106 protein-coding genes, 1 tRNA gene and 1 pseudogene (1 of these 108 running past the window's edge) are annotated in these 113,396 nt (G+C 66.7%); 35 read left to right on the top strand and 73 right to left on the bottom strand.

Annotated features, from left to right (window positions below):
- Positions 1–572 carry the 3' portion of an alanine dehydrogenase gene (gene ald, locus JWP90_RS03270; protein ID WP_297359533.1) on the top strand. The gene continues 562 nt to the left of window position 1, outside the view, so only the last 572 of its 1,134 coding nucleotides appear in the window; its start codon lies beyond the left edge, outside the window; its stop codon occupies positions 570–572.
- On the opposite strand, the gene JWP90_RS03265 is transcribed toward ald, so the two are convergent.
- The 5 genes and pseudogenes from JWP90_RS03265 to JWP90_RS03245 form a co-directional block, all read right to left on the bottom strand.
- Positions 562–3,453, bottom strand: a complete 2,892-nt coding sequence (locus tag JWP90_RS03265) for an FtsK/SpoIIIE domain-containing protein (RefSeq protein WP_297359530.1) — start codon at positions 3,451–3,453, stop codon at positions 562–564. The two genes, ald and JWP90_RS03265, sit on opposite strands and share 11 nt — an antisense overlap.
- A 134-nt stretch (positions 3,454–3,587) precedes the next feature.
- On the bottom strand, positions 3,588–4,400 hold the full coding sequence (locus JWP90_RS03260) for a protein phosphatase 2C domain-containing protein (protein ID WP_297359527.1): 813 nt from the start codon (positions 4,398–4,400) through the stop codon (positions 3,588–3,590).
- 79 nt (positions 4,401–4,479) lie between these two features.
- Positions 4,480–5,634: a DUF4192 domain-containing protein gene (locus tag JWP90_RS03255; RefSeq protein ID WP_297359524.1), complete on the bottom strand. Its 1,155-nt coding sequence runs from the start codon at positions 5,632–5,634 to the stop codon at positions 4,480–4,482.
- 127 nt (positions 5,635–5,761) lie between these two features.
- A pseudogene (locus JWP90_RS03250) lies at positions 5,762–5,866 on the bottom strand (permease); the annotation flags it as partial.
- 609 nt (positions 5,867–6,475) lie between these two features.
- Positions 6,476–7,453: an aldo/keto reductase gene (locus JWP90_RS03245; RefSeq protein ID WP_297359521.1), complete on the bottom strand. Its 978-nt coding sequence runs from the start codon at positions 7,451–7,453 to the stop codon at positions 6,476–6,478.
- A gap of 108 nt (positions 7,454–7,561) precedes the next feature.
- Here JWP90_RS03245 and JWP90_RS03240 point away from each other — a divergent pair, with 108 nt between their 5' ends.
- Positions 7,562–8,095 (top strand): methylated-DNA--[protein]-cysteine S-methyltransferase, encoded by a 534-nt coding sequence (locus JWP90_RS03240; protein ID WP_297359519.1) that lies wholly within the window; start codon positions 7,562–7,564, stop codon positions 8,093–8,095.
- Positions 8,096–8,149: 54 nt separating this feature from the next.
- A complete protein-coding gene (locus JWP90_RS03235; protein ID WP_297359516.1) occupies positions 8,150–8,731 on the top strand; it encodes a DNA-3-methyladenine glycosylase I in 582 nt (193 codons plus the stop codon).
- 11 nt (positions 8,732–8,742) lie between these two features.
- Here the strand turns inward: JWP90_RS03235 and JWP90_RS03230 are convergent, their stop codons facing one another.
- From JWP90_RS03230 to prmC, 13 genes are all read right to left on the bottom strand, one after another.
- Positions 8,743–9,483: a peroxide stress protein YaaA gene (locus JWP90_RS03230; RefSeq protein ID WP_297359513.1), complete on the bottom strand. Its 741-nt coding sequence runs from the start codon at positions 9,481–9,483 to the stop codon at positions 8,743–8,745.
- 27 nt (positions 9,484–9,510) lie between these two features.
- Positions 9,511–9,774, bottom strand: coding sequence for a F0F1 ATP synthase subunit epsilon (locus JWP90_RS03225; protein WP_297359510.1), 264 nt, complete (start codon positions 9,772–9,774; stop codon positions 9,511–9,513).
- A gap of 2 nt (positions 9,775–9,776) precedes the next feature.
- Positions 9,777–11,240 carry a F0F1 ATP synthase subunit beta gene (atpD, locus tag JWP90_RS03220; protein WP_297359507.1) on the bottom strand — a complete coding sequence of 488 codons (1,464 nt, stop codon included), beginning with the start codon at positions 11,238–11,240 and terminating at the stop codon, positions 9,777–9,779.
- 28 nt (positions 11,241–11,268) lie between these two features.
- Positions 11,269–12,168: a F0F1 ATP synthase subunit gamma gene (locus JWP90_RS03215; protein WP_297359505.1), complete on the bottom strand. Its 900-nt coding sequence runs from the start codon at positions 12,166–12,168 to the stop codon at positions 11,269–11,271.
- A gap of 3 nt (positions 12,169–12,171) precedes the next feature.
- Complete coding sequence (gene atpA / locus JWP90_RS03210; protein WP_297359502.1) at positions 12,172–13,809, bottom strand: F0F1 ATP synthase subunit alpha; 1,638 nt, start codon at positions 13,807–13,809, stop codon at positions 12,172–12,174.
- Positions 13,810–13,860: 51 nt separating this feature from the next.
- Positions 13,861–14,655: a F0F1 ATP synthase subunit delta gene (locus JWP90_RS03205; RefSeq protein ID WP_297359498.1), complete on the bottom strand. Its 795-nt coding sequence runs from the start codon at positions 14,653–14,655 to the stop codon at positions 13,861–13,863.
- Positions 14,655–15,206: a F0F1 ATP synthase subunit B gene (locus tag JWP90_RS03200; protein ID WP_297359495.1), complete on the bottom strand. Its 552-nt coding sequence runs from the start codon at positions 15,204–15,206 to the stop codon at positions 14,655–14,657. The genes JWP90_RS03205 and JWP90_RS03200 overlap by 1 nt, the downstream gene beginning before the upstream one ends.
- A gap of 29 nt (positions 15,207–15,235) precedes the next feature.
- Positions 15,236–15,472: an ATP synthase F0 subunit C gene (gene atpE, locus JWP90_RS03195; RefSeq protein WP_090711036.1), complete on the bottom strand. Its 237-nt coding sequence runs from the start codon at positions 15,470–15,472 to the stop codon at positions 15,236–15,238.
- Positions 15,473–15,517: 45 nt separating this feature from the next.
- A complete protein-coding gene (gene atpB, locus JWP90_RS03190) occupies positions 15,518–16,315 on the bottom strand; it encodes a F0F1 ATP synthase subunit A (RefSeq protein ID WP_297359488.1) in 798 nt (265 codons plus the stop codon).
- Positions 16,316–16,480: 165 nt separating this feature from the next.
- A complete protein-coding gene (locus tag JWP90_RS03185) occupies positions 16,481–16,927 on the bottom strand; it encodes a hypothetical protein (protein ID WP_297359485.1) in 447 nt (148 codons plus the stop codon).
- The gene (locus JWP90_RS03180; RefSeq protein ID WP_297359482.1) at positions 16,924–18,210 is read right to left on the bottom strand and encodes an MraY family glycosyltransferase; all 1,287 of its coding nucleotides are present in this window, start codon (positions 18,208–18,210) and stop codon (positions 16,924–16,926) included. Before JWP90_RS03180 ends, JWP90_RS03185 begins: the two co-directional genes overlap by 4 nt.
- Positions 18,207–18,893, bottom strand: coding sequence for an L-threonylcarbamoyladenylate synthase (locus tag JWP90_RS03175; protein WP_297359479.1), 687 nt, complete (start codon positions 18,891–18,893; stop codon positions 18,207–18,209). The genes JWP90_RS03180 and JWP90_RS03175 overlap by 4 nt, the downstream gene beginning before the upstream one ends.
- 122 nt (positions 18,894–19,015) lie before the next feature.
- Positions 19,016–19,888, bottom strand: coding sequence for a peptide chain release factor N(5)-glutamine methyltransferase (prmC, locus tag JWP90_RS03170; protein WP_297359477.1), 873 nt, complete (start codon positions 19,886–19,888; stop codon positions 19,016–19,018).
- A gap of 328 nt (positions 19,889–20,216) precedes the next feature.
- Here prmC and cysK point away from each other — a divergent pair, with 328 nt between their 5' ends.
- Complete coding sequence (gene cysK / locus JWP90_RS03165) at positions 20,217–21,155, top strand: cysteine synthase A (protein ID WP_297359475.1); 939 nt, start codon at positions 20,217–20,219, stop codon at positions 21,153–21,155.
- A 3-nt stretch (positions 21,156–21,158) separates the two neighbouring features.
- Positions 21,159–21,722, top strand: coding sequence for a serine O-acetyltransferase EpsC (gene epsC, locus JWP90_RS03160; protein ID WP_297359474.1), 564 nt, complete (start codon positions 21,159–21,161; stop codon positions 21,720–21,722).
- A gap of 80 nt (positions 21,723–21,802) precedes the next feature.
- Here the strand turns inward: epsC and prfA are convergent, their stop codons facing one another.
- The 8 genes from prfA to JWP90_RS03120 all read right to left on the bottom strand — a co-directional run bounded on the left by prfA (position 21,803) and on the right by JWP90_RS03120 (position 32,905).
- The gene (prfA, locus tag JWP90_RS03155; RefSeq protein WP_297359472.1) at positions 21,803–22,882 is read right to left on the bottom strand and encodes a peptide chain release factor 1; all 1,080 of its coding nucleotides are present in this window, start codon (positions 22,880–22,882) and stop codon (positions 21,803–21,805) included.
- A 118-nt stretch (positions 22,883–23,000) separates the two neighbouring features.
- Positions 23,001–25,214, bottom strand: a complete 2,214-nt coding sequence (gene rho / locus JWP90_RS03150) for a transcription termination factor Rho (RefSeq protein WP_297359470.1) — start codon at positions 25,212–25,214, stop codon at positions 23,001–23,003.
- Between the two features lie 355 nt (positions 25,215–25,569).
- On the bottom strand, positions 25,570–26,487 hold the full coding sequence (thrB, locus tag JWP90_RS03145; protein ID WP_297359468.1) for a homoserine kinase: 918 nt from the start codon (positions 26,485–26,487) through the stop codon (positions 25,570–25,572).
- Entirely contained in the window at positions 26,484–27,566 is a 1,083-nt protein-coding gene (gene thrC / locus JWP90_RS03140; protein ID WP_297359465.1) for a threonine synthase, read from the bottom strand. Before thrC ends, thrB begins: the two co-directional genes overlap by 4 nt.
- Before the next feature lie 2 nt (positions 27,567–27,568).
- Complete coding sequence (locus tag JWP90_RS03135) at positions 27,569–28,876, bottom strand: homoserine dehydrogenase (protein WP_297359464.1); 1,308 nt, start codon at positions 28,874–28,876, stop codon at positions 27,569–27,571.
- Positions 28,873–30,276, bottom strand: coding sequence for a diaminopimelate decarboxylase (lysA, locus tag JWP90_RS03130; protein WP_297359462.1), 1,404 nt, complete (start codon positions 30,274–30,276; stop codon positions 28,873–28,875). Before lysA ends, JWP90_RS03135 begins: the two co-directional genes overlap by 4 nt.
- Positions 30,277–30,417: 141 nt before the next feature.
- Entirely contained in the window at positions 30,418–31,236 is an 819-nt protein-coding gene (locus tag JWP90_RS03125) for a DUF2993 domain-containing protein (RefSeq protein WP_297359460.1), read from the bottom strand.
- A 1-nt stretch (position 31,237) separates the two neighbouring features.
- Positions 31,238–32,905 (bottom strand): arginine--tRNA ligase, encoded by a 1,668-nt coding sequence (locus tag JWP90_RS03120; protein WP_297359458.1) that lies wholly within the window; start codon positions 32,903–32,905, stop codon positions 31,238–31,240.
- A 104-nt stretch (positions 32,906–33,009) separates the two neighbouring features.
- Between JWP90_RS03120 and JWP90_RS03115 the strand changes: the two genes are divergently transcribed.
- Positions 33,010–33,627 carry a hypothetical protein gene (locus JWP90_RS03115; protein ID WP_297359456.1) on the top strand — a complete coding sequence of 206 codons (618 nt, stop codon included), beginning with the start codon at positions 33,010–33,012 and terminating at the stop codon, positions 33,625–33,627.
- Positions 33,628–34,039: 412 nt separating this feature from the next.
- Here JWP90_RS03115 and JWP90_RS03110 read toward each other — a convergent pair whose 3' ends face one another.
- Entirely contained in the window at positions 34,040–34,189 is a 150-nt protein-coding gene (locus JWP90_RS03110; RefSeq protein WP_297359454.1) for a hypothetical protein, read from the bottom strand.
- Between the two features lie 100 nt (positions 34,190–34,289).
- On the opposite strand from JWP90_RS03110, the gene JWP90_RS03105 reads away from it, so the two are divergent.
- A tRNA-Arg gene (locus JWP90_RS03105) sits at positions 34,290–34,362 on the top strand.
- A gap of 106 nt (positions 34,363–34,468) precedes the next feature.
- On the opposite strand, the gene JWP90_RS03100 is transcribed toward JWP90_RS03105, so the two are convergent.
- A complete protein-coding gene (locus JWP90_RS03100; RefSeq protein WP_297359452.1) occupies positions 34,469–35,308 on the bottom strand; it encodes a DUF3097 domain-containing protein in 840 nt (279 codons plus the stop codon).
- Positions 35,309–35,449: 141 nt separating this feature from the next.
- Between JWP90_RS03100 and JWP90_RS03095 the strand changes: the two genes are divergently transcribed.
- Together JWP90_RS03095 and JWP90_RS03090 are read left to right on the top strand one after the other, a co-directional pair.
- The gene (locus JWP90_RS03095) at positions 35,450–37,498 is read left to right on the top strand and encodes a TPM domain-containing protein (RefSeq protein ID WP_297359450.1); all 2,049 of its coding nucleotides are present in this window, start codon (positions 35,450–35,452) and stop codon (positions 37,496–37,498) included.
- A gap of 43 nt (positions 37,499–37,541) precedes the next feature.
- Positions 37,542–38,330 (top strand): PspA/IM30 family protein, encoded by a 789-nt coding sequence (locus tag JWP90_RS03090; protein ID WP_297359448.1) that lies wholly within the window; start codon positions 37,542–37,544, stop codon positions 38,328–38,330.
- A 125-nt stretch (positions 38,331–38,455) separates the two neighbouring features.
- On the opposite strand, the gene JWP90_RS03085 is transcribed toward JWP90_RS03090, so the two are convergent.
- Positions 38,456–39,208: a gamma-glutamyl-gamma-aminobutyrate hydrolase family protein gene (locus JWP90_RS03085; RefSeq protein WP_297359446.1), complete on the bottom strand. Its 753-nt coding sequence runs from the start codon at positions 39,206–39,208 to the stop codon at positions 38,456–38,458.
- A 147-nt stretch (positions 39,209–39,355) separates the two neighbouring features.
- Between JWP90_RS03085 and JWP90_RS03080 the strand changes: the two genes are divergently transcribed.
- From JWP90_RS03080 to JWP90_RS03070, 3 genes are all read left to right on the top strand, one after another.
- Positions 39,356–40,174, top strand: coding sequence for an arginase family protein (locus JWP90_RS03080; protein WP_297359444.1), 819 nt, complete (start codon positions 39,356–39,358; stop codon positions 40,172–40,174).
- A gap of 72 nt (positions 40,175–40,246) precedes the next feature.
- Complete coding sequence (locus JWP90_RS03075) at positions 40,247–40,639, top strand: Fe-S oxidoreductase (RefSeq protein ID WP_297359442.1); 393 nt, start codon at positions 40,247–40,249, stop codon at positions 40,637–40,639.
- Positions 40,636–41,673: an LLM class flavin-dependent oxidoreductase gene (locus JWP90_RS03070; protein WP_297359440.1), complete on the top strand. Its 1,038-nt coding sequence runs from the start codon at positions 40,636–40,638 to the stop codon at positions 41,671–41,673. The genes JWP90_RS03075 and JWP90_RS03070 overlap by 4 nt, the downstream gene beginning before the upstream one ends.
- A gap of 6 nt (positions 41,674–41,679) precedes the next feature.
- Here the strand turns inward: JWP90_RS03070 and JWP90_RS03065 are convergent, their stop codons facing one another.
- Positions 41,680–42,507 carry an aldo/keto reductase gene (locus JWP90_RS03065; protein WP_297359438.1) on the bottom strand — a complete coding sequence of 276 codons (828 nt, stop codon included), beginning with the start codon at positions 42,505–42,507 and terminating at the stop codon, positions 41,680–41,682.
- A gap of 100 nt (positions 42,508–42,607) precedes the next feature.
- Between JWP90_RS03065 and JWP90_RS03060 the strand changes: the two genes are divergently transcribed.
- Positions 42,608–42,985 (top strand): hypothetical protein, encoded by a 378-nt coding sequence (locus tag JWP90_RS03060; RefSeq protein ID WP_297359436.1) that lies wholly within the window; start codon positions 42,608–42,610, stop codon positions 42,983–42,985.
- Between the two features lie 446 nt (positions 42,986–43,431).
- Here the strand turns inward: JWP90_RS03060 and JWP90_RS03055 are convergent, their stop codons facing one another.
- The 9 genes from JWP90_RS03055 to JWP90_RS03015 form a co-directional block, all read right to left on the bottom strand.
- On the bottom strand, positions 43,432–43,908 hold the full coding sequence (locus JWP90_RS03055) for an SIP domain-containing protein (protein WP_297359434.1): 477 nt from the start codon (positions 43,906–43,908) through the stop codon (positions 43,432–43,434).
- Positions 43,909–43,990: 82 nt separating this feature from the next.
- A complete protein-coding gene (locus tag JWP90_RS03050) occupies positions 43,991–44,458 on the bottom strand; it encodes a carboxymuconolactone decarboxylase family protein (RefSeq protein WP_297359432.1) in 468 nt (155 codons plus the stop codon).
- A 44-nt stretch (positions 44,459–44,502) separates the two neighbouring features.
- The gene (locus tag JWP90_RS03045) at positions 44,503–45,936 is read right to left on the bottom strand and encodes an amidase (protein WP_297359430.1); all 1,434 of its coding nucleotides are present in this window, start codon (positions 45,934–45,936) and stop codon (positions 44,503–44,505) included.
- A gap of 23 nt (positions 45,937–45,959) precedes the next feature.
- The gene (locus JWP90_RS03040) at positions 45,960–46,331 is read right to left on the bottom strand and encodes a hypothetical protein (protein WP_297359428.1); all 372 of its coding nucleotides are present in this window, start codon (positions 46,329–46,331) and stop codon (positions 45,960–45,962) included.
- A gap of 32 nt (positions 46,332–46,363) precedes the next feature.
- Positions 46,364–46,942, bottom strand: coding sequence for a GNAT family N-acetyltransferase (locus JWP90_RS03035; RefSeq protein WP_297359426.1), 579 nt, complete (start codon positions 46,940–46,942; stop codon positions 46,364–46,366).
- A gap of 36 nt (positions 46,943–46,978) precedes the next feature.
- The gene (locus JWP90_RS03030) at positions 46,979–47,689 is read right to left on the bottom strand and encodes a uracil-DNA glycosylase (protein ID WP_297359424.1); all 711 of its coding nucleotides are present in this window, start codon (positions 47,687–47,689) and stop codon (positions 46,979–46,981) included.
- Positions 47,686–48,411, bottom strand: a complete 726-nt coding sequence (locus JWP90_RS03025) for a Type 1 glutamine amidotransferase-like domain-containing protein (protein ID WP_297359423.1) — start codon at positions 48,409–48,411, stop codon at positions 47,686–47,688. The genes JWP90_RS03030 and JWP90_RS03025 overlap by 4 nt, the downstream gene beginning before the upstream one ends.
- Before the next feature lie 9 nt (positions 48,412–48,420).
- Positions 48,421–48,930, bottom strand: coding sequence for a phosphoribosyltransferase (locus JWP90_RS03020; RefSeq protein ID WP_297359421.1), 510 nt, complete (start codon positions 48,928–48,930; stop codon positions 48,421–48,423).
- 527 nt (positions 48,931–49,457) lie between these two features.
- Complete coding sequence (locus tag JWP90_RS03015; RefSeq protein WP_297359419.1) at positions 49,458–50,222, bottom strand: SDR family NAD(P)-dependent oxidoreductase; 765 nt, start codon at positions 50,220–50,222, stop codon at positions 49,458–49,460.
- Between the two features lie 129 nt (positions 50,223–50,351).
- On the opposite strand from JWP90_RS03015, the gene JWP90_RS03010 reads away from it, so the two are divergent.
- From JWP90_RS03010 to JWP90_RS02980, 7 genes are all read left to right on the top strand, one after another.
- Positions 50,352–51,677 (top strand): bifunctional o-acetylhomoserine/o-acetylserine sulfhydrylase, encoded by a 1,326-nt coding sequence (locus JWP90_RS03010; protein WP_297359417.1) that lies wholly within the window; start codon positions 50,352–50,354, stop codon positions 51,675–51,677.
- 67 nt (positions 51,678–51,744) lie between these two features.
- Positions 51,745–52,650, top strand: coding sequence for an oxygenase MpaB family protein (locus JWP90_RS03005; RefSeq protein WP_297359415.1), 906 nt, complete (start codon positions 51,745–51,747; stop codon positions 52,648–52,650).
- Positions 52,651–52,820: 170 nt separating this feature from the next.
- A complete protein-coding gene (locus JWP90_RS03000) occupies positions 52,821–54,053 on the top strand; it encodes a homoserine O-acetyltransferase (RefSeq protein ID WP_297359413.1) in 1,233 nt (410 codons plus the stop codon).
- A gap of 73 nt (positions 54,054–54,126) precedes the next feature.
- Positions 54,127–55,323: an ATP-binding protein gene (locus tag JWP90_RS02995; RefSeq protein ID WP_297359411.1), complete on the top strand. Its 1,197-nt coding sequence runs from the start codon at positions 54,127–54,129 to the stop codon at positions 55,321–55,323.
- Positions 55,320–56,495, top strand: a complete 1,176-nt coding sequence (locus tag JWP90_RS02990) for a hypothetical protein (RefSeq protein WP_297359409.1) — start codon at positions 55,320–55,322, stop codon at positions 56,493–56,495. The genes JWP90_RS02995 and JWP90_RS02990 overlap by 4 nt, the downstream gene beginning before the upstream one ends.
- Before the next feature lie 26 nt (positions 56,496–56,521).
- The gene (locus JWP90_RS02985; protein ID WP_297359407.1) at positions 56,522–57,169 is read left to right on the top strand and encodes a response regulator transcription factor; all 648 of its coding nucleotides are present in this window, start codon (positions 56,522–56,524) and stop codon (positions 57,167–57,169) included.
- Positions 57,170–57,215: 46 nt separating this feature from the next.
- On the top strand, positions 57,216–57,521 hold the full coding sequence (locus JWP90_RS02980) for a thiamine-binding protein (protein ID WP_297359405.1): 306 nt from the start codon (positions 57,216–57,218) through the stop codon (positions 57,519–57,521).
- Here JWP90_RS02980 and JWP90_RS02975 read toward each other — a convergent pair.
- From JWP90_RS02975 to JWP90_RS02955, 5 genes are all read right to left on the bottom strand, one after another.
- The gene (locus JWP90_RS02975) at positions 57,461–58,732 is read right to left on the bottom strand and encodes a glycosyltransferase 87 family protein (RefSeq protein ID WP_297359404.1); all 1,272 of its coding nucleotides are present in this window, start codon (positions 58,730–58,732) and stop codon (positions 57,461–57,463) included. The genes JWP90_RS02980 and JWP90_RS02975 overlap by 61 nt on opposite strands.
- Positions 58,733–58,756: 24 nt before the next feature.
- Positions 58,757–60,250 carry an oxidoreductase gene (locus JWP90_RS02970; RefSeq protein WP_297359402.1) on the bottom strand — a complete coding sequence of 498 codons (1,494 nt, stop codon included), beginning with the start codon at positions 60,248–60,250 and terminating at the stop codon, positions 58,757–58,759.
- Entirely contained in the window at positions 60,247–61,128 is an 882-nt protein-coding gene (locus tag JWP90_RS02965) for an FAD:protein FMN transferase (RefSeq protein ID WP_297359400.1), read from the bottom strand. Before JWP90_RS02965 ends, JWP90_RS02970 begins: the two co-directional genes overlap by 4 nt.
- Entirely contained in the window at positions 61,112–61,561 is a 450-nt protein-coding gene (locus tag JWP90_RS02960) for an FMN-binding protein (protein ID WP_297359398.1), read from the bottom strand. The genes JWP90_RS02965 and JWP90_RS02960 overlap by 17 nt, the downstream gene beginning before the upstream one ends.
- Before the next feature lie 109 nt (positions 61,562–61,670).
- Complete coding sequence (locus JWP90_RS02955) at positions 61,671–62,522, bottom strand: ADP/ATP-dependent (S)-NAD(P)H-hydrate dehydratase (RefSeq protein ID WP_297359396.1); 852 nt, start codon at positions 62,520–62,522, stop codon at positions 61,671–61,673.
- 38 nt (positions 62,523–62,560) lie between these two features.
- Here JWP90_RS02955 and JWP90_RS02950 point away from each other — a divergent pair, with 38 nt between their 5' ends.
- Complete coding sequence (locus JWP90_RS02950) at positions 62,561–63,643, top strand: NADH:flavin oxidoreductase/NADH oxidase (RefSeq protein ID WP_297359395.1); 1,083 nt, start codon at positions 62,561–62,563, stop codon at positions 63,641–63,643.
- Positions 63,644–63,678: 35 nt separating this feature from the next.
- Here JWP90_RS02950 and JWP90_RS02945 read toward each other — a convergent pair whose 3' ends face one another.
- From JWP90_RS02945 to JWP90_RS02930, 4 genes are all read right to left on the bottom strand, one after another.
- Positions 63,679–63,870, bottom strand: coding sequence for a DUF2795 domain-containing protein (locus JWP90_RS02945; RefSeq protein ID WP_297359394.1), 192 nt, complete (start codon positions 63,868–63,870; stop codon positions 63,679–63,681).
- A 104-nt stretch (positions 63,871–63,974) separates the two neighbouring features.
- Positions 63,975–65,024: a hemolysin family protein gene (locus JWP90_RS02940; protein ID WP_297359392.1), complete on the bottom strand. Its 1,050-nt coding sequence runs from the start codon at positions 65,022–65,024 to the stop codon at positions 63,975–63,977.
- Positions 65,017–66,333, bottom strand: coding sequence for a hemolysin family protein (locus JWP90_RS02935; RefSeq protein ID WP_297359391.1), 1,317 nt, complete (start codon positions 66,331–66,333; stop codon positions 65,017–65,019). Before JWP90_RS02935 ends, JWP90_RS02940 begins: the two co-directional genes overlap by 8 nt.
- A gap of 278 nt (positions 66,334–66,611) precedes the next feature.
- The gene (locus tag JWP90_RS02930) at positions 66,612–68,051 is read right to left on the bottom strand and encodes a GuaB1 family IMP dehydrogenase-related protein (RefSeq protein ID WP_297359390.1); all 1,440 of its coding nucleotides are present in this window, start codon (positions 68,049–68,051) and stop codon (positions 66,612–66,614) included.
- Positions 68,052–68,186: 135 nt separating this feature from the next.
- Between JWP90_RS02930 and JWP90_RS02925 the strand changes: the two genes are divergently transcribed.
- Positions 68,187–71,879, top strand: coding sequence for a multifunctional oxoglutarate decarboxylase/oxoglutarate dehydrogenase thiamine pyrophosphate-binding subunit/dihydrolipoyllysine-residue succinyltransferase subunit (locus JWP90_RS02925; RefSeq protein ID WP_297359389.1), 3,693 nt, complete (start codon positions 68,187–68,189; stop codon positions 71,877–71,879).
- A gap of 37 nt (positions 71,880–71,916) precedes the next feature.
- Here the strand turns inward: JWP90_RS02925 and JWP90_RS02920 are convergent, their stop codons facing one another.
- The 3 genes from JWP90_RS02920 to JWP90_RS02910 all read right to left on the bottom strand — a co-directional run bounded on the left by JWP90_RS02920 (position 71,917) and on the right by JWP90_RS02910 (position 73,817).
- Positions 71,917–72,288, bottom strand: coding sequence for a hypothetical protein (locus JWP90_RS02920; RefSeq protein WP_297359388.1), 372 nt, complete (start codon positions 72,286–72,288; stop codon positions 71,917–71,919).
- 675 nt (positions 72,289–72,963) lie between these two features.
- On the bottom strand, positions 72,964–73,206 hold the full coding sequence (locus tag JWP90_RS02915; protein WP_297359387.1) for a zf-HC2 domain-containing protein: 243 nt from the start codon (positions 73,204–73,206) through the stop codon (positions 72,964–72,966).
- On the bottom strand, positions 73,203–73,817 hold the full coding sequence (locus JWP90_RS02910) for a sigma-70 family RNA polymerase sigma factor (protein WP_297359386.1): 615 nt from the start codon (positions 73,815–73,817) through the stop codon (positions 73,203–73,205). Before JWP90_RS02910 ends, JWP90_RS02915 begins: the two co-directional genes overlap by 4 nt.
- A 105-nt stretch (positions 73,818–73,922) precedes the next feature.
- Between JWP90_RS02910 and aroA the strand changes: the two genes are divergently transcribed.
- Genes aroA through bcp form a run of 3 tightly spaced genes read left to right on the top strand, consistent with a single transcriptional unit; the run spans position 73,923 to position 76,829 of the window.
- Complete coding sequence (aroA, locus tag JWP90_RS02905; protein ID WP_297359385.1) at positions 73,923–75,284, top strand: 3-phosphoshikimate 1-carboxyvinyltransferase; 1,362 nt, start codon at positions 73,923–73,925, stop codon at positions 75,282–75,284.
- The gene (gene rsgA, locus JWP90_RS02900; RefSeq protein ID WP_297359383.1) at positions 75,281–76,333 is read left to right on the top strand and encodes a ribosome small subunit-dependent GTPase A; all 1,053 of its coding nucleotides are present in this window, start codon (positions 75,281–75,283) and stop codon (positions 76,331–76,333) included. Before aroA ends, rsgA begins: the two co-directional genes overlap by 4 nt.
- 19 nt (positions 76,334–76,352) lie before the next feature.
- The gene (bcp, locus tag JWP90_RS02895; protein ID WP_297359381.1) at positions 76,353–76,829 is read left to right on the top strand and encodes a thioredoxin-dependent thiol peroxidase; all 477 of its coding nucleotides are present in this window, start codon (positions 76,353–76,355) and stop codon (positions 76,827–76,829) included.
- A gap of 8 nt (positions 76,830–76,837) precedes the next feature.
- Here the strand turns inward: bcp and JWP90_RS02890 are convergent, their stop codons facing one another.
- The 3 genes from JWP90_RS02890 to JWP90_RS02880 form a co-directional block, all read right to left on the bottom strand.
- Positions 76,838–79,144 (bottom strand): hypothetical protein, encoded by a 2,307-nt coding sequence (locus tag JWP90_RS02890; RefSeq protein ID WP_297359379.1) that lies wholly within the window; start codon positions 79,142–79,144, stop codon positions 76,838–76,840.
- Positions 79,145–79,150: 6 nt separating this feature from the next.
- Positions 79,151–79,855 (bottom strand): peptidoglycan-binding protein, encoded by a 705-nt coding sequence (locus JWP90_RS02885; protein WP_297359377.1) that lies wholly within the window; start codon positions 79,853–79,855, stop codon positions 79,151–79,153.
- Between the two features lie 119 nt (positions 79,856–79,974).
- Positions 79,975–80,361: a hypothetical protein gene (locus JWP90_RS02880; protein WP_297359375.1), complete on the bottom strand. Its 387-nt coding sequence runs from the start codon at positions 80,359–80,361 to the stop codon at positions 79,975–79,977.
- A gap of 249 nt (positions 80,362–80,610) precedes the next feature.
- On the opposite strand from JWP90_RS02880, the gene JWP90_RS02875 reads away from it, so the two are divergent.
- Entirely contained in the window at positions 80,611–80,859 is a 249-nt protein-coding gene (locus JWP90_RS02875) for a WhiB family transcriptional regulator (RefSeq protein ID WP_090711166.1), read from the top strand.
- A 54-nt stretch (positions 80,860–80,913) separates the two neighbouring features.
- Here the strand turns inward: JWP90_RS02875 and JWP90_RS02870 are convergent, their stop codons facing one another.
- From JWP90_RS02870 to JWP90_RS02860, 3 genes are read right to left on the bottom strand one after another with little or no spacing between them, the layout of a single operon-like run.
- A complete protein-coding gene (locus JWP90_RS02870) occupies positions 80,914–82,407 on the bottom strand; it encodes a sensor histidine kinase (RefSeq protein WP_297359369.1) in 1,494 nt (497 codons plus the stop codon).
- A 51-nt stretch (positions 82,408–82,458) separates the two neighbouring features.
- On the bottom strand, positions 82,459–83,706 hold the full coding sequence (locus tag JWP90_RS02865) for a regulator (protein WP_297359368.1): 1,248 nt from the start codon (positions 83,704–83,706) through the stop codon (positions 82,459–82,461).
- Positions 83,703–84,302: an SAF domain-containing protein gene (locus JWP90_RS02860; protein WP_297359366.1), complete on the bottom strand. Its 600-nt coding sequence runs from the start codon at positions 84,300–84,302 to the stop codon at positions 83,703–83,705. The genes JWP90_RS02865 and JWP90_RS02860 overlap by 4 nt, the downstream gene beginning before the upstream one ends.
- A 129-nt stretch (positions 84,303–84,431) precedes the next feature.
- Here JWP90_RS02860 and JWP90_RS02855 point away from each other — a divergent pair, with 129 nt between their 5' ends.
- Positions 84,432–84,719, top strand: a complete 288-nt coding sequence (locus tag JWP90_RS02855; protein WP_297359364.1) for a helix-turn-helix domain-containing protein — start codon at positions 84,432–84,434, stop codon at positions 84,717–84,719.
- Positions 84,720–84,727: 8 nt separating this feature from the next.
- Here JWP90_RS02855 and JWP90_RS02850 read toward each other — a convergent pair whose 3' ends face one another.
- Complete coding sequence (locus JWP90_RS02850) at positions 84,728–85,333, bottom strand: hypothetical protein (protein ID WP_297359362.1); 606 nt, start codon at positions 85,331–85,333, stop codon at positions 84,728–84,730.
- Positions 85,334–85,614: 281 nt separating this feature from the next.
- Between JWP90_RS02850 and JWP90_RS02845 the strand changes: the two genes are divergently transcribed.
- Positions 85,615–86,067 (top strand): Rv3235 family protein, encoded by a 453-nt coding sequence (locus JWP90_RS02845; protein ID WP_297359360.1) that lies wholly within the window; start codon positions 85,615–85,617, stop codon positions 86,065–86,067.
- A gap of 86 nt (positions 86,068–86,153) precedes the next feature.
- Here the strand turns inward: JWP90_RS02845 and secA are convergent, their stop codons facing one another.
- The 6 genes from secA to mtrA all read right to left on the bottom strand — a co-directional run bounded on the left by secA (position 86,154) and on the right by mtrA (position 94,767).
- Positions 86,154–88,967, bottom strand: coding sequence for a preprotein translocase subunit SecA (gene secA / locus JWP90_RS02840; RefSeq protein ID WP_297359358.1), 2,814 nt, complete (start codon positions 88,965–88,967; stop codon positions 86,154–86,156).
- 207 nt (positions 88,968–89,174) lie between these two features.
- A complete protein-coding gene (gene raiA / locus JWP90_RS02835) occupies positions 89,175–89,837 on the bottom strand; it encodes a ribosome-associated translation inhibitor RaiA (protein WP_297359356.1) in 663 nt (220 codons plus the stop codon).
- A 90-nt stretch (positions 89,838–89,927) separates the two neighbouring features.
- On the bottom strand, positions 89,928–90,611 hold the full coding sequence (locus tag JWP90_RS02830; RefSeq protein WP_297359353.1) for a ComF family protein: 684 nt from the start codon (positions 90,609–90,611) through the stop codon (positions 89,928–89,930).
- A gap of 103 nt (positions 90,612–90,714) precedes the next feature.
- Positions 90,715–92,397: a GerMN domain-containing protein gene (locus JWP90_RS02825; protein ID WP_297359351.1), complete on the bottom strand. Its 1,683-nt coding sequence runs from the start codon at positions 92,395–92,397 to the stop codon at positions 90,715–90,717.
- Positions 92,394–94,007, bottom strand: a complete 1,614-nt coding sequence (gene mtrB, locus JWP90_RS02820) for an MtrAB system histidine kinase MtrB (RefSeq protein ID WP_297359349.1) — start codon at positions 94,005–94,007, stop codon at positions 92,394–92,396. Before mtrB ends, JWP90_RS02825 begins: the two co-directional genes overlap by 4 nt.
- Positions 94,008–94,080: 73 nt before the next feature.
- Complete coding sequence (gene mtrA / locus JWP90_RS02815; RefSeq protein WP_297359348.1) at positions 94,081–94,767, bottom strand: MtrAB system response regulator MtrA; 687 nt, start codon at positions 94,765–94,767, stop codon at positions 94,081–94,083.
- Between the two features lie 194 nt (positions 94,768–94,961).
- Here mtrA and JWP90_RS02810 point away from each other — a divergent pair, with 194 nt between their 5' ends.
- Genes JWP90_RS02810 through JWP90_RS02790 form a run of 5 tightly spaced genes read left to right on the top strand, consistent with a single transcriptional unit; the run spans position 94,962 to position 100,660 of the window.
- A complete protein-coding gene (locus JWP90_RS02810) occupies positions 94,962–96,347 on the top strand; it encodes a hypothetical protein (protein ID WP_297359347.1) in 1,386 nt (461 codons plus the stop codon).
- A complete protein-coding gene (locus JWP90_RS02805; protein WP_297359345.1) occupies positions 96,338–97,006 on the top strand; it encodes a DUF4129 domain-containing protein in 669 nt (222 codons plus the stop codon). Before JWP90_RS02810 ends, JWP90_RS02805 begins: the two co-directional genes overlap by 10 nt.
- The gene (locus JWP90_RS02800; RefSeq protein WP_297359344.1) at positions 97,003–98,226 is read left to right on the top strand and encodes a DUF4350 domain-containing protein; all 1,224 of its coding nucleotides are present in this window, start codon (positions 97,003–97,005) and stop codon (positions 98,224–98,226) included. Before JWP90_RS02805 ends, JWP90_RS02800 begins: the two co-directional genes overlap by 4 nt.
- Before the next feature lie 49 nt (positions 98,227–98,275).
- A complete protein-coding gene (locus JWP90_RS02795) occupies positions 98,276–99,352 on the top strand; it encodes a MoxR family ATPase (RefSeq protein ID WP_297359343.1) in 1,077 nt (358 codons plus the stop codon).
- A complete protein-coding gene (locus tag JWP90_RS02790) occupies positions 99,353–100,660 on the top strand; it encodes a DUF58 domain-containing protein (protein ID WP_297359342.1) in 1,308 nt (435 codons plus the stop codon).
- Between the two features lie 199 nt (positions 100,661–100,859).
- Here the strand turns inward: JWP90_RS02790 and JWP90_RS02785 are convergent, their stop codons facing one another.
- The 3 genes from JWP90_RS02785 to JWP90_RS02775 all read right to left on the bottom strand — a co-directional run bounded on the left by JWP90_RS02785 (position 100,860) and on the right by JWP90_RS02775 (position 103,987).
- Positions 100,860–102,323, bottom strand: coding sequence for a catalase (locus tag JWP90_RS02785; RefSeq protein ID WP_297359341.1), 1,464 nt, complete (start codon positions 102,321–102,323; stop codon positions 100,860–100,862).
- Between the two features lie 78 nt (positions 102,324–102,401).
- Positions 102,402–102,839: a Fur family transcriptional regulator gene (locus tag JWP90_RS02780; RefSeq protein WP_297359339.1), complete on the bottom strand. Its 438-nt coding sequence runs from the start codon at positions 102,837–102,839 to the stop codon at positions 102,402–102,404.
- A 152-nt stretch (positions 102,840–102,991) separates the two neighbouring features.
- Positions 102,992–103,987, bottom strand: coding sequence for a stage II sporulation protein M (locus JWP90_RS02775; protein WP_297359338.1), 996 nt, complete (start codon positions 103,985–103,987; stop codon positions 102,992–102,994).
- Positions 103,988–104,004: 17 nt separating this feature from the next.
- Between JWP90_RS02775 and JWP90_RS02770 the strand changes: the two genes are divergently transcribed.
- On the top strand, positions 104,005–104,853 hold the full coding sequence (locus JWP90_RS02770) for an RDD family protein (RefSeq protein ID WP_297359337.1): 849 nt from the start codon (positions 104,005–104,007) through the stop codon (positions 104,851–104,853).
- Between the two features lie 117 nt (positions 104,854–104,970).
- Here JWP90_RS02770 and ahcY read toward each other — a convergent pair whose 3' ends face one another.
- Entirely contained in the window at positions 104,971–106,461 is a 1,491-nt protein-coding gene (gene ahcY, locus JWP90_RS02765; protein WP_297359336.1) for an adenosylhomocysteinase, read from the bottom strand.
- Between the two features lie 59 nt (positions 106,462–106,520).
- The gene (locus JWP90_RS02760) at positions 106,521–106,742 is read right to left on the bottom strand and encodes a DUF3499 family protein (RefSeq protein WP_297359335.1); all 222 of its coding nucleotides are present in this window, start codon (positions 106,740–106,742) and stop codon (positions 106,521–106,523) included.
- Positions 106,743–106,816: 74 nt separating this feature from the next.
- On the opposite strand from JWP90_RS02760, the gene JWP90_RS02755 reads away from it, so the two are divergent.
- Entirely contained in the window at positions 106,817–107,257 is a 441-nt protein-coding gene (locus tag JWP90_RS02755) for a metallopeptidase family protein (protein ID WP_297359334.1), read from the top strand.
- 23 nt (positions 107,258–107,280) lie between these two features.
- On the opposite strand, the gene JWP90_RS02750 is transcribed toward JWP90_RS02755, so the two are convergent.
- The 4 genes from JWP90_RS02750 to galE form a co-directional block, all read right to left on the bottom strand.
- A complete protein-coding gene (locus tag JWP90_RS02750) occupies positions 107,281–108,687 on the bottom strand; it encodes a DUF5719 family protein (protein ID WP_297359332.1) in 1,407 nt (468 codons plus the stop codon).
- The gene (locus JWP90_RS02745; RefSeq protein ID WP_297359331.1) at positions 108,677–111,766 is read right to left on the bottom strand and encodes a glycosyltransferase family 2 protein; all 3,090 of its coding nucleotides are present in this window, start codon (positions 111,764–111,766) and stop codon (positions 108,677–108,679) included. Before JWP90_RS02745 ends, JWP90_RS02750 begins: the two co-directional genes overlap by 11 nt.
- Before the next feature lie 109 nt (positions 111,767–111,875).
- Entirely contained in the window at positions 111,876–112,193 is a 318-nt protein-coding gene (locus tag JWP90_RS02740; RefSeq protein WP_297359330.1) for a WhiB family transcriptional regulator, read from the bottom strand.
- 207 nt (positions 112,194–112,400) lie between these two features.
- Entirely contained in the window at positions 112,401–113,381 is a 981-nt protein-coding gene (galE, locus tag JWP90_RS02735) for a UDP-glucose 4-epimerase GalE (protein WP_297359574.1), read from the bottom strand.
- Between the last annotated feature and the right edge of the window lie 15 nt (positions 113,382–113,396).

Here is a 113,396-nt window from a genome sequence, read left to right as displayed (position 1 = left end):
TCGGACTCGGCGCCGACGTCACCGTGCTCGACACGAACATCGCGCGGCTTCGAGAACTCGACGCCTTGTACGCCGGACGGATCAAGACCATCGCGAGCAACACGTTCGAGATCGAGCATTCTCTCCTGAGCGCTGATCTGGTGATCGGCTCGGTTCTCGTTGCCGGAGCGCAGACACCGAAGCTGGTCAGCAACGCCCTGGTTGCGAAGATGAAGCCCGGCAGCGTGCTTGTCGACATCTCGGTCGACCAGGGTGGGTGTTTCGAGGACTCCCACCCCACCACGCACGCCGACCCGACCTTCCCCGTGCACCGTTCGGTGTTCTACTGCGTCGGCAACATGCCCGGTGCTGTGCCGCACACCTCGACGTACGCCCTGACCAACGCGACCCTGCCGTACGCCCGCGCGATCGCGAATGCCGGCTGGCGCGACGCGTTCGCCGCCGATCCGGCCCTGGCTCTCGGGCTGAACGTTCACGGGGGCGCGGTCTACAGCGAACCGGTGGCCACGGCGCACGGTCTCCGCCATGAGGAGCTGTCGACCTCGTGTCAGGTGCGCGGGCCTAGCCGGTAGCGGGCGAGCGAACGCTGACCCGCCTGACCGTACCGGCGGGTTCCACGAGCCATGCCCTGCCTGACTGCCGCGCGAGCAGGGGCGGTCGATCCCGGATCCGGGTGAGCGATCGGAACTCGGCCACCGAGCATCCTTCGACCAGCACGGCGGCATCGGCGCGCAAGGCGGTGAGGAGCGGCCAGTGCGCCTGCCACTGTTCGCTGTCGCCGACGATCACGACGGGGCTGTCAGCACTCCGGCGAACCTGCTCGGCTGTGACCAGGCCGGACGGCGCGTCAGCGAGGGCTGCAACGCGAACCGGCGGCCCGGCCGGCGATTCGGTGTTGCGGGCCAGGATTTCGTCGACCAGGCGCCCCGGCGCCCCTGACACGACCAGCCAGACCGGGTGATCGGCCCAGTCGACCGGGCGAACCGTCCGGCTGGCCCCATGCCGGGGCGTGCGGCTCACCAACGTTTCCGGAGCACAGAGCTGCACCGGCACGCCCCGCCAGATGGCGCTGCCCGGCCGGCGGCCCTCGACCCAGGCGGTGCTTTCCCCGCCGGCGAGCATGTGCTCCTGCCGGTTCGCTGTGCCGAGGAGCACTGTGGAGCCGACGAGGCCGCTGATGGACACCGTTGGCCCTGCCAGCCGCTGCACCGCTACCGCCACGTGAACCCGATGGCGTGGACCGTCGCGGAGAAGGGTCAGGATGCCGTCGCGCAACGCGACTGCGTCGTCGGCATCGATCCCGGCGAGGAGCGAATCGAGGTCATCGACGAGCACCAGCACTCCGGGAGCGTCGACCGTCGGAGACGTTAGAGCTGTGGTGAGGGAATGCACAACGTCCCACGCCCGTTCCGCGTCCGGGCCGATGCGCTCGAGGACCACAGTGCCCAGCCGTGCCGCTTCGGCGGCGATGGTGTCGAGAAGCGTCGTCTTGCCGGTGCGCGCCATGCCGATCACGAGCATGCTCCCGTCGGTTTCCGGGTCCCACACGGCAGTGTCCTGGCGCTGCTCGGCGGGCAGGTCGGCGAGCCCGACACGGATGCCGCCGATCGACATGTCAAGGCTCTCGCGCTCCACCCACGCCGGCAGAGGATCCAGCCACGGCCGTCGCACCGCTGTGATCTGCGGCCAGCGCTTCTCAACGCGGGTGATGTCGGCTTCGGTGGTGCTGGCGACCTGCAGCCGAACGGCGCCGGAAGCGCCGGCGAGAACCAACCGGCCGGGCACTGCCGCGGGCAGGAAGGCGGCGGCATCCGTCCCGATCACCGCTGCGCTGTCTGCCCGGTTGTTCACGCGGAGGGACATCCGCAATCCGCAGTTCGCGAGGAGTGAGTCCTTCACGACACCGGCCGGTCGTTGGGTGCAGAGGATGAGGTGCATCCCGAGAGAACGGCCCCGAGCGGCGATGTCGACGAACAACGCGTGGAGGTCCGGGAAGCCGTCGAGCATCGCCGCGAACTCGTCGACGACGATGACGAGCCTGGTCAAATCAGGAGCCTGGGCGATGTCACGGACTCCGAGCTCTCGGAGGTGCCGTTCCCGCACGCGCACCTCTGCGCGCAGACTTTCCAGCGCCCTGGCGGCTGAACTGGAATCCAGGTCGGTCAGGACACCGACCACGTGAGGGAGACCGAGCAACGGCGCGAACGCCGCACCGCCCTTGAAATCCACCAGCAGCAGATTCGCCACGCTCGGCGGGTATCGTTCGGCGACACTCGTCACCCAGGTGACCAGCAGCTCGCTCTTGCCACTGCCGGTCGTGCCCCCCACGATGGCGTGCGGGCCGTCGGAGACGATGTCGACGCACAGCGGCCCGCTGGCCGTCGCTCCGAGGACGGCGGACAGGGACGGGCCACCGGCCGGTGCGGGTGCTCCAGCCGACGCTTCGGAGAAGCCGACCGTGTCGGGCGGTTCGGCGTCGCTGAGCCCCGTGCCGGCCTGGCGCGCGAGCGTCGCGAGCTTCTCGGCGAACCGCCGGGATTCCGCAGCGGAGATCAGTTCGACCGTCAAGCGAAGAGGCCCACCCGGCCCGGCGCCGGTCGTGCGGCGGAGGACGGCTGTCGCCACCCCCGTCAGTTCGATCACGGCCGAACACCGTGGGGGAATCCGGTCCAGCCGGTCGGCGAGAACCACCAGGAGGTCCGCCGACATGGGCGCCGCAGCATCCGGTGACACCTCGGCAACCAGCAGGGACGAAGATCCGTTCCGCCTCCGGCTATGGGGAAGGGCAGACGCCCACTCCCAGCCCGTCGGAACACCGACGACAGTGAGCACCTCGGGGCTGCTTGCGGCACAGAGCTGAACGAGGAGCCCGCGGGCAAAGGCATGGGTGATGATCGGGGGTCCGACGACACCGATGCCGGCTGAGGCGTCCACCTCGACCGGCACATCCGATATCGTCCTGGCGCGCTCCCTCAATCCAGCGGCACCATTCCCCGGCGGACCGTCCACCCGCACGGCGCTGGGTTGTTCCCCCCGCCCGGCGACCACGACGAACCGCCGTTCGGGCGACGCCCGCCACCGGGCGAAACCGGTCTCCGGGGCATCCGGTGCGTCGATGATCCGCCGGGCACCGACGGAGGTGGCGTCCCGGCCACGACGCTCGGCGGCGTGCCTGTCGTCGATCTGGCCGGAAAGCCTGTCGAGTTCGGCCCGGTAAGCCGCAGTGGCTGTACGCAGGCGCCGACGGGCAGACCAGCGGTTGTCGACGAGACTCGCTCCGGCGATGACCGGGCCGAGGAACGCGAAGATGAGAACGAACGGTGATCGGGTGAGCAGCCAGATGACAACGGATGCGACGACGGGTGCGATGCTTGCGACGACCGGGAACGGGGACCCGGCCACTGGGGCCGGCTCGGCGGGAACGGAGATCGTTTCGTCGCTGGATTCGTGCATACCTCAAGCCAAGCAGGACCGTTCCAGTCCGGGCCGGGAACCGGCACGAGGTGGAGAACCGGGGTCCCGAGACGGTCGGTGGAGGACGACCGGCGCGGCCACACGTGGCCGTTCCCGGGAGCACCCTGCGCGTGCTAAGCGTCGGCCGGCTCGACCGGGTCGATCAGGAGTTCGTCGAGGACGATGGCGCTGACGTTGTCACGGCCGCCGTTCTCGAGCGCTGCGCCGACGAGGCTGCGCACAGCTTCCTCAGGGGTTCTGCTCTGCATGAGGAAGTGGCGAAGCCCGAAGTCGGTGAGTTCCTTGGTGAGCCCGTCCGAGCAGACCAGCCACCGCGTGCGATCCGCCGAGGGTACATCGGTGTAGTCGGGCAGCGGGTCGTCGGAGAATCCGACCGCCCTTGTGATCACGTTGCCGTGCGGGTGGGACTCTGCTTCGTCCGGGGTGATTGCGCCGATCGAGATGAGTTCCTGCACAACCGAATGGTCGAGGGTCACCTGGATGAGTTCATCGCCGAGGAGCCTGTACACACGGGAGTCACCGATGTTGAAGACGGTCCAGGCCGGGACGTCGCCATCCGGCCCCGAGAAACCGAAAACGATCCCCGTCACTGTGGTGCCCGTGCCGAGTGCTGACTTGCCGACCTGTTCGAACATGTCGTCGACGGCCGCGCGGAGGGCGTTCTCAACAGCTCCCCGGTCGACCGTGTCGCCCGATGCGACACGTTCGGCAAGCCGGGCGATGACGGCGGCGCTGGCCACCTCACCCGCGTCGTGGCCGCCCATGCCATCTGCGACCGCGAAGATCGGGTAGTCGACGATGAGAGCGTCCTGATTGACCTGGCGCTTTCGTCCGGTGTCGGTGACCGACGCCCAGGACAACGCCAATGGTGCCCTGCTGGGCACGTCGACGACTCGCGATCCGGTGCGCACGTCGATGGCGGTCACGCAATCATCCTTTCGATGCCTCACGAACGTGTGGCCTGCGTCGATAATAGCGGTCGCGGCAGACGACCGGAGACGAGGCTTACCCTCTGGCGTCGATTGTCGTCCCAGCCGTGGCGTCCGGGGGGACGTCCCACGCCCAATCCGGGAGCCGGCCGGCCGAGAGCATCTGATCGAGAAGTCGGGCAAGGCCGTGCTCCGGGTCGAGGGTCCGAGCCTGCGCCACCCAGCGCGAGGCGAGGGTTCCCGAGCCCAGCGACCAGTGCGCCCACGCGAGCATGGTGAGCAGCGGTGCCTGCGCACGGCGGGGAAGCCGGGGGGTCGTGTACCGAAGAACCCGGATGGCTGTCTTCAGCCGTCGCGGATCCGGTCTCGGCATGCCGAAACCCCCGAGCGCCATCGCGCCGGGCACCATGCTGATGTCTTCGCCGGCGGAATACCTGGCGTTCATCTCACCGACCGACACCCCGAATTCCGGACCCCAGGCCCAGGTCAGGAGCACTTCGTCGCGAAGGGCAGGCGCCTGCACAAGAAAGCCCAGAAGAGCGGCATCGTGAGGTGAGACCGACTCATCGGCGCCGACGAGCAGCGCGTCGGCGAATGCGACGACGTCGCCTCCGAAAGAGTGGTCGAACATGAGTGCCGGCCCGAGTTCCGCAGATCCGCGCAGGGAGTCCAGCTCGGTATAACGTGTGGCCGTCTGTTCACGTGTCGGGAAATCCGGTACCGGCAGCCGGGACTCCGCCTCCACATCGACGAGACGTGGAGGCTCTGCCGTGCGGGCGAGCGTGCGTCTGGCCGGCGAAGCGGCGATCAGTTCGAGTGGCCGGCCCTGTGCCGGGCAGTCCTCGTCGAGGTAGCTACCCCAGGCATCCGACGCCACGCACAGGGCGTCGCGCACCAGGAAACCCGAGTATCTGGCCCTGGTGAGGACGTTGTCGATCACGGTCCGGTACGGCATCCGGTCTCGGGAGGTGAACGAGGCGTGCGTGTAGACGACGGGGACGAGTGCGTCGGCGTCCGGGATCCTGCAGACCATTCCGAGCATCGTTGTGGCAGCGCGACGGCGAGCCGCAACGGTAGCGTCCGCTGCCGGAAGGTCGAGGCGCAGCGCCCCGCAGGTGCGGTTTCCGCGAAACGCAACGAGGACGATGCTCTGTTCCGGCTGGAAGCCGGTCAGGTGCGGGACAAGGGCGAGGAAGTCCTGCGCTTCGGAAGCCTTGATGATGGTGGTCATGCCGGAAAGCCTGAGTTATGCGGGCGCCTCCCCCGCAGAACCCAGGCAATCTGTGGACAGCCCCAGCGGGGGTGCCGCCTGGGGAGGATTACGCCCCGTCGCTCACCGGGGCAGCGAACGGCCAGTTTCACAGGCTGTCGTAGGCGCCGCCCTGGGCCAGCAGCGAGTCGTGGGTGCCCTGCTCGACGATCCGTCCAGCCTCCATGACGAGGATGACGTCGGCGTCGCGGAGGAGTGGGAACGAACTCGAGAAGGCAAGAGTCGAGCAAGCTGGGCGATCTGCGCCGCGCTCCACCGAAGCTTCTCCGAGTCGGGGGCGAGCGCCGCGCCGACGAGTCGCTCGATGTCCTCCCGGACGGACGCCGGGGTCGGGCGGTCCTCTTCGTCGAGCGTGGACATCAGGCGGAAGACTCCTTCGAAGCGACGGTGAAGTGCTGCGACGATCGACCGGATCTTCTGCTCCAACGGCCGGGCGGGGTTGATGGCGGCCAGTTCGGTGAGCGGGGGTTCCCGGTCGAGGAAGCGGGCTACCGCCCCGGTGAGGACGCTGTTCTTGACGCCGAACGCCAGGAAGACCGTTCGTTCGGCGGCTCCGTCTTCTCGGCGAGCTGGCGGGAGGCGACTTCGCTGCCCCGTTCGAGGATCAGCGAAAGAACCGCGTCGACGAACATCGAGCGCCGGTCTTCGGGAGAGAGTGGCGCCGCGCGGCGGGTTGGTCGAGAGTCGATTCGGGGAAGGGAACCCGGCGGTTCCAGCTGAGTGAGTGCTCACTCAGCTGACTCGAGGCCGACTTCTCTCCGCCTCCAGCGAACGTTCCCGTCGCCGGGGCCGTCGCCCGGTTTCAGGCGTCGGCGGCCGGAGCGAACAGGGCCGAGATGGCCTCCACATCCTCAGGCGACGGATGCCACGCCGTCGCGGCATCCGCGTTCTGCGCGATCTGCTCCGGTCGGGTTGCCCCCGCGATGACGCTCGTGAGCGCGGGTTGGGCAAGCAGCCAGGCGAACGTCGCCTGCAGCATCGTGATGTCGCGTTCGTCGCAGAACGCCTGGAACGCGTCGATCGCGTCCCACGGAGCACTGTCGAGAAGGTGGCTGCGCTGGCGCATGATCCGGGAATCGAGCGGTCCGCCTTCCCGGCCGAATTTGCCGGTGAAGAGGCCGTTGTACAGCGGGAAGTATGGCAGGAAGCCGAGCCCGAAGTGCCGGACCGCCGGAAGCACCTCCCGCTCGGCGTCACGCACGATGAGACTGAACTCGTTCTGCGCCGAGATGAATTTCGGGTGCCCGGAAAGCTCGGCGGTCAACTCCGCCTCGGCTATCTGCCAGCCGGCGAGGTTCGAGGAACCGATGTAGCGAACTTTGCCCTCGCGGATCAGGTCGTCGAGCGCCGCGAGTGTCTCCTCGATCGGAGTGACGGGGTCTGGCGTGTGCAACTGGTACAGGTCGATCCAGTCGGTCTGCAGTCGCCTGAGGGAAGCTTCGACGGCGAGGCGGACGTATCGTCTCGACCCCTTCGCCCCCCAGCCCTCGATGCCCACATCGGCGCCTGAATGGCCGAACTTCGTCGCGAGCACCACCTGGTCGCGGCGGCCGCGAAGAGCGTTCCCCATCAGGGTTTCACTGAGGCCAGGCGCTTTGCCGTACATGTCTGCCGTGTCGAGCAGGGTGACTCCGGCGTCCAGGGCCGCGGACAGGACGGCGTCGGTGCCTTGCTGGGTCTCAGTGGCGGTGCCAAGCCTGCCGAAGTTGTTGCAGCCAAGCCCGATCGTTGAAACGCGGAGGCCGCTATTGCCAAGGGTGCGGTATTCGATGTCTGCCATCCCCCAAGGCTAGCGGGGCGGTTCCTCCACAGGGCGTTCCGGAGGCATCTTCTCCCCCGAAACGGTCGAGCAACGGATCGGCTGGCCGCGCACTCGTACTGTCGGTCCATGACACCTCGCACACTTCCCCAAGAGCCTCAGCCCACCCTGTTCGACCGGCCGGTCGGTCTCGTACGAATGACGAGCCCACTCGGGCGGATCGAGCTCACGAGCGACGGCGCCGCTGTCACCGGCGTGCAGATCGAACGTGGCGGACGGTTGCCTCGAGACGGCTATCGTGAAACGGCGATCGACGTGCTGATGACGGCCGCCGAACAGCTGGCCGAATACTTCGACGGTGAGCGGCGGCTCTTCGACATCCCGATTGCCGCTGAAGGCACACCGTTCCAGATCCGGGTCTGGTCAGCTCTCGCCGACATCCCGTTCGGCACGGCGAGCACCTACGGACTTCTCGGTCACGGCGTCGGTTCGGGCCCTTCAGGGCGCGCTGTCGGCGGCGCGATCCGTGCGAACCCGCTTCCCTTGCTGGTTCCATGCCACCGGGTCCTGTCGGGCGCGGGAGGGGTGGTCGGCTACAGCCAGGGCGACGGCGTGTCGACCAAGCTGTGGCTCCTCGACCACGAGGGCATCCCCCACCGCTAGCGTCGGCTATCCTGACGACGCCCCCATTCTTGCCGCGACCCGAAGGACCCAGCTGTGACCGACTCCCGATCGCTGGTCGTCGGCGCGGATGGCCGCTCGCGCTGCGCCTGGGCGGGATCCGATCCGGAGTATCAGAGATACCATGACGAGGAATGGGGAACCCCGCTTCTCGGTGACCGCCCCGTATTCGAGAAGATCAGCCTCGAGGGTTTCCAGGCGGGGCTCTCATGGATCACGATCCTCCGCCGGCGCCCGGCCTTCCGGGCGGCATTCGCCGAGTTCGACATCGACCGCGTCGCGGCGATGACGGAGGCTGACGTCGATCGTCTCGTCCTGGACGCGACGATCATCCGCCACCGCGGCAAGATAAACGCCGTGATCGGCAACGCTCGCGTCACTCAGCAACTGGGCGAGAGCCTGTCCGACCTGGTCTGGAGCTTCCAGCCGGCACCGGGGCGTCCGCGCCCGACGCAGCTGGGCGACATCCCCGCCGTCACCACCGAGTCCTCCGCGTTGAGCGCGGAGCTGCGGCGGCGGGGCTACCGGTTCGTCGGCCCGACCACGATGTACGCGTTGATGCAATCCGCCGGTCTCGTCGACGACCACGTCGCGGGCTGCTGGCGCGCCGCAGGCTGAGCCTGGCCGATTCAGACGACGAGTGCCAGGTCGGTCGTGTCTGGCTGGCGTTCGAGCTGGAACCCGGCACTCGCAGCCCAGTCGAGCAGTTCGCCGACGTCGGAAAACGCGACGCCGGCCTGAAGCAGCGCTCGGGTGAAGCGGCCTTTCGCCTGCTTGTTGAAGTGGTTGAGCGCGCGCCGTGTGCCGCCCTGCCCCTCGGTGAGCACCCTGAGGAAGCGTGACCCGGACGGTGCCGGCCCGAGACCGACGTACGCCTCCGAGCGCAGATCGAGCACGAGCCCGGGCTCTGTGCCGAGCGCCACCTCGACGACGGCCCGCCAGTGACGCTTGAGCGGACGGCCTGGCACCCGCGAGTCATGCGAAAGGCGGTAAGACGGAATCGGGTCGAGCGCCCCGATCGGTCCGAGCAGCGCCGCGTGGATAACCAGATGCCGCCCGGCGAACGAGCGGGCCTCGGCACCGAGCGTTGCCGGGTCCAGTGCGTCGAACAGCACTCCGGTGTAGCGATCGAGAGCAGGCATCGTCGGTGACTGCCACAGCCCGCGATTCGTCTCGACCTCACCGTGCTGTTTCGGGCCCAGCTTCAGGGCGGCGATCGCGGCATCCGGATCCTGCGACAGGGTCACGACATCCTCGATGAGCGCACGACGCGCATCCGTCAGAGCAGGGAAACGCAACTGTTCGAGCGACAACGAACGCCCCGTGCCACCCGCTCTCTTCGTCTCAGACGGAGGGAGCAGGATCAACACGGGGCGTTACGGGGGCCTTGCGGCGGGCTACTTGACGAGGCTGGCGTTGCCGGCCACGACGGTGACGATGTTGTTGTCGACGGAAAGGAAACCATCGGCCGCCCGTGCGGTGATTTTATCGCCGTTTTCGGCGGTCACGCGCACTTCACCTTCAGCGAGGATGGCCAGCATCGGCTCATGGCCGGGGAGAATACCGATCTCTCCTTCGACCGTCCTGGCGATGACCATGGAGGCGGTGCCCGACCAGACTTCCTGGTCGGCACCGACAACGCTGACCTTGAGCGACGCCATTCTTAGCCGTTCTCCTTCTGGATCTGTGCCCAGCGCTCTTCGACATCGTTGATGCCACCGACGTTGAAGAACGCCTGCTCGGCAACGTGGTCGAATTCACCGCTGGCGATCGCCGAGAAGGACTCGATGGTCTCCTTGAGCGGAACCGTCGATCCCTCGACACCGGTGAACTTCTTCGCCATGTAGGTGTTCTGCGAGAGGAACTGCTGGATCCGACGTGCACGGGCAACCGTGATCTTGTCTTCTTCACTCAACTCGTCGACACCGAGGATCGCGATGATCTCCTGAAGTTCCTTGTTCTTCTGCAGGATCGCCTTGACGCGAACGGCCGTGTTGTAGTGGTCCTCACCGATGTAGCGCGGGTCAAGGATACGGCTGGTCGACGTCAGCGGGTCGATGGCCGGGTACAGGCCCTTCGATGCGATCTCACGCGACAGCTCGGTCGTTGCGTCGAGGTGTGCGAACGTCGTTGCCGGGGCGGGGTCGGTGTAGTCGTCAGCAGGAACGTAGATCGCCTGCAGCGAGGTGATCGAGTGGCCGCGCGTCGAGGTGATGCGCTCCTGGAGGATGCCCATCTCGTCGGCGAGGTTCGGCTGGTATCCCACCGCGGACGGCATACGGCCGAGAAGGGTGGAGACTTCGGATCCGGCCTGCGTGAAGCGGAAGATGTTGTCGATGAACAACAGCACGTCCTGCTTCTGCACGTCGCGGAAGTACTCAGCCATGGTCAGGGCCGAGAGGGCGACGCGCAGTCGCGTTCCCGGCGGCTCATCCATCTGGCCGAAGACAAGCGCGGTCTTGTCGAAGACGCCTGCTTCTTCCATTTCCATGATGAGGTCGTTGCCCTCACGGGTGCGCTCACCGACACCGGCGAACACAGACACACCACCGTGGTCCTGCGCAACACGCTGGATCATTTCCTGGATGAGGACCGTCTTACCGACACCCGCACCGCCGAACAGGCCGATCTTTCCACCCTGCACGTAAGGCGTGAGGAGGTCGATCGACTTGATGCCGGTCTCGAAGAGTTCGGTCTTCGACTCGAGCTGGTCGAATGCCGGAGGCTTGCGGTGGATCGGCCAGCGCTCGGTGATCTCGATCTTCTCGCCTGGCTCGGCGTTGAGCACATCGCCGATGACGTTGAAGACCTTGCCCTTGGTGACGTCACCGACGGGCACGGTGATCGAATCCCCGGTGTCGGTCACTTCCTGGCCGCGGACGAGTCCGTCGGTCGGGTTCAGCGCGATAGCACGGATCAGGTCGTCGCCGAGGTGCTGGGCGACCTCGAGCGTGATCACCTGGGTCTGCCCGGCCATGTTGACGGTGGTCTTCAGTGCGTTGTAGATACCGGGGATCGCGTCGTGCGGGAACTCGATGTCAACAACCGGACCGGTGACGCGGGCGACGCGGCCGATCGCGCCGGCCTTCACCTCACGCGTGTCCTGAGCGGTGGCAATGTCTGTCATGCTCTTCTTCTCTCTTCGTAATCGAAAGTTACTTGGCGGACGACAGTGCGTCTGCGCCGCCGACAATCTCGGAAATCTGCTGGGTGATCTCGGCCTGCCGCGCGTTGTTGCGCAGCCGCGTGTAATCCGTGATGAGCTTGTCCGCGTTCTCGCTCGCCGAGCTCATCGCCTTCTGCGTCGCCGCGTGCTTTGCAGCAGCGGACTGGAGCAGCGCGTTGAAGATACGGCTCTCGATGTAGACCGGAAGGAGCGCGTCGAGCACGCTCGCCGGATCCGGCTCGAACTCGTAGAGCGGGAGCACCGTGTTGTCGCCCGGTTCTTCGACGCCCTCGACAACTTCGAGGGGAAGCAGGCGAACGACTTCGGGGACCTGGCTCATCATGCTGACGAGACGGTTGTAGACGATGTGGATCTCGTCGACCCCGCCGTCCGAGGCATCCAGGACGAACTTCTCGAGAAGTGCCGCACTGATCTCCTGGGCCGTGGCGAAGGTCGGGTTCTCGCTCTCGCCGACCCAGTGACCCTCGCTCGCCCGCTTACGGAACGTGAAGTACCCGACAGCCTTGCGACCGATGAGGTAGAACACGACATCCTTGCCCTGGCTCTTGAGCAGCTCCGTCAGTTCGTTGGCTTCGCGCAGGACCTGCGAGTTGAACGCGCCGGCGAGGCCGCGATCAGACGCGAAGATGACGACGGCGGCCCGCTCGACGGTCTCCGGCTCGGTGGTCAGCACGTGGTCGACGTTGGAATACGTCGCCACGGCTGACACCGCGCGGGTGATCGCCCGGGAGTATGGACCGGATGCCGCGACACGCGCCTGTGCTTTCGCAATGCGCGAGGCGGCGATGAGCTCCATCGCCTTCGTGATCTTCTTGGTCGTCTGCGCAGACTTGATTTTCTGCGTGTAGACCCGAAGTTGAGCACCCATTACTTATCGACGTCCCTTGACGATCTTTTCCTGGTTGACGTCTTCAGCCGGCAGCTCACTGAACTGCTCGGAGCCCGGGCCGCTGAGGGGCTTGCCCGCACCGGTCTGGAACTCCTGCTTGAACCGGTCGACGGCAGCATCGAGTTCGTCGACGATGTCATCGCTCAGCACGTTGCTGTCGCGGAGCTTGGTCAGGACCTGGGTGTTCCGGCCGAGGTAGTCGTGCAGTTCGCTTTCGAACCGCAGGATGTCCTCTACAGGGACCTCGTCCAGCTTGCCCTTGGTACCGGCCCAGAAAGAGACGACCTGGTTCTCGATGGGGAACGGCGAGTACTGCGGCTGGCGCAGCAACTCGGTCAGTCGGGCACCACGAGCGAGCTGGCGGCGGCTGGCCGGGTCGAGGTCGGACGCGAACATCGCGAATGCCTCGAGCGACCGGTACTGAGCGAGCTCGATCTTCAGCGTTCCCGAAACCTTCTTGATGCTCTTGACCTGGGCGTCACCACCGACTCGCGAGACCGAGATTCCCACGTCGACTGCCGGACGCTGGTTGGCGTTGAACAGGTCGGACTGGAGGAAGATCTGGCCATCGGTGATCGAGATCACGTTGGTCGGGATGTATGCGGAGACGTCGTTCGCCTTGGTCTCGATGAGCGGAAGACCGGTCATCGATCCGGCGCCGAGCTCGTCCGAGAGCTTGGCACAACGCTCGAGCAGACGGGAGTGCAGGTAGAACACGTCACCGGGGTACGCCTCGCGTCCTGGCGGACGGCGCAGCAGCAGCGAGACGGCACGGTAGGCCTCTGCCTGCTTCGACAGGTCATCGAAGACGATGAGGACGTGCTTGCCGCCGTACATCCAGTGCTGGCCGATGGCAGAACCGGTGTAAGGGGCGAGGTACTTGAAGCCGGCCGGGTCGGATGCCGGAGCTGCGACGATGGTCGTGTACTCCATGGCGCCGGACTCTTCAAGCGCTGCCTTGATGGCGGCGATCGTCGAACCCTTCTGGCCGATGGCGACGTAGATGCAGCGAACCTGCTTGTTCGGGTCGCCGGTCTCCCAGTTCGCCTTCTGGTTGATGATGGTGTCGATCGCGATCGCTGACTTGCCGGTCTGGCGGTCACCGATGATCAGCTGGCGCTGGCCGCGGCCGATCGGGATCATGGCGTCGATCGCCTTGATACCGGTCTGCATCGGCTCGTGCACGCTCTTGCGCTGCATGACACCAGGGGCCTGCAGTTCGAGGGCGCGGCGGGTCTCCGCCTTGATCTCGCCGAGGCCGTCGATCGGAGCACCGAGCGGGTCCACCACGCGGCCGAGGAACGCGTCGCCGACCGGGGTCGAGAGCACCTCTCCCGTGCGGGTGACTTCCATGCCTTCGACGATGCCGTTGAACTCGCCGAGCACGACCACGCCGATCTCGTTCTCATCGAGGTTCTGTGCGAGCCCGAGCGTTCCATCCGCGAAACGGATGAGCTCGTTGGCCATCACGCCTGGCAGACCCTCAACGTGGGCGATGCCGTCACCAGCGTCGGTGACGTAGCCGACCTCAGTGGTTGTGGCCTTACCCGGCTCGTAAGCCGTGACGAAGTCCTTGAGAGCATCCCGAATCTCGTCGGGGCTGATCGTAAGTTCTGCCATCTTCTTCCCTATCTGTGTGGGGACGGATGTCCCCTACGTTGTCTACTGGCGCTAGCCAGCAAGCTGAAGTCTAAGTTCGCTGAGGCGTGAGGCGATACTGCCGTCGATGACATCGTCGCCGACCTGCACGCGCAGGCCGCCGATGACGCTCGGATCGACGATCTGGTTGAGTCGGAGCTTGCGGCCGTACTGCGCCGCGAGTCCCTTTTCGAGTCGCTCCACCTGAGCCGCCCCGAGCGGGAAAGCGCTGGTGACGTTGGCGACGATGTAACCCTGCTGGTCAGCGATGACGGAAGCAGCGTGGCGGAGAAGCTCTCCGATACGACGGCCGCGAGGCTGCAACACGAGGTGCTTGACGATCTCGACGGTTTCCACTGAGCCGTTGCCGCTGAGGAGTTTCTCGACGAGCGTGCTCTTCGCATCCTGTGCACCGAGCTTCGAGCCGAGCGCGAGCTCGAGTCCCGAGTCGGAGGAGACGGACTGGCCGAACGTGAAGAGCTGTGCCTCCAGCCGGGCGTCCGGCCCGGCTGCAACCGCAGCGGCCCGGAGGCCGAGCTCTTCGATCCCGCCCAGAAGGTCGTCCGCGTTCGACCAGCGCGCGGAGACGATCTCCCGGAGGAGGTCGAGCGCCTGCGCGCTGAGCTGCGTGCGGAAGACCCGGTCGACGACCGAGACCTTCACGCTGCTCGCGGCCGACGGATCGGCGAGGAGCGAACGCAGCTGACCGGACTCGCCGACGACCCGGCCGGCTGCGAAAAGATCCGTAGCGGTGGCCAGGTCGATGCGCCCGGTGTCAGACAGGGCCCTTTTCGAGGATGCGATAGCTTCCCGAGTTGCGCTTCCCATTATTTGGTGGCCTTCTCCGAAGCTTCGAGTTCAGCGAGGAAACGGTCGACGATGGCAGTCGCCTTGGCGTCGTCAGCGAGGGTCTCGCCGATGACGTTGCCGGCGAGGTCGATGGCGAGGGTGCCGACGTCGCTCCGAAGAGAGACGAGAGCAGCCTGTCGCTCGGCTTCGATCTGCGCCTGGGCGCCTGCCGTCACTCGTGCAGCTTCGACCATCGCCTGGCTGCGAGCCTCGGTGACGATCTGCTTGCCGTCTTCGCGAGCGGCCTCACGGATGCGGCCGGCCTCCTGGCGTGCTTCGGCGAGCTGAGCGGTGTACTGCTCGAGCGCTGCCTCTGCCTGGCGCTGTGCCTCATCCGCCTTGGCGATGTTGCCCTCAATGGCCGCAGAACGCTCTTCGAGCATGGTCTGCATCTTCGGGAGGATTTTCTTCCAGAAGAACACCAAGAGGATGGCGAAACACACCGCTGACCAGACGATGTCGTAGGTCGCGGGAATCAGAGGGTTTTGAGTAGCGCCCTCTTCAGCCGCCGCAACGAGTGCGTGTAGCATCTTGCCTCCTTACGAGGGGTGAAAGAGGTCTAGGCCGTGAAGATGAAGTAGGTGGCGATACCGATGAAGGCGAGCGCCTCGGTGAAGGCGATACCGATCCACATCAGGACCTGCAGGCGGCCGGCCAGCTCGGGCTGACGAGCAACACCCTCGATGGTCTTGCCGACGACGATTCCAACGCCGATGGCGGGGCCGATGGCTGCGAGACCGTAACCGACCGTCGCGATGTTTCCGTTGATCTCGGCGAGAACGGTTGTTGCGTCCACGTGTGTTTCCTTCCGTGATGAAAAAAGCAGGCGGTTGCCGGCTCGTTAGTGCTCTTCAGCTACCGCGAGCTGGATGTAAACCGCGGTGAGCAGGGTGAAGACATAGGCCTGGAGCAGTGCGACCAGGATTTCGAACAGGGTGAAGGCGAATCCGAAGGCGAGCGTGACGCCGCCGAGCGGGATGAACCATCCACCGAGGGTGACGACGAAGAACTGGGTGGCTGCGAAGAACAGCACAAGCAGGAGGTGACCGACGACCATGTTCATGAGGAGTCGGAGAGTCAGAGTCACCGGCCGGATGACGAAGGTCGAGATGAACTCGATCGGCGTGACGATGATGTACACCGGCCACGGCACTCCGGTGGGGAACAGCGAGTTCTTCCAGAACTTCCCAGGACTCTTCTTCATGCCCGCGTAGATGAACGTGACGTACGAGATCAGCGCCAGCACAAGCGGCACACCGATGACCGACGTTCCCGCGATGTTGAGGAACGGGATGATGCCGGTGATGTTCATGGTGAAGACCATGAAGAACATCGTCGTGAGGATCGGAAGGAAGCGCTTGCCGTCCACCTTGCCGAGGAGGTCCTCGGCGATGTTGACGCGGACGAAGTCGAGCGCCATCTCGATCAGGCTCTGGAATTTGCTCGGGACGATCTTCATGTTCCGCGTGCCGAGCCAGAAGACGACCAGCAGCGCGAGAACCGCGAGGAAGCGGATCAGCATGATCCGGTTGATGTCGAATCCGGTACCCTCGAACAAAATAATGTCCGGGAAGAATTCCATGATCGACGGCCCGTGGAAGGTCCCGTCGTCGGTTGAGGTCTGAACCAGTAAGTTCACAGCGTTAGCTAACAGCGCGCTCTCCTGTTTCGGGCGGGGAGCTAGGCTCTCGCGACGACGAACGGTGGGAAGTGCCCGACGCACATACTTCTTGCGACATGTTCGGGCGGGGAATCTCCGATAACACTATCAAACGATGCGTGGCCGGACGAATTGAGAGCCCGTTTATTTGGGCCGGTTCTCGTCGCCGGGGAGGGAGATGTCGCTGACGTACGGCATCCGCGACCTGGACACGACGATGACGTCGACGGTGAGTGCCGCGATCACCCCGGCGATGATGCTCAGGAAGAGCACCGTGGGGTTGATCCATGGCTGGTCTCTGAGGAGCACGGCGAGCACGAGGAAGAGCACGAACTTGACCAGCCAGCCCCCCATGACGATGCCGAAGAAGATCGGTACGAAAAGGTCGGTCCCGAACCACCGGTTCGCGAACAGGATGCTTGCTGCCGTGATCCCCAGGAAGAGGATCGACATGGCCGTTCCGATCAACGCGCTCGTCAGCCCGCGGCTTCCGTCGAAGAGGTAACCCAGCCCGCCGCCGACCACCGCGATCGCGACGGCGAGGACGCCACCCCATTTAAGGCTGGCTTTGAGGATCTCTGCTGACTTCATCGGGGTTCCTTGTCTGGGGTTGCGAGGTTCTCATCGGCGATGGGCAGGTCCCGGTCTCTGAGGTCGGAGGCCTCGTCGAGCGGGTCGTACACGGCGAGCGTGTCGGCACGGCCCGTGCCCTCGGGCGCCGCCTGCGCTCGAATCTCCGCTGACTTGCGGCGACCGAGCGGGGCGAGGGTGAACACGGTGCAGACGATGACGCCGACGATGAGGAAACCGAGCGCGAACCAGTACGGCTGGAAGACGAAGAACAGCAGACACGACAGCGCGATGACGGCCGTCCACGCATAGAAGATCAGCACCGCGTGGAGGTGCGAGTGGCCCATGTCGAGGAGGCGGTGGTGAAGATGCATCCGGTCGGCACTGAAGGGCGATTTTCCGGCCCGGAGCCGACGGATGACGGCGAGCGCGAAGTCGACGAGCGGAACCACGAGGATCGCGAACGGCAGGATGATCGGGATGAACGCACCGATCAGCTGACTGCGCCCGACTCCCCCGCCGCTGCTGGGGTCGGCGTTGAGCGCCGACGGGTCGATCTGCCCGGTGATGGCGACAGCTGACGTCGCCATCAGGAGACCGACCAGAAGCGCCCCCGCGTCTCCCATGAACATTTTGGCCGGATGCCAGTTCATCGGCAGGAAACCGGCGCACGCGCCGACGAGGACGGCGGATATCAGCAGAGAGAGGTTGAAGTACGTCGACTGCCCGAGGTCGCGGACGAGGAGGTAACCGTAGACGAGGAACACCCCGTTGGCGATGAGTCCGACGCCGGCGACGAGACCGTCGAGGCCGTCGATGAAGTTCACGGCGTTCATGACGAGCACGATGGCGAACACGGCGAGTGCCGCTGACATCCATGAGGAGCCAACGGTGAGTCCGCCGATCGGCAGGGAGTAGATCTGCACCCCCAGCCAGGCGATGAGACCTGCTGCCAAGAACTGGCCGGCAAGTTTGATCATCCAGTCGAGGTCCCAGATGTCGTCGGCGATGCCGATGACGACGATCAGGAGTGAGGCGCCGAGGATGGCAAGGATGGACCCGGGCGGGTTGAAGGTCTGCTCGAAGAACGGGGTGATTCTGGAGATCAGATAGGCGAGCCCGAAGGCGGCGACCACCCCGATGAACATGGCCACGCCGCCGAGTCGCGGGGTGGGCCGGGTGTGCACGTCGCGCTCCCGGATGCCCGGGTAGAGCTCGTACCGCAACGCAACCTTGTAGACGATGAGCGAGAGGACGAACGTGATGAGCGCGGTTGCACAGGCGATCAGGGCGTAGAGGATCATGCCGTTGACACACCGTCGACGGCCGCCGGCTCGTCGAGCAGGTCGCCGAGGACCTCGCGCAGTTGAGAGCGGGTGATCGCGCCTTCCCGAAGAATCGTCACTTTGCCGCCTGGCGCGACGAGCGCGGTCGCGTCGACGATGGTGGATGCCGTCGACTCGCTCTCACCGCCGTCGAGGTAGACCTCGACTGATTCCCCGAGCATGTCCATGGCTTCCTGCGCCGTTGTGGCCGCCGGCATCCCGGTGCGGTTGGCGCTGGAGACGGCCAGCGGGCCGGTCTCTTCGAGCAGCTCAAGGGCGATGCGGTTGTCCGGCATCCGGACGGCAACGGTTCCCTCTGTGTCGCCGAGGTCCCATGCCAGCGAAGGCTGGGCTGGCAGGACGATGGTGAGTCCCCCGGGCCAGAACGCGTCGACGAGGTTCCGGACGGCTTCAGGGATCTCTGCGGCCAGGGCCTCGAGGGTAGCGATCCCCGGCACGAGAACGGGTGGAGGCGATTGCCGGGTGCGGCCCTTCGCGTCGAGCAGCTTCTGCACGGCAGCAGGTGAGAAGGCGTCGGCGGCGACGCCGTACACCGTGTCTGTGGGGATCACGACGAGATCTCCCTTGCGCACGGCAGCGCGAGCGAGGCGCATGCCGGCAAGGAGGTCGGAATCCTGGGAGCAGTCGAAGAGGCGAGACATCTCGCCGATTCTATCCCGGAGCCGGTGGGAGGAGCCCGGGAACACCCGTGCTGTTCCCGAATCGATACGGCTGGGCACCGGAGGCCCCCGGCCGGACGACCTTTCACAGCTCGTCGGCGCGGTTACCCGCGAAGCGCTGTCGTCGTCCGATCCCGTGAGGTCAGGTCCCGGAACGTCGCTGCGGCCCGCCAGCCGTCACCGGTGAGGATCTCGCGGATCGCCTCCCCCTGCAGTTCCCCGTGCTCGAGAATGAGGGTGCCGCCCGGCCGGAGCAGGCGTGCGGCGGTCTCGGAGAGCTGGCGCACGACGTCCAGGCCGTCCTCTCCCCCGTACAGTGCTGCCGCTGGATCGTAGAAGCGGACCTCGGGGTCGCGCGGGATCGCGGCATCCGGAACATACGGCGGGTTGGAGATGACAACGGATGCCAGCCCGTCGAGTTCGGGGAACGCGCCCGCCAGGTCGTCGAAGACGAGGGTGGCGTTGGCTGCCGACGTCTCGGTGAAGTTCTGCCGAGCCCAGAGGAACGCGTCGACCGAGTTCTCGGCGGCGTAGATGCGGGCGTTCGGCACTTCGGTCGCCATCGCCAGCGCGATGGCGCCTGAACCGGTCCCCAGGTCGATGCCGATCGGTTCGGGGTCCGGCACCGATCGCAACGCATCGATCGCGAACTGGACCACCTGTTCGGTCTCCGGCCGCGGGACGAAGACCCCGGGGCCAACGGCGAGGTACAGCGACCGGAACGCGGCCCGGCCGAGGATGTGCTGGAGCGGTTCACGCTGGGCGCGTCTCTCGGCGAGCAGCAGGACGACCTCAGCCTGGGGCTCGGCCACGGCACGGCCGGTGAGCCCGGCGGCCTGGATCTCTCCCCTGCCGAGATCGAGCACGTGGCCGATCAGGAGTTCGGCGTCGACCTCCGGACTGGGAACTCCCGCCTTCGCCAGAACGTCCGTGATCGCGCGAACGAGCGAGCCGACGGTTACGGGTCTCGAGGTCATGAAGTGCCGGGCCTTGCCTGTCGGGGATAGAGGGGGAAAAGGGGAAGCCGCCGATCTTCGAGCCTACCCGCCTGCGTTGTCAGCTGGGTATTCGTCAGCTGCGGACAGTACGCGACAGTACCGCGAGCGGCCGCCGTGAGACGCTGAAGCGTTGTGCGGGGTGTCGAGTTTCGAGCTGAGGAGCACAATGTTCCAGCGCCGCTCCGGGCTGGAAGCATCACTCGGACCGCGGGAGGAATGACACGAAGCAGTCAGCGGTTGCACCGGGCAATAAGCTGTAATCCAGTCGACTGCGCTGAGCGCGGACCATAACCCAAGGAGCATATACGTGGCCGGAAAAATCTACGCCAATATCACCGAGGCGTTCGGCAACACCCCTCTTGTACAGCTGAACCGAGTGACCGATGGCGCTGGGGCCACCGTTCTCGCGAAGTTGGAGTATTACAACCCCGGCTCAAGCGTGAAAGACCGCCTGGGCGTCGCGATCGTCGACGCCGCAGAGGCCGCCGGTGCGCTGAAACCCGGCGGGACGATCGTCGAGGGAACCAGTGGCAACACCGGGATCGCCCTCGCCCTCGTCGGCGCCGCCAGGGGCTACAAGGTGATCCTCTCGATGCCCGCGTCGATGAGCACCGAACGCCGGGTCCTGCTGCGTGCGTTCGGCGCTGAGCTCGTCCTCACCGAGCCGGCGCTCGGCATGAAGGGCGCCGTCGCCCGCGCGGAGGAGATCGTGGAATCGACCCCGGGTGCGATTCTCGCCCGGCAGTTCGCGAACGAAGCCAATGCGGAGATTCACCGCAAGACCACCGCTGAGGAGATCTGGCGCGACACCGACGGCAACGTCGATATTTTCGTCGCCGGCGTCGGCACCGGAGGGACCATCACCGGGGTCGGGCAGGTTCTCAAGCAGCGCAAACCCGACGTGCAGGTCGTCGCTGTCGAACCGATCGACTCCCCCATCCTCAACGGCGGCGCTCCTGGCCCGCACAAGATCCAGGGCATCGGCGCGAACTTCGTGCCCGAAGTCCTCGACACCACCATCTACGACGAGGTCATCGACGTCAGCTTCGAGGATTCCATCCGGGTCGCGAAGCGCCTGGCGGCTGAGGAGGGCATCCTCGGCGGAATCTCTTCAGGAGCGATCATCTGGGCGGCGATCGAACTCGCGAAGCGCCCGGAGAACGCCGGCAAGCGCATCGTTGCCGTGGTTTGCGACACGGGGGAACGCTACATCTCGACGCCTCTCTGGTCAGATCTCGCCGACTAGACGATGCCCGTTCTCTCCCGAATCCGGGAAGACATCTCGGCCGCACGTGTGCACGACCCAGCCGCGCGCGGATCCGTGGAGATCTTCCTCACCTACTCAGGCCTCCACGCGATCTGGGCGTACCGGCTGACATCCAGGCTGTGGGCGCGTGGCGCCCGGATGCCGGCACGCATGCTCTCGCAGTTCACCCGGTTCCTCACCGGGGTGGAGATCCACCCTGGAGCCGTCATCGGCCGGCGATTCTTCATCGACCACGGCATGGGGGTCGTCATCGGCGAGACGGCCGAGGTCGGCGACGACGTCATGCTGTTCCACAGCGTCACGCTCGGCGGTAAGTCGAAGGGGCGGGAGAAACGGCACCCGACGCTCGGCAACGGTGTTCAGGTCGGCGCTGGCGCCAAGATCATCGGTCCGATCACGGTCGGCGCAGGCAGCATCGTCGGCGCGAACGCCGTTGTGACGAAGGATGCCCCGGCCATGTCATTGCTCGTCGGGGTTCCGGCCCAGGCCCGTCCCCGTGAACCAGGCAAGACCTACGGCCTCACCGAACCGGAGTACCACATCTGACGGTTGCGCCAGTCGCTGTCAACGCCGAAAGCCGGTCATTCCACGGAATGACCGGCTTTCGGCACAACTGAGCGTCGAATTCAGCTCTGATCGCCGATGTCTGCGAGGCGTGCCTCTTCATCGGCCCGAATCGCGGACTCGATCAGAGGACCGAGCGAGCCGTTGATGACGGCATCGAGGTTGTACGCCTTGTAACCGGTGCGGTGGTCGGCGATCCGGTTCTCGGGGAAGTTGTACGTGCGGATGCGCTCCGACCTGTCCATCGTGCGGATCTGGGTTTTGCGCTGGGCGCTGTCGAGCGCCGCCTGCTCCTCCTGCTTGCGGGCGAGGATGCGGGCCCGAAGCACACGCATGCCTGCCTCACGGTTCTGCAGCTGGCTTTTCTCGTTCTGCATGGCAACGACGATGCCGGTCGGCAGGTGGGTGATGCGCACGGCGGAGTCTGTCGTGTTGACTGATTGTCCGCCAGGGCCGCTCGACCGATAGACGTCGATCTTCAGGTCGTTCTGGCTGATCTCGACCTCTTCAGGGGCGTCGACCTCCGGGAAGACGAGGACACCTGTTGTCGACGTGTGGATGCGTCCCTGCGACTCTGTCGCAGGGACCCGCTGGACGCGGTGGACGCCGCCCTCGTATTTGAGGTGCGCCCAGACACCCTGCGACGGGTCGGTCGCGTTGGACTTGATGGCGACCTGAACGTCCTTGTAGCCGCCGAGGTCGCTCTCGGTGCGCTCGAGGAGTTCCGTCTTCCACCCCTTCGACTCTGCGTAGTGCAGGTACATCCGCAGCAGGTCGGCGGCGAACAGCGCGCTCTCAGCGCCGCCCTCTCCGCCCTTGATCTCCATGATGACGTCACGGCCGTCGTCCGGGTCGCGTGGGATGAGCAGCCGGCGCAGTTTCTCCTGTGCCGTCGCGAGGCCCTCCTCGAGTCCGGGGACCTCCGCGGCGAACGCGTCGTCCTCCTTCGCGAGTTCGCGCGCGGCGGTGAGGTCATCCTGCGCCTCGATCCACGCATTGTGCGCAGCGAGGATCTTCGACAACTCGGCGTAGCGCCGGTTGATCTTCTTCGACCGAGCCGGGTCAGCGTGCACCGCGGGGTCAGCGAGCTGTTCCTGCAGGTCCTTGTGCTCGTCGATCAGTACCTGTACCGATTCAAACATTTCTCATCCGTCCTTTGCGTTTCATCCTGCCGGCCAGCTAATGACAAAACCCGCCTGCCCCGGCCGGCCGGCTCTTCTCGGAGCGGCACAGCCCGGGCAAACGGGTTCGTCGATTTCGCTAGCGGTGGTCGCGCTCGTGGTCGTGGCTGCGGCCGGTGCCCGCGACAGGCGCCGGCATCGTCTTCTGCATCTGAACAAGGAACTCGACGTTCGACTGGGTCTCCTTGAGCTTGCCGAGGACAACCTCGAGCGCCTGCTGCTGGTCGAGACCGGCGAGCGCGCGGCGCAGCTTCCATGTGACGCGGACTTCGTCTGCTCCGAGGAGCATCTCCTCACGGCGCGTCGAGGACGCGTTCACGTCGACGGCGGGGAAGATGCGCTTGTCGGCCAGCTGGCGCGACAGGCGGAGTTCGGAGTTACCCGTTCCCTTGAATTCCTCGAAGATGACCTCGTCCATCTTCGACCCGGTCTCGACGAGCGCGGTTGCGAGGATGGTGAGCGAGCCACCGTTCTCGATGTTGCGCGCGGCGCCGAAGAAACGCTTCGGCGGGTACAAGGCGGATGCGTCGACTCCACCGGACAGGATGCGTCCCGAGGTCGGTGCTGCCAGGTTGTACGCGCGACCCAGGCGGGTGATCGAGTCGAGGAGGACGACAACGTCGTGCCCGAGCTCGACGAGCCGCTTGGCGCGCTCGATGGCCAGCTCCGCCACCGTGGTGTGGTCCTCGGCCGGACGGTCGAAGGTGGAGGCGATGACCTCACCCTTCACCGTGCTCTGCATGTCGGTGACTTCCTCGGGGCGCTCGTCAACCAGGACGACCATGAGGTGAACCTCGGGGTTGTTGATCGAGATGGCGTTGGCGATCTGCTGGAGCACGATCGTCTTGCCTGCCTTGGGCGGGGCGACGATGAGTCCGCGCTGTCCCTTGCCGATCGGGGCGATCAGGTCGATGATGCGCTGGGTCAGCTTGCCCGGTTCCGTCTCGAGCCGCAGGCGGTCCTGCGGGTAGAGCGGGGTGAGCTTGCCGAATTCGACACGGGCAGCTGCCTCGTCGACGCTCTGTCCGTTGACGGAGTCGACCTTGACGATCGCGTTGTACTTCTGGCGAGCGTTGGTGTCGTTCTCCCGCGGCTGGCGGATCGCGCCGACGACGGCGTCACCCTTGCGCAGGTTGTACTTCTTGACCTGTCCGAGCGAGACGTAGACGTCGTTGGAGCCGGGCAGGTAGCCGGAGGTGCGAACGAACGCGTAGTTGTCAAGCACGTCGAGGATGCCTGCGACAGGCAGGAGCACGTCGTCGTCGGAGATCTCCGGCTCGAAGTCGGCGTTGTCCGTGCCGCCACGGCGTTTGCGGTCACGGTAGCGGTTGCGGCCGTTCCTGCTGCCGTCGTCCTGCTGCTCGCGCTGCTGGTCACGGTTGCCGTTGCGGTCGCCGCCCTGACGGTCGTTGTCACGGTCGGCCTGGCGTTCGTTGCCGACGCTGCGCTCGGTGTTGGTGCGGTCAGCGCGGTCGTTGTTGGTGCGGTCGTTGCCGGCGTTGCTTCCACGGTCCGTGTTCCGGCTGCGGTCGTTCTGTCCGCCTTGCTTCTCGTCCGTCGCCTGGTCGCTGTTGCGGTTTCGGTTACGGTTACGTCCGCGTCCCTGGCGTGGCTCTTGCGAGTCGTCCGATTCGCCCTGCTCGGAAGGCTCGGCGTCGACGCTTACGGATTCGACGGACTGCTCGGCGGATTCCGCCTCGGCACGGTCGGCTCTCGAGCCGCGTCCGCGCCGGTTGTTCTTCTTGGGGCGCTGAGCGCCAGCCTCGTCCCCCGACTCGGCCGGCTTCTGTTCGGCCGGAGTTGCTTCTGCCGCCTCGGTCGCTGCGACGTTCTCGGCCGGAGCCTCGACAGCCGGAGGAGCCGACACGGCTGCTTCGAGTTCGTTGTTGCCTGGTGCGACAACGGCAGCCTCTTTCGCGGACTGGGTCGTCGCCCGCCGCGGTGCACGCTTTTTGACCACCGGGGCGGCCTGCTCGGCGGGAACCTCGGCCTGCGGCTGCTCGGCCACGATTGCGGGGGCTTCCACGAGGGTGGGTGCCTCTGCCTGCGCCGGAGCCTCAGCCTGCGCCGGAGCCTCAGCTTGACCGTCGGCCTCCGGCTCGACGGGCAGCGTCGCCCCGTCGACCTCGGCAGCGGCCTGAGCCTCTGAGATTCTCGCCACGAGGTCCCCCTTGCGAAGTTTGGATGCGCCCTGAATGCCCCACTGGCTGGCGAGCAGCTGAAGGTCTGAGACCTTGAGTGAGGTCAGGTTTGCGCCTGATTCCGTATCGAAACGGATGTTGACATTGGTCACTGAGAGTGGGTTCCTTCCCCCTGAACCGCGGAATACACGTCAGGAGAGCACATCGCGTGGGCAGGAGAGTCCGTCAGATTGACTCGCACCCTGCGCGCCGTGTGTGCCCCAGAACGGAGACGCACAATGCAGTCGGCGATGGCGTTGGGTTTGCAGAAATCACCCGAAGGCCAGATTTACCTATTCGGCTTGCCTGTCGGGATCGAGCCAACTCTATCACTTCCGCACCGGCGGGCCGCACCCCCCGAACGCGGAGCGTTCGGAGTGGCGGCAGCGCTCACTCAGGCAACCTCGAAAACGAGACGGCGTTCCCCAGCCACCTTTGCCCAGCGAAGCCCGTCACCCGGTGACTTACTCAGTCCGAAACGATCGTCGCTCCACGCACATCCACAGCAAGGAGTTTGCTTTCCCACGGAGACTCGGATTCCCTCGCCACGAGTTCCGCCGCCTCGAGCCGCTGGCCTGGACCGTCGGCGAGGACGAGTACCGATGGGCCGGCGCCGGATACGACAGCGGCGTGGCCGTGGCCACGCAGAAGCGTCACCAGCCGGTCCGTTTCAGGCATCGCAGAAGCCCGGTAGCTCTGGTGCAACCGGTCTTCGGTCCCTGCGAACAACAGCTCGGGACTCTGGGTGAGGGCGGCGATGAGCAGGGCCGACCGGGAGACGTTGAACACAGCGTCTTCATGCGGCACGCTGGCCGGTTGCAGGCTCCGCGCGAGCTTCGTGGAGAGCGTGTGCTGGGGAACGAGGATGAGCGGTGAAACACCCCGGTGGACGAGCAGCTTCTTGTGCTGTGGCCCTGATCCTTCGACCCACGCGATGGTCAGACCGCCGAACAGGGCGGGCGCCACGTTGTCCGGGTGCCCCTCCAATTCGGTGGCGAGCCGCAGGAGCGTGTCGCTGTCGACGTCGACGATTCCCTCGAGGAGCCCCTTGGCTGCGACGATTCCAGCGACGACGGCGGCGCCAGAGGAGCCGAGGCCCCTTCCGTGCGGAATGACGTTGTGGGCGACGAGGTCGACCCCCGGCACCGGCCGGCCCATCGCTTCGAACGTGTGGGCGAGCGAACGGACGACCAGGTTCGACGCGTCGGTGGGGACGACCGACTCGCCGACGCCGTGGATCTCGACGAAAGCGCCTGGTTCGTCGCGAACGGTGACCGTGACCTCGTCATAGACGCTGAGGGCGAGCCCGAGCGTGTCGAAACCTGGCCCAAGGTTGGCCGAAGTGGCCGGAACGCGAACCGTGACGGAGCGGCCCGTCGGACTCACGCGGAGTCCTTGGCCAGCCCGAGGACGCTGGCGACCTCGTTGACGTCGACGGGGACGATCGTCGGAGTGATTTCGCCGCCGTCTGCGTTGCGGAGCGCCCACTGCGGGTCCTTGAGACCGTGACCGGTGACGGTGAGCACGACGGTCGACCCTGCCGGCACCTCACCGGCCTCAGACCGTTCGAGCAGGCCGGCGACGCTGATCGCCGACGCCGGTTCGACGAAGATGCCGACCTCGGTCGACAGTATGCGCTGCGCGGCGAGGATCATGTCGTCCTCGATGGCGCCGAAGTAACCGTCCGTTGCCTCCCGGGCAGCGAGCGCGAGGTCCCAGGACGCCGGGTTGCCGATGCGGATGGCGCTTGCCACCGTCTCCGGGTTCTTCACGACGCTGCCGGTGACCAGCGGGGCGCTTCCTGCAGCCTGGAATCCGAACATCCGGGGCAGTTTCGTGCTGATCCCCCGTTCGAGTTCCTCGGTGTAACCGCGGGTGTACGCGGTGTAGTTGCCGGCGTTGCCGACGGGGATGAAGTGGAAGTCAGGGGCGTCCTCGAGTACTTCGACGACCTCGAATGCCGCGGTCTTCTGGCCTTCGATCCTGTCGTTGTTGACCGAGTTCACCAGGTGAACCGGGTAGTTCGCGGACAGCTCACGTGCGATGTCGAGGCAGTCGTCGAAATTGCCCCGGACCTGGATCAGCTGGGCGTTGTGTGCGATCGCCTGGGCGAGCTTGCCCATCGCGATCTTGCCCTCCGGGACGAGGACGGCTGCGGTGATGCCGGCGTGGGCTGCGTAGGCAGCCGCAGACGCCGACGTGTTGCCGGTGGAGGCGCAGATGACCGCTTTCGCTCCCGCCTCGACAGCCTTCGATACCGCCATGGTCATTCCGCGGTCCTTGAAGGAACCTGTGGGGTTCATGCCTTCGTACTTGACCCACACCTTCGCGCCGGTTCTGGCGGACAGGGCTGCCGCGTAGATGAGCGGGGTGCCGCCCTCACCGAGGCTGATGATGGGTGTCTTGTCGGTCACATCGAGACGGTCTGCGTACTCGTGCAAAACTCCGCGCCACTGCTTCGCCATATCTAGACTCCTTCAACTCGTAGAACACTGACAACTGAATCCACTACATCGCTGGCTTTCAGCGCGGCAACGGTGGCCTGGAGCGCGCGCTCACGGGCAGCGTGCGTGCCGATCACCAGGAATGCCGTTCCCGCGTCGACCGAATCGACCGTCTGCTCGACGGTCTCGACCGAGACGCCGCCGTTGGCGAAGATCATCGCCACCTCGGCGAGGACCCCCTGAAGATCACTCACCCGCAGGGTGATCTGGTACTTGGTGATCACGGCGCCGATCGGCAGCAGAGGGAGGTCGGCGTGCGTGGACTCGCCAAGACCGGGGCCTCCGGCAATGTGGCGGCGCGCAGCCGAGACGAGGTCGCCGAGGACTGCTGACGCCGTCTGCACTCCCCCGGCTCCTGCTCCGTAGAACATCAGGGACCCTGCTGCTTCGGCTTCGACGAAGACCGCGTTGTTTCCTCCGTGCACAGCGGCGAGCGGATGCTCACGGGCGACGAGCGCGGGGTACACCCGTGCCGAGATCCCCTCGGTGCCGTCGTCGGCGGTGATCCGTTCAGCGATGGCCAGCAGTTTGATGACATAGCCGGCGGCTCGGGCGGCGTCGATCTGGGCGGGCGTGATGTCGGCGATGCCTTCGCGGTAGACGCCGTCCGCGGGAACCGTGCTGTGGAAGGCGAGGCTGGCCAGGATGGTGGCTTTCTGGGCGGCGTCGTAGCCGTCGACGTCAAGCGTCGGATCCGCTTCCAGGAACCCGAGCTCGAACGCCGTCTTCTGGGCGGCTTCCATACTGTCGCCGAACCGGTCCATCCGGTCGAGGATGAAGTTGGTCGAGCCGTTGACGATCGCGAGAATGCGTTTGACGTTGTCGCCGGCGAGGCTGTCACGGAGGGGCCGGATGATCGGGATCGCGGCGGCGACGGCGGCTTCGTAGTAGATCTCGGCGCCGACCTGTTCGGTGGCGTCGAAGAGCTCCGGGCCGTGCGCGGCGAGGAGCGCTTTGTTTCCCGTGACGACATCGGCCCCGGCGTTGATGGCCTGCAGGATGAGTGTCCGGGCCGGTTCGATCCCGCCGATGAGCTCGATGACGATGTCGGCGCCGACGACGAGGGACTCGGCATCCGTTGTCAGCAGTTCACGGGGCAGCTCGACGTCGCGGGGCGCGTCGAGGTCACGGACGCCGATCCCAACGAGCTGGAGTCTCGCGCCGACGCGGGCGGCGAGCTCGTCCCCGTTGGCGAGGAGCAGCCTTGCCACCTGGGAGCCGACGGAGCCGGCCCCGAGCAGCGCCACTCGGACAGTGCGGTATTCGGTCATCGTGCATCCAATCCGGCGTCTCGCGCCAGCAGGTCGGCTTCGGTCTCGCCACGGACGATCACGCGGGCGACGCCATCTCGGACAGCGACGACCGGCGGGCGTCCCAGGTAGTTGTAGTTGCTCGCGAGAGACCAGCAGTATGCGCCGGTCGCCGGGACAGCCGCGAGGTCGCCAGGGGCGACGTCGCCTGGCAGGTAGTCGTCCTGGACGACGATGTCTCCGGATTCGCAGTGCTTACCCGCCAGCCGGACGAGCACCGGTTCCGCGTCTGAGGCGCGCCCGGCCAGCCGGACAGAGTAGTCGGCGCCGTACAGGGCCGGCCTGGCGTTGTCGCTCATTCCGCCATCGACGCTGACGTAGCGCCTCGTGGCCGAGCCACCGGCATCCGTCAGCAGTTCGACGTCCTTGGTCGTTCCGACCTCGTACAGCGTGAACGTGCTCGGACCGATCACGACACGGCCGGGTTCGAACGCCACGCGCGGAATGGGCACGCCCAGGCGCTCGCATTCGGTGGCGACGATCCGTGCGATCTCGCGGGCGAGCTCGTCGATCGGTGTGGGGTCGTCGACGTCGGTGTAGGCGATGCCGAAGCCGCCGCCGAGGTTGAGTTCGGGTACGGGGCCTGCGGCGAGCAGGTCCCTGTGCACGGTGAGCAGCCGCGCGGCTGACTCAGCGAACCCGTCCGATCCGAAGATCTGCGAACCGATGTGGCAGTGCAGGCCGAGGAATTCGAGGGAGTCGAAGCCCCGGATGCTCGCGACCGCGTCCGCAGCGTGCTCGAGCGGAAGACCGAACTTCTGGTCTTCGTGTGCCGTCGCCAGGAAGACGTGGGTGTGTGCGTGCACGCCGCTGTTGACCCGAAGACGGACCCGCTGCTTGCGACCATGGCGCTCCGCGGCCGCCGCGACGCGCGGAATCTCCTGCAGGCTGTCGATGACGATGGCGCCGATGCCGGCTTCGACGGCACGGTCGATCTCAGCGATGGATTTGTTGTTGCCGTGGAGGCCGAGGCGGGAGGCGTCGACACCGGCAGCGAGGGCGACGGCCAGTTCGCCACCGGAGCAGACATCGATGTTGAGGCCGGCTTCGGTGACCCAGCGGGCCACCTCGGCGCAGAGGAACGCTTTTCCTGCGTAGTAGACGGTGGCGGAGCTGCCGATCGCGGTGAATTCCCGCTGGAAGGCAGCGAGAACGCCTGCGGCGCGGTCGCGGGCATCCGCCTCATCGACGACGTATACCGGGGTGCCGAAACGGGCGGCGATGTCTGGTGCTGAGACGCCGGCGACGGTGAGTTCGCCGGTCGGCGCCCGGGAGACATGGGCGGGCCAGACTGCTGCTGCGAGCGCATTCGCGTCATCGGGCGCGCGCAGCCATGACGGGGCGAGTGGGTGAGAAGCCACGGCAGGAACCAATCGTGCGGAGGGGAATGTACCGCGCGGATGAGCGGTGGAGACAATTCAATTCTACTGAGAGCTCGTGGCCCCTCGTGAAATTGTGGCACGCGACGTATGCGGGGCAGGGTATCCAGCCGGCGGCATCCGTCAGGCGGGGCACTCCCCCGTCGACCGAAGCGAACCACCGGAGAGCGTGAAGTCGGACGCGGCGAAGCTCAGCGTCGCTTCGCCGTTGCGGACCTCGATCGCTGAGATCGAGACGCCCACAGGAAGCTTCTCCGCGAGGCAGATCCTCACGGGCTCCGAGCCGACGACCCGGTTCACAAGCCCGGACAGGTCGAGGTCGCCAACGGCTGACGTCACTTCGGCACCCTGCGGGGTGACGAGCACGTCCGTGCCGTCCGGGGCGAGCGAAGCGGTGACGACGTAACCGATGGGCACCCCGAACACCGTCGTCGAGCCGTCATACCCAACGGTGCCATTCCCGAGCGTGATCACCGCATCGTTCTCCGGCAGGGTCAGCAGTTCGTTGAGTGCTGATTCGTCGAGCGTCACCGTCGCGTCGATGTCCTCGACAGCGGCCTTGAGGTCGATCGGGACCCCGGATGCCGTCACCGTCATCTTCTCGATGGGGATGCCGTCGAAGCGGATGTCGTCGGAAGAGAGGGTCACCTCGTGCATCCGTCCGCTGAACAGCTGAAGGAGCACCCAGTCCCCGGCGATGTCCACATCGACCGTTCCGTCGACGTTCGCAGGCAGGTTGGACTCCACGGCGGCGGCCACCGTGTCCTCGGCGATGCCGCGGGTGAGATATTCGGCGAGGAACGCGCCGCTCACCACGACGAGAACCGCAACGACGAGGATGATCACACCGGTGAGCACGCGCCGGCGTGCCGGCTTCCTGGCCGGTCCGCCGTCGGATTCTGCCGCCCGCTGTAATCGCGTCCAGCCGTCCGCGTCGGACACGTTACATCCGCTCCGGAGCCGAAACGCCGAGAAGGTCGAGGCCGTTGCGGACCACCTGGCCTGTCGCGTCGTTGAGCCAGAGCCGGCTGCGGTGCACATCCCCGATCGGCTCGTCACCGAGCGGAATCACGCGGCAGTTGTCATACCAGCGGTGATACAGACCGGCGACCTCTTCGATGAACCGGGCGACACGGTGGGGCTCGCGCAGTTCCGCGGCCTGGGCAACGATCCGCGGGAACTCCTGCAGCGCGCCGAGCAGCGCCCGTTCGGTTTCATGCTCGAGGAGCTCTGGCACGAAAGCGCTGCGGTCGACCCCAGCCACCTCGGCGTTGCGGGCGACCGAGTGCGTGCGCGCGTGGGCGTACTGCACGTAGAAAACCGGGTTGTCATTGCTGCGTTTGCGCAGCTGCTCGGGGTCGAGGGTCAGTGGGGAATCCGCCGGGTAGCGCCCAAGCGAGTAACGCAGGGCGTCGGTGCCGAGCCAGGCCTGGAGGTCGTCGAGTTCGATGATGTTGCCTGCACGCTTCGAGAGCTTGGCACCGTTGACGCTGACCAGCTGTCCGATGAGGATCTCGATGTCGATGTCGGGGTTGTCACCGGCTGCTCCCGCGAGCGCCTTGAGGCGGTGCACATAACCGTGGTGGTCGGCGCCGAGCAGGTAGATCTTATGCGCGAACCCGCGGTCGGACTTCGACAGGTAATAGGCGGCATCCGCTGCGAAGTAGGTGTAGATGTCGTTTCCGCGGCGGATCACCCGGTCCTTGTCGTCGCCGAAGTCGGTGGTGCGCACCCAGACGGCACCGTCCTCGTCGAAGACGTGACCCTGCTCGCGAAGGCGCTCGACGGCGTCGTCGATGGCGCTGTGGCCCGTCTCGGGGTTCGTGGCATGAAGTTCCCGCTCGGAGAACCAGACGTCGAAGTGCACGTTGAAGCTCGCCAGGGACTTCTCGATCTCGACGAGCTGCAGTTTGTATGCGAGCTCTCGGGCGGCGGGGAGCGCCTCCTCGTCGGGCAGGTCGAGGAGCTTCGGCTCCATCTCGAGCACCTGGCGGCCGAGTTCGGCGATGTATGCGCCGGGGTAGCCGCCCTCCGGCGTCTCCTCCCCCTTGATCGCCGCGAGAATGGAGGCACCGAACGTGTCCATCTGGCTGCCGGCGTCGTTGATGTAATACTCGCTGGCGATGGTCGCACCCGATGCCTTCAGCACGCGGGCGATGGAGTCGCCGAGCGCAGCCCAGCGGGTGTGCCCGATGTGGAGCGGCCCCGTCGGGTTGGCTGAGACGAACTCGACGTTGATCGACTGGCCGGCGAGCGAGACGTTGTGGCCGTACGCGTTCCCGGCTTCGACGATGACCTTGGCGAGGGCGCCTGTCGCCGCAGCGTCGAGGCGGACGTTGAGGAACCCTGGCCCCGCGACCTCAGCAGTGGCGACGCCGGGAACCGAAGCGATCCCTTCGGCCAGTTCGGCTGCCACCTCACGAGGGTTGGCACCGATCCGCTTGGCGATCCGCATGGCGACGTTGGAGGCCCAGTCGCCATGGTCGCGATTGCGCGGACGCTCGAGAACGACGTCGTCGCGGCTGATCTCTGCTCCGGCTCCAGCGCGGCGGTTCTCAGCGAGCGGCACGACGAGTTCGAACAGGGCGGCGGCAAGGTCGTCTGGGGTCACACAACCGATTCTATCCGGACCCGTGAATCCGCCTCGCGCGGCGTATGCGCGATCGCACCTGTGACAGTTGTTATGGTCGAACCATCCCCCACAGAGAGATGGATATGGCTTCCACGTTCGCCCGCACACACGCGCTCCGCCCGCTCGCCGTCACCGCCGCGCTTCTCGGCTCACTCCTCCTCGCCGGTTGCACTCCGGCGCCGGCGGCGTCCTCGTCGCCGACCACTGGTCCGACTGAGTCAGGCCCCGCAGCGAGCGGCGCGCCGACCCCGTCGCCGGCTGAGACAGCGGTCGCGAGCGAACCGGTCGAGATCGCCTGTGAAGCCCTGATCACCCCGGCGGACATGTACGCGTTCAACCCCAACATCAGCATGGTGGCGGAAGCCACGCCGAAGGCGGGCAGCAAAGCGAGCGAGATCGCCGCAATGGGTGGCCAGTTCTGCCAGTGGGCCAACAACTCGAGCAACACCACCATCGATGTGGCCGTCGCCAGGCTCGGTGACGCCGCGTTGACGGATCTGAAGAACCGTGCGGTCACCGAGAGCAAGCAGGTGCCCACCTATGCCGCTCCCCCTGTCGAGGGTTATTTCACGATGGTGGAAAACGAGGGAGAAGCCCAGGTCTTCACCGGGCCGTACTGGATCACCATTCGCGCCATCGACTTCTCCGAGCCTGGCGATGCCGAGCAGCTGGCCGAGGCTGCGATCGCACACCTGTCCTAGCGCGGACAGCGTCGGGGCGGCAGCACCGGTGTTCGATGGTCGAGCACGTGGAAGTTCGTCGGCTTCAGGCCGGCGCAAAGGCAGACACCCTGCAGGCTGGGTGTCGCACGCGGAGCAGCGCGATCACCAGGTGGGCGTAATCCCGGCAGCCACCCTGCCCGGATGCGCGTGTGGTGGCGGCGCTGTCGCTCGAGCCGGGGACGGAGCTGAGGCCGTCCTGAACGCACCAGGCGACCCGTCCAGGAGCATCTGGCCGCCGAGCCCCCGAACCGCTCGCCGCCACACGCTGCAGTTCGCCTGATTCCGCGTAGCGGCTCGATGGGACGCTGCCCGGCGACCACAGAGTGGTCGTGCACGTGAACGGGACCGGGCTGCCCGGCGAAACGATGCCGTCGTGTTCCGTGGCGGTCGATCAGCTCCAGCGGGGCGATCTGCTGCCACCGGAACGGATCGCCAGGGTCTCGGAGAGGATGGGCGTCCCCGCGGCGACGGCGAGGGGAAGAACGACATCGCTCGGCCCGCCCGGCCGGATTTCCAGGTGAGCGGAGACGGTGCGATGCATCCGTCCATCAACACACGGGGTCACAGCGGCATCCGCCGCTCGTGGTGCTCCCAGCGACGGAGATTTGCCGGCGCAGAATTCTGATAGTTTTGTGGTGCACGCCTTCGTAGCTCAGGGGATAGAGCGTCGGTTTCCGGTACCGCAGGTCGCAGGTTCGAATCCTGCCGAGGGCACACTTTTCTCCACGCGCCGAACGACGTCCGCGAAACGCCGCGGACGCCGTCCCGATCGCTCTGGCGACCGGGACGATCCCTGATGGGCGCAGACGGAAGCTGCGCTCTACGGAGCGGTGACGAAGTCGATGAGCTCCTCGACCCGGCCGAGGAATGCGGGCTCGAGATCTGAGTAGTTGCGGACCCGCCCGAGGATGGCCTGCCAGGCCCTGGCGATGTCGGCCTGGCTCTCGTTCGGCAGCCCGAGGGCCGCGCAGATGCCCTTCTTCCACTCGATCGACCTGGGGATGTCCGGCCATGCTTTCAGGCCGACCCTGGCCGGTTTCACCGACTGCCAGACGTCGATGTACGGATGCCCGACAACGAGCACGTTCCCTCCGTGGCTGCCGCGCATCACGGCATCCGCGATCCTCGACTCCTTCGAGCCGGGAACGAGGTGGTCGACGAGCACACCGACTTTTCGTTGAGGGGTCGGTGCGAAGTCGGTGATGATCGCCGCGAGGTCGTCGATCCCGCCGAGGTACTCGACGACGACACCCTCGACGCGGAGGTCGTCGCCCCAGACCTTTTCGACGAGCTCGGCGTCGTGCCGGCCCTCGACGTAGATGCGGGAGGGCAACGCGACCCTGGCGCGGGAATCGGCGACGGCGAAGGATCCGGAGGCCGTGCGGGTTGGGCCGGCCGGCTTCTTCTTTTTCGGCGCGACGAGGATCACCGGTTTGCCGTCGATCAGGAATCCACCGCCCAGCGGGAACACCCGGCGTTTGCCGTGGCGGTCCTCGAGTTGGACGGTCTTGCCTTCGATCCCGGTGACCGCACCGCACCAGCCGGTCGAGGCCTCTTCGACGACGAGGTCGGTTGTTGCCTCCTCTTCGAGCGGAGGGGGCGTTTTGCTTGCGCGCCAGTTGGTCGCCAGCACGTCGGATCCGTAACGGTCGTTGCTCACCCGGGCAAGGTTAGACCGGAATTCATAGCACAGGAGGATGCCACGCGGCGACCCCGGGAGGCTCACACCGACTCGCTGGACGCGCTCAGCCAGGCAACCCTAGACTCGCAGGTGTTCTCGACCGACGACAGAAGGCGGCAAATGCGGGCACGCTCACTCTGGGCCCTTGCGGCCGTCACGGCCGCTCTTGTGCTGGGGACCCCTGCCGCCGCGATCGCCACCGATCCGGTTCAGCTTGGCTCTGGGCGCGTGCTCGACGAGGCCGGCGTGCTGGGCGGTTCAGATGCCGCCGAGATCGAATCCGCGATCGATGCCCTCAATTCCGATTCCGGGGCCGACCTCTGGGTTGTCTACGTCGACGAGTTCACGAATCCGAGCGATGCAGCCGAGTGGACGAACACGACGGCGGAGGCGAACGGCCTCGGCCCGTCGCAGTACCTGCTTGCGGTGGCCACCGAGCAGCGCACCTACTACCTCTCGGGCGCGACCGGCGGGCCGGTGAACAACGAACAGCTCGGCGCCATCGAACAGCAGCTGGTCCAGCCGCGCCTGAGCGATGAGGACTGGGCAGGCGCCGCGGTGGCTGCGGCCTCCGGTCTCGGCAACGCGATCGCCGGCGACGACGTCGCCGCCTCACCTGGCGGGGGCGCCGGTGTGTCGAATTCGGTGGTGTGGCTGGTGATCGGCCTGATCGTGGTCATCGGGATCATCGTCATCGCCTCGACCCTCCGCAAGCGCAATAAGAAGAAGGCTCTCGATCCCCGTGCAGGAGAGCCGGCCGACCTTGCGGCCGTTGAGACGGCAGACCTCGAGCGCCAGGCCGGGAGCGCCCTCGTGGAGACGGACGATGCAGTGAAGACCAGCGAGGAAGAACTCGGCTTCGCCGTCGCCCAGTACGGCGAGGAGACGGTCACCGCGTTCCGTTCCGCAATCGCCGCGGCGAAGGGTAGCCTTTCGCGAGCGTTCACCATCCGGCAGAAGCTGGCGGACGCCGAGCCTGACACCGAGCAGCAGGTGCGCGCCTGGAACGCCGAGATCATCCGGCTGTGCATCGACGCGAACGCCGCGCTCGACCGGGAGGCGGAGGCGTTCGACGAACTGAGACAACTGGAGCAGAACGCTCCAGCGGCCGTCGAGAAGCTGCGCGCGGAGCATCGGCAGGTGACTGACCGCCTCTCCACAGCATCCGCCACGTTGCAGTCGCTCTCGGTGCGCTATGACGCTGCCGCCCTGAGCACGGTCAGGGACAACGTGGCACAGTCCGGGGAACGGCTCGCGTTCGCGAGCGAGAACCTCAACGCCGCCGCCGAGGACGTCGCCGCCGACCAGCTCGGCGCGGCCGCGGTCGACATCCGGGCATCAGAAGAGGCCATCGACCAGGCCGCTTTGCTGCTCGACGCCATCGACAAGCTCGGCGCGGACCTGGACGCCGCCCAGCGTTCGATCTCCGATGCTGTGGCGGATCTGCGCAGTGACCTCCAGCTCGCCAGGTCGCAGCCGGACGCGGATGGCTCACTCGTCAACGTGATCCGGGAGACGGAGAACGCCGTTGCCGAGGTCGAGCAGCAGCGCGCGAGGATCCATAACCCACTCGAACTGCTTCGTCGGCTTCAGGCCGCGAACACGTCGATCGATGGGATCCTCCAGCGGGTGCGGGATGCGCAGGCCCAGTTCCAGCGGGCACAGTCCCAGCTCGGCCACGCTCTCTCCGCCGCAGGAGCACAGGTGTCAGCGGCCGAGGACTACATCACAGCCCGCAGGGGCGCTGTCGGCCCTGACGCACGCACCCGGCTGGCCGAAGCGGGACGCAACCTGGTTGAGGCGCAGCAGTTGGCGGCATCCGACCCGGTGTCAGCGCTCACCTACGCACAGACCTCCAACCAGCTCGCCCGCGCCGCGATCGACTCCGCCCAGTCGGACGTCTCCGGTTTCGGGATGCAGCCCGGCGGGTTCGGCGGCGGAGGGCTCATGGGCGGCGGCCAGCAGTCGGGCAGCGGCATGATGGGCGCCATCCTCGGCGGCATCATCATCAACTCCGTACTCAGCGGCGGAGGCCGTTCGGGCGGCGGGTTCGGCGGTTTCGGCGGCGGGCTCGGCGGCGGATTCGGCGGAGGCTCCCGCGGGGGCCGCAGCGCAGGAAGTTTCGGCGGGGGCGGCACACGCTCCCGACGGGGTGGCGGCCGTTTCTGACGACCGAAACAGAACACAGATACCGATCGAGAGGAAGAATCCCATGACCAAGCAATCGATCTTCGGGCGCATCGCCCAGCTCGCGAAAGCGAACATCAACGCACTCATCGACCAGGCCGAGGACCCCCAGCTGATGCTGGACCAGATGGTTCGCGACTACACCAACAGCATCGCCGAGGCCGAAAGCGCCATCGCCGAGACGATCGGCAACCTCCGCCTCCTCGAAGAGGACCACTCAGAAGACGTGCGTGCTGCGAGCGACTGGGGCAACAAGGCCCTTGCAGCGAGCCGCAAGGCCGACGAGTACCGCGCCTCGGGCAACGCGTCCGACGCCGACAAGTTCGACAACCTCGCCAAGGTCGCGCTGCAGCGCCAGATCACCTCTGAGAACGAGGCGAAGATGGCCGAACCGCAGATCGTCGCGCAGACGCAGGTCGTCGACCAGTTGAAGAACGGCCTCAACGGCATGAAGCAGAAGCTGGAGCAGCTCAAGTCGAAGCGCAGCGAGCTCGTTGCCCGTTCCAAGACCGCCGAAGCCCAGCGGAAGGTCGCGGATGCCGTCAAGAGCATCGACATCATGGATCCGACCAGCGAGGTCAGCCGGTTCGAAGACAAGATCCGCCGCGAGGAAGCCAGGGTGCGTGGCCAGCAGGAGCTTGCTGCGTCGAGCCTCGACGCCCAGTTCGAGTCGCTCGAGGACATCGGTGAGCTCACCGAGGTCGAGGCGCGACTCGCAGCGATGAAGTCCGGCGGCCCGTCCCCGATCTCAGGTGGACAGACCCAGCCCGCGGTTGAGGCGACCCAGAGCGCGCCGTACACGCCGAACCAGTAACCGATGCCCCTCGTGCAGAGGGCGACGCATCTTTAGCAGGACATCGCACGGTTGTCAGGCCGCTTCTCCGGATTCGGCCCTGATAAGCGTGCGATGTCCTCGTTCAGCGGGCGAACGGATGCCGGTCAGGCGCTTTCGAGGACGGCACCGGCCTGGGCGGCGAGGCCGTCAAGCAGCACACGCAACTGCCCGGCCGGCGCGAGGAGCGCCTCAGGGTGCCACTGCACACCGACGATCGGCAGACTCTCGTGCTCGATCGCTTCGACATGCCCGTCGTGAGCCCAGCCAACCGCGCGGAGTCCGGCGCCGAGCCGGTCGACGACCTGATGGTGGGCGCTCTGCACGACGATGTGGTCACGACCGAACCGCTCGCCCAGGTTGCTGCCGGGCTCGAGCCGGACCGGGTGTTCGACGAGGGCATATTCGACGGGCAGGTCGATGTTCCGGTGCCCGGCGTCCTCGACATGCTGAAGGAGGCTTCCGCCGAGGGCGACGTTGATGACCTGGTGCCCCCGGCAGATGCCGAGGACCGGCAGGGAACGGGCGACCGCGAGCCGGACCAGTTGGATCTGGGCGGCATCCGCCACCTCGAAGTGGTACCCCTCACCCTCATACCCGCGTTGGCCGTCGTAGAACTGCGGGTCGATGTCTTCACCGCCCATGATGACGACGGCGGCGGCGTGCTCCGCCGCCTGCAGGAGCCCGTCGACGCCGAGGTCGGCTGCTGACACCTGGGAGACATCCCAGCCGGATGCGCGGGCCTCTGCAGCTGCCCGGTCGATCATGGTGCGCACATAGGCGTCGTAGGCGGGCGCGTTCTCGCGCTGGGCGGTCACCTCGACCATCAGGAGGTGGCGACCATCGGTGCTTTCGCTCATGCCGGCTCCTTCCGCTCGGATTGTGGCCCGGGAACCATTCTGCCGTGCTCGCCCTCGCCGTGCCATGCGCACTGCAACAGGCGGCAATACTGGCTCGAATGGCGAGCCTACCTCGCGCCTCGTGTGGGAAAACCGGATACTAAGACAATGGCGACTTTCGTGGTTGTGCCCGCGTGGCAGGGTTCCGGTTCCTCTCGCGCGATGCGCCTCATCGACGGCGCCGAGGCGATCCGCGGGGACCTCCCCTCATCGGCCACGCTGCTCGTGGATGTGCCGGCGGAGGCGGGTGAGTCGCTCGAGACCGGAGTGAATCGGCTGTCGTCGCTACGGATCATCCGGGAACGCCAGAACGCCGCCCTCCGCGCTGCGGCTGCCCCGGTGATCACCGTCGGGGGCGGATGCTCCGTGGAGCTCGCTGCTGTCGACCACGTTCTCTCGTCGGGCGAGGACACGTGCGTGCTCTGGTTCGACGCCCACCCCGACCTGAATACCCCGGACGACTCCCCCTCCGGGTCGTTCGACGGCATGGTCCTGCGCGCGCTGATCGGTGAGGGTATCCCTGAACTGTCGCCGAAGACCCCGCTGGCGCCTGAGCGGCTCGTGATCATCGGGGCCAGGGACGTCGACCCTGGCGAGCAGGCCCGTCTCGACGACTCCGCGATCCGCACCCTGTCCGTTGAGGATGCCACAGCGGCCGCCCTGGTCGACGCGGTGACGGCATCCGGGGCGAAACGGGTCTATGTGCACGTCGACCTGGATGTCCTCGACCCGGCTGACATCGCAGGGACGGACTGGGCCGAACCGTTCGGGCTCCCGGCGGCGACCCTCGTCGAACTGATCGGGGCCGTCCGTGGAGAGTTCGAACTCGCCGGCGCCGGCATCACCGGTTTCGCGCCGGCCAGCGCAACGCATGCCGTCGACGACCTCGGCACCATCCTGAGAATCCTCGGCGCGCTCGCACGCTGAGAATGCCGGGGGCATCACCGGCCGGTAGCCTCGGAGCATGACGGACACCGCACGCCACACCAGGAACGAACGATGAAGCGGATGCTCTTCGACTCTCCCCTCAGCCGGCTCGGCTACCTCTACGCCAACCTCGTCGGACTGATCTGGGGTTCGATCTGGTCCACCGGGCCGGTACAACGGCGCAACGGTCTGTGGGTATTCACCGGGATGCCGAGCTGGACGTTCGGGCGAGGCGGTTCGTGTGTCGGCGGCTGCTATCTCACCAGGACGAACGTCTCTGACGACGTGCTCGAGCACGAAGCCGTGCACAAACGCCAGTGGCAGCGTTACGGCATGCTCTTCCCCCTGCTCTACCTCTCGGCTGGCACCAATCCGCTCAGGAACCGGTTCGAGATCGAGGCCGGCCTCGAGAAAGGCGGCTATCTCCGTCCGGCCAGACACGCACACCTGGAGGCACGCTCATGACCTTCCAACTCGGTGTTTATACCTTCGGTGATATCCCAACCGATCCCTCGACGGGGATGCTGATCTCCCCTGCACAGCAGCTCACCGAGACGATCGAACGGATCCGCCTCGCCGATCAGGCCGGACTCGACTGGTTCGGCATCGGAGAACACCACCGGGCGGAGTATTCGATCAGCTCGCCTGCGACCGTTCTGGCTGCGGCGTCGACGGTGACGAAAAGCATCCGATTGTCCAGTGCGGTGACGGTCCTCTCGACCGAGGACCCGGTGCGCGTCTTCCAGCAATTCGCGACGATCGACCTGCTGAGCGGCGGCCGGGTCGAACTCGCGGCCGGTCGCGGTTCGTTCATCGAGTCATTCCCGCTGTTCGGCGCGAACCTCGCCGACTACGACGACCTGTACGAGGAGAAGCTGGGTTTGCTGCTCGAGCTCAACGCAAGCGAGCGAGTGACCTGGCGCGGGCGGTTCCGCCCTGCGCTGAACGACGCGCTCATTCTGCCGCGCCCGCATTCCGAGAAGCTCGACATCTGGATCGCGACTGGCGGCAACCCCGAGTCATCGATGCGCGCCGGCTACCTCGGCCTGCCGATCAACTATGCGGTCATCGGGGGCTACCCCGAGCAGTTCGCGCCATTGGCGGCGCTGTATCGGCAGTCTGCCCAGAAGGCCGGGCACGACGCGACCGACCTGAAGGTAGCCGTCTCCGGGCCCGGCTTCCTCGCGCCGACGAGCCAGGAGGCGAAAGACACGCTGTTTCCGTACTGGAAGAGTTCGATGACGAAGATCGCCGCTGAACGCGGTTTCACCGCCCCCAGCCGGCTGGGCTACGACACGCAGACGGCGAAGCGTGGAGCGATCTTCGCCGGCAGCCCGAACGAGGTCGCAGACAAGATCGTCGCCCTGCACGAACACCTCGGCTACGACCGTCACTGTCTTCAGATGGACTGGTCGGGAGTCCCGCACGCCCTCGTGATGCGTTCCATCGAATTGCTCGCCACCGAGGTTCTGCCCCAGGTGCGGGCTGCTCTGGACTGACCCGAATCAGTCGAGGTCGTCCGGGTCACGCCCTGTGCGCTCGCCCGACGCCAGGGAGGCGATGCCGGCCAGGTCGGACTCGTCGAGCTCGAAGCCGAAGACGTCGATGTTCTCGTCGATTCGCGCGGGGGTTGCCGACTTGGGAATGACAACGTTGCCCAGGTGAAGGTGCCACCGGATCACAACTTGCGCCGGGCTGACACCGTGCTTGCCGGCGATTCGGTCCAGAGCGGGGTTGTTCAGGATGCCGCCGCGGGCGAGCGGAGACCATGCCTCAGTCACGATGCCGTTCGCGTCATGGAACGCACGGGCCTCCCGCTGCGGCAGCCACGGGTGCAGCTCGATCTGGTTGACGGCGGGCACGATGCCCGTTTCGGCGAACAGCCGGTCCAGGTGGTGGGGGTGGAAATTGCTGACCCCGATCGACACCACCCGCCCCTCGGTCTGGAGCCGTTCGAGGGCACGCCAGGTCTCGACGTAGCGGTTCTGCTTCGGTGCAGGCCAGTGGATGAGATAGAGATCGAGCAGGTCCAGGCCGAGAAGGTCCATGCTGTGCTCGAACGCTCGCAGCGTGCTGTCGAAACCCTGGTCCGAGTTCCACACCTTCGTGGTGACGAAGAGGGTGTCCCGCTCGATGCCTGAGCGGCGGATCCCTTCCCCCACACCACGTTCGTTGGCATACAGCGTCGCCGTGTCCAGGTGACGGTACCCGGCGTCGATGGCGGTGGTGACGACATCCGCGACGGAGTCGTCCGGCACCTTGTAGAGGCCGAGGCCCAGTTGCGGGATGGTGTGACCGTCGTTGAGGGCGAGGGCAGGAAGGCCGGAGGACATGGCCCCATTATCGCGGCAGTCAACGTTTCCGACTCGAGGACTTATCCACATTTTCGAACACCCGTTCTAATTTTGGTGGCCGCTTGGTAAACTTGGGGGCATGGCGAAGAGGTCAGAGCAGGTCAGGAAGGTAGCACTCAGCGTGTGCCACCGGCTGGATCTGTTCGAGGCCAGGGTCGCCCAGAACGTGCCATCGTCGCCCGCCGCGGTCGCTGTCTCGACCGGTCTCGCGGGGTCCCGCGGTACCGGTTCTTCGTTGACCGCGGTTGCCGGCGAGGTTCCGTTGTCTGTGCTGATCGACCGGGCCGGGAACGATGTGTTGCAGGCGTTGCTGACCGATGCCGCCCGGGTCCGATCGGAGTTCGACGCGATCCTCGCGGCCGGTGCCGGGGTGATCGCGAAACGCTCCGAACGCGCTCTGGGGTATTCCGGGTACCGCCACCGTCGCTCGGGTCGTGCACGAGGTGAACGTGTCTGAAAGCAATCCGCGGCATCCGGATCGTTGGCATCGACGGACCGCCAGGTTCAGGTTAGAGCACCCTCGGCGCGCTCGTGGCAGTCGCCCTCGATGCCCCACTCATCCAGATCGATGACGTCGTCTCCTGGGTGGTCTCGCCGGCTGGCGGACCGAGCAGTGGGCCCCGATCGTCGTCGTCGAGGGCATCACCTGCTGCCGGAGAGCTGCATCCGGGTCGCTCGCCTACTCGATCCGGGTAGACGCTCCAGCAGAACTGTGCCTCGAGCGCGGGATCGAGCGTGACGGCGAGAGCCACCGACACCGATGGGAGCGGTGGATGTTCGGAGAGGAGGCGTTCTCCACGTCCGACGGAACGCGTGAGCGGGTTGATCTCATCGTGTCAGGTCACCGTTCGACACTCGAACCGGAGCACGAGACCGAGCGTCAGCGCTGAAACCGAAGGGATATCAGCGGGAGACGCCGAGGCGGTAAGCCGGAGGAGTCTCGATGACGTCCGCAACGACTCCGAGCTCCGCGGTGAGGTAGTCGTAAGCCTCGGCAACGCCGCGGTAGTGGCCCCCGAGCCAGACGTGAACCTCTTCCGGGTGCTCGCACAGCATCTCACCGGCCCAGGCCCGAACGGCCCGGGATGCGGCCTCGCCGGGTGCGCAGCTCCGGCCGGATCCGGGAGCACCTGATCGATGGGAGCGCGGCAACCAGGTCACCGTCATCCGCGGAGGAACCTGTAACGCACCGATGTCGTCTGTGGAGGCGACTTCGACGAAGACCCGACCGGTTGCACAGAGCGGAAGCGTCGTCAGCATCGCTTCGAGTTCGGGAAGCACCGTTTCGTCCCCGGCGATGAGAAACTGAACGCGATGCTTGTGGTTCGCCTCATTGGCACGGTGACCGGTGTGGTCGGTGCGGGTCTGTCGGATCGTCATTTCCCCTCCAGTATAGGCAAGCCTTACCTGACTTGGCCAGAGGGAAGGGAACCTGTCCAGCGGGCTCCCAGCGTCGCGCCGGTCAGGACTCCTCCGGGTCGACGAGGTACCTGCTGGTCACGGCGATCCGGTTGAACGCGTTGATCGAGACAATCATCCAGGACAGCGTGGCGAACTCCTCCTCATCGAAGACTTCGAGAGAGGCGGCGTAGACCTCGTCGGAAACGTGACCGTGCGAAACAAGGGTGATCGCCTCGGTGAGTGCGAGGGCTGCGCGCTCCCGTTCGGAGTACAGCCCGGCTTCCCGCCAGGAGGGAAGCACCGTCATCCGTTCTGTGGTCTCTCCGAGCGACAGGGCTTTCTTCGTGTGCACTCGGAGGCAGTACGCACAACCGTTGATCTGCGATGCCCGCATCTGCACCAGCTCACACAGGAGCGGTTCGATACCCGCGTCACGAGCGAGGCGGCCGATCTCCTTGGACAGGGCCGCAAGCTTCTCGTATGCGGTCGGGCGGGTTTTCGAGAGGTGCACGCGGGCGGCGGTGGTCATAGGACCATTGTGGCCCATCGACCTCCTGACGCTCTCAGCGTGGGTCAGCGTGCGGCGACCGGCGGCGTGCGCAGCTGCCAGCGGATGCGACGCTCCAGCTGGCTGCCGATCGAGAGCAGCGTCGACTCGCCACCCGGTCTGCCGATCAGTTGCACGCCCATCGGCAGACCGTCGGCGGTCTCAGCGACGGGCAGCGTGATCGCGGGAAGTCCTGCGACGTTCACGAAAGAGGTGAACGGCGAGTACTGGCATTGCTGGATGAAGTTGCGTTCAGCGTCCTCGGTGTCGAACCAGCCGACCGGCCGTGGCGTCTGCGCGAGCGTCGGTGTCAGGACCACATCGAACCGCGAGAACTGCTCGATGACGCTGCGTTCGAACGCCGTCAGGACGGCCAGCGTCTCTGCCACCTCACGGGCACCAAGCTTCCTCCCTGATTCGACCAGGTGCCTGGTCACTGGTTCGAGCAGCGACAGCCGGTCGTCGTCGACGGGGATCGACGCGGCCGAGACTCGCCAGAGCCGTCGGAAGGCATCCGGATAGACGCCGTCGTGCTGGAGGTGCAGCTCTTCGATCCCGTGTCCCATCGCACCGAGGTGCGCAAGTGCGACGCTGACGGCGGCGGATGCTTCAGGGTCGACGCGGATCTCCATGCCGTCCTCGAACGGGGAGTTGCCGAGCACTCCGATCGAAAACCGGCCCTCGCCCCGAACGGCGGCGCCCAGCAGGTCCCCGTCGTTCTCGTCGGGTGCGCGGAGGGCGAAGTGGTGATCGATACGGCCGTTCCTTCGGCCGATCATCGCATCCAGCAGCAGCGCAGCGTCGGTCACCGAACGGGCGATAGGGCCCTTCACCGCGAGGCCGCCGATCGATTCGATGCCGGAACCCGCCGGGACGAGCCCGCGGGACGGCTTGATGCCGACGAGCCCGCACGCCGCCGCCGGGATTCGGATGGAGCCGCCGCCGTCGCTTCCCGGGGCAAAGGGCAGCAGCCGTGCTGACACCGCAGACGCCGCTCCGCCGCTTGATCCGCCGGCACCGAATGCGAGATCCCAGGGGTTCCGTGCGGGCGGAGCGATGAGCGACTCAGTGTAGCCGTGCATCCCGAACTCGGGAGTGTTCGTCTTTCCCAGGCTGATCGCGCCCGCACCGTCGAGCACCTCGACGATTTCATCCGACCGCGGGGAGATCGTTCCAGCGAACGCCCGTGACCCGAAGCCGGTGGCGACCCCCCGACGCATGGTGAGGTCCTTGTCTGCGATCGGCAGCCCCCACAGCGCACTGGTCCGTGGCACGATGCGTTCGAGATCCTGCGCGCGCCGGGTGGCGGCATCAGCGGTCACGGTGACGAACGCACCGAGTTGAGGGTCGAGCTTCTCCACCCGCTCGAGGTAGTGCGCCGTCAGCTCGGACGGAGACACTTCGCCTCGCTGAAGAGCGAGCCACTGGTCGAGGGCGCTGAGTTCGTGCAGTTCGGTCACGTCTCGAGCCTATTCCGAACCGCTCACTCCTCGAGTTCGGCCGCCAGTTCCGTGAGCAGACGGCCGAAGACGTGCGCCGACTGCTGAATCGACGTGCGCCCGGCGACCGGCCCGGCCCAGTGCACGGCCTGCGCCACGTTGAGGAGTTCATGTTCGATCCGGGAACCACCTGGAGACGGCAGCACCCGGTACTCGCCGCGGTACCACCAGCCGCCCTGGATGATCAGCAGACGCTGGTCGTCATCAGCGGTGAAGCCGGACACGTCCGGGCCGGGCGGCGTCAGCCTTCGCTTGATGGCGGCGTACACGTCGGCCGGATTCGCGTGGATCTCCCCAGCGTATGAGCGAAGGACGGTGTTCTTTACCGGGCGGTCGTATGGTGCGGATTTCGGCATGCCGACACGCTATCGCAGCCGGCCGGCATCCGTTATTTGAGGGACTTCTGTAGCAGAACCGTGCCGAGCCAGCGTTCGAACTTGAAACCGACGCGACCCATCCGGCCGATCTCGGTGAACCCGAACGACTCATGCAGCGCAATCGACGACTCCGCACCTCTGTCGCTGATCACAGCGAGGATCTCTTTGAGACCGGCGGCCCTTGACCTGTCGATCAGCTCGCCGAGCAGGGCACGGCCGAGGCCCTTGCCCGTTGACGCGGGCCCCAGGTAGATGGAGTTCTCAACGGTGAACCGGTAGGCCCGTTTCTCCTTCCACGGAGAGACCAGTGCGTACCCGAGGATCACCTTGTTCGGTGACTCGGCGACGATGAACGGCAGCCCGAGTTTCTGCAGGTGAGCGAACTTCGCCTTCCACTTCGCGAGGGACATTTTCTCCTCGTCGAAGGTGACGACGCTGTTGGCGACGTAGTGGTTGTAGATCTCGCGGATGTGCGGAAGGTCCGCGAGTTCCGCGTCCCGGATCGTGTACGAGAACGGCGCCTCCGGCTCCGGTTTCTTCCGCAGGTGCGGGGGCAGCTTCCTGCGCGGCTGGTATTCCTCTTCAAGCACGGATACAGCGTAGACGAACTGCGTTGCGGGCGTGTTTCACCACAGGCCGGCGGAGTCGAGATTCCAATCCACCGGCTCGGCACCCTGTTTCACGAGAAGAGCGTTGGCTTTCGAGAACGGCCGGGACCCGAAGAATCCGCGCGACGCTGACAGGGGGCTCGGGTGGGCGCTGGCCACGATCGGGGTGCTCCCCAGCACCGGGGTGAGGGCCTGGGCGTCGCGGCCCCAGAGGATGGCGACGAGCGGTTGCTCGCGGTCGACGAGTGTCCGGATGGCGTGGTCGGTCACAGCTTCCCAGCCGATTCCCCGGTGTGACCCGGATTCTCCCGCGCGGACGGTGAGCACGCGGTTGAGAAGGAGCACACCGTTTCTCGTCCACGGGGTGAGATCCCCGGATGCGGGCGGCGGAACTCGCAGGTCGTCAGCGAGTTCACGGAAGATATTGGCGAGGCTGCGCGGCAACGGGCGCACGTGCGGTTCGACGGCGAACGCCATCCCGATCGAGTGCCCGGGTGTCGGGTAGGGATCCTGACCGACGACCAGTACGCGCACAGCGTCGAGGGGTGCGGTGAACGCCCGCAGGATGTTCCGCTCAGCGGGGAGCACGGAGATCCCTGCTGCGGCGTCGGCGTCAAGGACCTGCCCGATGGCATCCAGCTGCGCCTGAAGAGGAGCGAGCGCGTGCGCCCACCCCTCGTCCATCCGGCCGGATGCCGCCAGCTCGGCGACGTTGAACCTGCCCGTCATCCGGCGGCCAGCGACGAGACGCGCACACCTGCCTCGGCGGGAAGAACCTGCCACACGTTGCCGGCCCCGACTGCACGGAGGGCGCCTTCTCCTACGATGAACGCCGTGTTCTCGTCGATGGCAATGCCCCCAGCGACGAGGCCGGCTTCGGTCGCAGCGATGAGCCGGGACAGGTTGCCCCACTGCACTGCGTGGGCGTCGACCGAGATGTCGAGGAGTCCTATGCCGTTTTCGACGGTGACCTCATCGAGGTCCTCCGATCCGTCTTCCGGGCTCACTTCGACGCCGCCGATCCGCCAGCCGCCGACCAGCGCGTGTTCGGAGGCGATCGATGACCCTGCGGAGAAACCGAGATAGGGCACGCCGGCGGCGACCTGCCTGCGGATCTCGCCGAAGATCGGCCGAAGGGCCTCGAGGTACGCGGGTGTGAGCCCGCCGCCGACGATGATGCCGTGCACGTCGGCGAGCGCCGCCGTCGTGGCCTCGTCACCGTGCGAGAGCGCGGTGACCACCGCTTCGAAATCGCCCGGTGCACCGGTCGCCTGGATCAGCCTCTCGGCATGGTCAGCGCCGTCACCGTTGCGGACGACGACCACGGCGATCCGCGGCGCTCCCTCGAAGCCTGAAGCGGACGCACGCTCGGCAGCTTCGGCAAGGAAGGGGGCGTATACCGCCCCGTCGTTCGATTCGGACCAACCGCCGCCAACCAGGTGCACACTCATGCTTCGAGCCTACGGGGCGGTGAGCGGTGCCAACGCCGACCACGGGAAGGTGATCCACCTCTCGGTGTCCCGCCAGACATAGTCGGGGGCGAGCACCGTGCGGGACTTGCTGTAGAGCGTGAGCGTTTTGACCGTCGCGCCGTGGGCCTGGAGGAGCTCGAGGACCATCGCGAGCGTGCGGCCGGAGTCCGAGACGTCGTCGACGAGGAGCACGTTCTTGCCGCTCAGCGCTGGGGCGTCGAGCAGGGGCGGGTGCAGCACAGGCTCGGGAAGTTGTTCGTCGATGCCGGTGTAGAACTCGACGTTGATGCTGCCGCAGTTCCTGGTTCCGAGCGCATATGCGACCGATCCGGCGAGCAGAAGGCCGCCGCGGGCGACGGCGACCACGATGTCTGGGCGGAACGCGGATTCGACGACTTTGACGGCGAGTTCGCGCGAGGCCCGGCCGAACTCTTCCCAGTCGAGCACCTCCCGTTCGGGAGGGAAAGACGCCGGGAGTTCGGTGGTCGGTGTGGTCATGACGTCACGTTACAGCGAGGCTGCGCCGCTCCGGAGGGGGATTGCGCTCAGGCGCGACCACCGCCAAGGAAGGGCGGTTACCGGCCGGCCGGCGGGTGTCTGCGCTGTCATGCTGCAGCATAGGGTTTCGGCTGAATGCTGTCGATGACGACTACGAATTCCGCCGCTTCGCTCCGTCAGGGGCGGACGTCAGCCCGGAGACCCGTGGCTGGCTGCAGGCCAATGCCCAGGGCACCGGCGCCTACGCCAGATCCCGCTCAGTCACTCAGTCGCTCAACGTCGGTGGGCGGATGCTGCCCGCCCACCTCATCTCGTCTCATCTCATCTCCTCGGTCACCGTTCGCCCCGACCACCGCCGTCGCGGACTTCTGCGCCGGCCGATGATCGATGACCTGGCTTTTGCGGCAGCCGAGGGTTTCGCTGATACCGCGGCACCGTCGGCGTCCGAGGCCCCGCTCCGCGCCGCACCGTGCCCCCGACCCGGGGAACCGCGTTCATGTTGCCGCCGGCCGTGGCGCCGTCCGTGCTCAGGCCTTCATCGACAGGTCGCCGCGCATGATCTTGTGCGGCGCCGCCTGCGCGACCGGCTTCACCGTGATCGAGTCAAGGTTGACGTGCGCAGGCAGCTCGACCGCGTGGACGATGGTCTCAGCGATGTCCTCGGCGGTGAGCGGGTTCCTGACGTCGTCGTAGACGGCATCCGCTTTCGCCTGGTCTCCCCCGAACCGAACGAGAGCGAACTCCTCGGTGCGCACCATCCCTGGGGCGACCTCGATGACCCGGATCGGTTCCCCTGCCAACTCGAGCCGCAAAACCTGCAACAGGGCCCGCTGGGCGAACTTTGCGGCGTTGTAACCGCCTCCGCCCTCGTACGCGACGCTGCCGGCGATCGACGTGACGCCGACGATCGACGCGGCATCCGCCTTTCTCAGGATCGGGAGCAGAGCCGAGATCACCCGCTTGGTTCCCAGCACGTTGATGTCGAACATGCGGGCCCAGTCGTCGGGGTCGCCGGCTTCGACGGTGTCCATCCCGAACGCGCCGCCGGCGTTGCAGATGAGGGCGTCCGCTCCCCCGGATGCCGCCACGGCGTCGCGCAGTGCGTCGACATCCTCCTGCACGGTCAGGTCGGCGACAACCACCTGTGCCCCGGTTTCAGCGGAGAGCGCCTCCAGCCGGTCCGCGCGGCGGGCGACGCCGACCACGTCCCAGCCTCGCGACCGGAACAGCCGCACGGTGGCGGCACCGATCCCTGAACTCGCCCCGGTCACGATCACGCGCTGTGCACTCATGGCTTCAGCCTATGACGCTCGCGTTACGTACTATTGCGGTGAGGATTGTCCCGGTTTCGCTCGGTGCCTAGGCTCGAAGGAACGAGCATCCGCAATCTTCCGCCCAATTTCAGGAAACGAGGGGCTTCCATGGCCGATTCCAACGCCACCTGGCAGTTCGAAACCAAGCAGATCCACTCGGGCGCTGCCCCGGACCCGACCACCAAGGCGCGGGCGACCCCGATCTACCAGACCACCAGTTACGTGTTCGACAGCGCAGACCACGCAAAGAACCTGTTCGCGCTGGCTGAGTTCGGCAACATCTACACCCGCATCCAGAACCCGACCCAGGCTGTCGTCGAGGAGCGCGTCGCTGCGCTCGAAGGGGGCACAGGCGCCCTCCTGCTCGCATCGGGCCAGGCGGCATCGACGTTCTCGATCCTCAACATCGCACAGGCTGGCGACCACATCGTCTCCTCTTCGTCGATCTACGGCGGCACATACAACCTGTTCAAGTACACGCTCGCGAAGCTGGGCATCGAGACGACGTTCGTCGAGGATCAAGATGACGCGGAGGAATGGCACCGTGCGATCCGCCCGAACACGAAGGCGTTCTTCGCCGAGACCATCGGCAACCCGCGCATCAACATCCTCGACATCGCGCTGGTGTCGAGCATCGCCCACGAAGCGGGCATCCCGCTCATCGTCGACAACACGATCGCGACGCCGTACCTGATCCGCCCGTTCGAGCACGGCGCTGACATCATCGTGCACTCTGCGACGAAGTTCCTCGGCGGCCACGGCACCGTCATCGGCGGTGTGATCGTCGACGGGGGAACGTTCGAGTGGTCGAAGAACGTGGAGAAGTTCCCTGGCCTCAGCGAGCCGGACCCGTCTTACCACGGCGCCAGCTACACGACAGCGGTCGGTGACGGTCTCGCGTACATCATCAAGGCGCGCGTGCAGCTGCTCCGTGACCTCGGTTCGGCGATCGCCCCCGCGAGCGCGTGGCAGCTCATCCAAGGCATCGAGACGCTGTCTCTCCGGATCGAACGCCATGTGCAGAACGCGCAGGAGATCGCCGAGTGGCTCGACGGCCACCCGGACATCGCGAGCGTCAACTACTCAGGTCTTCCGTCCAGCCCCTGGTACGCGGCCGCCAACAAGTACGCCCCCAAGGGTGTCGGTGCGGTGCTGTCGTTCGAACTCAAGGGTGGGGTCGACGCCGGTCGTGAACTCGTCAACACGCTGAGCCTGTTCTCGCACCTCGCCAACATCGGCGATGTGCGCTCACTCGTCATCCACCCGGCGTCGACGACGCACTCGCAGTTGACCCCGGAGCAGCAGCTGACCACGGGTGTCACGCCAGGTCTCGTGCGCCTCTCGGTCGGGCTGGAGAACGTCGCCGACCTCAAGGCCGACCTCGAGCAGGGGCTCGCAGCGGCACGCGCTGTCGTCGTCGCAGCACGCGGCTAGCTGCAACTCTGCTGTGGCGGTCCCGCAAGGGGCCGCCACACCTGTTTTCGCGGGTTACCCTCGGGAGATGAGCAGGTTCACCGACACGTGGCGTTCCCACCTCCTCAGCACCCTGTCCGGTTCCAGCGACGGCCGGCCGCACTGGGTGGACCGGATCGAGCAGGGGTCAGACGCGGGTTTCTTCGGCCCGGAGTCCGCCTCCTGGGCGGTGCACGGCGGGCTCCCGACGATGGTCGCAGGGATCCGGGCGCTGCTGCTGCAGACGCTGCATCCCGGCGCCATGGCCGGCGTCCACGACTGGTCCAGGTACCGTGAAGACCCGCTCGGCCGCCTCTCCGGAACGATTCAGTGGCTCATCACCGTCACATTCGCCGACACGGCGACAGCCAGGCGGGAATCCGCTCGGGTCGGTGCGTTCCACGAGCGCGTCAACGGCACATACACGGATGCCGCCGGCGTCGTCCGTTCATACTCCGCTAGCGACCCTGACCTCCTCGCCTGGGTCCACATCGTCTTCACCGACTCCTTCCTCGCCTGCCATTCGCTGTGGGGTGATCCGATCCCGGGCGGGGCCGACGCCTACGTCGGGGAATGGGCGCAAGCGGGCGAACTCGTCGGCGTCATCGATCCGCCACGGTCGGCGGCGGAACTCGCCGACGTCCTGTCCGCATACCGGAGCGCCGGCATCCTGCGCTACGACGAACGCGTCGCCGAGGCGGTACGTTTCATCCGCAACCCTCCTCTGCGTCGGTCGATGATGCCCGCGTACCGTGTCATGTTCGCCGGCGCGGTGGCATCCATCCCGGCGGAGTACCGGGAGCTGCTCGGGTTGCGACGCTCCCGGCTTCCGGTCGTCGGCGCCACCGGGCTCGTACTCGGGGCGGTCAGGCGGGTGCTCGGCGCATCCTCGACTTCGGAGGACGCCGCCAGAAGGCGCATCACACGGCTGGGTGAGCCGGCTTCTTCGCGCTGAGCCGCCTTGCACGTCTCTGCTCGGTCACGAACGGCTGGACGAGCCACTGCTTGGCCACAAACGGCTGACGTTCGCGACCAAGGGCAACCTTTTTCGTCCGAGGAACGGATGCCGCCCGGCGCGGTCGTAACACGGCCCACCAGGTGGGCCGAAGCCGACACAATGGATGCATGGACTGGCAGACACCCGAAGACACGGTTCCGTCCAGCTTCATCACCGAGGAGCTGGCGAAGCAGTTGCTGGGTAAACCCCCGGCGACCGGCGCCTGGCGTGACGGCGATCCCGCCGGTGAGCGCCAGTTCGCGGACCTCGGCCCGTTCGACTTCGAAGCGGGCGGGCACCTCCCGCACGTTCGTCTCGCCTACGAGACCCTCGGCACGCTCAACCCGAACAAGGACAACGCCGTCCTGATCACCCACGCCCTCACCGGCGACAGCCACGTCGCCGGGGACGCTGGCCGCGGTCACGCCACCGCCGGCTGGTGGAACAGCATCGTCGGTCCTGGGCTCGCCATCGACACCGACGTGTGGTTCGTGGTCACACCCAACATGCTCGGAGGCTGCCAAGGCTCGACGGGCCCTGCCTCGTTCGCGCCGGACGGCTACGAGTGGTCGTCGCGCTTCCCGTACACGACGATCCGGGACCAGGTTCGAACGCAGGCGCGGTTCGCCGACCTGCTCGGCATCGACCGGTGGGCGGCCGTGATCGGCGGGTCCGTCGGCGGCATGCATGCACTCGAGTGGGGCGTCGGCTACCCGGACCGGGTCGAACGCCTTGCTGTTCTCGCCGCTCCCCCGCACACCACAGCGGACCAGGTCGCCCTCAACTCGGTGCAGATCGAAGCGATCCGGATGGACCCGCTGTTCGCCGGTGGGCATTATTACGACGCCCAGGACGGCACCGGCCCGCATCGCGGGCTCGCCCTCGCCAGGCGCATGGCACTGCTGAACTATCGCAGCCCGTCGGAACTCAACGCCCGGTTCGGCCGGAGCTGGCAGTCGGCGATCAGCCCTCTCGGCGATGGCGGCAAATACGCCATCGAGTCGTACATCGACTTCCACGGCAACAAGTTCACCAGGCGGTTCGACGCCAACAGCTACATCACGCTCGTCGAGGCGATGAATTCCCACGACATCGGACGCGGCAGGGGTGGAATCGACGCCGCACTCGCCCGGGTCACCGCCTCCACCCTTGTACTGGGCATCGATTCTGACCGGCTCTTCCCGCTCGAGGGGCAGGAAACGATCGCGAGGGGCATCCGTTCGAACATCGACGGTCAGGTGCCGGCGGTCATCACCTCGGACTTCGGCCACGACGGCTTCCTGATCGAAGCGGACGCCGTGAGCGCGCACCTACGACGGTTGCTGGACACAGCGGACCGGCGAGCCGCCCGGGTTTCCTGAGCCGCGCTCCCCCTAGACTTCTCGACATGATCGGTTGTGGGGACGACGGGAGTTGCTACCCGGGGGGAATGCCATGAGCCCTTCCCGTCTGAGTACCGAGGAACGCGATCGTTTCTCCTGGCAGCTGGCCAGGCTGCTTTACCGCACAACCCGGCTGTTCGGTCTGACAGGGACAACCGTCGCCGCCATCTGCATCTGGCTGCCAGGGGCGATGACGGTATCGAACGCGATCGCGTGCTCGTGCCTGATCGTCGCCCTTCTCGCGACGCAGATCCTGATGACGCACCGCCCGCATCCGCTGTGGATGGTCCTCGCCTTCTCCCTGGGGCTTTCCCTGATCGCCGGGATCTACATGCCGTCGAGCGGTCACCTGAACATCGCCACAGCCGCCGCCATCTCCGCGATCGGAGCGTGGGGAATCGGTTCGATGGCCACCATCCTCGTGTCATCGTGGGGGCAGGTCCTGTCCCTGTTCGGCGCACTCTCGGCGACGGTTATCTTCCTGCTCCTGCTCACGCGCGGCAATGAGCCCCGCACGGGTTCGATGCTGCTCTTCATCGTCTCCGGCTGGGCGACCTCAACGCTCTTCGGGATCTGGCTGCGGTCCAGTTTCCCGCGGGTGATGCGGCGGGTCTCGAGCATCGGCCGGGCGCATAACGTCGAACGGCGGGCCAGCGAGACCGAGGCGCAACGGCATCGGAATGCGCGGCTCCTGCACGACACCGTGCTTGCCACGCTCACCCTGCTCGCGCACTCAGGTGTGGGTGTTCCTGCGGAGGCGATGCGTGCCCAGGCCAAATCCGACGGGTTGCTCTTGAAACGGCTCCGTCTCGGCGAATCGCCGCAACCGCGTTCCTCCGGTGAATACACGCTCACCCACACCGCCGAGCTTTCGCTCGGCGGAACGCTCGAGGCGCTGAAGGGACGGTTCGGCTCGATGGGCCTCGACATCGAATGGCACGGTTCGGGCCAGATCGGCCTGCCAGGCACGAAACTCGAGGCGTTCATCCTCGCCCTCTCCGAATGCCTCGAGAATGTGCGACGGCATTCGGGCGTGAGCGAAGCCCATGTCACCCTCAGCGACGACGGTGAAATGGTTCGCGGTGTGGTGACGGATGCCGGCAGCGGCTTCGACCCGTCGACCGTCCCCGAAGGGAAACTGGGCTTCGCCGACTCCGTCGTCGCACGTGTTCGCGATTCCGGCGGAAGCGTTCGAGTCTTCAGCGCCCCCAGTGCCGGCACAACTGTCGTCCTGGAGATGCCGAAATGAACCGCATCACCGCACGCCCCGACCGTGTCGCATCGGCGAGGGCAACGCTCGGGACCAGCCAGCTGGGTACCTCGCTCGCCGTCGCAGGGAGCGTCGTGGTGCTGCACTCGTTGTGGCGGTTCCTCTCCTCCGTCCATGAATTGCCTCACCCCCTGATCAGCGGAACATCTTGGCTGTTGCTGCTTACGGCATCCGCGCTCACGATCGTCGGGGTGCGGGCGAGCGGTTACCTCCTCGGGAACCTCGGCTTCACGTTCCTCCTGGGCAGCCTCGCGGTGGTGGTCGTGCTCGACCTCTCCGCGGTGTGGGATGCCCGAAGCGACAGCATCTACCCGACCGCGGCGATCGCCGCGGGAGGGGCGCTGCTCGGCACCGTCACCTTGCGCTCTGTGCGTGACGTCGCCATCAGTTCCGGCGTGCTCGGCGCCGCGCTGGTCGGAACCTTCCTCATCCGGCCGGACATTGACCCGCTCAACGCAGGGGCAGAAGTGCTGCTGATCGCATTCGCCGTTCTTCCCCCGCTCATCGCCTGCATCCTCGTCGCCTCCTACCGCCGCATGGTCCTCATGGCACTCGACCGCGTGCTGATCCAAAGCACGGTCATGGCGCCGGCGTTCGGCGTGAGCATGCTGGAGTCCGAGGAACTTGCGCAGGTCGACCTCGAGGTCGAGCAGTTGTTCGATGACATCGCCTCTGGCCGCGAGCCGCTGCCCCTCGAACCCGACCGGGCTCATCGGGCCGGCGAGCTGTCCACTGTGCTGCGGCGCCACCTCGTCGCCGGCCGTCGACACACCTGGCTGCACCATGCCATCGCCGAATCGGACTTCCTGTCGGTCTCGGTCGACCTTCGCGACGACGATGCTCTCGCAGCGTTGCTCGACCAGCGCCAGCGCGACGGTCTGCTGTCGGCGCTGTGGCTCCTCATGTACGGCGAGCAACGCACGACACGGCACGCCGTCGTCACCCTCGGCCCTGCGGTCCCGCTTGCCTCCAAAGGACGCCCACGGCTGCGTTTCCCTATCCAGATCGAGGCCCGCGGCATGCGACGCGTTGACGTGGAACCCGCCACATGGCAGCACTTGGGACGCACGGGACGCTATGTTGATACAACGACAACGGGGGCCCTCATGGTCGTAATCGAGTGCACGGTCGACAGCCCGATCGATCAATAGACCGAGGACACAGAGGAGAACTACACATGACCAGCGTAGAAAGCCCGATCCGTCTCGCCATCGTCGACGATCACAAAATGCTTCTCGGGGCGTTGACCGAATGGATCCGCGGAGCCGCAAGCGACATCCGGATGGTCGCTGCCGTACCCACCTGGCCGGAGCTGCTCACCCACTCGGAGTTCCCCGTCGATGTCGTCCTCCTCGACCTCGACCTCAAGGACAACATCCCCGTCTCGTTGAAACTGTCCATCCTCAAGACGACCGGGGTGAAGACTGTGCTGATGAGCACATACTCCGACCCCGCCGTGGTTCGTGAAGCGCTCGCGTCCGGTGCCCTCGGCTACCTGGTCAAGACCGAGGATCCCACGATGATCGTGGAGGCGATCCGCGCCGCCTATATCGGCGAATCGTTCATCTCCCACGAACTCGACATCGCCCTCAACGCCACGACCACTGGCTCACCCAAGCTCAGCGCCCAGGAACGCCGTGTGATGGCGCTGTACGCGGCTGGGGAGCCGGTCAAGTCGGTCGCGTACGAACTCGGCATCTCGGAAGAGACGGCGAAAAGCTATCTCAAGCGCATCCGTGAGAAGTACCGGGCCTCGGGCTTCGACGTCGGCACCAAGGTCGCGCTTCGCAAGCGTGCCATCCTCGACGGCATCATCCTCGACTGACCCGTCAGGTCTATCCGCACTCCCCGTGCGGTGGGAAGATAAGCCCATGCTTGTCTCCTTCTCCGTCGCCCCTTCAGGCACCGGCCGCATCGACGCTTCCGTCCATGACGCGGTCGCAGCAGCCGTCCGCATCGTCCGGGAATCCGGGCTGCCCAACCACACCGACGCCATGTTCACCACGATCGAAGGTGACTGGGATGAGGTGTTCGACGTGATCCGCCGGGCGACCGACGCCGTCGGCCGGTACGGATCGCGGGTGTCCCTCGTGCTCAAGGCGGACATCAGGCCCGGCTACTCCGGTGAGCTCACCGGCAAGGTCGACCGGCTCGAGGCGGCGCTCGGCGAGGATTGATCCGCCTCCGTGCCCGCCCTCCACACATCGGTGAGCGCCCACGCGAGCAGCACGAACAGGCCAACGTTTCGCACGCTCAGGACGAACACCATCGCCGGTGCCGCCGAGAGCAGTTCGCCGTAGAGATACGGGTACAGGAGTTGGGTGAGCGCAGCGAGGACCAGAGCGATTCCCGCCGGCCAGGCGAACGCCCTCCCCCTGTACAGCAGGCCCACAAGAACCGGCGCGACCAGCCAGGTCTGGAACTGGGGCGAGCCGACCTTGTTGAACGCGATCAACACGACCACGAGGGCGAGAGCGAGCGACGGGAACAGGCGAGACACCGATGCGCCCCGCCGAGACGCCAGAACCGCGACCAGCACGGTCCCCACAACGGCGAGCGCGAGAAGCGGCGTCATCATTCCGATCACCGCTTCCGTGCCAGGGCCGGTGATCTGGAAGGTGAGGATCTGCTGGTCGTAATAGAGATAACTGCCGGGGACCTGCGCTGACATGAGCCACAAGTAGACGGTGGCAACCGGAGCTTCGATCTGCAGCCCACGGCCGGTCTGCTCGCCCACGAAGCCGAAGAGGTGCTCAGCCCCGCCGAACCCCACCACGAGGAGCGCGAAAGCGGCGCTCGTTGCGGCTCCCGCGATGAGCACCGCTCCTCGAGACCGACTGGAGACGAGGAGAGCGGCGATCAGAGCAGCCGGCCACACCTTCATCCAGGTGGCGGCCGCGAGCAGCACACCGGCGACAAACGGATGCTGTGCCGCCAGCAGCAGCGCGACGACGGCTATCGGCACGGTGACCGCATCGATCCTGGCGAGGGCGACCGGCCCGAGCAGAGCTGTGAAAATCAGCCACCACCACGCTGCGGTCTCGCGCCGCCTGCTCGCCCAGGAGCCGAGGAGCGCGGCACAACCGGCGGCGTTGAGCAGGCTGACGAGAGCGAGCCAGGCCGGCCCGTACAGCCCGGGGCCGAGTCCCATCGCCGCGATCATCGGGACGATGGCCGCGATCGGGTACACCCACTCCCGGGTGATTCCGACGATCGGCCCGCCAGAGAGAGCCTGTTCGACCCACGGGCGGTAGACGTGGGTGACGTCTCCGAGCGGGAAACCGACGGCGTACTCGCCAACCCCGGTACCGGGCAGGCCGAGGCAGATCCAGGCCAGAACGGCGTGAACAACGACGAACACCGTCCAGAAGCCGATTCGCCTGATCACCGGTCTCATCCTAGGCGGGGTAGGTCAGTACCCGGAGAAGTAGTCCTTTTTCGCCCGTCTCCCGAAGACCGGCCGCAACGCGTCGACGAGCCCGGGTGGCCCCGAAATCAGGGCAGTCCGCTCCGGCAGGTCGGGAATCGCCGCGCTCAGCCGTTCAGCGGTGAGGCGCCCTCGGCCGAGGTAGGTCCAGCCAGAGGGCAGCACGTCTGGCGGTTCAGGGGCGGCGAGGATGACCCGCACGCCGATCTGCTCGAGCTCGGCCCTGTGGGCGATCTCCCGCGGGCCCGAGACAGCGTAGACGAGGATCAGGTCCCGCTTCTCGCCGGCACGGCGCAGGTCGTTCAACTGGCTGAGGAAAGGGGTGATCCCGATGCCGGCCGCGACGAGAACGAGCGGTTTCGTGACATCCGCTGGGAGGGTGAAGTCTCCCCAGATGCCCGTAGCCCGAACAACCGCACCCGGTTCCAGGCGGGCAAGGGCTGTCTTGAAGCTGCTCTGTGGTTCGTGCTCCCGGTACGCGACCGCGACCATCGGGTCGGCGGGCGCCGTCGCGATGCTGAACATGCGCCGGCTCCCCCGAGCGTCAGGGCTGCGATGAGGCACCGACAGTTCCACGTACTGGCCTGCCGCGAAGTGCAGAGGCGTTGCTGGCCGGAACCACAGTTCCACGACGGTCGGGGTCAGCTGGAGCCGGGACTCGAGCACCAGACGGATACCACGGCGCTGCCCGGCGAGGAACGCCAACAGGTTCCCGATGACGAGCGCGAGCTCGGGCGTTGAGAACACCGGGCCGAGGCCGTATGGCACGGCGAAGAGCAGGCCGACGATTGCTGCTTCCGCCAGCTGCTGCCAGCGCCGTGGTGGCAGGGTGAGCGGTTCGGTGAGCATGAACGCCGCGAAGAACACCACGGGGTACGAGGTGAACGGTGTCGCCAGCGCAGCGGCGACCGGCATGCCGTCACCGAGAAGCTGCACGACGACGGCCGCGACGCTGACCAGGATGAACACCCCGGCAAGGGCGACCCGTCTTGTGCGATACAGAACGAGGAGCGCCGCTATCGCAACCGCCGGGAGCATGACTGTGCTGCCCACCCACCACCAGGAGACGCCGAGCCCCGTAACTCCGACGATCACCGCGCCGAACGCCGCCGGATTGAACAGGTGCCTGCCCCGCACGGCGATCAGGTACTTCGACAGGGTCGCCACGAGGGCGGCAGCCGCGGTCGCCACAAGTTCCAGAGGCTCGATGCTCGGCCGGAAGATGAAGAAGAGCAGCAGCCCGGTGATCAGTGCCGACTCCGTGTGCGGGGAGACGCGGAACAGCGGTGCGACGAGCCGGTTGGCGATCATGCTGACGCCGACGGCGACGACGAGTCCCGCCGTGAGTTCGAGGGGGCTGAAGAACAGAATCCCCGTAGCCGAGAGGGCGAGGCTGACGGCAGCGAGGAACCCGAGAAGGATGCTGACCAGGCGGTACATCGTCACCCGCCCGATGGCGGTGTCAAATCGGCCTTTCATCGGAACAACTCCCCCGGAAATCCTGGGGATCGTTCGATCCGCCCGTCCGTGAAGACCCGGACACACTCGGCGTGGAAAGAGGCAGCGAGCTCGGCTGGAGCCGCGAAAAAGAGCGCCGTGGCGACGCCGTCCGCCGTGGCCGTGCCAGCGGCGAGCGCCCAGGTGGCGACGACCTCGTCGACCGGCGACCCTGTGCGACCGTCGACGACATGGTGCAGCCCGTTGCCCCATGCTCTGCGGTTGGTGGCTGAAGCGCAGAGGGCGCCTCCGGCCAGGGTGACGACACCGATCGCGCGTGACGGATCGTATGGGTGCTCCATGGCCACCCGGATCGGTTCCCCCCGGTGTGCGAGGTCACCTGAGGCGTCCACGGTGAAAGCCGTGTGCCCCGCCGCGGTGAGCAGTGCGGCGACGAGGTCGACCAGGTATCCCTTCCCCGCAGCGCCGATGTCGATCGTCACCGGCGCTCTGGTGTGCAGAACCGTCCCGTCCAGCCGTGCGATCTGTGCCCAGTGCGGAGCGCCGGAGCGGGGTTCATCCCGTTCCCGTAGCGAGTATGACGCGTCGTAGCCGAGGTGGTTCAGAGCATCCCCGACGAACGGCGACACCGCGTCGTCCGTGGCTTCTGCCAGTCGCGCGTAGAGTGCGAACAGCGCCGGAGCGTCGATCCCGAGGTCCCTGCTGCCAGCAGCTCGTGCGATGTCGGCGACGACGGAGTCGGGGCGGAACCGCGACCAGGTCCTGTCGAATGCCGCGATACGGTCGAAGATCCCCTCCGCCAGAACCGGCTCGATCGGTACCGCCGAGTCGATCTGCCAGCGGGTTCCGATGGCCTCGAAGACCAGCGGAGACACGCTCGGCTCAGCTGCTGGCATCATCCCGGATCTGCTCCAGGGCCTGATTGAACCCGCCGCTGGTCAGCGAAGACCCGGCGACCCTGGACACGTCGAGTTCATCGATGTTCTTGCCGACGACGATCTCGTCGATGTTCTCGATGAACTCGCCCTGATACTTCTTCGCGTTCGGCGTGCCACCCGACCCGGTGACCTGCAGGTCGGTCACCGTGTTGTCTTCCACGGTGAGGGTGACGGTCACCGACTCTGGACCTCCCGGCGACAGGTACGAACCCTCCGCGGTGTATTGCCCGTCTTTGTAGTCGGCGCCCGCCGCCCGCTGCCCGGTCGGTGTGCCGGGCGACGGCGACTCCGACGAGGTCGTCGTCGAACCCGAGCCGGCGCATCCGGCAAGCCCACCGACCACGACCATTCCGGCGAGTGTCGCTGCGACGTTCTGTCTGGTTCGAACCTGCATCTTTGTCTCTTTTCGGCGGGTGGACGCGACGACTGGTCTGCTGTCAGACGCTAACGCGCGAGTCACAAGCTCTTCGTTGCGCCGGCTGTGAGCTGGCTGTGAAATGCTGTCACGCCCGGTCGGCGCCGAGCAAACGACGCACGGCGTCAGGCACGCGTTCCGCGATATCGAGAGCCACGATCGGGCCGCCCCGTGATGCGATCGAGGCGGCGAGCCCGTGGATGACAGCCGCAGACGCCGCCAGCCGTGCCGGCATCCCCGGCTCTCCTGCCGCGGTGGAGTGGGTGGCCAGGAGAGCGCCGAGGATACCGGCGAGGACATCACCCGCACCGGCGGTCGCCGTCCACGGCGGGGCGATCGACACCGACAGGTGCGCGCCGTCCGGCTCGGCGATCCACGTCGTCGCTCCCTTGAGCAGCACCGTCACGCCCAGCCGGTTCGCGGCCCGGATCGCCCAGCGGTCGGGGGCCGCCGCGATCGCGGCCACCTCAACCGGGCTTCCGGCAGCGGCGAGCATGCGGGCGAGCTCCCGGTAGTGCGGTGTGACGATCACGCCGCGGCGGGGTGCGAGCGCAACACTCTCCAGGGCGCCGGCGTCGGCGACGACCGGCTCGACGGAGGCGAGGGCATCGGAGAACAGGGCGCCGAGCAGGCCGAGGTCCTGGGAGTCGGTGCCTGAGCCGATCAGCCAGGCCTGCACACGCCCGGGCGCCGCGACCACCTCCGGTCGCCTCGCCAGCACAGGGTCCGTGGCATCGCCGAGGTATCGAATCATCCCGAGGCCGGTCCTCGCGGCCGCCTCCACCCCGAGAACAGCAGCACCCGGGTAAGCGCGTGAGCCTGTGACAATGCCGAGCACACCACGGCTGTACTTGTCACTCACGGCGGTGGGCACGGCGACGTATGCCGCCGCATCGTGCTCGCCCCACGGCATCCAGTGGGCTCCGGGAAAATTCTCCATGCCTTCACGATAGGTTGAAGTCGCCGATGAGGAGCACAATGCCTGAACTGTTTTCACCCCTGACCATTCGCGCGCTTCCCTTGCGCAACCGCCTGTGGATCGCGCCGATGTGTCAATATTCGGTGTTCGCCGAGGACGGCGTTCCCACCGACTGGCATCTCGTGCACCTCGGCCAGTTCGCCATCGGCGGCGCCGGCCTCGTTCTCACCGAAGCGACAGCGGTGACGCCTGACGGCCGGATCTCGCCCCGCGACACCGGCATCTGGAACGACGAGCAGGGCGCAGCCTGGAGCCGCATCGCCGCCTTCATCCGATCCCAGGGAGCCGCCGCCGGCATCCAGCTCGGCCACGCAGGGCGCAAGGGGTCGACCTTCCCCGCGTGGGGTACCGACGAGCGAGGTACGGTTCCGGCGGCGGACGGAGGGTGGCAACCCGTCGGCCCGACCACGGAACCATTCGACGGTTTCGCCGCCCCTCTCGCCCTTGACGAGGGAGCCATCACCCGCATCGTGGAGGCGTTCGCAAATGCGGCAACCCGCGCGGTGACCGCCGGTTTCGACGTCGTCGAAATCCACGCCGCACACGGTTACCTGCTTCACCAGTTCCTGTCCCCGCTCGTGAACACGCGAACCGACCGGTACGGCGGCACGTTGGAGAACCGGGCCCGTTTTCTCCTCCGGGTGGTCGGTGCGGTGCGAGCCGTCCTCGGCGACAGGGCGCTCTTCGTGCGGTTCTCAGCGACCGACTGGGCGGCAGGCGGCTGGAACGAGACGGACACGGCAACCGTCGCCCGCTGGGCCGCTGACGCCGGCGCCGACTTTTTCGACATCTCCACCGGGGGCGCCGTCGCCGGTGTTGAGATCCCGCTCTCCCCCGGGTATCAGGTCCGATTCGCGACCTACGTCAGGGATCACGCACACGTGCCGGTGTCGGCCGTTGGGCTCATCACCGACCCGACGGAGGCTGAGGACATCGTTCGTTCGGGCCGGGCGGACGCCGTGATGATCGCCCGTGAGGCGCTCCGTGACCCGCACTTCGCCCTGCGCGCAGCGGCGATGTCCGGCATCGACGAGCTGGTCCCTGGCGCGTACCGGCGCGCCCATTACCCGACCGGGAACTGACCGCTGTCGCGCGAAACAGCGGCTGTGGAGGGAACTCAGAACGACACGGCTTCGCTGACGCCGGTCGGCCCGTCGTAGCTCCGGTCGTCGATCCTTCCGAGCGCCGACATCACGTCGTCGTCCGCGCCGTTCTCCCGAGCCCTGCGGAGGATGTCGTCCTTCGACGCCGGGTATTCCATGCCGCCGAGTGCTTTCTGGAGATCGATCGGGCTTGGTCCGTTGCTCATGAGCTGATCCTTTCGCGGTGCGCGCCGTTCGACGCAGCATCCACGAAACCCCGAGTTGCCGGATCGCTCAAGCCCCTTGCCTTCACCGGGTCTCGGGGTCCCTGTCAGCGACGCTGCGTGGCATCCTGAACTTCGCCGACGAGTTCCTCGATGATGTCCTCGAGGAAGAGCACCCCGGTGGTCTCCCCGTCCGTGTTGAACGCCCTGGCCAGGTGGGCGCCCGAGCGGCGCATGATGGCGAGTGCGTCTTCGAGGTCTGTGTCCTGGAAGATCGACACCAACTGCCGGATCCGCTTGGCGGGCACCGGGTCGTTCTCGTCTCCCGGCTCGGCAGACGATTCCAGCCGCAACACATCCTTGAGGTGGAGGTATCCGCTGGGCAGCCCGTTGGGGTCGACGACCACGTATCGCGAGAAACCGTGCTTGGCGACAGCCCGTTCGACCTGCTCAGGGGTGGTGTCGTACGGCAGCGTGACGAGATGCTCGACGGGGATGGCGACGTCGATCACCTTCTTGTTGGTGAACTCGAACGCAGCGAGCAGCGCACCAGTCGAGTCGAGCAGCAGGCCCTCCTTCGTCGACTGGTTGACGATGTTGGCGACCTCGTCGAGCGTGAACGTTGACGTCGCCTCGTCCTTCGGTTCGACACCGAACAGGCGGAGCACACCGTTTGCGATGGCGTTCAGCGACCAGATCACCGGCTTGAACACGCGAGCCACGAAGACGAGCGGGGGTGCGAGGAAGAGCACTGCCTTGTCCGGAACGGAGAACGAAAGGTTCTTCGGGACCATCTCACCGAACACCACGTGCAGGTACGACACGAGGAGCAGCGTGATGATGAAACCGATCGTGCCGATGGCTTCTTCTGGCAGGCCGGTGATCCCGAGCGGCACCTCGAGGAGGTGGTGGATGGCCGGTTCCGACACGTTCAGGATCAGCAGCGAACAGACGGTGATCCCCAGCTGGCTGGTGGCCAGCATGAGGGTGGCGTGTTCCATCGCCCAGAGAGCCGTGATGGCACTGCGTTTGCCCTGTTCGGCCAGAGGCTCGATCTGGGAGCGCTTGGCCGAGATGACGGCGAACTCAGCGCCGACGAAGAATGCGTTGCCTGCCAGCAGGACGAACAGCCAGGCGATTCCTGCCCAGTCACTCATGATCGTCGCCCTCCTCGGCGGGGTGAGGGGTGAAGCGGATGCGGTCGATACGGCGCCCGTCGAGGCGTTCCACCTTCAGCGACCCGGCGTCGATGGGCACTTCGTCCCCGACGCGCGGCAGCCGCCCGAGTTCGCACATCACGAAACCGGCGACGGTGTCGTACGGCCCGTCCTCCGGGACCGAGATCGAGGTGCGTTCGAGTAGTTCGTCGGGGCGGAGGCTGCCAGGGAAGGCGATCGAGTCGAGTGTCTTGACGACGCCCGCCCGGGTTCTGTCGTGTTCATCGGCCACTTCACCGACGAGCTCTTCGACGAGGTCCTCAAGGGTTGCGATTCCGGCGGTTCCGCCGTATTCGTCGACGACGACGGCCATCTGGTAGCCGCGGCCCCTGAGCTCTTCGAGCAGTGCGTCGAGGCGCATGGTCTCCGGCACGCGGACGATGTCGTATTGCAGGGCTGACACCGGCACATCCGCCCGCTTCTCTCGCGGAACCGCGATGGCCTGTTTGACGTGGACGAGCCCGACCACGTCATCGGCGTCCTCGTCGATGACGGGGAAGCGGGAGTATCCCGTCGTGCGGGCCAGTTCGACGACGGCCTTCGCCGATTCGCCCCGGCGCACCGACTCGACCCGCGGGCGCGGCGTCATGACGTCGGCGGCAGTGTGGTTCGCGAACAGCAGTGTGCGGTTCAGCAGCGTCGCGGTGTCGCTCTCGAGCGTGCCTGCGCCGGCGCTTCGCCGGACGAGGCTCGACAGTTCCTCGGCGGTGCGTGCGCCGGACAGTTCTTCCTTGGGTTCGATCCCCATCGATCGGAGGATGCCGTTGGCGCTGCCGTTCAGAAGAGTCACCGCCGGTCTGAAGACCGTCGTGAACAGGGTCTGGAACGGAATGACGAGCTTCGCGGTGTGGACGGGCAGCGCGAGCGCGAAGTTCTTCGGCACGAGCTCACCGATGATCATCGACAGCAGCGTGGCCACGATGACGGCGACGGTCACGGCGATCGGCGTGACCGCTGCTTCCGGCAGGCCGAGCGACAGCAGCGGCGGGCTCAGCAGGGAGCTCAGCGCCGGTTCGATCGTGTAGCCGGTGAGCAGCGTCGTGAGGGTGATCCCGAGTTGCGCGCTCGACAGGTGGGTCGACGTGATCTTGAGCGCGGCGATGGTCATGCCGAGCCGGGTCTCGCCTCGCGCCTGGCGAGCTTCGAGCTCGGAGCGGTCGAGGTTGACCAGCGCGAACTCGCTGGCGACGAAGAGGCCCGTTCCCACGGTGAGGGCTAGGCCGGCGGCGAGGAGTATCAACTCAAACATGAGTCAACTCCCGGCGGGTGACGGGTTGATGAGCTTCGGGCGAACGGGCAGGAGGGGGGTCGTCCATTGTGGGTTCAAGTATACGCAGGCGGCGGTGGGAGTTCGCTGCGGAGCGTTGCGGCACGGGCAGCAGTCGCAACCGAAAAGGGAATCGCACGATTATCAGGATGCTTTTCAGCTTTCGGTCCTGTGAATCGTGCGATCTCCAGCGAAACGTGCACAACTCCTTCGCCATCACCCGCCCGCAGCGGAAGACCCGCGAGCGACGCCCTCACGGCTCACCAGGAGACGGGGAGCGCCTTACCCTCGTCGTATCCCGCCGCGGACTGCAGCCCGACAAGGGCCCGCTCCCGGAACTCGGCGAGCGAAGAGGCGCCAGCGTAGGTGAGCGAGGACCGAACCCCTGAGGTGATCATGTCCAGCAGGTCCTCGAGCGATGGGCGCGACGGATCGAGGTAGATCTTCGATGAGGAGATACCCTCGGCGAACAGTGTCTTCCGGGCGAGTTCGTAGGGGTCGAGTTTGCCGAACCGTTCCTGCACGGCCTTCGTCGACGCCATCCCCCAGCTCTCCTTGTAGAGCCTGCCGGCCGCATCCGTGTTCAGGGTGCCAGGGGCTTCGACTGTGCCGGCGAACCAGGATCCGACCATGACGGATGCCGCCCCTGCGGCGAGCGCGAGCGCCACGTCCCGCGGGTACCGCACCCCGCCGTCTGCCCAGACATGGGCACCGAGGTCGCTGGCCGTCTCGGCCGTTTCCAGGACGGCGGAGAACTGTGGGCGACCGACGGCCGTCATCATCCGTGTGGTGCACATCGCGCCAGGGCCGACCCCCACCTTGATGATGTCAGCGCCTGCCGCGACGAGGTCGGTGACTCCGGCCGCTGTGACGACGTTGCCTGCGACGAGCGGGATGTTCAGACCGAGGCCCTTGACGATGGAGAGTGCCCGAAGCATCCCCGCCTGGTGACCGTGCGCGGTGTCGAGCACGAGGGTGTCGACCCCGGCGGCGGCGAGCGCTCTCGCTTTCGCCGCTACGTCCCCGTTGATGCCGATCGCCGCTGCGACCAGCAGGCGACCGGATGCGTCGACCGCCGGCGTGTACAACGTCGAGCGCAGCGCAGACGTCCGGCTGATCGTCCCCACCAGCCGGCCGTGCTGCAGCACCGGCGCGAAGTCGAGGTCAGCGGCGACGAGCAGGTCGAACGCTGCCCGGGGGTCGCTAACGTCCTCCGCATCGATCGACGGCAGCGTCCCGTGCATCAGGTCGCCGAGCCGGTCGCTTGGATCCGCCTGTTCCAGCCCGCTCGCGGGGAGGCACCCGAGGTAAGAACCGTCCGGGTGGGTCAGCACGATGCCGTGGCCGGGGAGTGCCGGGCAAAGGGAAAGCGCGTCGGCGACGGTCGCATCGGGGTCGAGTTCGACCGGGATGTCGAAGGCGACCGGGCGGTCCTTGACCCAGCGGACGGCGGCATCCAGCTTCTGGAGCGGCATGTCCTGAGGGAGTATTCCCAGGCCGCCGCGGCGCGCGAGGGTCGCTGCGAGGCGGGGGCCGGTCACCGAATTCATGTTCGCGGACACGATCGGCAGGTGCGCCCCCGTGCCGTCGCCTGGTGCGAGGGACACATCGAGACGGCTCGACACGCGCGAGCGGGACGGGACGAGGAAGACGTCCGAATACGTCAGATCGAAGGCCGGGGCGTCGCCGTAGAACTCCATGAGCCCACGCTACCCATCCCGCAACCGGGCCGCAGCGTCTGCTGAATGGGATTAGGCTGGGACACGGATCTGGCAGCGCTTCCCACGGATGTCGCTGTCGTACTCACATCGACGTAAGAGAGTGGTGGTCTGGCGGTGTCAAGCCAGTTGGCCGGAGTGGGAACTGACGACGGTTCGTCGGGAGAATTCGGTGCGAACGAATGGCTCGTAGATGAGCTGTACGAGCAATACAGTGCCGACAAGAACTCAGTGGACAAGTCGTGGTGGCCCATCCTCGAGAGTTATCAGCCAGTCAAGGGTGACAAGGCTACCGGCGAGATCGCCGCTCACCCGATCACGGCGCCGATCCCCGTGATCGGCGTGCCGCCGGTGGCGAAGACGACGTCGGTGCAGCCGAAGGCTGCCCCGATTCCGGCGGATGCCCCGCGCAAGCCGTCGACGCAGCCGGCCCAGAAGGCGCCGTCAGACCCCACGGTCGAGAAGACCGAGCCGGTCGATACGGTTTCGCCGCTCCGCGGCATGGCGAAGTCGCTCGCCACGAACATGGACGCCAGCCTCACGGTTCCGACCGCGACGAGCGTCCGGACGATCCCGGCAAAGCTCATGATCGACAACCGCATCGTGATCAACAACCATATGAAGCGGGCGCGCGGCGGCAAGGTCAGCTTCACTCACCTCATCGGATGGGCGCTCATCCAGGCGCTCAAGGACTTCCCGAGCCAGAATGTCTACTACGACGTCATCGACGGCAAGCCGAGTGTTGTCGCTCCTGCCCACGTGGGGCTCGGAATCGCCATCGACATCCCCAAGCCGGACGGCACTCGCGCTCTTCTCGTCCCGGCGATCAAGAACGCCGACACCCTCACCTTCAGCGAATACCTCTCCGCGTATGAAGACCTGGTCTCCCGTGCACGCAAGAACAAGCTCACCGCCGAGGATTTCAAGGGCGCGTCGGTCTCGCTGACGAACCCGGGCGGCATCGGCACCGAGCACTCGGTGCCCCGCCTGATGAAGGGCCAGGGCTGCATCATCGGCGCCGGTGCCCTCGACTACCCGGCTGAGTTCCAGGGAGCGAGCGAGCACACCCTCGTCGAACTGGCGATCGGCAAGACGATCACCCTGACCTCGACCTACGACCACCGCGTCATCCAGGGAGCCGGTTCCGGCGAGTTCCTGAAGAAGGTCCACGAACTGCTGACCGGCCAGAAGTCGTTCTACCAGGACGTCTTCGCTTCCCTCCGCATTCCGTACGACCCGATCCACTGGGCTCCGGACATCTCGGTCGACCTCAGCGACACCGTCAACAAGACCGCTCGCGTGCAGGAACTGATCAACTCGTTCCGGGTTCGCGGCCACCTGATGGCGGACATCGACCCGCTCGAGTACGTGCAGCGCTCACACCCCGACCTCGACATCCTCACCCACGGGCTCACCTTCTGGGACCTCGACCGCGAATTCGTCACCGGCGGTTTCGGCGACAAGCGCCAGTCGAAGCTCCGCGACATCCTCGGCCTGCTCCGTGACTCCTACTGCCGCACCATCGGCCTCGAGTACATGCACATCCAGGACCCGGCGCAGCGTAAGTGGATCCAGGAGAAGGTCGAGCGTCCATACGCTAAGCCACGCCACGACGAGCAGATGCGCATCCTCGGCAAGCTCAACGAAGCCGAAGCGTTCGAGACCTTCCTGCAGACCAAGTACGTCGGCCAGAAGCGATTCAGCCTCGAGGGCGGCGAATCCACGATCGCCCTGCTCGACGCCATCCTCCAGGGCGCCGCCGAAGCAAAGCTCGACGGCGCCGCGATCGGCATGGCCCACCGCGGACGCCTCAACGTTCTGACGAACATCGCCGGCAAGACATACGGCCAGATCTTCCAGGAGTTCGAAGGCACGAACAACTCGAAGAACACCGGTTCAGGCGACGTCAAATACCACCTCGGCACCGAGGGAACCTTCCGGGCGTCCGACGGATCCGAACTTCCCGTCTACCTGGCCGCGAACCCCTCCCACCTGGAGGCCGTCGACGGTGTCCTCGAGGGCATCGTGCGGGCCCGCCAGGACCGGCAGCCGATCGGCACCTTCTCCACCCTCCCGATCCTCGTCCACGGTGACGCGGCGATGGCCGGCCAGGGCGTCGTTCTCGAGACCATGCAGTTGTCGCAGTTGCGCGGCTACCGTACGGGTGGCACCATCCACGTGGTCGTCAACAACCAGGTCGGGTTCACCACCCCTCCAGGCGAAGGCCGCACGTCGATCTACTCGACGGACGTGGCGAAGACCATCCAGGCGCCGATCTGGCACGTGAACGGCGACGACCCGGAGTCCGTCGTCCGGGTCGCCCAGCTTGCCTTCGAATTCCGTCAGGAATTCAAGAAGGATGTCGTCATCGACCTCATCTGCTACCGCCGTCGCGGGCACAACGAGGGCGACGACCCGTCGATGACCCAGCCGCTGATGTACAACCTCATCGAGCAGAAGCGCAGCGTGCGCAAGCTCTACACCGAGGCCCTCGTCGGCCGCGGTGACATCACCGAGGACGAGTACGAAGCGTCCCACCGCGACTTCCAGGACCGCCTCGAGCGTGCGTTCATGGAGACGCATGCAGCACAGACGGCATCGATCCCGGTCATCACAGACGACCAGGGCGACGACGGTTACTCGGGCGAGCCGGAGACCACCGGCGTCTCCGAGGCTGTCGTGCATCTCGTCGGCGACGGCTTCAACAACAAGCCGGCAGGGTTCACCGTCCACCCGAAGTTGCAGCAACTGCTGCAGAAGCGCCTCGACATGAGCCGTAACGGCAACATCGATTGGGCGTTCGGTGAACTGCTCGCCTTCGGTTCCCTGCTGCTCGAGGGCACCCCGGTGCGCTTCAGCGGCCAGGATTCGCGGCGGGGAACCTTCGTGCAGCGCCACGCGGTCCTGCACGACAGGGTCAACGGTCAGGAGTGGCTGCCCCTTGCCAATCTGGCGGACAACCAGGCCAGGTTCTGGATCTACGACTCCCTGCTGTCAGAGTACGCGGTCCTCGGATTCGAGTACGGCTACTCGGTGGAACGCCCGGACGCCCTCGTGCTCTGGGAGGCACAGTTCGGCGACTTCGCCAACGGCGGCCAGACGATCATCGACGAGTTCATTTCGAGCGCCGAGCAGAAGTGGGGACAGCGTTCCAGCGTCGTCATGCTGCTTCCGCACGGCTACGAAGGCCAGGGCCCCGATCACTCCTCCGCGAGGATCGAACGGTACCTGCAGCTGTGCGCCGAGAACAACATGACCGTGGCACGCCCGTCGACGCCAGCGTCGTACTTCCACCTGCTGCGCCGGCAGGCATACGCCCGCCCGCGCCGGCCTCTGGTCGTGTTCACCCCGAAGGCGATGCTTCGACTTCGGGGCGCATCGAGCGCCGTCGAGGACTTCACGAGCGGCAGATTCGAGCCGGTTATCGATGACGCCCGCGTGACCGACGCCTCGACGGTGAAGCGCGTGCTCCTGCACTCGGGCAAGATCCACTGGGACCTGCGCGCGGAGCTTGAGAAGAAGCCGAACGACACGATCGCGCTCGTCCGTCTCGAGCAGTACTACCCGCTGCCCACCGACGACCTCAGGGCCGTCATCGACCGGTACCCGGGCGCCGAACTGGTCTGGGTTCAGGATGAACCCGAAAATCAGGGTGCATGGCCGTTCATCGCGCTCGAGGCGTCGAAGCACCTCGGTGACCGCTCCATCCGCGTGGTGTCCCGTGCCGCTGCGGCGTCACCGGCCACCGGGTCGGCCAAGCGTCACGCGGCCGAACAGGCACAGCTCCTCGCGGAGGCGCTGACCCTGTAGCCTGCACAGCAAGAAACAGCGAGAAGGGCCCCGGCGATCAGCCGGGGTCCTTCTCGCGTGGGCGCCGAGAAGTCTTCACCCGGACAGGGGACGGGATCACGTCCTCATCCGGGGTGGGGCCGATGCCGAAGGTCCGCTCGAACCGTGTCGAGTCGAACGGGTACGGGCGTGTGTTCTGGTACGCCATCTCGAGAGCCTCGCGAGCAGTCGTGTTGAACAGCGAGTGAGGCTGCCGAGCGTCGAACAGCCAGGTGGGCGCTTCTCCGTCCCCGATCCTGTCGAGGATGAAGCTGCTGAGGACGCTGGTCGCGGCGCCTGGGCCGTAGAAGTCCGCACAGCGAGCGACGGTGTAGCCGAGACCGCGTTGCCTGGCTGCGGCGTCGAGCATCCCGAGCAGGGACGCTCGCACCTCACCTTTCCTGCTGCACGGCTCGACCGGGGTGACTCCGTCATCGGCGGGGTGGCCGCCCCTTACACGGAGACGATGTCGACATCGACGAGGTGGGTTCCGTTCGCGACGCATCCGTCGATGGTGTTCCGGAGAATGACGGGCCACTCGGTTCGCCACGCTTGTCAGGGTGTGCGAGACTCCCACGGTAAGGGAGACGACCTCGGCGCCCGCCAGCGTGTTGCGAACGGCCGTGCTGTCTCGCAGGTCGGCTGCTCGGGATTCGGCGTGGACGGATGGTGCGCCCGACCGTGATACGGATACGGTGCCGTCCGTCGCTGAGCGCCGCGGCTGTCTCGCGAGCGACGACCCCGGTTCGGCCGAGGAGGACATGGTGTGCGTTCGATGTCATCATCAGGACTCCCTGTCCTGGCGTTCTCGTCGGTTTCGGTCACCGGGACGAGGCCGTCGCGCAGGTAGTACGTGCACGTCGTTACGGTGATGCCGCCCTGGCTTGCTCCTTCTGAGATGCTCGCTGATCGCAGCACTATCGATAGTTACAAGGCTGAGGGCGACGGGGAGCAGAACACGCAGCCGGGTGGGAACACGTGAGTTCCGGACGGGTCAGGAGTCGTGATCACACCCCGATGTCACGGGGCGCCGGTGAGGTGGCGCCCCGTCCGAAAGTGTGAGAATTTAATGCGTCGCCTGGGCAGCCCGCAGCGTGGCCATCACCTGGAGTCTGAGGTCTTCAGGCGCGCTCTCCTTGCATGCGCGCTGAACGGCCTCGGTGAGGGTCCTGGCAAGCAGTGCCTCTTGCTGGCATGACGCACAGTTCTCGAGATGCTCCCGAATGTCAGCGGAGTTCGTCGAGCACACCTCGTTACGGAGGTATTCCTCCAAATCACGCTTGGCTTTTTCACATCCGCAATCGGTCATTTCTTCGCTCCTGCCCGGCCGGTATCGATACCGCGCTCCTGGGCGTAATCGGCCAACAGGTCCCTCAGCATGCGCCTGCCTCGATGCAGGCGGCTCATGACGGTCCCGATGGGTGATTTCATGATGTCAGCGATCTCCTGGTAGGCGAAGCCTTCGACGTCCGCCAGGTAGACCGCGAGCCGGAAGTCCTCCGGAATATCTTGGAGGGCATCCTTCACCGCACTGTCCGGCATCCGGTCGATGGCCTCGGCCTCGGCCGACCGTGACGCTGAGGCGGTCCTCGACTCGGCACCGCCGAGCTGCCAGTCCTCGAGGTCATCGATCGTGCCCTGGTACGGCTCGCGCTGCTTTTTGCGATAGATGTTGATGTACGTGTTGGTGAGGATGCGGTACAGCCACGCCTTGAGATTCGTCCCCTGGGTGAACTGGCCGAAGGCCGCATATGCCTTGACGAAGGTTTCCTGTACGAGGTCCTGCGCGTCTGACGGGTTCTTGGTCATTCGCATGGCGGCGCCGTAAAGCTGGTCGATGAACGGCAGCGCCTGTTCTTCGAACAGGGCGCGTGGATCGTTCTCCGGCTCGGGAGGGAAGGTTTCATCGACGGTGCTCATCACCGGCCAGTCTACGGCCGGTACGTACGCAATGGCGTGATCGAGCACTGCTGTTACCACCCTGGACGCCCTTTCTCTGCAAATCGCCGTTACATTAGAGGAACAATGCTTGAGTCAAAATATTCCGCACCGGAGTTCGACATCTACGGCGACCGGCACCAGCCGGCCGGCGACGGATCGTGGGCTGCGCCTGTCGCCGAGGCTCCGGTCGTCGCCATCGTGTCCCTTCCCGGGTCGAAATCCCTGACCAACCGTGAACTCGTCCTCGCGGCTCTCGCCGACTCGCCGTCGCTTCTCCGCTCCCCGCTGCACTCCCGCGACAGCCAGAACATGGTTGACGCGCTGAAGGCGCTCGGCGCGACGATCACGGAGGGGGATGCGACCGGCGCCTTCGGTCCGGACTGGCTGGTCACCCCCGGTGAGCTGACCGGTTCGACCACTGTGGACTGCGGCCTCGCCGGCACAGTGATGCGGTTCGTTCCCCCCGTCGCAGCGCTCGCGCTCGGCCCGACAACGTTCGATGCCGACGCCGCCGCGCGAGGACGCCCGATGCTCACCCTGATCTCGTCTCTCAAGGCTCTCGGCGTCGACATCAACGACGACGGGCGCGGCTCGCTCCCGTTCACCGTCCACGGCACCGGGCGGGTCGGTGGAGGGGAACTCACCATCGACGCGTCCAGCTCCAGCCAGTTCGTCTCCGGCCTTCTCCTCGCCGCCGCACGGTTCGACGCCGGCCTCACCCTGAGCCACTCGGGAGATCGGCTGCCGAGCCTTCCCCACATCGATATGACCGTCGCCGCCCTCGCGGAGCGTGGTGTCCGCGTCACATCGCCTTCTGTCGGGGTCTGGCGGGTCGAGCCGGGTGCGATCGCCGGCCGCGACGTCGACATCGAACCCGACCTCTCCAACGCCGCCCCGTTCCTGGCGGCAGCGATCGTCACCGGTGGAACCGTGACCATTCCCGGCTGGCCGGCCGAAACGACCCAGGTCGGGGCGGAGCTGCTCGAGCTGCTCCCCCGGTTCGGCGCCACCGTCGTCAGGGAAGGCAACCGTCTCACCGTGACGGGTGGCAAAACGATCCCCGGTGTCGATCTCGACCTCACGACGGCCGGTGAGCTCGCTCCGGCGCTCACGGCGATCGCCGCGCTGGCGGACTCCCCGTCGACGATCACCGGGATCGGACACATCCGACACCACGAAACCGACCGGCTCGCCGCCCTCGCAACCGAGATCAACAAACTCGGCGGCAACGTCACCGAGCTCGAGGACGGGCTGCGCATCGAGCCGCGGCCCCTCACCGGGGGCACCTGGCTGAGCTATCACGATCACCGGATGGCAACGACAGGCGCGATCCTGGGCCTGGTCGTGCCAGGGCTCGTCATCGAGAACATCGCGACGACGGGGAAGACCCTTCCCCAGTTCCCGGAACTGTGGACGACGATGGTCGCGGGGGCCGTCCTCGGATGAGCTGGTGGGACACCGACGACGCCGACGACGAACCCGAGTTCGACGAGTCGAGCATCCGAGCGCGCCCGAACCGCAAGGGCAATCGCCCGCGGACGAAGACGAGGCCAGAGCACAACGACGCGCAGACCGCCCGGGTTCTCGCCGTTGACCGTGGCCGTTACACCGTGCTCCTCGACGAGGGCGCAGAAACCGAACGACGGATCACGGCCTCCCGGGCGTCAGAGCTTCGCAAGCAGGCCGTCGTCAACGGCGACCGGGTCAGGATCGTCGGGGACCTTTCCGGCGACGAAGGCAGCCTCGCCCGGATCGTCGGGATCGTTTCCCGGACGACTCTGCTCCGCCGAAGCGCCGACGACACGGACGAAGTCGAGCGGGTCATCGTCGCCAACGCCGATCAGATGTTCGTCGTCGTCGCCGCCGCCGACCCTGAGCCGCGGGAGCGCCTCGTCGACCGTTACCTGATCGCGGCACTGGATGCAGGCATCCGACCGATCCTCTGCATCACCAAAACCGACCTCGCCGACCCCAGCGGTTTCCTCCACAACTTCGCCGGACTGGATCTGCAGGTCTTCACCAGCGCCACCGATCGGATGCCGCTGACGGAGATCACTGCGGCGCTGGTCGGGCATGACACGGTCTTCGTGGGCCACTCCGGTGTGGGCAAGTCGACTCTCGTGAACGCGCTCGTGCCCAGCGCTCAACGCGCAACAGGGCATGTCAACGCCGTCACCGGGCGCGGGCGGCACACCTCGTCGTCGACCGTGTCATATCGCGTCGAGGGCGAGGCCGGAACCGGCTGGGTCATCGACACCCCTGGCGTCCGGTCGTTCGGTCTCGGCCATATCGACCCCGCGAACATCCTCCGCGCCTTCAGCGACCTGGGCGAGGTGGCTGAGCGGTGCCCGAGGGGATGCACGCACCTGCCGGACGCACCGGACTGCGCCATCGCGGAGGCCGTGGAGGCAGGGGAACTCGGCGGCACAGGGGCAGCGAGGCTGGACTCGCTTCAGCGCCTTCTCGCGACGTTCATGAAGCCCACCCAATACTGACCTCGCCTAGGCTGGGAGCATGACAGACGCGCGACTCGCCGCAGGCGACCAGGCCCCATCGTTCACCCTCCGAAATGCCGACGGTGAGCCCGTTTCGCTGGCTGACTTCGCCGGCTCGAAGGTGATTCTCTACTTCTACCCGGCAGCCATGACTCCTGGGTGCACCACTCAGGCGTGTGACTTCCGGGACAGCCTCGGTTCGCTGCAGGGCGCCGGCTACAGCGTGCTCGGCATCTCGAAGGATGACCCGGCCACGCTCAAGACGTTCGAGGAACGCGACGCCCTGACGTTCCCGCTGCTCAGCGACGAGGACCTCGCCGTGCACCACGCGTATGGCGCGTACGGCGAGAAGAATTCATACGGCAAGATCATCACCGGGGTGCTCCGGTCCACCTTCGTGATCGACGAAGAGGGAACGATCGAGCAGGCGTTGTACAACGTCAAGGCGACGGGTCACGTGGCATCCCTGCGCAGGAAGCTCGGTCTGGCTGCCTGACATTGCCGTCAGGCGGGCGGTGCGGTCGGGGTGGGATCAGGGGTTGGGGTCGGCGTGGGGGTCGGTGTCGGCGTGGGGGTCGGTGTCGTCGGCGTGATGGGCTGGGTCGGCGCCGGCTGATCCGGTTCGGGCGCTGAGGGCACCGGGGTGCTCCCGCTGCCTGGTGCGCGCGACCCGCCCGTCGTCGGGACAGGCGACGGCGTGACGGTCGGCTCCGTCCCGCGCTCGGGCGGCAACCCGGCGCTGGGGTCCGCCCTCAGGATCTCGAGAATCCGCAGTTTGTACCCGTTCAGCGCATCGGCCAGCTCGGACAGCGGCCGGTCGCGGATGGAATCGCCGTACTCGGCGATTTCCTCCCACAGCCTGCCCAGTTCGAGCATGCTGCCTTCGGACAGCGGGCCGTCCAGCGTAACGACCAGCTGGCTGGCGAGCGCGAACGTGACGCACTCGACACAGTCGTAGTTGACAGCGGCGGAGAGGTTCTGCGGCACGTTGACGCTGGCCTGGCCGACGACCAGGACGACCTGGAAGCTGACGGCCACCGCGGCGCACCCGGTGCAGCTGGCGAACGCGTACGCCTCGTTCGTGGTGTCGACGCGGTCACCGTTCGCCCAGACCAGGGCGAAGGCGACGTCGTAGATCACCGATCCGTCCTGAGTGTTGACGGCGAGCGCCTGGGTGTCTTGCCCGGTTGCAGCGTCAGGGCGGTTGAAGGGGAAAACCCATGACGGTGCAGCGGAACCGTCACCGCGGGGCACGAGGACGACGGCGATTTCGGGATTCTCCGGCCCGGGGAGGGTCTGCTGCCCTGACATCAGTGCCAGGGTTTCGCCGCGTTCGCGTTCGCTCAGTCCAGGGGAATGCGGGGCGACGGCGGTCACCATGTCGACGAGGGTTCCACCCTCGTAGGCTTCGATCGGCCGGTAGCTGTCGGCGTCAGGCCACCAGGCGAACGCGACGGCGCCGACAAGCGCCGCGACCACCGCCAGGGAGAGCGATCGTTTGAGAGGGCGCCCTGCTGATGACCGCCACGCTGTCTGGAAAAGCTGGCGGACGAGGCGGATCAGAATGTAGGTCAGCCCGGCGACGGGGATCGCGATTGCGAGCAGGCCGAGAAGGTGGCCTCCCGCGGTGCCGTAATCGGCAGAGGCGATACCCTCCCCGAGGCGTGCGGACTGTTCCCGCATCCCGGCGAGGGCGCTTCCGACCAGTCGCGGGAACGACAGGACGATGACGACCAGTGCGAGGATGAGCAGCGGGACGACCAGCAGGACCCACACCGTGATGACGGTCCTCGCGCCTGGTTTGAGCAACCGGGACTCTGCGCCGCCCCACCGCCAGGGCAGCAGGCCGAGCAATGTGGGTTGAATTCGCTGGAACAGGTCAGGAACGCCTGTCGCGTCGGCGAGCACGTGGTAGCCGTCGAAACGCACGATGGGTGCAAGCTGGCGCACCATGAGGAGAAGCTGGGTGGCGACGATGAGCAGCAGGGCGTCGGATGCGGTGAGCCGCCAGACTCCGACCACGACGACCGCGACGATGGCGTTGAAGTACAGTCCGCCCAGGTCGGTGAGGAGACGGCCCCGACGGTCGAGGCGGTACGAGTCGGTGACATCGGTGTAGAACGCGGGCCAGACCAGGTACAGCCCCGCTCCCATCCTCCCCGGTGTCGCTCCGGCCCGTGCTGCTGCGGCGGCATGGCCGAACTCATGGAACCCGGCTGACAGCAGGGTGATCACGAACGTCAGGAGCAGCAGGCCCGGCCGGTCGAACGCTTCGTGCGCAGCGGACGCCAACCCCTTGGTCATGAGCAGCCACCAGCAGATGGCGGCGAACGCAACCAGCACGATGACGACGACGATCGGGGAGAACAGAGCTTGGAACGGCCGGGTGAGTCTTTGGGTGCGTTCCGGATCGGTCACCGCCACGCGGAATCGCATCCGCAGCAGGGGATCAGACTTCTTCACCTCCGGCTGAGACCCGTCGGCCAGGCGGAGGAGCCCGAGCTGCAGCAGGTGGGTGTCGATCAGGGTCTGGACATCCCCGGCGCTGACGGCCCGGTTGTGAGCAGCGCCGACCGCCTCAGCGATCGACTCAACCGTCCGCGTGCCGTCGACCGCCTCCAGCACGTCGTACAGGAGAGGCGTGAGTTGCAGGACCTGCCCGTCGCTGCGCCGCACGAGCGCTGGGGGCTCGCGGTACCCGGATCCCTGCGTCCCACCCAGAAGCTGGATGCCATCGGCGCGTGCGGGCACGGCGAGAGCCGGTTGAGCCACATTCCGGCTCCCGGCGGCCGCCTCCTCGATCTGCGCCATCGTCGCTTACTGCTGCAGGTCGGACTGCTGGCCGGCGGTCGCAGTCGCCTCGCCGTCGATGTTCTGGGTGATGATCGCATCCTGCTGCGCGATCGCCACCGCATTGCTGTCGATCGAGCCGATGTTGGCGGCTACGGCTGCGTCGATGGGCGCAGCCACGTTCGCGTTGGCAGCGACAGCACCGTTGATCGGCGCTGCGACGTCGGCGTCAGCGGCAAGGTCGATGTCGACGTCGAGCAGGTCTCCGCTGAGGGCCGATCCGAGCTCATCGGGGACGACGTTCCCGTCGGCAGGGAGGGGCGCACCGTCGACGGGCAGGCCGCCATCTGGGGCGATCGATGAGCCTGTCGTCGTTGCTTCACCGACCGGCTCGGTGCCGGTGGGTTCTGCCTGGTTGATGGTGCTGTCCTGGGTGGAGGTCGCGGTGGCATCCGCGGTGATGCCCTGGTCGATGAGGACGCCCTGGTCGGCCATCGCCTGCGCAGAGGAACCCGCTGAGAGGATGTTCGCTCCGACGGCCGCGTCGATCGGCGCGGCGACGTTGGCGTTCGCGGCCACCGCCAGGTCGATGGGGGCGGCGACGTCGAGGTTGAGATCGAGGTCGGCGTTCAGGTCGAGGATCGAAGCGACCTCTTTGTCAGGCAGAGCGGTGATCCCCTGTGCAGCGAGTTCCTCGGCGGACAGGGCGGTTGGTTCGTTGGCACCAGTCATCGTTGTCTCCTTACGCGGCCGGCGGGCGCGGGCCATCCCCTCCAACCCTGGCAGGCGGCCGCAGCGGAACCGGGAAGCCGCCAGAGGGCTTGCGAAGCGCAGGGGCGTTTCGCTATGGGCTACACACCGTCGCGCGAGATGGCAGCCAGCACCGACGGGGTGAACAGCAGAACGAGCACGACCACACTCGGGGCGAGAAGCGCCCATCCGATCGCCGGCTGCGCGAACGCGCCCTGAAAGGCCCCGATTCCGATGGCGAGCTGGACCAGCTGCCAGATCACCGCTCCCCCACGCACCCAGCCGGAGCGGCGCAGGGCGCCGATCGCCACAGCGGAAATGAAGATGGCTCCGATCGCGGCGAGCACCGTCAGGGCGATCGCGCTGACGAGCGACGTGGCCGGGAGGGTGAGGATGTCGACGACCAGAACGAGAACCACCACGATCATCGCGGTTGCCTCCAGAAACAGCAGTCCGGTGAGCAGTCGGAGAGCCGGCGAGCCACTCACCCCGGGCGTGTCGGCGGGAATCATAGCGCCCGAACGTGTCGGATCTGTTTCATCGATGTTATTCACAGGTATATCCCATACGAAGCTATTGATTTGGCGGGTGCTCTATGTCACGATTGTTGAGGCCCGAGTACGACGCTCACAGAGAGGTGAGCAGATCCGATTTTTCGTGATCGCCCTCTCTTCAACTCGGCAATCCCTCATTTCCGACCATATCGGTCGTTTACCCTCATTCAAAGGAGCACCCGCATGGACTGGCGCGATAAAGCCGCTTGCCTCACAGCCGACCCGGAACTTTTCTTCCCGGTAGGCAACACAGGGCCGGCCGTCGACCAGATCGACAAGGCAAAAGCCGTATGCGGCCGCTGCACCGTCACCGAGATCTGCCTCCAGTACGCATTGGAGACCGGCCAGGACTCCGGCGTGTGGGGCGGCCTCTCCGAGGACGAGCGCCGCGCGCTCAAACGTCGCGCCGCACGCGCGCGCCGCGCTTCCTGACCTAAGACACGAAAACTCCCGGTCCGATGGGCCGGGAGTTTTTTGCGTGTGGCGTCAGGACCGGGAGATCCAGCGCAGGGGAACCTCGATGGTCACCTCGGTGCCTGACCCCATCACGGTGTGCCAGTCGATGGTCCCGCTCAGCTCGCCCTGGATCAGGGTGCGCACGATCTGCGTGCCGAGTCCTGTGCCCACCTTGCCTTCCTGCAGCCCGACCCCGTTGTCACGGACAAGCACGGTCAGTTCGTCTCCTGACCGGTCGGCGACGATCTCTACTTCGCCGTCGCGCCCGGCGAGGCCGTGCTCGACGGCGTTGGTGACCAGCTCGGTCAGTGCGAGCGCGAGTGGTGTCGCGTAGGCGCTGGGCAGCACGCCGAACTCTCCCGTCTTACGGGGGTGCACCGTTGTGTTGTGCGAAGAGGCGACCTCGGCGATCAGCATGAGGACCCGCTCGAAGACCTCATCGAAGTTGACGTCCTGCGTGAGCCCTTGGGAGAGCGTGTCGTGGACGACGGCGATCGCGGCCACCCGGCGCATCGCCTGGGTCAGGGCCTCACGGGCTTCATCGGAGTGGGCGCGACGTCCCTGGATCCGCAGCAGCGAGGCAACCGTCTGCAGGTTGTTCTTCACCCGGTGGTGGATCTCACGGATGGTCGCGTCCTTCGTGATCAGTTCGCGTTCCTGGTGTCGCAGTTCGGACACGTCACGGCAGAGCACGATCGCTCCTGCCCGTTCACCGCGGTGGCGCAGGGGGATGGCGCGAAGCGAGACGGTTACGCCTCGCGCTTCGATATCGGTACGCCACGGAGCGCGGCCGGTGACGACGAGCGGAAGAGACTCGTCGATCACCTGCTTGCCCGGGAGGATGAGAGTCGTCACCTCGGCGAGCGACTCGCCCTCGAGCTCGTCGTTGAAGCCCATCCGGTTGAAGGCCGACAACGCGTTCGGGCTTGCGAAGGTGGTGGTGCCGTCGACGTCAAGCCGGATCAGGCCGTCGGATGCCCGGGGCGCTCCGCGTCGGGGACCGGTCGGCGCCGACAGGTCGGGGAAGTCGCCTGTCGCGACCATTTCGAACAGGTCGTTGGCGCACTCGTTGAAGGTCAGCTCCTGGCGGCTGGGAGTGCGGGCTTCGCCGAGGTTGGTGTGCCTGGTCAGCACAGCGACCGGCGCGGGGGCGTTCTCCGCCGACGTCGACGCGAGACGTCGCATCACGGGCACAGCCCGGACCCGCGTCGGCGTCTCCTCGTACCAATCCGGTGCGGTGGAGTCCACGATCCGCGCGGTCTCGTATGCCTCGGTGACCTGTGCCCGCCATTGCGGCTTGATGAGCTGACCGACGAAGTCCCGGTAGAACAAGGTCGCCGCGCTTGACGGCCGGTAGTGGGACACCGACATGAAGCTTCCGTCGCCGGTCGGCACCCACAGAACAATATCGGCGAACGCGAGATCGGCGAGAAGTTGGGCGTCGCCGACGAGCATGTGAAGCCAGTCGACGTCCTCGTCTGTGGAGCGGCCGTTGGCGAGGACAAGGTCACTGAGCGTCGACATTTCTCCAGTCTACGGCCGCTCCCGATGCCTCGAAGCGCGGCCGCTGGCCCCTCACCCGGCGTGAAGCGGGCGGGCCGGGTGCCGCCGTCGGAGCGCCCGGCGCCCGGCCGCAGCAGGCACAGGGGGCAGGATACGGTCGGCGACCAGCCGGGAGACCGCGGCGAGCGCAGGCGACCGCGGGCTCACGTCCCTCAGCGCTCGCCCGGCGAGGAGCGCAGCATCCGTGCCCTTGTCGTCGGCGGGAACCAGAACGGGATCCTGGATCCCCCCGAAACGCTGCAGGGTGGCCCGAACCTGTCCGTTCGGGTTCAGGCCGATGACGCTGGCCCGCACCTTGTTGATCACCGGGAGAACGGGCCGGTCCTCGACCAGGTCGAGCAGATCCGGATACACCCGCAGGAAGCGGGCGAGGCCGATCGGATCCGCGGCGCCGACGGCGAGAACGCGGTCAGCAGCCCCCAATGCAGCCAGTGTGGCGGCGTTGCGCCGGGGCGCGAACAGGTCACTGGAGATCTCCTCGTCGTTCTCGAGGCTGAAACCGGTATCGAGAATGACGTAGTCAGCCCAGCCGCGACAGGCAGCGATGGTCCTCGAGACGCGGTCGGTGCTGATCTCCGGCCACCGAGAAGCACGGGGGATGCCGGTGAGCACGGAGAGCGTTCCGCCTGCGACGGAGTACGGCTGGCGGATCCGGTCGAGTTCCGCCAGGCTGAGTCCGTTCTGGCCTGCCAGGCGGCAGGCTGCAGCGAACCCCGGTGCTTCGTCGAGCATCCCGAGCACCGGTGCGATCGAGGCACTGTGGGTGTCGGCGTCGACGAGGGCGACGGTCCTGCCTGCTGCGGCGATTTCGGTCGCCAGGTTGATCGCCACGGTGGTGCGCCCTGGAGCACCTGCCGGCCCCCACACGGCGACGACGACGCCGGATCGTGTCCCGCCCCCGGCCGCCGCCTCCACCGCTCCCCCTCTGACGACCTCGTCGATCGCGTCTGGCGACGTGGCGGCATTGAGGACGTCATAGAGCCCGAGCGCCGCCACGTTGCGTCGCGCGGCAGCGGAGGAGGCGAGCGCGACCACGCGAATGCCGCGGGCGTCGCAGGCGGCGAGAAGCGCAGCACTGAGACGGTCCTCATCAGCGGACACGAGCAGCACATCGGGTGTGACCGCGGAGATCGCGACCACGGGGTCGGTGAGCGGACCGATCCTCATCTCGACCCGATGCCCGCGTTCGACCATCGCGGCGACGAGCCGGTCCTCATCGTCGCGGTCAAGGAAGAACGCCAGGTTCGCCATGTTCGTCATCCGGCCGGGACGAGGGAGATGGCGCTGTCGCCGGCCAATGCTGCGAGGAGGAGCGCCACAGCCCCTGTCGGGACGAGGATCTCGACGGTGTCCGCAGGGCCGGCAGCGACGATGCCCTGCGGCTCCAGGACCTCGACGACGCTCGCGCCGCCGACCACAACGACGGGAGGCGCGAACGACCCGTCCTCCTGCTGCTCCGCGGCCCAGACGTCGACGAGGGAACCGGGCTTCACCGACCCGGGGAGCCTCGTCGCCGATTCGACCACAACGGCTCTGACCTGCACGGCCGCCTTCGCTTTCACAGCAGAACGAGGCACGAGTTCGCCTTCGAAGACCGTGCGGGTGACCACCAGTCCCCCGTCAGGCACGCTGACGAGGTAGCGGGCGTCCGCGGCGCCGAGGCGCACGTGGGCGATCTCGAGGTCGTCCTCGGCGATGGTGTCGCCGACGGAGAGAGTCGATGCCGCAACCAGCACGGGGCTGGACTGGTCAGCGGCTTCGACGACGACCCATACCCCGGCCACCGAGGCGAGGATCAGCCCGGCACCGACGACGACGCGCGGGTCGACTGCAGGCAAGCGCAAGCGCCCGTTCATGGAACCTCCGAACCCTGACCGCTGCGCAACCGACAGCGGCGTGTCCCCAATCGTGCCAAGTTCCCGCGCTGGCTGAGAAAGTTATCCACAGTCGGTTCGGAAGAGAACCGTGAGCGGAATAATCGACCCATGGATACGGTCTCTTCGGACTCCGTCGGGCGCTTCCTCACAGTGGCCGACACGGCGGATATCCTGAACATCGCTCCCTCCGAAGTCATCGAGCTTGTGCGCTCAGCCGAACTGCCGGCGATCTCGGTGGGATCCCCGAGCCGCTGGCGCATCGAGCGGGCGGTCCTCGAGGCGTACATCGAGAACAAGTACGAGGAGACACGGAGGATGGGGCTCTGGCAGGGATCCGACCTCGCCAGCCTCCCCGAGGTCTCCAACGGCATGATCCGCCGCCCCGAAGATCCCTGAACCCGGTGTCACAACGCGATCAGTCCGATCGCCGTGACCGGCACGACTCGCAGGTGGCTGACGTTACGTTCCCTGCGCGGCACACCCGGCTCGTGCACCGCAAGGTCGACATGGTCAGCGGCGACCCTGTCGAGCGTTCCACCGTGCACCCCATGGCCGTTCGTCCCCTCGTGCAGACGCACGTAGACCCGGCGCCTGCACAAGTCCCTCAGCACGAAACTCAACCCGATCCGGTCGCTGAGGCGCGGAGGCCGTTCGTCCCGATCCGGCACCGCGAGGCTCCTCGCAAGGCACTCCTTCGGGAGCAGCATCCCGGTGATCGCGCTCAGCGGGACGACACAGGCCCCGGATGCCCCGTCCCGCGAGAGCACGTCTCCCGACATCCAGTCACGCCCGAACGCCTGCGGAAGGATGATCATCGTCGCTCCAGTGCTGAGCTCCAGCACAACCTCCCGCCTGGAGCCTTCTCTGCCCGAGAAGGCCTGCAGGCGGTCCCGGAGAGTGAGCCGGCCGAGCCGAAGCCGGTGGTCCTCTGCTCGCCGATCGACTTCCTCGGCATGCGACTCGTGTTCGAGCTGGCTTTCGAGGTCGTCAAAGAGGCTGTCCCAGCGCATGCAGAGGACAGTAGCCATTCGGCGGGCCGGTCGCCGAAGTTATCCACAGATTGAAAAGTGGGGTTTACAAGAGGGAGCCCGCGCTGGGAAAGTAGCTCGACATAAAAGCCCCTTAACCGGGGAAATATCGCTGACGCAGGCCGTGCGTGTGTCCAAAGCAGGCATCCTGTCACCGAGCGAGACGTTGCATGCGGGTAGCGACGTTTCGCTTCAGGCCCTCTGGCCGCCGTGCCCTCCCCGTCCTGGTTGTTTTCGTTGCACGTTTCTCAGCGGAGCCACGCATGAACTCCCCGACCGCCGGCGAGCCGGCATCCCACGCCCGGAACGCCGGGCAGGCGCACAACCCTTTCGACCCCGACCAGTTCTTCGGCAGGCAAAGGACCCCGACCGCTGAGCTCCCGCCACCGGAGCCGTTACTCGAGAACCTGACCCGCTGCGTGATGGAGGTTCTCGCCGGGGCGCGGGAACTCGACCAACTCGCCAGGTGGATCTCGGAAGACGTCTACAAGCACCTGCTCAAACGCCAGGTGGTGTCGGCGCGGGCGCGGCAGGTGAAGGGGTTGCAGGCGGTCCGGCCGATCCTGAAGATCGGCACGATCACCCTCTTCGAACCCCGGGACGGGGTGGTTGAGGCCGTGATCATGGTGCACCAGCGAACCCGGTCACGTGCCGTGGCCATCCGGCTGGAGGGCATGGATCACCGCTGGCGGGCGACCGCCATCTCGGTGCTCTGACGCCCGCTGTGCGCCGGATACCGCGAAAAAAGCGCCGTCCCCGCCCTGGCGAACCAGGGTGAGGACGGCGCAAAGCGGGCCAGGACCTACTTCTTCTTGCCCTGCGCGCGACGGTCCGCCCGGTTGCCCGCGACGGCCGCTACGTCACCCTTCTGGCCGAACGCCCCCCGGGCCGCGGACGGCGCAGGCTGTGCGGCGGTCGCGCCGGTCCGCGAAGCAGCTGCGCCTTCTGAGGCTTTCTGCGCCCTGACGGTCGCTGCCTTCTCGATCTGCCCCTGCTCGTTGCGAACCTCGACTTCGCCGCCTTCGTTCGCGGCCGAGTAGCTGAGTTTCTCGTCCGCGCCCTCGGGGCGGTCGAGCCCCTTGGCTTCGACGGTGGTGACTTCCTCCGTCGCACCCTTCTTGACTTCGACCTCGAGGTTGAACAGGTAACCGACGGATTCCTCGCGGATCTGCCCCATCATCTGCTGGAACATGCTGAAGCCCTCGCGCTGGTACTCGACCAGCGGGTCGCGCTGCGCCATCGCACGCAGGCCGATACCGTCCTTGAGGTAGTCCATCTCGTAGAGGTGGTCGCGCCAGCGGCGGTCGATGACCTGCAGGACGACGCGACGCTCCAGCTCGCGCATCGCGGGAGCTCCGAGCTGTTCTTCGCGGCGAGAGTATGCGAGCCGCGCATCCGAGAGGATCTCCCTGCGCATGAAGTCGCGGTTGATCCTGCCTTTCTGGCCGGCTTCCGCCACCACCTCATCGACGGTGAGGGAGATCGGGTACAGCGTCTTCAGATCGACCCACAGGGCGTCGAAATCCCAGTCGTCGCCGTTGCCCTCGCCGATGTGCACATCGAGCACCTCGTCGATGACGTCCTCGAGGAACTTCTGCGTACGCTCGTGCAGGTCGTCGCCTTCGAGGATGTGGCGGCGGTCGGTGTAGATGGCTTCACGCTGCCGGTTGAGGACGTCATCGTACTTCAGGACGTTCTTGCGGATCTCCGCGTTGCGTGCTTCAACCTGTGACTGTGCGCTCTGGATGGCACGGCTGACCCATTTGGACTCGATCGCCATGTCATCCGGTACGCCGCCCCTGCCCATGAGCGCTTCGGCGGCGCCCGAGTTGAACAGCCGCATGAGGTCGTCGGTCAGCGACAGGTAGAACCGGCTCTCGCCTGGGTCCCCCTGGCGCCCTGAACGACCGCGAAGCTGGTTATCGATGCGGCGCGACTCGTGCCGCTCCGTGCCGAGGACGTACAGTCCGCCGGCCGCGACGACCTTCTCGGCCTCCTCATTGACCTTGTCCTTCACGGCGGCGAAGACGTCGTCCCATGTCGCCTCGTACTCTTCCGGCGTGTCGACCGGGCTGAGCCCCTTGGCGTTCATCTCCTGCACCGCGAGGAACTCGGCGTTTCCGCCGAGCATGATGTCGGTGCCACGGCCGGCCATGTTGGTGGCGACGGTGACGGATCCGAGCCGCCCGGCCTGGGCGACGATCGCCGCCTCCCGTGCGTGGTTCTTCGCGTTGAGGACCTCATGCCGCACGCCCTTCTTGGCGAGGAGCCTGGATAGGTATTCGCTCTTCTCGACGCTCGTCGTTCCAACGAGGACGGGCTGGCCCTTCTCGTGACGTTCGGCGATGTCCTCGACGACCTGGGCGAACTTCGTCTCCTCGTTCTTGTAGACGAGGTCAGCGCCGTCGATCCGGCGCATCGGCTTGTTGGTGCGGATCGGCACCACGCCGAGCTTGTATGTGGACATGAACTCGGCGGCTTCAGTCTCTGCGGTACCGGTCATGCCTGAGAGTTTCTCGTAGAGCCGGAAGTAGTTCTGCAGGGTCACGGTGGCGAGGGTCTGGTTCTCAGCCTTGACCTGAACGCCTTCCTTGGCTTCGATCGCCTGGTGGATGCCCTCGTTGTAGCGGCGGCCCATGAGGATTCGGCCGGTGTGCTCGTCGACGATCATCACCTCGCCGTTCATGACGACGTAGTCCTTGTCCTTCTTGAACAGCGCCCGCGCCTTGATCGAGTTGTTGAGGAAGGAGATCAGCGGCGTGTTCGCCGATTCGTAGAGGTTGTCGATGCCGAGGTAGTCCTCTACCTTCTCGATGCCTGGTTCCAGGACGCCGACGGTGCGCTTCTTCTCGTCGACCTCGTAGTCCTCGCCGTCCACGAGAACCGTGGCGAGCCGGGCGAACTCGGCGAACCAGCGGTTCGCTTCCCCCGACGCCGGGCCGGAGATGATGAGCGGCGTGCGAGCCTCGTCGATGAGGATCGAGTCGACCTCGTCGACGATCGCGTAGAAGTGTCCACGCTGCACAAGATCCTTGGACTGCCATGCCATGTTGTCGCGCAGGTAATCGAAACCGAACTCGTTGTTCGTGCCGTAAGTGATGTCGGCGTTGTACTGCTCGCGCCGTTGTTCGGGAGTCTGCCCGGCGAGGATGACGCCTGTCGTCATTCCGAGAGCACGGAACACCCGGCCCATGAGCTCGGACTGGTAGGTCGCGAGGAAGTCGTTCACGGTGATGACGTGGACGCCTTTGCCCGCGATGGCGTTGAGGTAGGCCGGCAGGGTGGCGACCAGGGTCTTGCCTTCACCGGTCTTCATCTCGGCGATGTTGCCGAGGTGCAGGGCAGCGCCGCCCATCAGCTGGACGTCGAAGTGCCGCAGGCCGAGCGTCCGTTTGGACGCTTCCCGAACGGCGGCGAACGCTTCGGGCATGAGGTCGTCGAGCGACTCGCCGTTGGCGTAGCGTTCACGCAGTTCCGTCGTCTCGGCCCGCAACTCCTCGTCGGTGAGGTCGGAGAAGTCGGGCTCGAGCGAGTTGACTGCCGTCGCGAGGTTCTCGAGTTTCCGGATCACTCGGCCCTCGCCCAGGCGAAGAACCTTCTCTAGTACTGAGGCCACGTATTGAACTCCACTTTGCTCTCGGGCACGTTGTCCCACGTGCGGCCGCGCGGGATGCGCGGGGCGGTCGAAAAGGCTCTCGCACAGTCGACCGTTTCCATGTTAGTCCGGGTCCGGGTGGGAGCATCCTGAATCTGTGCGGAGATCCTCCCCCTCAACGCGGTTCACGCGGGTGCCCGGAGGAGCACCCGCGTGAACCTTCGCTGCTTAAGCGCGTTTCCTCTCGGCAGCCGATTCGTCTTCGAGGCCGATGACCCCGTAGTCCCAGCCCTTGCGACGATAGACGACGCTGGGGCGGTCGTTCTTCTGGTCGACGAAGAGGAAGAAGGGATGCCCGACGAGTTCCATCCGGTCGACCGCCTCATCGACAGTCATGATTTCTGCGGGGAACACCTTCTCCCGGATGACGACAGGGCAGTATTCGTCGTCATCCTTCGCCTCTTCCTCGAGAACGGGAACCGACCCGGTGGCCACCCGATCTATCGTTTCGAGGTCGGCCGGCTGGAGGTCGATTCCGCTGAACCCGTCAGCGCTCGCGGCCTGCAACGATGTTCGGCGTTTTCCGCGGAGGACCTTCTTCCGATCCTTCGCCCGCCGAACCTGCTCGAGCAGTTTGGCTATTGCCAGATCGAAGGCCACGTATTTGTCTGAACCGGCCGCTTCCGCTCGCACGAGCGGCCCTGGGCCGATGAGGGTGAGCTCAACGCGGTCGTCGCCAGGTTTGCCGCTCTTGTCATGGTGACGGCTGACCTTGACCTCGAATGCGAGGGCCCGGTCTGACAGATGGGCAATTTTTTCCGACTTCTCTTCCACATAATCGCGGAAGCGATCAGTGAGTCCCAGGCCTTGTCCGACAATGTTTGTTTCCACGTCTACCTCCCAGATCAGGCGTGCCGCCGCAATATCTAGGGCGGTCGTTTCGCGCCTTTGCCCCCACCGTAGTCCGGGCAGCTGGATAAGTCACTCAGCAGAGGAGAACTTCTCGGTGACGCGCCGTACGCGCCGGGGCGTGGCTGCGATCACTGCGGCACCGATCACCGAAGCGCCACCGGCGGTGAGCGCCCGCTTCGCTTCGAGGAGTGTCGCACCGGTCGTGACGACGTCGTCGAGAAGCAAGAAGGAGCGCTCGCGCACCGGCCGACGCGGCCGGAGCGAACCGTTCAGGTTGTCCATGCGTTCGTCGACGGTGAGTCCGATCTGGTCGGCGGGCTGGCGGCGCCAGGCCAGCGGATGCTCCAGCCGGAGCTCGGTTTTCGCGACGACCACGTCGACCGGCCGGTAGCCGCGTCTCCGGTAGGCGGATCGCGTGGACGGGAGCGCCGCGAGGGCGACGGGGCCGGGAGGATCCGTCAGCTCAGACAGTTCGAGGACGGCAGCCTGGAGAGCCCGGACGAGGACGCGGGCAAGGGACGCCGCCGCGTCTGTGCGCTGCTCGTTCTTCAGCGCCAGGATCGCACGCCTGGCCACATCCGTGTACGCAGTTCCGAACCAGACCGGGAAGCCGGGTTCGATCTCCACCCGCGTGGCCGCTCCAGCCATCCGCTCCTCACAGGCGGGGCAGACCGCCGAGTCGGGCAGCCCGCAGCCCACGCAGGCGACAGGAACCAGAACGGCGAGAGCTTCCCGCACCGATGCGAGTGCCAACCGGGCTGCATCCATCCGGCCAGCATGAACCGGCGCGGCGACGGGCGGCGTCCGTCTGGCACACCGGTGCAGACGGACGCCATGGGCGGCCGTTGTGAAGGACCTAGACCGGGCTTCCCAGTTGGGTCGCGATCAGGGAGATACCTGACCCGACGATCTGCCACGCCGAGGTCCGCAAGGCCGTCAGGTGGCCGTCGGCGCCCACGGCACGCAACTGGCGGAGACCCGATCCGGCGACAAGAGAAACGGCGCCTGCCGACCCCTGCAGCAATTCGGACTGGCCCCCGATGACCTGTTTGACGATCTCGGTCGTCCCGTCGGCGGCTGTGGTCAGCGTCGCGACGGTGAGGTCGTCGACCCAGGTCGTGGTGACGGCAGTGCCGGTGCCGACGGCGAGCACCTGTGGGTCGCCAAGGATGACGGGCCGGTTGTCCCTGTCACGCTGGATGCCGGCGGCGAGCAGGCGCGGTTCTTCTCCCACCCTGACCAGCGCGACAACCCTGGTGCCGTCCCGCGAGACCGCCAGCGAGAGGATCGAGGAGGCCTCAGGCCAGCTCGTCTGGACGGAGGTCAGGGACCCGTCAGACCGGGAGACGACGAGCGAAGCAGGGGCAGAGGTTGGAACACTCCAGATGTAGCCGAACGTGTCGAGAGATGGCGCGATGAGGCCAGGCCTGGCGTCGACGCGGAGCGGTTCGGCCGCTGAAGCACGGATGGCGAAGATCCCGTCAGCGGTCCGGGCGGCGGCGAGGCTGTGCTCGGCGTTGACCACGACGGAGTCCGGTCGGAGCCTTTCGACCTGATCGGATAAGCCGGGAAGGCGCTCGAGCGAATCCCCGTTCGAAAGGAACCCGAAGCCCTCCTCAGCGAGCACGAGCGCCCTGGGGTCTGCCCGCGGCGACGTGAGTGTGAGGGCGGGAATGTTCTCGGTGCTGCTGTTCACCGTGACGCTCACCGAGTTGATGGCTGACACGCCAGTAAGGCTTCCGGCGATTTGAGCCTGCATCCGCTGGAAGGTCACCTCGTCGGCTTGGGAGACTTCGCTGCTCAGGTCGACCTGGGCGACGTCACCGACAATCGGCACCGCCCCTTTCGTCAGGGTGGTCCCCTCGGGGAACGCCGTCGTCACCGCTCCGGTCAGGAGAGGGCCTGGCCCGTCGAGCAGCGCCTTCACGATGCGCGTTCCTGTCGACGTTCTCGACGGGAACCAGCGGAGGTCGGGCACGAGGTAGCTCCACGACGGGTCGAAGAAGGTGAGAGCGTATGAGCCGAACACGTCGTTGAAGCGTTGCGAGTCGAGGACAACCCGGTCAGGGGCGACACTGATCCGCCATTCATCCTTGACCTTGGTGAAGCTGTAGCCCTGGGTGAGTGGGGTCCTGGTGCTGAACTCGGTGTATTCCCCCTCAGCGTTCACCTCCGCGATCGGTGCGACGGTGAGATGCATCGAGGTCTCATCCGCGGAGACGTAGCTTCTCTGCGCGGCCTCGTCGACGATGACGTTGAGGTCGGGCTCCCAGGTCGCCCGGATCTTGGGGGCGAGGAACTCCCTGGCGGTGGCGTAGTCCTCGCGGGGGCTTGATGCCGCGTCGATGAAGCCGCGCAGGATGGCCTCCTGGCTGGCCCCTGCCTGCGGGCTGTCCGCGATGAACTGGACCTCCGGGTCTTCGGCGCCCGGTACCGGTTGCCCGATGCGCGGCGCACCGGACTGCGGGATGCCCGAGCAGCCGCCGAGGACCAGGGAGGCGACGACAGCCATGACGACCGGCCAGGTGCGTGGTCTCATACTCCCACCCCCTTCTCATTCCTGGTGTCCGTTGCTGCGTGCGGTGCCGCATCCGACGTGTCCGCCTGCGGTGGGTTGGCGTCTGCGTCCGCCGGCGGCAACGGGAGCGGGGAGACGGCGACCTCCTGGCCGAGCACGCGCGGAAGGGTGAGCCGGAAACAGCTGCCGGCACCGACCCGCGACCACACCTCCAGGCTCCCACCGTGCAACTGGGCGTCCTCCAGTGCGATGGCGAGTCCGAGCCCCGTTCCGCCGATCGTTCGTTTCCGCGACGGGTCGGCGCGCCAGAACCGGTCGAAGACGCGCTGGGCGTCCTCCTCGGTCATTCCGTGCCCGTAGTCGCGAACCGACAGGGCGACCGCTTGCTCATTGCTGTCGACGGCCACGACGATGGGTTTGCCCTCGCCGTGCTCGATTGCGTTGCCGAGCAGGTTGCGGACGACCCGCCGGATGCGACGCGGGTCGATTTCGACGTCGGAGTATCCGCCAGGCGCGACAAGGCGGACGTCTGAGCCCTTCTGCTCGGCGAGCGACGCCATCCCCTCGATCGAATCTTCGGCGAGGTGGACGAGGCTGTGCGGTTCGATCTCCAGTTGCACCGAACCGGCGTCGTAGCGGCTGATCTCAAGCAGGTCGGCGAGGAGAGCTTCGAAGCGCTGGGTCTGGGTGTGCAGGAGTTCGGCGGTCCGAGCGGTCGCCGGAGGGAACTCGGACCGCTGGTCGTACAGCACGTCACCCGCCAGCCGGATGGTGGTGAGCGGTGTGCGGAGTTCGTGGGACACGTCCGAGACAAACCGTTGCTGCACCTGGGAGAGGTCGGCGAGTTCGCGGATCTGGGATTGCAGGCTGTCGGCCATGCGGTTGAATGATCGCGCGAGCGTGGCAAGTTCGTCCTCACCCTTCACAGGGATCCTCACCTCCAGGTCTCCGCTGGCCAGCCGTTCGCTTGTCTCCGCCGCGACGCGCACGGGGTTTGCGACGAGCCGGACGATCACCCAGGCAACGGCGCCGACAAGGAGCAGCAACGTGAGCCCACCGATGAGCAGAGTGCGCTGTACGAACAGCAGGGTCTGCTCGGTGTCGCTGAGGTCGAAGCCGATGTAGATCTCCCAGCGGCTCCCCTCGGGCAGGGTGATCTGGGAACCCACAACGATCCCCGGCACCCGGTTCCCGTCAGCGGTCTGCAGCGACACAGACTGCCACCACTGCTCGTCCGGGTTGTTCTGCACCAGCCGCCGGAGTTCGTCACTGACGACAGCGTTGAGCCGCACGTTCTCGAAGTCCTGTGGGCCGGTCGGACTTGGCTCCTGCCCCGGTGCGCGGTAACCGGCGATCATCGTGCTCGACGACGCGCGGGTGATCTCCTCGCGCGCGGCGCCCATCAGCTCCTGGGTGCTGCCGCGGCCGGCGTCGCTGGAGGAATCGAGGATGTTCTGGGCTGATTCGATCGCGCGGGCCGAGTCCTGCTGCACCTGGCTCACGCGCGACTGGAACAGGTCGTTGCCGATGGTGATGGCCATGTAGAAGCTGGAGATCAGCAGGGCGAACAATGACAGGGCCAGGGTGACGACGATGGTCCGGAACTGCAGCGACCGTCGCCAGGAGCGCACCGCTCGAGCGGGCCATGTCCTCCAGTTTTCGAGTCGAATGCCCGAGACACCCTGTCCCACGGAAATCCCGTCCTCAGGCTGGGGCGCCGGCGCCGGCACGGTAGCCGACGCCGCGGACGGTCATCACGATGCGCGGGTTGTCCGGGTCGTCCTCGACCTTGGCGCGCAGCCGCTGCACGTGCACGTTGACCAGGCGGGTGTCGGCTTTGTAGTGGTAGCCCCAGACTTGTTCGAGGAGCATCTCCCGGGTGAAGACCTGCTGCGGCTTCGACGCGAGTGTGAGCAGGAGGTCGAATTCGAGTGGGGTGAGGTTGATCTGCTTTTGGCCGCGCTTTACTTCGTGTCCGGCGACGTCGAGGACCAGGTCGCCGATCTGAAGCGAATCCTGGGACTGCGGTGAGGCCGGGCGCAACCGGGTGCGGATGCGAGCGACCAGCTCCTTCGGGTTGAACGGCTTGACCATGTAGTCGTCCGCGCCGGATTCGAGCCCCTTGACGACATCCGACGTGTCGGTCTTCGCGGTCAGCATGATGATCGGAACACCCGATTCGCTGCGGATGCGGGTGCAGACCTCGATGCCGTCGATACCGGGCAGCATGAGGTCGAGCAGCACCAGGTCGGGCCGGGACTCATGGAAGGCGTCAAACGCGCCTGACCCGTCAGCGCAGAAGAACGGCTCGAAACCCTCGGTGCGCAGCACAATGCCGATCATCTCGGCCAGAGCGGTGTCGTCGTCGACGACCAGGATCCGTGCGTTCATACGCCTCGTTCTCGATTCATGAGCCAACAACGCGAAAACGCTGCCATGCAATACCTGGCACCCAGATTAGCGGCAACCCGATGGCAGTTGGCCGAGAACCGCTGGGAACGGATGCCTCGGCTCTCATGGTGGGGGTGGGACCGGTGTGACACGATAAGAAGGCGTAATGTCGAACGCTTGAGGGGGCCGCTGGAGTGACCAACGACGAGAACTGGCAGGAACCGGGCGGGTCCGCACGCGACTCCTCGACAAAAGAGCCGCGCCCGGACCGGGCGAGGGAGTACCCGCCTTCGACCGTCGCCCCGGATCAGGGCGCTGACCAGCCGGTTTATGGGCCCGTGCCGCCGGGCCCCCTGCCGGTGCAACCCTTCGCGCCCGCCCCGTACGGCTCAAACGGGTACCCCCAGCAGTACCCGCAGCTGGCGCCGCCTTCCGGTCAGTACCCCTACGGCCAGGACCCCCACCGGCAGCCAGGCGGCCCGTTGGCCGGATATCCGGGCGCACAGCAGGGCGGGTCCCCGCAGCCGGCCTGGGCGCCTCCCCCCAGACCGGGGCTCATCCCGCTGCGCCCCCTTGGCTTCGGCACGTTGCTCGGCGCCCCGTTCCTCACCCTCAAACGCAACCCGAAAGCCACGTTCGGCAGCGCTCTGCTCGTCCAGGCGATCACCGTCCTGGTCAGCCTGCTTGTTGTCGGAGTCGTGAGTTTCTTCGTCATCGGCAGGATCATCAGCGCTGCGCCTGACGACCAGGACGCTGTCGCCGCAGGCGGCATCGTCGCCATTCTGCTCTCGTCGCTCGTGCCGCTCCTCATCAGTCTGGCAGCGACGGTCTTCCTCCAAGGCGTCATCGTCACCGAAGCGGCACGATCCACCCTCGGCGAGAAGCTCAGCCTTCGCGCCACCTGGAAAGCCACCTGGCCCAGGCTCGGTTCCCTCCTGCTCTGGACGCTTCTCGCCGGCGCCGCGATAGCGGTGACTGTCGCACTGATCGTCGGGGTCGTCTGGCTGCTGGTGGCGCTCGGCGACGGGTTCGTCGCCGCGGGCGTCGTCGTCGGCATCCTCGCGGGCCTCGCCCTTGTCGCGGCGTTCGTCTGGCTCGGGACCAAGCTGTCCATCGTTCCCAGCGTCATCGTGCTGGAACGCGTGGGCGTCGCCGCGGCGGTCCGTCGCTCCTGGCAGCTCACCGACGGCTATTTCTGGAGAACCCTCGGCGTCGAGTTCCTGATCGCGTTCATCGTCGGCACCGTCTCGCAGGTCGTCGTCACTCCCATCTCCGTCCTCTACATGATCGCGATCAGCCTCGTCGACCCGACATCGTCCACTGCCGAGGACTGGATCGCCCCCGCGCTCGCCTATGTCGGCCTGATCGTGGTGTCGCTGCTCGTGGCATCCGTCACCAGCGTTGTCCAGTCCGCCACGATCGCGTTCATCTGCATCGACCTGAGGATGCGCAAGGAGGGCCTTGACCTGGAACTCATCCGCTTCGTCGAGGCCCGCCAGTCGGGCGACCCGTCGGCGCCGGACCCGTATCTGGTCCGCGCCAGCGGCGGGAACGCCCCGACGGGACCTTCATGGTCCTAGCGGGCGTTTCCCGGTTCGATGTGCCCGTCGTGCCAGACGCACCGGATGCACGGGAGTGGCTTCTCGAGGAACTGTCGAAACCGGAGTACACGGCGGCACGGCCGAGCCTGTTCGACCAGCTCAGCCAGGCGTTCTTCGATTGGCTGATGAGGCTGTTCCAGCCGGGCGCCTCCGTGCCGCTGGACTGGCTCCCCGTCGCCATCGCCGGCCTGGTCGTGGCCGGCCTCGTCACCGCTCTTCTCATTTGGGGACTGCCCCGCGTGAATCGCCGCAGCCGGACCTCGACCGGGCTGTTCAGCGACGATGACCGCCGCACCGCGGCCGAACTTCGGTCGGCTGCCGCCGCGGCCGCCTCAGCCGGCGACTGGACGCTCGCTGTTCTCGAGCAGTTCCGCGCGATCGCCCGCGGCCTTGCCGAACGGACGATCGTTCGGGCCAGCCCAGGCACGACCGCGCACGATTTCACGGCCCGCGCCTCCGCGACCTTCCCCCGGTTCTCCGACGAGCTCGCGCAGGCTGCGGAGATCTTCGACCGAGTGCGCTATCTCGGCGAGGAGGGCAGCTCGGAGGACTTCGACCGTCTGCGCGTTCTCGACGGTCGCCTGCAGAAGGAGTCCCCTGTCGGCTTCGAGCAGGTCGGAGCCGGGAGCTCAGCATGAGATCAGCTAAGCGAATCACGCCTGGGTCGTTCGACGACCGGGTGGTGACACCCCGGGCCAGGACAGTTGCCAGGCGCGGGTTGTTCTGGGCCGGTGTCGCCGGGGTCTGCCTGGTCGTCGTCGCGCTGACCCTGCTGCTGACGCGGGGCGGCGCATCGAACGGGCTTCCCCTGGATCCGGCGAGCGCCGCGCCGACCGGGACGAAAGCCGTCGCCGAGGTGTTGAGGAACCAGGGCGTCGACGTGGTCCTGCCTGACGGCTTCGACGAGGCCATGACGGCCTCCTCTGTGCCGGGTTCGACGCTGGCTGTCTACGACCCATCCGGTTACCTCGCCGGCGACCGCCTCACGGAGCTCGCCAGCGAGGCCGGCGATGTGGTGCTGCTCTCCCCCGGCTTCCGGCACCTGCAAGCCCTCGTACCCGATGTCCGGGCTGCAGGCCCGGCCGATCCGGACGAATCGCTCGACGCCGAGTGCGACCAAGACGCTGCCCGGCGTGCGGGGACCATCAGCCCGGGCCCCACCTTCGCTTTCCCGGACGACACCACTGCCACCGGCTGTTTCCCGGCCGACACCGGCGGCTTCGGGCTTCTCAGCATTCCGGACGCCGGCGACACCCTCTGGATCCTGGGGCCGTCAGAACTGCTCACCAACGATGCCGTGATCCTGCATGGGAACGCGGCGCTCGGCCTGGGGTTGCTCGGGAGAACGGATCGCCTCGTCTGGTACCTTCCGTCGATCGCGGATGTTGAGGCATCCGGCCCGCCGTCGCTCGCGGAGCTGACGCCGAATTGGCTCGTGCCGGTGACATCCCTCCTGGGAATCACCGTGCTCGTCGCCATGTTCTGGCGTGGGCGACGATTCGGCCCGCTCGTCGCCGAGGACCTACCGGTTACGGTGCCTGCCGGTGAAACGATGGAGGGCCGGTCACGGCTTTACCAGCGCAGCGCAGCGCGGACCCGTGCGGTCGACGCACTCCGGATCGGCGCTGTCGGGCGGCTGGGCAACGCTCTTGGACTGTCGCGCCATGCGAGCGTTGCCGAGGTGTCGGATGCCGTCGCGTCGGCGCTCGGCAGGGACCCGCGCGAGGTGCGCGGCATCCTTCTCGATATCCTTCCGTCCTCTGAACGCGAGGTCGTCGCTCTCTCCGACGCCCTCCGAGACCTCGAGGCGGCGGTCGCCGTCGCGGTCGACCCGCGTCCCCCGACGAGCCCCCGCTGAGTACTCCTGATCGTCGCCGAAACCACAACCGAACCGGAAGAATGCGCTCATGACCTCACCGACATCCCACGGCCAGCCGTACCCCCAGGGCACCGCGGCCCCCCAGCCTTCAGCGGCGGGGCGGCCGGACCGGACCCCGGACTCGGGCCGCCCAGTCGAGGTCGAGTCCCCGAGGAACGCTGAACTGCGGGCGAAGCTGGTGCAGGTACGGCGGGAAGTCGGCAAGGCCGTTGTCGGCCAGGAGCCTGCTGTCACCGGGCTGATCATCGCCCTCCTCGCGAAGGGCCACGTTCTGCTGGAAGGTGTGCCAGGCGTAGCGAAGACGCTGCTGGTGCGCACGCTCAGCCAGGCACTCGACCTCGACACGAAACGCGTCCAGTTCACGCCAGACCTGATGCCAGGCGATGTGACCGGTTCGCTCGTCTACGACGCGAAGACCGGTGAGTTCGAGTTCCGCCGCGGTCCGGTGTTCACCAACATCCTGCTCGCCGACGAGATCAACCGGACGCCGCCGAAGACGCAGTCGTCCCTGCTCGAAGCGATGGAGGAACGCCAGGTGTCGACCGACGGCGTCACCCAGCCGCTGCCGGAGCCGTTCGTCGTGGCAGCAACCATGAACCCGATCGAATACGAGGGGACGTACACGCTGCCGGAGGCGCAACTGGACCGGTTCCTGCTGAAGCTCGTCCTCGACATCCCCGAACGGGACCTCGAGGTCGAGGTCCTGCGCCGGCACTCCGCAGGTTTCAACCCCCGCGACCTCGCCGGCGCCGGCGTCACCGCCGTGCTCGGCGCGGCGGATCTCGCCGAGGCGCAGCTCGCCGCCGCCGGCACCGGCGTCAGCCCGGACGTGCTCAGCTATATCGTCGACCTCGCCAGGGCGACGAGGTCGAGCCCGTCGGTTCGGATGGGTGTCAGCCCCCGCGGGACAACCGCGCTGCTGTCGGCCGCCAAGGCGTGGGCGTGGCTCAGCGGCTACTCGTGGGTCACCCCGGACCACGTGCAGGCCATGCTGCTCCCGGTCTGGCGCCACCGGTTGGTGCTTCGCCCGGAGGCGGAGCTCGAGGGCGTCGCCTCGGACTCCATCCTCCGCTCGATTCTGCAGCAGGTGCAGGTGCCGATCTAGATGACCGTTTCGGGGAGATTTGTTGCGCTTGTCGTGCTCGGCATCGTGCCGGTGATCGTGGCAGGCGAGGCCACCGGCGAGCCAGGACTCGTCCTCGCCGGCTGGCTGCTGTTCGCGATCGCGCTCGGGATCCTCGACCTCGCGCTCGCGGCATCCCCCCGCGTGCTGGTGCCGTCGAGGTCGCTGCCTTCCCGAACCCGGCTCGGGGAGACCGTCGCGAGCGACCTCTACCTGGTGAACCCCGGCAGGCGCACTCTGCGCGGTGTGGTCCGCGACGCCTGGCAGCCGTCGGCCGGCGCCTCGATCACCCGAACCAGGGTCACCATCCCGGCCGGGGAACGCCGGCTCGTCACGGTTCCGCTCACGCCGTTCCGGCGAGGGGAACGACGCGTCGAACTGGTGACGGTGCGTTCGTTCGGCCCGCTCGGGCTGTGGGCCAGGCAGGCAACCCTGAAGAGCCCGGGGCGGATCCGGGTGCTCCCTCCGTTTCATGCGCGGAAGCACCTGCCGTCCCGGCTGGCGAGGCTCCGGGAGCTGGACGGGGCGACGAGCGTGATGGTGCGCGGGCAGGGCACCGAATTCGACTCGCTGCGGGAGTATGTCCGCGGCGACGACGTACGCTCGATCGACTGGAGGGCGACCGCGCGCCGCCGTGACGTCGTCGTGCGGACGTGGCGGCCTGAACGAGACCGCCGGGTCATCCTCGTGATCGACACCGCTCGGACATCGGCGGCGAGGATCGCCGATGAGCCGAGGCTCGACACGGCGTTCGAAGCATCCCTGCTGCTCGCCGCCCTGGCCACGCGCGCCGGGGACAGGGTCGATCTCCTCGCTTACGATCGCCGGATGCGTGCACGGGTTCAGGGGGCGACGGGCGCTGACCTGATGGCGAAGATGGTCGATGCCCTCGCAGGGGTCGAATCGGAATTGCTCGAGATGGACTGGGCGGCGGTACCCGGGCTGGTTCGCGGCGTCACGAGCCAGCGGTCGCTCCTTGTCCTCCTCACCTCGGTCGACGCACCGGGGGCATCCACGGCACTGCTGTCGATGCTTCCTCAGCTGACGAAGCGGCACATGGTGGTCGTCGCATCCGTCATCGACCCGGGGACCATCGCGGCGAGCCGGCAACGGGGCAACCGCGACGAGGTGTACCTGGCTGCCGCGGCTGAACGTTCGCTGCTTGACATCACACGGGTGTCGGAGGCGATCCGGCAGATGGGGGCCGAGGTGGTCACCGCTTCGCCGTCCGAACTTCCGCCGGCCCTCGCCGACCGCTATCTCGCCCTCAAGGCGGCCGGGCGGCTGTGACCTTCTCCGCTCCCGCCTCCCACATTCAGCAGATCCTCCGCGACACGCCGTACAGGACGTGCGACACGCCGAGCCTCGGCAAGGATCTCCTGAATGTGAGGGCCGTTGCTGAATTTGAGGTCGCTCGCACGGGCAGACGACGAAGGGCCCGGCCGCACACAGACGTGCGCGAGCCGGACCCTCGGGTGCCGCGAGAAGGCTAGACGGCGGCCCTCATCGCGAGCGCAGCGCCGAGCTTGGCGCCGAGTTCGATGTCGACGTTCGACCAGTAGGCGATCGCCCGTGCACGGATCTCGTCGTTCACCACTGCGCCGACGTGCCCGGTGATCTGGGCGAGCAGGCGAGCCTTCTGGTCGTCGTCCATCACGTCGCGGTAGAGGGTTCCTGCCTGACCGAAGTCGTCATCCTCGGCGTGAAGGGTGGCCGAGGTGTGCAGCAGCTCACCGTCGTTCTGCCATCCGGTCGACTCAGCGGCGCGGGCCGGGTCAGCGTGCGGGCCGCCGAACGAGTTCGGTGCGTACACCGGGCGGTTCGCCGGCGGGAAGTCGATCCGCGCTGCGCCGTCCTTCGAGTAGCTGTTGACCTGCGTCTTCGCCGCGTTCACCGGCAGCTGGGCGTGGTTGACGCCAACGCGGTAGCGCTGGGCGTCTGCGTACGAGAAGATGCGGGCCTGGAGCATCCGGTCGGGGCTGGCCGCGATTCCCGGGACGAAGTTCGCCGGCGAGAACGTCGCCTGCTCGATCTGCGCGAAGTAGTTCTCCGCGTTCCTGTTCAGCGTCATGGTGCCCACCCGGATCAGCGGATAGTCGGCGTGCGGCCAGACCTTGGTGACGTCGAACGGGTTGAACCGGTAGGTCTTCGCCTCTTCGTACGGCATGACCTGCACGGACAGCGTCCACGACGGGAAGTTGCCGTCGGCGATGTTCGTGTACAGGTCGTGCTGGTGGAAGTCGGCGTCCTGGCCGGCGATCTCTGTCGCCTGCTCGGCGCTCAGCACTTCGATGCCCTGGTTCGTCTTGAAGTGGTACTTGACCCAGAAGCGTTCGCCCTCAGCGTTGATCCACTGGTAGGTGTGGCTTCCGAAGCCGTCCATCTTGCGCCATGAGGCGGGAAGACCGCGGTCGCCCATCAGCCAGGTGACCTGGTGGGCGCTCTCGGGAGACTGGCTCCAGAAGTCCCACTGCATGTCGTTGTTGCGCAGGTTCGAACCGGGGAGCCGCTTCTGCGAGTGGATGAAGTCGGGGAACTTGATGCCGTCGCGGATGAAGAACACCGGGGTGTTGTTTCCGACGAGGTCGTAGTTGCCCTCTGATGTGTAGAACTTCAGGGCGAATCCGCGCGGATCGCGCCAGGTGTCTGGAGAACCCTGCTCACCGGCGACCGTCGAGAAACGGGCGAGCATCTCGGTCGTCGTGCCCTGCTGGAACACAGCGGCACGGGTGAACCGGGACACGTCCTCGGTGGTCTCGAATACCCCGAATGCTCCACCACCCTTGGCGTGGACGACGCGTTCCGGCACGCGCTCGCGGTTGAAGTGCGCGAGCTTCTCGGTCAGGTACGTGTCGATCAGCGGGATCGCACCGTCTGCTCCGACGGTCAGCGACTGCGAGTCGGCCGCTACCGGGTTTCCGGTGTTGGTGGTGGTGTACGAGGTATCGGACATGTATCTCCTTGGTGTTAGGGGGGCAGGGTGGGACGGCACCTGGCGGCACGGGCAGCCGGGCGCGAGAAGACGTTGGCGTCAGGTGAGCGGCGCGGCAGCGCAGTCGGGGCAGAGGCCCCAATAGGTCACTTCGGCGGTGGTGAGGGTGAATCCGGATGTGTCCGCCGGCGTCAGACACGGAGCGGAACCGACCGCGCAGTCCACGTCACCGATCGCGCCGCAGCGCGTGCAGACGATGTGGTGGTGGTTGTCGCCGACGCGCAGTTCGTAGCGTGCAGGGGAGCCTGCCGGCTCGATTCGACGCACAAGACCGGCCTCGGTGAGCGCGCCGAGCACCCCGTAAACCGCCTGCAACGACGTGTCGGGAAGTTCAGGGAGCACCGCAGTGAAGACACCGTTCGCATCGGCGTGCGGGCTGCCCTCGAGGGCGCGCAACACGGCAACGCGCTGCTCGGTCGCGCGAAGGCCGGCGGACCGCAGCAGTTCGCGCTCCGAGCCGATCCGTGTCGCTGTCATGCCGCCAGCTTAGCCCCTATCTTGAGTGATTCAAAACTGACCTAATGTCGCTCGCCAACGCTTTCACCGCGGGAGACACCAAAAAGGGCTTTTCGGGAGGACGTTTCGCGCCAACAGACAGCCCTTTTTGGTATCTCCGATCCGAGGGAGGGTCAGTCGGCGTAGATGCGCCTCGCACCGGCCTCGAACGCGGTGAGGTCACCGGTCTCGCCCGCCAGGTACGCGCGGCGCCCGATCACGAGCAGGTAGAAGAGAAACGCTGCAAGAGCGGCGGCGCCGAGCCCGATCTTGACCGGCCATGGCCACGGCTGTGGAGTGACGAACCCCTCGAGGATCCCGGCAACGAGAAGAACGAGGACGAGACCGATCGCAACGGTGAACAGCGCACGGGCGTCTTCGGCGAGCGCTTGCCCGCGCGTTCGGTTGCCTGGCGCAACCCAGGCCCAGAAGATGCGCAGCCCGCCGGCCGCTGCGACGAAGATGGCGGTGAGCTCGAGCATCCCGTGCGGGGCGATGTAGAGGAAGAAGGTGTCCCCGTGGCCGAAGCTGAACAGCACGGCGGCGGTCATGCCGAGGTTCTGGGCGTTCTGCAGCACGACGTACGGCACCCACACGCCCGTGACGCCGAAGGCGATGCACTGGGCGGCGATCCAGGCGTTGTTGGTCCACACCTGCCCGGCGAAGGAGGCTGCCGGGTTCTCGGAGTAGTAATCGACGAAGTCATCCTCGGCGAGCTTTCGCAGCTGCTCGGTACTGCCCAGGTTGGCCAGCACCTGCGGGTCGCCGAGGATCCAAGCCGCCCACAGGCCGGCGACGAGAAACGTCGCGACGGCGACGGCGAGGGTGAGCCACCGCAACCGATAGAGAGCGGCGGGGAGCTGGAGCACGAAGAACCGCGGCAGCTGGCTGAACACATTCGAACCCGCTGACGTGAACCTCAGCCGTGCCTTGGACAAGCTGACGCTCAACCGGTCACCGTGCACCGTCGACCCTGCCGTGGTCTTGATCGCCGACAGTTGCGTGGCTCCCGACTGGTAGCGGTCGATCAGCTCGTCGGCTTCAGCGCCCGACAAAGACCGCTTCGACGCGAGGGTGTCGAGGCGTGCCCACTCTTCCCGGTGGGCGGCGCTGTATGCATCAAGATCCATCTGCTTAGATACTATTCATGGCAGAGCCCGTCGGCACACTCTCGAACATGCCGGACCGATCCGAGCTCCTCACCGGTGAGGCGGTCGCGCTCGACGTCCAGTCGACGAGCTTCGTCCTCCGAGCGGCTGGCGCGATTCTCGACTTCCTCGCCACCGTCGTGCTCGCCGGACTGCTGTTCTGGCTGCTCGTCGTCCTCGCGGGCCAGGGTGTCATCGACCAGTCCGCTGTCGCCGCCTTCTCGACCTCCATCGTCGTGTTCTGTTGCGTTGTCGTGCCGACCGCTGTCGAAACGCTGAGCTCGGGCCGGTCGCTCGGCAAACTCGCGGTCGGCGCGCGGATCGTGCGAGACGACGGCGGAGCTGCCGGATTCCGTCACGCATTCATCCGCGCCCTGACCGCATTCCTCGAGATCTACCTGACGCTCGGCGGCGTCGCTGCACTGACCGGGCTCCTGTCGACTCGGTCAAAACGACTCGGCGACCTCCTCGCCGGAACCTACGCCCAGCAGGAACGCGTTCCCCGGGTCACCGAGCCGGTGTTCGGCATGCCGCCTGCACTCGCCGGGTGGGCGGAGCTGGCTGACGTGGCGCGGATGCCTGACCGCCTCTCACGCCGGATCGCCCAGTTCCTCAAACAGGCACCGAAGCTGACGCCGGCGACGCGCGCGCGGCTTGCGCAGGATCTCACTGCCGAGGCATCCGCCTGGGTGTCTCCGGTGCCGCTGGCCGATCCCGAAACGTTCCTCTACGCGGTCGCTGCTGCGCGACGCGACCGGGAGTATGCCGCGCTCCTGCTCGAGCGTGAACGGCTTGCCCGTGTCCAGCCTGTGCTCACCGGCCGACCGCACGGATTCCCTGACCGGTGACTTCCCGCGACACCCCTCACGTGCGCCACCCCGGCCGCCGGCATCCGCCAGGGACACGCGGGTAACGCACAACGGCGTCACCCGGCCGAAGCCGGGTGACGCCGCGAGCAGGAAGGCTCAGTACCGGTAGTGGTCGACCTTGTACGGGCCGTCGACCGAGACGCCGATGTACGCGGCTTGCTCCTCCGACAGCGTCGTCAGCTCCACGCCGAGGGCGCCGAGGTGCAGGCGGGCGACCTTCTCGTCGAGGTGCTTCGGCAACACGTACACGCCGACCGGGTAGTTCTCACGGTGCGCGAACAGTTCGATCTGCGCGAGGACCTGGTTGGTGAACGAGTTGCTCATGACGAACGACGGATGCCCGGTGGCGTTTCCGAGGTTCATCAGTCGCCCTTCGCTGAGGACGAGGATCGACCGGCCGGTCGGCATACGCCATTCGTGCACCTGCGGTTTGATCTCGACCCGCTCGGCGCCCTCGAGCGATTCGAGTCCTGCCATGTCCACCTCGTTGTCGAAGTGGCCGACGTTCGCGACGATGGCCTGGTGCTTCATCCGGAGCATGTGCTCGGTGGTGATGACGTTGAGGTTGCCCGTGCCGGTGACGAAGATGTCGACCTGCTCGATCACGCTCTCGATCCGGGCGACCTGGTAGCCGTCCATCGCGGCCTGGAGGGCGCAGATCGGGTCCACTTCGGAGACGATCACACGCGCGCCCTGGCCGCGGAGTGCTTCAGCGGCACCCTTTCCGACGTCGCCGTAGCCGACCACGAAGGCGACCTTGCCGCCGATGAGCACATCTGTGGCGCGGTTCAGGCCGTCAGGAAGGGAGTGCCGGATGCCGTACTTGTTGTCGAACTTGCTCTTGGTGACCGAGTCGTTCACGTTGATGGCCGGGAACAGGAGTTCGCCGTTCCGGAAGAGCTCGTAGAGGCGGTGGACGCCCGTCGTGGTCTCCTCGGTGACGCCGAGGAGCTCGGCGCCGATCCGGGTCCAGCGGTCGGGCGACGCCTGGAGCGAGCGGCGGAGAAGGTCGAGGACCACCCGTCCCTCGGTGCTGTCTGCTTCGGTTGTCTCCGGCACGGCGCCGGCCAGCTCGTATTTGCGTCCGTTGTGGACGAGCAGGGTGGCGTCGCCGCCGTCGTCGAGGATCATGTTCGGGCCGGACCAGTCGGCCCCGGCGGCCTGAGCTTCGGCGGTCCAGTCGAAGATCTGCTCGGCGCAGGCCCAGTACTCTTCGAGGGTCTCGCCCTTCCAGGCGAACACGGGCACGCCGGCGGGGGCCTCGACTGTCCCGGTCGGCCCGACCGCGATCGCAGCGGCAGCCTCGTCCTGGGTGGAGAAGATGTTGCAGCTCGCCCAGCGCACCTGGGCGCCCAGGGCGACGAGGGTTTCGATCAACACGGCGGTCTGCACCGTCATGTGCAGCGACCCGGCGATGCGGGCGCCGGCGAGGGGCTTGGATTCGCCGAATTCCTCGCGCAAAGCCATCAGGCCGGGCATCTCGTTCTCGGCCAGGCGGATCTGGTGGCGCCCCGCTTCGGCGAGCGAGAGGTCGCGGACCTGGAACGGAAGCGACGTGGCGGATGCTGCGTGTGAAGTAAGCGTCATGGCCCCATTCTCGCAGACCCACCGGCGTGTTCACCGTACGTCCGAGAGCTCACTCCGGTCTAAGCCGTGTGTCCCATATCCCGGAGAACCTGGTGACGGATGACCTGCCAGCCCTGCGGTGCGCTCATCCGTTCTGCGTGGATCGAGCACAGGTCGTAGGTGTGCGGATCGCGGGACAGCGAAAGCGGGCCGAGAACGGCCATCGAGTCCGCGTAATCGTACGTGAGCGTGGAGACCGCGTCACGGGAGCATCCGACTTTCGAACATGGCCTGTCATACATTCTGCCGACCATACAAGCTCGGGCCTCTTTCTCCCCGGCACCTCGCCGGGACCGGTGGCGAATAGAATGGCATCATGGCCAGACGCACCACCCGGAGCACCAGCTACGCCCGGAGAGCGGTCAGGCATGACCGGCATGGGCGCTCTGAGCGCAGCGCGGCCACAGGCCCGCACCTCGACCCGCTGAAGAACCGCATCGACACATTCGACATGACCGTCGCGGCGGCAGCCGACTTCCTCCGCAGCGCGTGGCCTGACGACCTCGCCAACGTTCGGTACGAGGTCGGTGCCATGCCGCTCGGAATCCTTCCGGACGGCACCGTTCCCCGCTGGTGGACAAGCGCATCCGAGCGCCGCATCGTGCTGTACCGGCTGCCCATTCAGCGGATGAGCAAGCTTCACCGCGACGACGAACTGCACCAGCGCATGATGATCGAAAGCTGCGTCTTCCGGGCTACCGCCGAACTGATCGGCAAGGACCCGTGGGACCTCGGGCCTGACCGCTTCCACTTCTGATTTCGCCCAGGCGGGCGCCTGGATCACCGAGGATAGACGGTGACCGGGGTTGCGAGCGGGTTCGTCGGCTGGATCGCGTAGGCCGAGATTCCCCGGTCGGAGTTGAAGGTCACCTGGGCGTGCGCTCCCCCCACACCGCTGAGGCTGTACGCCATTCCCGCGCTGACCGGAGCGGCGACTGAGGCTCCAGCGGGAACGGTCACCGATGTCGCGGTGCCTCCGCCGTCGGTCAGGGCAACATCGAGATCCGAGCCCGTTGGGTTGGCCAGGTGCAGCGTGGCCCCCTCCCCCGGAGCGACGGCGAGTCCGATGGTGTCGTCAAGGGGTGCGGATGCTCCGAACCAGGCGAAGTCGCTGGACTCGCCGGCGACGGCGGTCGTACGAGAAGACGCGACAAGCGGCATGTCGGAGGAGATGACGACCGAATAGCTGCCAGCCGGCAGTTCGTTGAGGTTGATCTCCTGCACCGCGCCCGGCTGGATGGAGTAGTTCAGCGGCTGGGCCGCTGAGCCCTGTTCGCTGAGGAAGCTGATGTTGACCTGGGCCTGCTCGCTTCCCGGCACGAAGATACGGAGGGCGCTGATGCTGTCGTCGTAGGTCTCACCTGCCGGGGCGGGCGCCGTATCGTCGATGACGACGCCTGGCAGCACCTGGTTCCGTGACGGGAGCGCCGTCGGCAGAGTCAGTTCGATTCCTCCAGGAGTGATGCCCCTTGTGACGCTGTGCTGCAGCGCGGCGACGACCTGGCCGCCGGCCGACTGGACTTGGACCACCGGCGTGCGCACGCCAGGGGCGAAGCTCGCGACGGAAAGGACCCGGTTCTCGCCGGCCGGGACGATGATGCCTTTCGCTCCTGGCGCTTGGATCGCGCCGGTCTCGCCGAAGAAGGACAGGTCGACGACAGCATCCGCACGACTCGGGTTGCTGAGCGAGAGCATCGTCGTCCGGCCGACATCGGTCGAGCCAGCCACCAGCCAGCTCTCAGCACTGGCTTCGCCGCACGCTGTGGCCGCGAAACCGGTGAGGTCATCCAGGTCTGCGGTCTGGGACTGCGCCGCCGAGATCTGCGGACGTTCGCCCGCCTCACTCCCGGTGACGCTGAGAACGGTTGGCGCACCGAACCGGTCGCCGATCACGTTGTCCGGTGCAAGGAGGGCTCTCTGTTCGGGAGCCGAACTGGCGGCGAAAGTCATTGCCGGCTGGTCGAAGCTCGCGGCTGACGCGTCAGTGCCCTGACGCAGCAACGGGCCGGGGCACAGCCGGAACTGGTCCGATGCCTCGGGGGTGACGGTGGTCTGCGGGGCGGCGGCGGCGAGGACCGGCAGTTCTCCTTGGCCGACGGCGAGCGCAGCCCCGAGGAAGATGGCGGTGCCGAGAACACCGGTGAGTACCCGGCCGCTCGTGGCGGCGATGCGGCGCTTATCGGCCATGATTGTCCTGACTTTCCGCCGTGGAGCTGAGTGCCAATGCGTCTGGCCGACGTTCCACAGCGTCGTTCGGATTCCCCGCTGACTCGCCTGTGCGCTCCGCGTTGGAAGCTGCGGCGTGCGCTTCGCGTTCGTCGATTTCATCCGATTCGGATGCGAGCGCCAGTTCGACCGCCCTGTCGGCTTCGGCAGCGGCATTCCGCTCAGCCCTCTCGGCGCGGGTCAATCGCGGGGCAGGTTCTGCCGGACGCCTGCCGATGGTCCGCGGGCGCCCCTCAGCGGCCCGCCGCGACGCCGCCGTCGGGACAGCAAGAAGCAATGCGAACCCGAAGACGATGGCCAGAGTTCCGAGGACGAGAGTCGAGGCGAACGGCACGTCGCCTGTAGCGGCCGGCGGGGTGGTTTCGCCTTCGAACCGCCACAGGGTTCCGCGGTCGGTGGGTCCGACGTGCGCGAAGACGGCGTTGGCGTTGAGCGACACGGCGGCCCGGTTGGCCATCTCCTCGGCGGGTGATGTCGCGTCCTGCCCGATCAGCGACGGCGGTGAGTCCAGCAGAACGAACTGCACGCCGTATTCGGCGACCATCGCACTCGGGTCCGGACCGCCCTGTGAGACGAGGTTGCCTGCGAGCGTCGCCACGTTCTTGTCGTCGCCGGTCAAGGCCGGGTTGGTCGTGATCAGAGTGGACTGGTTGTCGAGGGTGTCTCCGACGCCGCTCACGATCCGGGCGGATATCCCGCCGTCCGGCTGTGGGGTGAGAATAAGCGTTCGCAGCGAGGGGTCGACGGATGCCGCAGCGGCGACGTACGCCGGCAGCGTCCTGCCGTTGCTTGCTGTGATCTGCCCGTTACCCGTCGCGACGCTCGCGGCAATCGGAACCGCCACGACGAGGGAGAGGACTCCGATAACGAGGGCGGGGACGGCCGCAGCGCGGCGGAGGCTGTCGAATCCGACGACGGATGCTCCGACGAGACCGAGCCAGTACAGGCTCAAGCCCGATCCCGGCCAAATCGACACCGGTGAGGAGCCGGTCACCGCAAGGAACAGGTGCGACGCTCCGGCAGCGGTCATGAGACCAAGCAATGCCGTTCCGAGCAGGACGGCCGCTCGAGAGCTGCCAGGAAGGAACAGGGCGAGCAAGGCCATGACGGCGAGCGGGGTGAGGAGAACAGGGACGAGCAGGTGCGCAGGGATGCCTGACAGTCCGAGGGCAGCGGTCATCGCATCCCAGGCAGGGTTGCCAGCAGGCAGGCCCTGGACGAGCTCCCACCCGGTCGGTGATGGGCTCGGCAGCGGGACGCCTGGGTCTGCGAGGAGGTGGATCCAGTTCTGCCCGACCACTCCCTGCTGCCAGACAAGCGGTGCGAACAGCGCGGCACTCGGCACGATGAGCCAGAAAACGCGAGCAAGGTGACGACCGGAGAACGCCAGGGCGACAAGCCAGAGGATCAGGAGCGCCGGCGTCAGCGACGGCGCTGACGCGAGGGTGGCGGCGAGCAGCATGGAGGCAACGGCGGCCGAACCCCACGAGCGGGCCGCAATGCAACCGGTGTAGAACAGCCATGGCAACAGCAGGTGGACCAGGATTCCCGAAACGTGGCCCGAACCCAGAGCGGACAGGAAGGTCGGGGCGACGGTCCAGAGAACCGCGGCGACCAGCCTGTAGCCGCTGCGCTCGGTGAGGCGGGTGGCCGCGAACCAGCCGCCGAGGGTCGCGAGCGGCAGTGCCAGCAGCGTCACGAGCACGAGCACATATGACGGGTTCCAGAAGGTCAGCGTGCCGAGGACGGCGAGCAGGGCGGAGAACGGGTCGGCCGCGCCGGAGAAGCCAAGGCCGATGTCCCGCCAGCCGTACCCGATGTTCTGCCACAGGTCGGGAACGGAAGCGGAGAGGGGGAAAAGGGTGCCTCCTTCAACGCCGGATGCGGCGAGCAGGCGGAAGAACAGGGCGGTTCCGAGAAGAGCGGACGCGAGGACGAGCCACGCGCCTCCTCCGGTGAAGAATCGGAGGTCACTGCGTTCGACCGTGTACACCGCGACGCCGGCATCCCGCCGAAGGCGTCGACGCCTGTGCACTTCTGCGGCGGGAATCCTGAGCGCGGAGAGCGACGACCAGCCGACCTGTTTCGAGCGCTGCAGGTTTCTCCTCGCCCGCATGACACGAACGAGGCTGAAGGTCACCCGGAAGGCTGCGGCGATCTCCGAGCCGACAAGACCGGGCTGCTTGCCGACGACCCGGCGGATTCCCCGCAGTATCCCGAGCGGGAGGAGGGCGAGCCAGTGGAGCCAGACGACGGCGGCCGGCGCGTAGACGAGTCGGCGATACAGTTGAGCGCCGCGGGTCTGGCGTGCCCGCTTGCGCCTGGCGGCTGGGCGATTCGAGCGGCTGGGACCGGCGATGCCCGAACTCCGCGTGAGTACCGTGGCGGAGGGCACGACGGTGACCCGATGCCCGGCGAGCCTCGCCCGCGTGCAGAAGTCGAGGGCGTCGTCGGCGGAACCGAACGCCGGGTCGAAACCGCCGAGCTGCTCCCACACGGTGTGTCGGACAAGCATCCCGGCTGGGGCGACTCCGAGGACGTCGCTGACGGAGTCATGCTGCCCCTGGTCGAGTTCGTCCTCGACGAGGGGAACCGTTGCACCGAACCGGGTCACCGACTCCCCGAGCGAGACGATTGTTGATCCGTCCGCGGCATCTTTGAGCTTGGGACCGGCGATCGCGACGGATGGGGCGACCTCGAGCGCACCGAGCAACCGCTCGAGCGCATCCGGTTCCGGAGCGGTGTCCTGGGCAAGCAGCCAGAGGAATTCGTCGGGACCGGCGGGCTGTCCGACGACCCGGATGCCGGCGGCGAGTGCCTGGCCGAAATGGAGCCGCTCCCCCGATGTCACGATGCGGTCGATGTCGCCCTTCTCGAGCACGAGTGTCGTGGCGGCGGGTGCGCCGCAGGCGACGGCGACGACGACGTCGGGCTGGCGCGACTGCGCCGCGAGGGCGTCGAGGGTGCCCTGAAGGCTGGCGGGGCCGGCAGGGCCGGAGCCGTCATGCACGACAAGGATTGCGGTAACTCGGGGAGACATCGCGTCCAGACTATGTCGGGCGCGGCTCGCGGTCATCGACTGGCTCGGCGTGGCACGATATCGCGTTCACCGGGGCCCTTCGCGGAAGGGGGCCCATGTCCTGCGAAGGCTAAACGGCGCGCTTCTTGAGTTTGCGGCGTTCCCGCTCGGACAGGCCACCCCAGATACCGAACCGCTCGTCGTTCTCGAGCGCGTACTCCAGGCACTGCGTGCGGACCTCGCAACTCGTGCAGATACGCTTCGCGTCTCGGGTGGATCCACCCTTCTCGGGGAAGAACGCCTCCGGATCGGTCTGCGCACACAGGGAGTCCGACTGCCAGGCGAGAGGGTTGTCATCGTCGACAGCCTTGCGCACACCAGGTACGCCCAGCTGGACCGGGTCGATGAACCAGTCATCGGGAACACCAGAGCGATATTCAGGTGACATATCTCTCTCCCCACTTGTTGCCCGTGCGCCACGCGGCGCTAGGGATAATTACACCGGTGTAGTTCGCTCGAGTCAAGTCGCAGATACTAAACCCTCAACCCCCAATGGAGGGTTCACCGCGTGTTTCCCGGCGTGTCGCCCGTTGAAAGAATTTTTCCGTGTGCGCGAGCGCTCCGCGTCCGGGCGTGCCTGGTTCCGACCGTTCGCTCAACCCGCTTCGTTCGAAAGCTTCGCGTCCGAGCGTGCGCGCCACGCTGAGTCCACCATCTCGACCAGCGTGTGTCGCATCCGCCAATCGAGGTCGCGCGCGGCCAGGTCGCCGGACGCGACGATGCGAGCCGGATCCCCCGGCCGGCGGGCGGTCACTTCGGGGGTGAACTCGATCCCGGTCACGCTCCGGACGGCGGCCATGATCTCCCCCACCGAGACGCCGTTCCCTGAACCCAGGTTGTAGACGTGCTCGATGTCGGCGTTCGAATCGAGCCGCCTGGCCGCTGCGACGTGCGACAGCGCAAGGTCGCTTACGTGGATGTAATCACGCACGCACGTGCCGTCGGATGTGGGGTAGTCATTCCCGTTGATGCGGGGGGTGCGCCCGGCCAGAAGCGCGTCGAAGACCAGAGGAAACAGGTTGTGCGGGCTCGTGTCGTACACGTCCGGATATCCGGAGCCGACCACGTTGAAGTAGCGCAGCGAGGTGTGGCGAAGACCTGCCGCCACCTCCAGGTCACGGAGGAGCCATTCGCCGATGAGTTTCGATTCTCCGTACGGAGACTGCGGGTTCTTCGCGGTCGCCTCGGTCACCAGGTCGGTATCCGGGGTGCCGTACACGGCAGCACTCGAAGAAAACACCATGCGGGTGATCTCCAGTTCGGCCATCGCGTCGAGAAGCACGAGCGTTCCCGTGACGTTTTGCGCGTACGTGTGGAGCGGCCGCTCGACCGACACTCCCGCATATTTGAAACCGGCGACGTGCACGACGCCCGTCACCGCATGGTGGCGGAGGGCGGAGAGCACCAACTCCCGATCGAGGATGCTTCCCCGGACGAACGGGACGCCCTCGGGGACGAACCCGGCGTGCCCGCTCGACAGGTCGTCGAGGACGACGACATCGATGCCCTGTTCGGTGAACGCGCGAACGACATGGGCGCCGATGTAACCGGCGCCTCCGGTGACCAGCCAGGTCATGGTGCCTCCTCGATA

Source organism: Mycetocola sp., assembly GCF_025464835.1.
GTDB lineage: Bacteria > Actinomycetota > Actinomycetes > Actinomycetales > Microbacteriaceae > Mycetocola_A.
Note: the sequence above shows the minus strand (reverse complement) of the source record. Positions and strands in the feature narration are given on the sequence as shown.

What these genes read in the sequence shown, in the direction of transcription:
- JWP90_RS02770 (WP_297359337.1), top strand. Translation starts at nt 104,005, where the DNA reads ATGGCAGAGCCCGTCGGCACACTCTCGAACATGCCGGACCGATCCGAG.
- JWP90_RS03050 (WP_297359432.1), bottom strand. Translation starts at nt 44,458, where the DNA reads ATGACCACCGCCGCCCGCGTGCACCTCTCGAAAACCCGCCCGACCGCA.
- JWP90_RS02775 (WP_297359338.1), bottom strand. Translation starts at nt 103,987, where the DNA reads ATGGATCTTGATGCATACAGCGCCGCCCACCGGGAAGAGTGGGCACGC.
- JWP90_RS03080 (WP_297359444.1), top strand. Translation starts at nt 39,356, where the DNA reads ATGGCGACTTTCGTGGTTGTGCCCGCGTGGCAGGGTTCCGGTTCCTCT.
- JWP90_RS02745 (WP_297359331.1), bottom strand. Translation starts at nt 111,766, where the DNA reads ATGTCTCCCCGAGTTACCGCAATCCTTGTCGTGCATGACGGCTCCGGC.
- JWP90_RS03095 (WP_297359450.1), top strand. Translation starts at nt 35,450, where the DNA reads ATGCGGGCACGCTCACTCTGGGCCCTTGCGGCCGTCACGGCCGCTCTT.
- JWP90_RS02940 (WP_297359392.1), bottom strand. Translation starts at nt 65,024, where the DNA reads ATGAGTGACTGGGCAGGAATCGCCTGGCTGTTCGTCCTGCTGGCAGGC.
- JWP90_RS03010 (WP_297359417.1), top strand. Translation starts at nt 50,352, where the DNA reads ATGGCCGATTCCAACGCCACCTGGCAGTTCGAAACCAAGCAGATCCAC.
- JWP90_RS03025 (WP_297359423.1), bottom strand. Translation starts at nt 48,411, where the DNA reads ATGAGTGTGCACCTGGTTGGCGGCGGTTGGTCCGAATCGAACGACGGG.
- ahcY (WP_297359336.1), bottom strand. Translation starts at nt 106,461, where the DNA reads ATGACGCTTACTTCACACGCAGCATCCGCCACGTCGCTTCCGTTCCAG.
- epsC (WP_297359474.1), top strand. Translation starts at nt 21,159, where the DNA reads ATGCCCGTTCTCTCCCGAATCCGGGAAGACATCTCGGCCGCACGTGTG.
- atpA (WP_297359502.1), bottom strand. Translation starts at nt 13,809, where the DNA reads ATGGCAGAACTTACGATCAGCCCCGACGAGATTCGGGATGCTCTCAAG.
- JWP90_RS02845 (WP_297359360.1), top strand. Translation starts at nt 85,615, where the DNA reads ATGAACTCCCCGACCGCCGGCGAGCCGGCATCCCACGCCCGGAACGCC.
- JWP90_RS02930 (WP_297359390.1), bottom strand. Translation starts at nt 68,051, where the DNA reads ATGGAGTTCTACGGCGACGCCCCGGCCTTCGATCTGACGTATTCGGAC.
- JWP90_RS02985 (WP_297359407.1), top strand. Translation starts at nt 56,522, where the DNA reads ATGACCAGCGTAGAAAGCCCGATCCGTCTCGCCATCGTCGACGATCAC.
- JWP90_RS02825 (WP_297359351.1), bottom strand. Translation starts at nt 92,397, where the DNA reads ATGAGACCACGCACCTGGCCGGTCGTCATGGCTGTCGTCGCCTCCCTG.
- JWP90_RS02885 (WP_297359377.1), bottom strand. Translation starts at nt 79,855, where the DNA reads ATGACTGGTGCCAACGAACCAACCGCCCTGTCCGCCGAGGAACTCGCT.
- JWP90_RS03205 (WP_297359498.1), bottom strand. Translation starts at nt 14,655, where the DNA reads ATGGGAAGCGCAACTCGGGAAGCTATCGCATCCTCGAAAAGGGCCCTG.
- atpD (WP_297359507.1), bottom strand. Translation starts at nt 11,240, where the DNA reads ATGACAGACATTGCCACCGCTCAGGACACGCGTGAGGTGAAGGCCGGC.
- JWP90_RS03135 (WP_297359464.1), bottom strand. Translation starts at nt 28,876, where the DNA reads ATGACCGAATACCGCACTGTCCGAGTGGCGCTGCTCGGGGCCGGCTCC.
- rsgA (WP_297359383.1), top strand. Translation starts at nt 75,281, where the DNA reads ATGAGCTGGTGGGACACCGACGACGCCGACGACGAACCCGAGTTCGAC.
- JWP90_RS02805 (WP_297359345.1), top strand. Translation starts at nt 96,338, where the DNA reads ATGGTCCTAGCGGGCGTTTCCCGGTTCGATGTGCCCGTCGTGCCAGAC.
- JWP90_RS02755 (WP_297359334.1), top strand. Translation starts at nt 106,817, where the DNA reads ATGGCCAGACGCACCACCCGGAGCACCAGCTACGCCCGGAGAGCGGTC.
- JWP90_RS03075 (WP_297359442.1), top strand. Translation starts at nt 40,247, where the DNA reads ATGAAGCGGATGCTCTTCGACTCTCCCCTCAGCCGGCTCGGCTACCTC.
- JWP90_RS02950 (WP_297359395.1), top strand. Translation starts at nt 62,561, where the DNA reads ATGCCTGAACTGTTTTCACCCCTGACCATTCGCGCGCTTCCCTTGCGC.
- thrC (WP_297359465.1), bottom strand. Translation starts at nt 27,566, where the DNA reads ATGGCGAAGCAGTGGCGCGGAGTTTTGCACGAGTACGCAGACCGTCTC.
- JWP90_RS03115 (WP_297359456.1), top strand. Translation starts at nt 33,010, where the DNA reads ATGGCTTCCACGTTCGCCCGCACACACGCGCTCCGCCCGCTCGCCGTC.
- JWP90_RS03020 (WP_297359421.1), bottom strand. Translation starts at nt 48,930, where the DNA reads ATGACCACACCGACCACCGAACTCCCGGCGTCTTTCCCTCCCGAACGG.
- JWP90_RS02855 (WP_297359364.1), top strand. Translation starts at nt 84,432, where the DNA reads ATGGATACGGTCTCTTCGGACTCCGTCGGGCGCTTCCTCACAGTGGCC.
- JWP90_RS02780 (WP_297359339.1), bottom strand. Translation starts at nt 102,839, where the DNA reads ATGACAGCGACACGGATCGGCTCGGAGCGCGAACTGCTGCGGTCCGCC.
- JWP90_RS03015 (WP_297359419.1), bottom strand. Translation starts at nt 50,222, where the DNA reads ATGAGTGCACAGCGCGTGATCGTGACCGGGGCGAGTTCAGGGATCGGT.
- JWP90_RS02850 (WP_297359362.1), bottom strand. Translation starts at nt 85,333, where the DNA reads ATGCGCTGGGACAGCCTCTTTGACGACCTCGAAAGCCAGCTCGAACAC.
- bcp (WP_297359381.1), top strand. Translation starts at nt 76,353, where the DNA reads ATGACAGACGCGCGACTCGCCGCAGGCGACCAGGCCCCATCGTTCACC.
- mtrA (WP_297359348.1), bottom strand. Translation starts at nt 94,767, where the DNA reads ATGAACGCACGGATCCTGGTCGTCGACGACGACACCGCTCTGGCCGAG.
- aroA (WP_297359385.1), top strand. Translation starts at nt 73,923, where the DNA reads ATGCTTGAGTCAAAATATTCCGCACCGGAGTTCGACATCTACGGCGAC.
- JWP90_RS02980 (WP_297359405.1), top strand. Translation starts at nt 57,216, where the DNA reads ATGCTTGTCTCCTTCTCCGTCGCCCCTTCAGGCACCGGCCGCATCGAC.
- JWP90_RS02860 (WP_297359366.1), bottom strand. Translation starts at nt 84,302, where the DNA reads ATGAACGGGCGCTTGCGCTTGCCTGCAGTCGACCCGCGCGTCGTCGTC.
- JWP90_RS02990 (WP_297359409.1), top strand. Translation starts at nt 55,320, where the DNA reads ATGAACCGCATCACCGCACGCCCCGACCGTGTCGCATCGGCGAGGGCA.
- JWP90_RS02960 (WP_297359398.1), bottom strand. Translation starts at nt 61,561, where the DNA reads ATGCAGGTTCGAACCAGACAGAACGTCGCAGCGACACTCGCCGGAATG.
- JWP90_RS02870 (WP_297359369.1), bottom strand. Translation starts at nt 82,407, where the DNA reads ATGTCGACGCTCAGTGACCTTGTCCTCGCCAACGGCCGCTCCACAGAC.
- JWP90_RS02945 (WP_297359394.1), bottom strand. Translation starts at nt 63,870, where the DNA reads ATGAGCAACGGACCAAGCCCGATCGATCTCCAGAAAGCACTCGGCGGC.
- JWP90_RS03030 (WP_297359424.1), bottom strand. Translation starts at nt 47,689, where the DNA reads ATGACGGGCAGGTTCAACGTCGCCGAGCTGGCGGCATCCGGCCGGATG.
- JWP90_RS03070 (WP_297359440.1), top strand. Translation starts at nt 40,636, where the DNA reads ATGACCTTCCAACTCGGTGTTTATACCTTCGGTGATATCCCAACCGAT.
- prfA (WP_297359472.1), bottom strand. Translation starts at nt 22,882, where the DNA reads ATGTTTGAATCGGTACAGGTACTGATCGACGAGCACAAGGACCTGCAG.
- JWP90_RS02875 (WP_090711166.1), top strand. Translation starts at nt 80,611, where the DNA reads ATGGACTGGCGCGATAAAGCCGCTTGCCTCACAGCCGACCCGGAACTT.
- JWP90_RS03200 (WP_297359495.1), bottom strand. Translation starts at nt 15,206, where the DNA reads ATGCTACACGCACTCGTTGCGGCGGCTGAAGAGGGCGCTACTCAAAAC.
- JWP90_RS02760 (WP_297359335.1), bottom strand. Translation starts at nt 106,742, where the DNA reads ATGTATGACAGGCCATGTTCGAAAGTCGGATGCTCCCGTGACGCGGTC.
- JWP90_RS03065 (WP_297359438.1), bottom strand. Translation starts at nt 42,507, where the DNA reads ATGTCCTCCGGCCTTCCTGCCCTCGCCCTCAACGACGGTCACACCATC.
- JWP90_RS02965 (WP_297359400.1), bottom strand. Translation starts at nt 61,128, where the DNA reads ATGATGCCAGCAGCTGAGCCGAGCGTGTCTCCGCTGGTCTTCGAGGCC.
- JWP90_RS02795 (WP_297359343.1), top strand. Translation starts at nt 98,276, where the DNA reads ATGACCTCACCGACATCCCACGGCCAGCCGTACCCCCAGGGCACCGCG.
- JWP90_RS03090 (WP_297359448.1), top strand. Translation starts at nt 37,542, where the DNA reads ATGACCAAGCAATCGATCTTCGGGCGCATCGCCCAGCTCGCGAAAGCG.
- JWP90_RS02935 (WP_297359391.1), bottom strand. Translation starts at nt 66,333, where the DNA reads ATGTTTGAGTTGATACTCCTCGCCGCCGGCCTAGCCCTCACCGTGGGA.
- JWP90_RS02750 (WP_297359332.1), bottom strand. Translation starts at nt 108,687, where the DNA reads ATGGCCGATAAGCGCCGCATCGCCGCCACGAGCGGCCGGGTACTCACC.
- JWP90_RS02955 (WP_297359396.1), bottom strand. Translation starts at nt 62,522, where the DNA reads ATGGAGAATTTTCCCGGAGCCCACTGGATGCCGTGGGGCGAGCACGAT.
- JWP90_RS03175 (WP_297359479.1), bottom strand. Translation starts at nt 18,893, where the DNA reads ATGTCTCGCCTCTTCGACTGCTCCCAGGATTCCGACCTCCTTGCCGGC.
- JWP90_RS03180 (WP_297359482.1), bottom strand. Translation starts at nt 18,210, where the DNA reads ATGATCCTCTACGCCCTGATCGCCTGTGCAACCGCGCTCATCACGTTC.
- JWP90_RS03265 (WP_297359530.1), bottom strand. Translation starts at nt 3,453, where the DNA reads ATGCACGAATCCAGCGACGAAACGATCTCCGTTCCCGCCGAGCCGGCC.
- JWP90_RS02790 (WP_297359342.1), top strand. Translation starts at nt 99,353, where the DNA reads ATGACCGTTTCGGGGAGATTTGTTGCGCTTGTCGTGCTCGGCATCGTG.
- JWP90_RS02865 (WP_297359368.1), bottom strand. Translation starts at nt 83,706, where the DNA reads ATGACGAACATGGCGAACCTGGCGTTCTTCCTTGACCGCGACGATGAG.
- JWP90_RS02890 (WP_297359379.1), bottom strand. Translation starts at nt 79,144, where the DNA reads ATGGCGCAGATCGAGGAGGCGGCCGCCGGGAGCCGGAATGTGGCTCAA.
- JWP90_RS02785 (WP_297359341.1), bottom strand. Translation starts at nt 102,323, where the DNA reads ATGTCCGATACCTCGTACACCACCACCAACACCGGAAACCCGGTAGCG.
- JWP90_RS03040 (WP_297359428.1), bottom strand. Translation starts at nt 46,331, where the DNA reads ATGCCGAAATCCGCACCATACGACCGCCCGGTAAAGAACACCGTCCTT.
- JWP90_RS03185 (WP_297359485.1), bottom strand. Translation starts at nt 16,927, where the DNA reads ATGAAGTCAGCAGAGATCCTCAAAGCCAGCCTTAAATGGGGTGGCGTC.
- JWP90_RS03240 (WP_297359519.1), top strand. Translation starts at nt 7,562, where the DNA reads ATGACACCTCGCACACTTCCCCAAGAGCCTCAGCCCACCCTGTTCGAC.
- JWP90_RS02800 (WP_297359344.1), top strand. Translation starts at nt 97,003, where the DNA reads ATGAGATCAGCTAAGCGAATCACGCCTGGGTCGTTCGACGACCGGGTG.
- JWP90_RS03085 (WP_297359446.1), bottom strand. Translation starts at nt 39,208, where the DNA reads ATGAGCGAAAGCACCGATGGTCGCCACCTCCTGATGGTCGAGGTGACC.
- JWP90_RS03005 (WP_297359415.1), top strand. Translation starts at nt 51,745, where the DNA reads ATGAGCAGGTTCACCGACACGTGGCGTTCCCACCTCCTCAGCACCCTG.
- JWP90_RS02910 (WP_297359386.1), bottom strand. Translation starts at nt 73,817, where the DNA reads ATGAGCACCGTCGATGAAACCTTCCCTCCCGAGCCGGAGAACGATCCA.
- JWP90_RS03060 (WP_297359436.1), top strand. Translation starts at nt 42,608, where the DNA reads ATGGCGAAGAGGTCAGAGCAGGTCAGGAAGGTAGCACTCAGCGTGTGC.
- JWP90_RS03245 (WP_297359521.1), bottom strand. Translation starts at nt 7,453, where the DNA reads ATGGCAGACATCGAATACCGCACCCTTGGCAATAGCGGCCTCCGCGTT.
- JWP90_RS03225 (WP_297359510.1), bottom strand. Translation starts at nt 9,774, where the DNA reads ATGGCGTCGCTCAAGGTCAGCGTTGTCGGTGCCGACCAGGAAGTCTGG.
- JWP90_RS03110 (WP_297359454.1), bottom strand. Translation starts at nt 34,189, where the DNA reads ATGCATCGCACCGTCTCCGCTCACCTGGAAATCCGGCCGGGCGGGCCG.
- JWP90_RS03255 (WP_297359524.1), bottom strand. Translation starts at nt 5,634, where the DNA reads ATGACCACCATCATCAAGGCTTCCGAAGCGCAGGACTTCCTCGCCCTT.
- JWP90_RS02995 (WP_297359411.1), top strand. Translation starts at nt 54,127, where the DNA reads ATGAGCCCTTCCCGTCTGAGTACCGAGGAACGCGATCGTTTCTCCTGG.
- galE (WP_297359574.1), bottom strand. Translation starts at nt 113,381, where the DNA reads ATGACCTGGCTGGTCACCGGAGGCGCCGGTTACATCGGCGCCCATGTC.
- JWP90_RS03055 (WP_297359434.1), bottom strand. Translation starts at nt 43,908, where the DNA reads ATGACGATCCGACAGACCCGCACCGACCACACCGGTCACCGTGCCAAT.
- JWP90_RS02740 (WP_297359330.1), bottom strand. Translation starts at nt 112,193, where the DNA reads ATGTCACCTGAATATCGCTCTGGTGTTCCCGATGACTGGTTCATCGAC.
- JWP90_RS03000 (WP_297359413.1), top strand. Translation starts at nt 52,821, where the DNA reads ATGGACTGGCAGACACCCGAAGACACGGTTCCGTCCAGCTTCATCACC.
- JWP90_RS02915 (WP_297359387.1), bottom strand. Translation starts at nt 73,206, where the DNA reads ATGACCGATTGCGGATGTGAAAAAGCCAAGCGTGATTTGGAGGAATAC.
- prmC (WP_297359477.1), bottom strand. Translation starts at nt 19,888, where the DNA reads ATGACCTCGAGACCCGTAACCGTCGGCTCGCTCGTTCGCGCGATCACG.
- JWP90_RS02970 (WP_297359402.1), bottom strand. Translation starts at nt 60,250, where the DNA reads ATGAAAGGCCGATTTGACACCGCCATCGGGCGGGTGACGATGTACCGC.
- JWP90_RS03215 (WP_297359505.1), bottom strand. Translation starts at nt 12,168, where the DNA reads ATGGGTGCTCAACTTCGGGTCTACACGCAGAAAATCAAGTCTGCGCAG.